The organism is Intestinimonas timonensis (assembly GCF_900626145.1).
Classification (GTDB): Bacteria; Bacillota; Clostridia; order Oscillospirales; family Oscillospiraceae; genus Intestinimonas; species Intestinimonas aquisgranensis.
In genome coordinates, this window is sequence record NZ_LR130817.1 from 1,711,416 (window position 1) to 1,805,129 (window position 93,714).

Consider the following 93,714-nt stretch of genomic DNA (forward strand, 5'->3'; position numbering starts at 1 on the left):
TGCCCTGGGCATCCTCTTTATCCCCAGCTTTGCCCGTATCGTCCGGGGCGAGTTCGCCCGGTGCCGGGACCTCAACTACATCCGCTCCGCCCGGCTCATGGGGGTGGGAAATGTGCGCATCCTGTTCTCCCACATCCTGCCCAACACCATGCCGGTGCTGCTGAGCGCCATCACCATCGGCTTCAACAACGCCATCCTCAGCGAGGCCAGCATGAGCTTTCTGGGCATCGGTATCCAGCCCCCTTACGCCAGCCTGGGCTCCATGCTCAGCGACAGCCAGACCTACCTGAACAGCGCTCCCTGGTATGCCCTCAGCGTGGGCGGCACCATCGCCCTCCTGATTCTGGGCTTCAGCCTCCTCAGTGAGGGGCTCCAGCGCCGGGCCCAGCAGGGCAGGGAGGTGTGACCATGGGAAAGCTTTTGTGTGTCAATGATCTGCACGTCCGTTTCCTCCGCGCCCGGGAGGGCCGCTGTGCCGTGGACGGCGTCTCCTTCTCCATGGACGAGGGGGAGATCCTGGGCCTGGTGGGAGAGTCGGGCAGCGGCAAGACCGTCACCGCCATGAGCATCAGCGGCCTGCTGTCCCGGCGGCTGGTGGAGGTGCGGGGGAGCATCTCCCTGGCCGGAAAGGAGCTCCTCCAGTGCGGTGAGGCCGAACTGCGCCAGATCCAGGGAAACGATCTGTCGGTGGTCTTTCAGGAGCCCATGACCAGCCTGGACCCCCTCATGCGCATCGGCCCCCAGGTGGAGGAGAGCCTGCTCCTCCACACCAAGCTCAGCCCCCAGGAACGAAAGGAACGGGCCCTGGAGGCCATGGCCCAGGCAGAGCTCCCCGACCCGGCGGAGCTCTATACCAAGTATCCCCACGAGCTCTCCGGCGGCATGCTCCAGCGGGTGATGATCGCCGCCGCCATCATCTCCCGGCCCAAGCTGCTGCTGGCAGACGAGCCTACCACCGCCCTGGATGTCACCATCCAGGCGCAGATCCTTGCCCTGCTGCGCAAGCTCAACCAAGAGCAGGGCATGGCCATCCTCTTCATCAGCCACGACCTCCATGTGGTCCGCAAGCTGTGTGAGCGGGTCATCGTTATGCAGGGGGGACATCTGGTGGAGGAGGGCCGGGTGGAGGACATCTTCCGTGCCCCCAAAATGGACTATACCAAGCGGCTCATTTCCGCCATCCCCACCCGGGACCGGAAGCTGACTTAAAAGATCAAGGAAGGGAGGTTCACAGCATGGAAACCGGACCGGTGCTGGAGGTTCGCAACCTCAACAGCTATTACAGCATGGGGCGCTCCATTTTTGGGCGCAAGACCGCCCGGAAGCAGGTCCTCCATGATGTGACCTTCCATATTGACCACGGGGAGATCCTGGGCCTGGTGGGGGAGTCGGGCTGCGGCAAGACCACCCTGTCCCGGACCATCCTGGGCATGCTGGACGACTACGGCGGGGACTATGACGGAGAGATCATCCACCACTCCAAGCGGCCCCAGATGGTCTTCCAGGACCCCTTCAGCAGCCTCAATCCGGCCCACACCGTGGGCTGGATCTTGGAGGAGCCCCTTCGGGTGGCCGGCGGCATGACCGCTGAGCAGCGCAGGGCGGCGGTGGAGGAGATGCTGGTGAAGATCGGCCTGGGCCCGGAATTCGCCCAGCGCAGGCCCTGGGAGCTCTCCGGCGGCCAGCGGCAGCGCATCTCCATCGCCAGCGCCGTCATCACCCACCCAAAGCTTATCCTGGCCGACGAGCCGGTGAGCGCTCTGGATGTCACCATCCAGGCCCAGATCCTCCAGCTGCTGGTGGACCTCAAGAAAGAGTATGACCTGAGCTATCTCTTTATCAGCCACGACCTCAATGTGATCTATCAGATCTGCAGCCGGGTCATCGTGATGAAGAAGGGACACATCGTGGAGGAGAACACGGTGGACGAGCTCTTTGCCCACCCCCAGCACCCCTATACCCGTCAGCTGCTGGAGGCGGCGGAATAACAGAATAGAGACAAAAAACCGCGGAGCCATCGGCTCCGCGGTTTTTTATGTTCATTTGTCCAACAGGTGGCAGGACACGAAGTGGCCCGGCGAGATCTCCCGGGTGACGGGCAGCTCGCTCTTGCAGACCTCCATGCACTTGGGGCAGCGGTCGTGGAAGGGGCAGCCCTTGGGGGGATCGGCGGGGTTGGGCACGTCGCCATCCAGGTGGATGCGCACCTTGTCCTCCGACGGGTCCCGCTTGGGAATGGCGGAGAGGAGGGCCTGGGTGTAGGGATGGGTGGGGTTGCGGTAGACCTCCTCGGTCTCCCCCTGTTCCACCATCCGGCCCAGGTACATGATGCCCACCCGGTTGCTGATGTGGCGGACCACGTTGAGGTCGTGGCTGATGAAGAGGTAGGAGAGCTTCAGCTCCTGCTGGAGCTCCATGAGCAGGTTGAGGATCTGAGCCTGGATGGACACGTCCAGGGCGGATACCGGCTCATCGGCCACCACGAAGCGGGGCTTTGTGATGAGGGCCCGGGCGATGGAGATGCGCTGACGCTGGCCGCCGGAGAACTGGTGGGGGTAGCGCTCCAGCTGCTCGGGGGCGAGACCCACCGCTCCGGAGATCCACAGCACCTGCTCGTCCAGCTCCTTCTGAGAGAGGGAGAAGTGGGTGCGCAGGGGCTCCTCCAGCAGGCGGCGCACCGTCATCCGGGGGTTAAGCGAGGAGTAGGGGTCCTGGAAGACCAGCTGCATGTCCCTTCGCTTTTGGCGCAGGGACTCCTTGTCCAGGTTGTGGAGGTCCACGCCGTCAAAGGTGATGGCGCCGCCGGTGGGCTCGATGAGCCGCAGGATGCTCCGTCCGGTGGTGGACTTGCCGCAGCCGGACTCACCCACCAGGCCGAAGGTCTCCTGTTCGTGGATCTGGAAGGACACGTCCTCCACCGCGTGGACATAGCCCACTGTCTTGCGGACGACGCCGCCCTTGATGGGAAAATAGGTCTTGAGGTGCTGCACGTCCAGCAGCACAGAGGATTCGCTCATACCGCCGCCTCCTTCTCCGCTTCACCGGCGTGGAGCCAGCAGCGGCACAGATGTCCGGGGGCCACCTCGGTGAGGGCGGGGGGCTTCTCCTTGCAGATGCCCATGCAGTGGTCACAGCGGTCGGCGAACCGGCAGCCGGTGCCGAAGTTGCCCGCCGTGGGCACGGCGCCCCGGATGGTGTAAAGCTCCTTGCGCTCGCCGCCCAGGGAGGTGACGGAGCGCAGCAAGCCGGTGGTGTAGGGGTGGGCGGTCTCATGGAAGATGGCGTCCACGCTGGCCTGCTCCACCACCTGGCCAGCATAAAAGACGGCCACCTCCTCACAGGTCTCGGCGATGACGCCCAGGTCGTGAGTGATCATGATGACCGAGGTGTCGTAGCTCTCACGAAGCTCGTTCATCAGGTCCAAGATCTGGGCCTGGATGGTGACGTCCAGGGCGGTGGTGGGCTCATCGGCGATGAGGAGCCGGGGGTTGTTGATGAGGGCGATGGCGATCATCACACGCTGGAGCATGCCGCCGGAGAGGTGGTGGGGGTAGTCCACCAAAATCTGCTCCGGACGGGGGATCTTCACCTTGCGGAGCATTTCCAGGGCGACCTCCCGCATCTGGGCCTTGTTGAGATCGGTATGGAAGCGGAGGGTCTCATTGATCTGTTCCCCGATGGTGTACATGGGGTCCAGGGCGGTCATGGGCTCCTGGAAGATCGTGGAGATCTCCTTGCCCCGGAGCTTGCGCAGCTCCGACTTGGGCAGAGAGGTGATCTCCACCTCAGTGCCATCCGCCTTCTGAAAACGGATGGAGCTGCCCTTACCCACCGAGAGTGGGTAGGACAGAAGGCCCATGATGGTGGAGCAGGTGATGCTCTTGCCGCAGCCGGACTCGCCTACCACGCCGAAATTCTGTTTCTTGCCGATGTTCAGGTCGATGCCCTCCACCAGCTTGACGGAGGGGACCCTTTTCCCCTTGTAAAGGTCGATGGAGAGGTTCCGCATTTCCAATAGATGTTCCATGTGCGGCCCTCCTTACACTTTCAGCTTGGGGTCCAGCACATCCCGGAGGGCGTCGCCCAGGATGTTGAAGACCAGGATGGTGATGACGATGCACAGCAGGGGGGAGAGGGCGGACCAGGGGGCGCGGATCATGTCGGCCCTGGCCTCAGAGAGCATGGAGCCCCAGGAGGGGTCGGGGGGCTGGATGCCCATGCCCAGGAAGCTGAGGGTGGCCTCAGTGAGGATGGCGCCGGAGAGTGCCAGGGTGGCCTGGACGGTGAAGGGGGCCACCACGTTGGGGGAGATGTGGCGCACCAGCAGGGGCCATGTCTTGACGCCCACGCTCTTGGCGTTCTGGACATACTCCAGGCCCTTGGCAGAGATGACGGCGGCCCGGACGGTGCGGCAGAAGACGGGGATGTTGACGATGCCGATGGCCACCATGGTGGGGCCGATGCCCTTGCCCAGCACGGCGGAGATGAAGATGGCCAGCAGGATGGAGGGGAAAGCGAAGAGGATGTCCATGACGCACATGATGACCCGGTCCACCCAGCGCTCGAAGTATCCGGCCAGCAGGCCCAGCAGGTAACCACAGACGGCGCCGATGCCCACGGCGATGATGCCCACCTCCAGGGAGACCCGGGCGCCGTAGATCACCCGGCTGAGGATGTCGCGGCCGAATTTGTCGGTGCCGAGGAGGTGCTCGGCGGAGGGCGCCTGGAACTTCATGCCGATCTGGTCATAGGGATAGGGGGCGATGAGGGGAGCAAAGAGGGCCACGGCGATGAGGAGAAAGAGGCCCACGATGCCGATTTTTCCCATGGGGTCCTTCCACAGGTCCCGGAGGGTATTGATCACACTTTTCATTTTCAAGACCCTCCTTAGTCGTACGAGATCCGGGGATCGATGTAGGCGTAGAGCAGGTCCACCACAAGATTGACCAGCACATACACAAAGGCGATGAAGAGGACGCAGCCCTGGACCACAGGGTAGTCCCGGTTGTTGATGCCGGTGAGGGTCATAAGGCCCAGGCCGGGCAGGGAGAAGATCTGCTCCACCACCACGGCGCCGCCCAGCAGGGAGCCGATCTGGAGTCCCACCAGGGTGACGATGGGGATGAGGGCGTTGCGGAGGGCGTGCTTGAAAATGGCCACCCGCTCACTGGCGCCCTTGGCCCGCACGGTCTTGATAAAATCCTGCCGCAGGACCTCCAGCACGGAGGAACGGGTCATACGCATGACCGAGCCCGACATGCTGCACCCCAGGATGAGAGCGGGAAGGAACATGATTTCCAGGTTTTTCACTGGGTCTTCCAGCAATCCCACATAGTCCAGCGGGGGGTAGTAGCCGAAGAAAAGAGAGAGGACCAGGATCACCAGGATGGAGAGGGCAAAGCCGGGGACGGACACGCCCAACAGAGCCACCACCCGGACCACCCGGTCGGCCAGGGTATTCCGCTTGACAGCGGCCAATATGCCCAGGGGGAGGGCGATGCACCAGGAGATGATGGCGGCCAGAATGGCCAACTCAGCGGTGACTTGAAAGCGGGTGAGGATCTCGGGCAGGATCTCGGCGCCGGAGCGGAAGGAGGTGCCGAAATCTCCGTGAAGGACGCCGCCCATCCAGTTGAGGTATTGGGTGACCACGGGCTGGTCCAGACCGTACCGGGCGTTGACCTGGGCGATGAGCTCAGGGGTGGCGTCGATGCCCAGCATACCGGAGGCAAAGCCGCCCGGGATGAGGCGCAGCACGGCGAAGATGGCCACACTGATGCCAAAGAGGACCGGGATGAGCTGGAGGAGACGCCGGATAACATAATTTCTCATTGGATCACGCTCCCACATGGAAGAGGATAAAAGGGCGAGGCGTCGTGAACGCCGCCTCTGGTACGGACGCCGGGACGCGGCGCTCACGACAAGACGTCCTCGGAAAAAGAACCTGTGGGGGCGGGGTTCTCCCCGCCCCCATCCAGGCGTTTGTCTTACTCAGCGATATAGGTAGTGCGGAAGTTGTTGGCGTTGGCGGCAAAGGGCTCAAAGCCTTCCACGCCGCTGCTCACAAAGAAGTACTCCATGGGGCTGGCGAAGAAGAGGTTGGGGGACTCGTCGATGATGATCTTCTGGGCCTCGATGTAGGCGCTCTCACGCTCGGCCTCGTCGGTGGTGGCCACGCCCTGGGCGCACAGCTCATCCACTTCGGCGTTGGAGTAGCCCCACACGTTGGCGCCGCCGGTGGTGGAGAAGAAGAAGCTGACAGCGCGGTTGGGGTCAGTGCCGGAGCCGTTCTGGCCGCACATGGCGTCGTAACCAGCCTCGGGGGTGTTCATCTTGCCCCAGACATCCACATACTCACCGGACTCCAGGTTGGTGATCTCCACATCGATGTAGATCTCCTTGAGCTGCTGCTGGAGAACCACAGCGGTGTCACGGATGGAGTCCATCAGACCGGCGGCCATCTTGATGGTCAGACGGTTGGAGTCGCTGTAGCCGGCCTCCTCCATGAGGGCCTTGGCGCCCTCGATGTCCTGAGTGTAGAGGGGGGACTCGGTGGGAGCGTCCCACACCCAGTGGCCCATGGCGGGAGCGACAAAGGTGGACACGGTGGCCTCGCCGTTGTAGACGTAGTCGATGATGGCCTGACGGTCGATGGCCATGCTCATGGCCTGACGGACCCGGACATCCTGGAGGGCCTCGTTGGAGAGGTTGAAGCCCAGGTAGGTGTAGTTGTTGGACTGGTAGGAGAGGACCTTGATGCTCTCGTCGCCCTCCACCTCGGAGAGGTTCAGGGCGGACAGGCTGCACAGGTTGATGTCGCCGGTGCGCAGGGCGGCCAGACGGGCGCTCTCATCGGCCAGCAGGTAGTAGGTGATGCCGTCCAGCTTGGGGGCGCCTTCTTCCCAGTAGTCGGGGTTCTTCACCAGAGTGATGTAGTTGTCCACCACGGACTCCTTGTACATGAAGGGGCCGGTGCCGCACATGGTGTCGATGGCGGAGAGGCTGCCGTCGTTGGCCTCCACGACCTCCTTGCAGACGATGGCGCCGTAGGAGGAGGTGAGGTTGGCCATGAAGGCGGCGTTGGGCTCGGAGAGGGTGATGGTGACGGTGTAATCGTCATTGGCCTCGATGGAGGCGATGCCGCCGTAGTAGCTGGAGCTGGAGCCCAGGGCGCCGATATCGCCGTACTCGGTCTGGCCCAGGACGCGCTGGAAGGAGTAGACCACATCTTCAGCGGTCATCTCACGGCCATTGTGGAACTTGACGCCCTGACGGATGTGGAAAATGTAGGTGACGTCATCGGGGATCTCCCAGCTCTCGGCCAGGACACCCTTGAAGGTCATGTCGGGGTTGAAGTCGATGAGGGTCTCATAGACCTGGTTGAACACACGGGTGGCGGCGATGGCGGAGATGGTGTGGGGGTCGAAGCCGGCGGGCCAGGTATCGGTGCCGTACTTGAGCACCTGCTCCACGGCGGCGGGCTCACCGGTGGTCTCGGTGGTGCCGGTTTCAGCGGGGGCGGGGGTGCTGCTGGTGCCGCCGCCGCAGCCGGCCAGAACGCCCATGAGCATGGCGCCGGCAAGAGACAGGGACAGCCATTTCTTCATGTTCTTCATGTAATGACCTCTTTTCCTCAAATTGTTTCGTATTTTACAAGGGAGACAACATTCCCTTGCTCATACCACAGGGGGCGGAGTGCGGCCCAGCAGGGCGTAGTGGACAGCCCGGCGGAACTCGTTGGAGTTTCCGGGGGGCTCACCCTCCGGGCGATAGAACTTGTTGGTGAGGATCACGGCGCCCAGGTCGTGTGTCCGGCTCACCCACAGGCTGGTGCCGGTGAAGCCGGCGTGTCCGCAGCCGTCGGGGAAGGTTTCGCTTTTGTCAAAGCCCAGGCCCCGGCCGCAGATGTTGGTCTCCATAGCCCGGCGGAACATGGGCGCTTCGGTGGTAAGAAAGTGCTGTCCCAGCCGACTCAGAGCGCCGGCGGAGGCGAAGACACCGGCGTGGCCGCTGGCTCCGTGCCAATAGTAGTAGGCGTTGCCGTCATTGCATTCCCCACGTACCGGCACGCCGTTGGGACGCCAGCCATCAAAGGTGATGCCCCGCTCAGCGCACATGCGCTGCTCGATCTGATTGCCGTAGCAGGAGGGGGCACACGTTTCCGGGGCCACCGGGCCATAGGCCATCTCGGTGATACCCATAGGGCCTTTGATGTACTGTTCCAGTCCCTCCCGAAGGGTGAGGCCGGTGATGTGGGAGAAGACCTGTCCCATAAGCATGAAGTTCAGATCGCTGTATGCCATACCAGTCTCCACTGGGGTGGTGGAGAGGACGTGCTCCAGCACGGTGTAGAAGTCCCGGCCGTCGGCATAGAAGGGATACCAGGGGACGATACCGGAGGTGTGGGTCATGACCTGTTCCACCGTCACGGTGGCCAGACGCTGCCGGGTCACCGGTCCGGGTCCGTTTTCCGGCAGGTGGGAGAGGATGAGATCCTCTGGGGCCAGGCGGCCCTCCTCCATGACGGAGAGGACCATGGTGGTGCAGATGAGCTTGCTCACCGAGGCCAGGTCGAACCAGGTCTCAGGGGACACATCCCCCACCGTGCACCGGTACAGGGTCTCCGTGCCGCGGAAGACCTGACAGACCGCCGAGGGGAAGTAACCCTTGGACCGGTAATCCTCTAAAATATGGTCGATCACAGAAAAATCCGTGGCCATCTCCTCCTTATACGGTGTCAGGATACAAAAAAGGGTCACATATTCCAAGCGGACACCCATGGCTCAGGAATACACGACCTTGTGCGGAAAGGCGGAGCCTTTCCTGATATGGCATTGTGTTTCTTAACAACCATGGTAGCATATTCGGAATATGATTTCAAGAAAAAAGCCAACAGCGCTAAAATTTTATTCCCGCTGAAAGGCGCGAATCAGTTCTCGGGTCTGCCGGAGGTTCTCCTGAGTGCGCTCAGGGTCGTGCTTGGCGATGCCAAGATAGAGGAGATCCAGGATGAGCAGGCCGGAGGTCCGGGAAGTCATGGCGCCCACCCGGAATTCACGCTCCTCGCTGGGGATGTAGAGGGGGTAATCGGCCAGACGGGAAAGGGTGTTGCGGTTGGCCTGGGTGATGGCGATAACTTTGCTCCCGCGCTCCTTGGCCGCCTTGGCGGCCAGCACCGTTTCCAGGGTCTCGCCGGAATAGCTGATGGCGATGACAATGTCCTCCGGTCCCAGCAGAGAGGCGGTGGCAAGATTGGTGTGGGCATCAGAGTGGTAAAAGGCGGGGATGCCGATGCGAGAGGATTTGTAGAGAAAGTCCAGGGCAAGCAGCCCCGAAGCTCCCACGCCAAAGAGGTGGATGCGCCGGCCGGCGCAGATCTCCTCCACCGCCTGAGATAGAATTGAGACGTTGACCATCTGATAGGTGAGAGAGGTATTGCGCAGATGGATCTGCTCGGCCTTGCGGACGATGGTCTCCATGTCGTCATTGTCTCGGATGGCGGACTGGAAAGCGTCGGGCTCCTCCTGGCCGGACTCCTTTGCAAGCTCCAGTTTCAGGGCGGTAAAGCCTTTGAAGCCAAGCTTTTGAGACAGACGCACCACCGCCGCCGGTGAGGTGCCGCACTGGGTGGAAAGCTCCTTGGCACTCATATGGATAACTTCCCGGCTGTGGTCCAGCAGGTAGGTGGCCAATCGGCGCTCTGTCTCGGTCAGGTAATCCAGGCACTCCTTAATGAAAAGTGTACAAGCCATGCCGGAACCCTCCCCATGCTTTTTATCCAGTATAGCAAAAAGTGCCAGGCAAGTCTATAGGTTTTAAAATTTTGTTTCATGTTTTGGAAACAAAGTGAAATCTTGTTGACAACGTAGGGGAGATGGGATAGTCTGAGAGGGAACAGAGTTGGAGGTGTTCCCATGGATAACTATCTGGCCGGTCTGGCTACCGAGGGGGTCAATCCGGAGACACAGAATATTGATACCTGCACCACGGAGGAGATGGTGGCGCTCATCAACCGTCAGGACGCCCTGGTGGCCGGGGCGGTAGGGGCCGAGCGGCACCACATCGCCCAGGCGGTGGACCTGATCTACGGGTGTTTCCGGCGGGGCGGACGGCTCATCTATCTGGGGGCCGGTACCTCCGGACGGCTTGGGGTGCTGGATGCCTCCGAGTGCGTGCCCACCTTCGGCGTGGACCCGGACATGGTCCAGGGCTACATCGCCGGCGGAGATATCGCCCTGCGCCACCCGGTAGAGGGGTGTGAGGACAGCGAGGAAGACGGCATCGCACTAGTGGACGGCCTGGAGGTAGGGCCGGACGACGCGGTGGTGGGCATCACCGCCAGCGGTAGCGCCGCCTATGTGCTGGCCGCTCTCCGGCGGGCCAAGGAGCGGGGGAGCATCACCATCGGAGTGTGCACCAACGCCGGGTCCAGGTTGGAGGGGCTGTGTGATGTGACCATCGCCCCCCTGGTGGGCCCGGAGGTCATCTCCGGTTCCACCCGTATGAAGTCGGGTACCGCCCAGAAGATGGTGCTCAATATGCTGACCACCTGCTCCATGATCAAGCTGGGCAAGGTCTACGGGAACCTGATGGTGGACCTGAAGGCCAGCAACAAAAAGCTGCGGGACCGTGCCCTGAGGCTCATCATCCACGCCACCGGCCTGACTCCGGAGGAGGCGGAGACCTTCCTGGAAGGGGCCGGTGGCCACGTAAAGCTGGCCATCCTCATGGCCAAGAGCGGACTGGACCGGGAAGCGGCCCAGGATCTGCTGGACCGGTGTGAGGGACGGCTGGCCCAGGCCATTGACCAGGGGAAAAAGGAGGCATAGAGGTCATGCTGGAAGAGATCCGGAAGAAGCAGGTCCGCCGGGTGGTGGGACTCATGTCGGGTACCTCGGTGGATGGCATCGATGCCGCCCTGGTGGAGATCGGCGGCACCGATGAGGCGCCGGAGGTGCGTCTGCTGGCCTTTGAGGACCGGCCCTGGCCGGAGGAGGTGCGGGAGCAGATCTTTCCTCTGTTCCGGCCTGAGACGGCCACGGTGGACAAGATCGGCTACATGAATTTTCTCATGGGGGAGATTTACGCCCAGTCGGTGGTCTCCGTGGTGGAGAAGGCGGGACTCACCCTGGCCGACGTGGACCTCATCGGTTCTCATGGCCAAACCATCTGGCACGCCCCGGAGCCTTGTGAGAAGGATGGTTTTCCGGTGCGCTTTACCGTGCAGATCGGCGAAGGCGCGGTAATCGCCGCCCGGACGGGGGTCACTACGGTGTCCGACTTCCGGGTGGCCGACATGGCAGTGGGTGGACAGGGCGCCCCCCTGGTGCCTTTCTCTGAGTATATGCTCTACCGCCGCCCGGGGGAGACTATCCTCCTTCAGAACATCGGCGGCATCGGCAATATGACCGTCCTTCCTGGCGACGAGGGCCCGGAGGCGGTATACGCCTTTGATACCGGCCCGGGCAATATGATCATTGACGCCGTGGTGAGCGCCCTCACCGGCGGGGAGAAGACCTACGACGCCGGCGGCGCCATGGCCTCGGAGGGTAAGGTGGATCAGGATCTGCTGGCCATGCTCCAGCAGGACGCATATTACACCATGCCGTTGCCAAAGACCACGGGGCGAGAGCGGTTTGGGGTACAATATGTGGATCAGATTTTGGATTACCAGCGCATCCATGGCCTGTCCAACGCCGATCTGCTGGCCACTGTTACCGATCTTACCGCCTGGTCTATTGCAGATGCGTATGCCCGGTATGTGCTTCCGAAACGGCAGGCCACCGAACTGGTGGTGGGTGGCGGCGGCAGCTATAATGCCACTCTGCTGGGCTTTTTGCGGGAGCGCTTTGCCCCTTACGGCGTAAAGGTCCTCACCCAGGAGGACCTGGGCTGGAGCAGCGACGCCAAGGAGGCCGTGGCCTTTGCCATCTTGGCCGACTGCTGCGTCCGGGAAAAGCCCAATGTGCTTCCCGGTGTCACCGGGGCCAAGGCAGCCGCCATTATGGGCAAGATCTCCCTGCCTCCCGTCCGGTAAAAACAGACATAAAAACCGGCGTCCCACCGCGTAGAGCGGAAGGACGCCGGTTTTTGTTACAGGCGGCGCAGCTCCTCCAGGGTGTCCTGGATGACTGATTTCGGTAAGTAGAGCCGGGCGAAGCCCAACAGCTGTTCCAGGGTCAGGCCCCGGGCGGCGGGTACCATGGGGTGCTTGAGAAGCTTGCCGAAGCGCCGCTGGAAGACGGCGCGGGAGGCAGGGGTATCCAACAGGGTCCCCACCAGGATCTGGTTGTTCTTCAGGTCCAAAATGATCACCTCGTCCCATCCTATGCCGGAGGAGGCCGGTGGTTGCGCGGAGGGGGGCGGTTATGATACAATAGCGAAAAACTGAACCGCCTGTCTCCGCTGTTAGAGAGGGATGGTTCGCAGTCCAAATTGAAAGGAGCCAAGTAATGGCAGCGAAGAAAAAAACAGATTCCTCCGGAAGGCCGCGGAACACCATAGAAGAGCTTCGGGAGAAAAAAGGCGCGGTGGTCACGGTCTACATCGTCCTGCGCCTGGCGGTCATCCTGGTGCTGATCGCTCAGTTTGTCAAGGGCAATTTTGAAAATGTGTTCCTGTGCGTCCTGACCCTCATTTTGTTCCTGGTTCCCACCTTCATCGAGCGGAAGATCCATGTGGACCTGCCGGATACCCTGGAGATCATCATCATGCTCTTCATCTTCGCTGCGGAGATCTTGGGGGAGATCCAGGCCTACTATATTACCTTCCCTTACTGGGACACCATGCTCCACACCATCAACGGCTTCCTGTGCGCCGCCATTGGCTTTGCCCTGGTGGACATCCTCAACCGCAGCGATCGCTTTTCCATTCAGCTCTCCCCGCTCTTTCTGGCTATCACCGCTTTCTGCTTCTCCATGACCATCGGAGTGCTGTGGGAGTTTTTTGAGTGCACCATGGACCAGTTTTTCTTCCTGGATATGCAGAAGGACACGGTGGTCAACACCATCTCCTCGGTGATGCTGGACCCGAAGGGGGGCAACCATCCCACCGCCATTCGAAACATCACCGACGTCATCGTGGTCACCGCCGACGGCACCCAGCATGCCCTGGGCCTGGGCGGCTACCTGGACATCGGCATCCTGGACACCATGAAGGACCTCTTCGTCAACTTTATCGGTGCGGTGGTTTTCTCCATCATCGGCTATTTTTACGTCAAATCTCGGGGCAAGGGCCGGTTTGCCCGACGCTTCATCCCCCAGGTGGTACGTCCGGAAGAGGAGAAAACAAAGGAATAGACTACGCCGCGCAGGGTATACTAGGCCTGTACCAAAAAAGGAGGTCTAGTACCATGGAAAACAAGAACGCCAACCCCAGCATTGCCTGCACCGTAGCCAGCTGTGCCTACCACTGCAAGGAGAAGAACCACTGCACCCTCAATGAGATCCGGGTGGGCAGCTGCCAGAGCAAGGTCACCGACTGCGGCTCCACTGAGTGCGCTTCCTTCCAACTGGGCGCCGGCAACTGACCCTGCTACAAGACCATACGATCGGCTGAATGTGTGCCGCGGAGGTTCTCCGCGGCACACATTTTTTATGCCTTTATTTCCAATAGAAAACACTATGCAGCCGGGATATGGTATGCCGGGGCGGCAGTTGTTATACTGGTAAAGAACTTCGAACGGAATAAAAACGAGGAGGAGAGGGTATGTTCTGTCCAAAATGCGGTGAAAAATTGAAGGATGGCATGGTCGTCTGTGAGAAGTGCGGCAGCATTGTGCCGCAGCCCGCGGGACCAGAGAGCAAGGCGGGTTCCGGTTTGGGTGTGGCCGCACTGGTGCTTTCTATTTTGGGTTTTCTCACCGGTTTCCTGCTCATCGGCATGGTGTTGGATGTGGTGGCCATTGTACTGGCAGTATTGGTTTTCCGAAAGGCTAAAAGGACGCCTACAAAGACCGGCCAGGCCATTGCTGGCGCCATTGTGGCCGGGGTCTCCCTGGTGCTGTGCCTGATCCTGTTTCTCCCCAGTCTGCTCGACGACCCTGCCGGGGACCTCTACAAGGAGGCAAAGGGTTACTATAACGATGGCTCCTATACGCTGGCCATCACTACGGCCAATGAGGTGCTGGACGAGTACCCCGGCACCCGGGCGGCGGACAAGGCGGAGGATCTGATCGAGAAGTGCGAGGCCGCCCTGCCGGCTGCTCTGCTCTCCGACATGGAGACGGCCCTGGAGGCGGAGAACTGGGATCAGGCGGTGTCCCTGGGCCAGGAACTGCTGGAGAAGTACCCGGACAGCCCGGAGGCCGGCCAGATAGACGGCCTGATGGAGCAGGCCCAGGCGGGTCAGACAGCGGCGGAGGAATAGCATGGGCAGAGAGAAAACCTGTACTTTAATAGTGACATGTGATATAATCAAAGCATGAAAAAAGCAGCCCAAAAGGGCTGCTGAAATGAAGAGAAAACCGGCAATTTTGATCCCGTTTGGCTTCCATCCGAAGAAAAGTCTCTGATTTTCCTTCTGATTAGGCCAAAACTTCATAAAAGTTGATGGCTTTTCTCAAAAAGATGGTATTAAGCGGTGAAAACTGCTTGATATAGGTGCAATTCTGGTGAGTTGCACATGTGAAAGTCAAAAAAGTGTGAAGAGAGGAAAAGTTGCACACCAAGTTGCACGCTTCGGCGATTAAGGTAGCAGAAAAGAAGGGAACCAGTCACCTGGCTCCCTCTCTTCTGTATCAGGACTTACTCCTTCTCAAAGACATCCTTGCCCATGCCGCAGATGGGGCAGACCCAATCCTCAGCGACCTGCTCCCAGGGGGTGCCGGGAGCCACGCCGTTATCAGGATCGCCAACAGCGGGATCATAGACGTAGCCACAGGGGCAAACATACTTATCCATGTTCGTTCTCCTTCTTGTTAGAAGATTAGCCGAAGTAGCGCTTCAGCAGGCCCTCGAAAGCCTTGCCGTGACGGGCCTCATCGCGAGCCATCTCGTGGACGGTGTCGTGGATGGCGTCCAGGTTCAGCTCCTTGGCCTTCTTGGCCAGCTCGAACTTGCCGGCGGTAGCGCCGTTCTCGGCGTCCACACGCATCTCCAGGTTCTTCTTGGTGGAGTCGGTCACGACCTCGCCCAGCAGTTCGGCGAACTTGGCAGCGTGCTCAGCCTCCTCATAAGCGGCCTTCTCCCAGTACAGGCCGATCTCGGGGTAACCCTCGCGGTGAGCCACACGGGCCATGGCCAGGTACATACCGACCTCAGAGCACTCGCCGGCGAAGTTCTCGCGCAGGCCCTGCAGGATCTCCTCAGGAGCGCCCTGAGCCACGCCCACCACGTGCTCGGCAGCCCAGGTCTTCTCACCGGCCTGCTCCTTGAACTTCTCAGCGGGAGCGCCGCAGAGGGGGCACTTCTCAGGAGCGGTCTCGCCCTCGTACACATAACCACAGACGGTGCAAACAAACTTCTTCATAAGTCAAAGTCCTCCAGTCAAAAAGAATTTGTATATATTCGCTAATAGGAATCATTACTGTTTTCTGAACTGTCCATACTATACCACTTTGCAGGGGATTTGTAAAGGGGTTTTAAAAATTTTTTTGAAAAGATTTTGTAAACCGCGAGACTCATGGATTGTCCTCTGATTCCGGCTCCTTCAGGTCAGCTGTAGTCAGCTCCATGAGCTGCTCCCGGGTGGGAGATGTCAGACCGGCCACCCGGTCGGCCTGCCGGGCCACCGCCCGCTCAAAGAGATTGCGCACGTCACGGGCGTTTCCGAAGTTTTCATCCCGTTCCTCGTAGAGAGAATTTAAATACGATTTACAATATTCTGCTCCGTCATTGCTTAGAGTATACCCGTTCTTCTCGCACATGGACTGAAAAATGGAGAAAAGCTGCTCGCCGTTGTAGTCATCAAAATAGAAGTACTTGTTGAAGCGACTCTCCAGGCCGGGGTTGGCGTGGATGAAATCTCCCATGAGGGCGGTGTAGCCAGCCACAATAACAATGAGGTCGGAGCGATGGTCCTCCATGGCCTTGAGGAGGGTCTCGATGGCCTCACGGCCGAAGTCGTTGGCGTTGTCGTGGCTGGAGAGGGCGTAGGCCTCGTCGATGAAGAGAACGCCGCCCAGGGCTTTTTGGATGACCTCACTGGTCTTGATGGCGGTCTGTCCCACAAAGCCGGCCACCAGGCCGGAGCGGTCTACCTCCACCAGCTGGCCCTTGGGCAGGACGCCGATGGAGTGGTAGATCCGGGCCAGCAGACGGGCCACAGTGGTCTTTCCGGTGCCCGGATTGCCCATGAAGACCAGATGGAGAGACATGGGAGGGACGGGCAGGCCCTGCTCCTCCCGGAGCCTGCGGACCTTCACCAGGTTGATGAGACTCTTCACATCCCGTTTTACCTTGTCTAGGCCGCACAGGCTGTCCAGCTCGGAGAGCAGGTCCTCCAACTTTTCTGGGGGCAGAGCCGTCTCTTTCTCAGAAGCGGCCTCCAGTGCCCCCTTGGCGGCAGGGGCGGGGCTGTCCCCCCGGCGAGTGACGAAGTCTCCGGCGTCGGTGCGGGGGTGTTCACTGGCCAGACCGCCCTGAGCGCACAGAGCGGAAAGCGTATCGGCGCAGGCATTGACAAAACCGGCCTCCCGATCGCTCACCGCCCCGTCCACAGCGGCAAAGAGGAGGAGCATCAAGGTCATCAGGTCCACAAAGCGCCGGGCGGTGGTCTGATGATAGGCCTTGTCGTAGTCCATCATTTTGCGGAAAAAGGCGGGGGGCTGAAAGCCGGGATACTCGGCCACGGCGGTGCTCAGCTCCCAAAAGAGCGCGGAGGGGACAGGGTTACCCTTACAGTAGATGGCGTTGTACCACTCCACGTGCTGCGGGGTGACGGCGCCGCCGTCAGCCTGCCAGACGCCAAGGGCACATTGGCGGAGGAACTCGTCGGCACAGGTGTTGAACATCTGCCGCATGGCCGGGTTGGCGATGTGCTGCCGGAAGGCGGTCACCCCATCGCTGTATTGCTTGTGCATGGCTTGGGCCGTCATCGCGTCCTTCACGCCGCCACATCCTTTCCTGTCACCATAGAAATCAGTGATACCACTACATTATAGGCATGTCTCAGGGCGTGGTCAAGCCTGAGTGGTCGACATAAAATTGTAAACATTCCATTATTTCTTCCAACGTAAGGTTGACGATTTTCAACGAAACATGTACTATATACATGACATGCGATCAGAGAAAGACCAAGGGGGATTATAGTATATGGCCAATAAGCGTGGCACTGGCACTCGATTAGCCGTTATCCGCTGTCCGAATTGCGGTGAGGATTATTCTGTAACATATAAACGCTGCCCTTTCTGCGATGAAAAGGCAGAGGAGGAGAAGCGTCAGTCCGGGGAGCACCTGGATGATATAGACGAGGAGGAGTCCCGGGAGGGACGAGGGGGCCGCAGGCTGGCCGGTGGACGGCGGGGGGAACCCTGGACGCCGCTGCGCATCGTGGGCACAGTGGTGCCCCTGGTCATTATCGCCGCCGCCATCTGGATCGTGGTGACCCAGATCATGCCCCTGGTGAACCGGGGAGAGATGAACCAGCTGCCGGAGGATACCGCACCTGTAACCACTACGCAGGGCGTTGATGAGACACCGTTGCCCACGGACAGTGCCCTCCCTGAGGACACCACTGCGCCCGAGGATACCACCGCGCCGGAGCCCACCGTTCCCGCCGGGCAGACGGCCACTGGCTTTACTCTGAGCCGGGAAGACTTCACTATGAATGACAACTACCCCGACCCGGTGCGGCTCACTGTCACCTTCCAGCCTGACGGCGCCACCGGCACCATCACCTGGAGCAGCAGCGATCCCGACGTGGCCACCGTGGACGATACCGGTCTGGTCACCCACGGTACCAAGAACGGCAGTACCACCATCACCGCCACCATGGGGGATGGTACCACACAGACCTGCACTGTGCGGTGCAGCTTCTCCAACGCCGGCAGCTCCTCCAGCTCCACCTCCAGTACCGGTTCCCTGAGCCTCAACCGCACCGACTTCACGCTTCAGAGCGCCGGTGAGAAGTTCCAGATGAAGGTGTCCGGAACCTCTTCCACGCCCACCTGGCACATCGGCAACACCTCTGTGGCCACCATTTCCGGTGACGGCACCGTCACTGCGGTGGGCGAGGGAAACACCACCATCACCTGTACCGTGGACGGCAAGACCCTGGAGTGTATCGTCCGCTGCGATTTCTGAGCTTGAAACAGACTTGCCCCGGTCGGAAAAAAGCTGGCCGGGGCAAAGTTCTGCTTTTAAATCGCATGGAAGTGTGGTATAATCATTTTCCAGTCCTGAGAAAGGAGGCGCGCCATGGATCACGCCCCGGTCAAACTTATCGCCTCCAATCGGAAGGCCTATCACGACTATTTCGTGGAGGACAAATACGAGGCCGGCATCGAGCTGTGCGGCACGGAAGTCAAGTCCATCCGTATGGGCAACGTGAACCTGAAGGACGCCTTCTGCATCATCAAGGACGGGCAGATGGTGGTCCACGGCATGCACGTGAGCCCCTATGAGAAGGGGAATATCTTTAACCGTGACCCCCTGCGGCCTCGCCGTCTGCTCATGCACAAGCGGGAGATCCTGCGGCTTTTCGCCAAGGTGAAGCAGGACGGCTACGCGCTGGTGCCTCTGTCGGTCTACTTCAAAGGCCCCCGCATCAAGCTGGAAGTGGGCCTGTGCAAAGGTAAAAAGCTCTACGACAAGCGGGACGCCGCCGCCGCCCGGGATGCCAAGCGGGAGATGGACCGGGCCCGGAAGGACCGCAGCCGTTATTAAAAAAGCGACATAGGGGCGGGATGATGTCCTGTGCCCTGATTTGAAAGGAGTGTTTTCCCATGGCTCAGAATCCCATCGTGACCATCGAGATGGAGAACGGCGGAAAGATGGTGGCCGAGCTCTATCCTGAGGTGGCACCCAATACGGTCAACAACTTTGTGAGCCTGGTCAAGTCCGGCTTCTATGACGGGCTGATCTTTCACCGCGTGATCCCCGGCTTTATGATCCAGGGCGGCTGCCCCCAGGGCACCGGCATGGGCGGCCCGGGCTATTCCATCAAGGGTGAGTTCACCGGAAACGGCTTCAAGAACGAGCTGAAGCACGAGCGGGGTGTGCTGTCCATGGCCCGTGCCATGAGCCCCAACTCCGCCGGCAGCCAGTTCTTCATCATGGTGGAGGAGGCGCCCCATCTGGACGGCCAGTATGCCTCCTTCGGCAAGGTCGTCGAGGGTATGGACGTGGCCGATGCCATCGTGAATGCCAAGCGGAACTACATGGATAAGCCGCTGGAGGATCAGCGTATCAAGTCCATGACCGTGGAGACCTTCGGCGTGGATTACCCCGCCCCTGAGAAGGTGTAAATCAAAAATCGGCGTGCTCCCCTCCCCGGAACGGGGAGGGGGGAGCGCCTGTCTCTCCTACCGCACGGCGGCGGAGCCGCCACAGGGCAAAGCCTGTAAACAGATGCCGTGACCTGACCATATCCCCAAACCAAACCGGAGCCCAGCGCAAGCGGGTCGGTTTGGAGAGGAGAGGCAAGGGAGCGGGGTGAGGGATAGCCGCCTTTGGCGGGTGTCCCGAACAGAGTGGACTTTGCCTCGACGAGGGGGCGTACCGGTTTCGACGGGGACGCGGAGGCAGGAATAGCGGGCGGTGGCGCCTGGCCACCTTAAAACGGGCATTCTTTATAAATTAAAGAACAACAACGATTACGAACTCGTCGCGGCCTAATTAGCCCGTGACCGTCCCGGCCGGAAGGCCCACGAGCCGATTCGGGGCGTCATTTTAGTGGGGACCGTGCGTGCGTAAAGCTTTGAGCGTACCATGAATGATGAAGCTACCGACCCTCTGAGCGTGACGGCTCGCGCTCTGGGAAGGGAATTCCAATAAACCGTCTGCGCCCGGAGAAGTTCCTGTCAAAACGTTTTCGGACGGGGGTTCAACTCCCCCCGCCTCCACCAAAAAGAAATCCCCGTAGCCTCAACGGTTACGGGGATTTTCTTACTCCTGCAATGGTTTGCGGTGTTTTTAACTGTTACACAATGTTACTTTGTGTAACACGATGATTGCACACGAAACTGCAAAATTGCACACGGGATTGCACACGGAATTACTCCCGTCCCATCTGGTCCATGCACCGCTGAATGGCCTGACGCTCCTTCTCGGTGGAGGCGGACTCCATCATCTCCTGGAGCTGTTCCATCATCTGCTCCTTGGCGTCGTGGCGGGAGTAGCCGCCGTCACGGCTGTAACCGCCGTGATTGCCGCTGTACCCGTCCCGACTGTAATGACCACGGACATAGTGGCGGCGGCGGTAGCTGGAGCCGCCGTCATAAGACCCACCGGAACGGGACTGCCCGCCCTCCTCCTCCAGCATGCAGATCTTGTCGATGTTCTTGATGGTGTCGGTGAGCTTGTGGACGATCTCCAGATCACCGGCGCCCATATCGGGCTTCTGGTTGATCTCCTCCAGCTCCATGCAGAGCTTTTCTTTCAGCTCGTAAAGTGCTCTCATGCTTCCACTCCTTTCACGCCGTCCGGACGACTTCCATGTTGCTGTTTGCGAAGTTGATGGCCTGGGCGCTGGTGTTGCGCATGGCCACCGTGACACAGCAGCCACGGGGCACGTCCACCGAGGCGGAGACGTAGATGTTGAAATAGTTCTCCACGGCGGCAGGGGTCACCGTGGCCACAGAGGTGGGCAGGGGCTCCCCATTGATGGTGAGGGCCGCCGTGATGGCCTCCACGGTGCCGCCGGCAGGGATAGCGATGTTGCCGCCGAATGCCACGCGGAACTTTGCCCGACACTGGTTGGTGAGCCCCCGAAGAGTCACCAGCCCAGCGCCGGCCCGGTGTACGATGCTGGCGTTGCCGGAGGCCGCCGTCTCGCTGAGGGGCGCATTCTGGCCGGGTGCCACAGTGGCGATCCCGGCGTTGGTATACTCGGCCATAAGATCCTTCCTTTCAAAAAATGTACGGCGGGAGCGATTGCCCCCGCCGTTGTTGTTGTGTATCGGCTCGGGGCCGAACATCCGAGAGATCCTCGGAAGCTGGATCATGCAGTTGTCAGCAGCCGCAGCCGTTGCCGCAACCGCAGCCGCCGTTGCAGAAGTTTGGGAAGGTCACGGGCTGGGGAGGCTGGACCACATAGGCAGGCGTGGGGCACTCCGCGCCGGTCCGGCGCAGGATCTCCGCCTTGTTGGCGTCCATGGCCGCCATGAGGACGGCGTTCTGGTTGGACTGGCTGGCGGCCAGCTTCAGACTCTGGTTCTCGGCAGTCAGGGTGGAGATCTTGTCCTGGGTCAGGAAGTCTAGGATAGCTCTGGTGTTGGAGTTGTTGTTCTCCAGAATGTCCCGAGTGGTATTCTGGATGGTGTTGCGGGTGTCACAGGCCTGGGCGGCCATGTCATAGCGCACTTGGCCGATGGCCTCGCGGGTGTCGCAGCAACACTGAGCTAGCTGAGCGCCAAGGCCGTTGAAGCCCATCTGGGTCTGATAGCCCAGATTGCACACGGCATTGTCCACACCGTGGAAGCCGCTCTGCACGGCCCCCAGGATGTCCCGCTGGCCGCCCTGGAGGTTATTGAGTGCGAAACCGTCGTTGATGTCGGCTCGGGTGGCGAAGCCCTGGAAACCGGAACCGCCAGCGTTGCCGCCGAAGCCGCCATAGCCGCCCCAGCCGCCGAACAGACCGAAGATAAGGAACAGCACGATAAAGGACATCCAGTCGCCGCCCCAGCCGAAGCCGGAGCCGCCGTTGGTGTTGGCGGGCTGTACGGGCATGGTCAGCACAGCGCCGCCGTCATTGGTAAGAGACATGGTCATTCTCCTTTTGTTGTATTTCAAAACCGTGGCCACGGATTTTGAGACTGAGTTGCATCAAACTTTCATCTTTGTCAGCAAATATTGAAAGTACACTTTGCTTATTTCCCAAACATCCCCCGCAGGCCCTCGAACATGCCCTGCATCTGCTGGGCCTGCTGCTGGACCTGATAGAGCTGCTGCTGGGAGATGCGCCCGCTCTGGACCATCTCCTGGATCATGGCGTTGGGGTCCTTGCCCCGCATCTGCTGCATGAACTGCTGGAACTGGCCCAGCATGGGGCTGCCGCCCATACCGCCGCCCATGGCGTTAAAAAACGGGTTCATTCCGCATCCTCCTTTTCACTCCTGCCCAGGGCGTCCACACGGGCCGCCAGGGCGTCCAGTTCGGCTTTCGTGGCGTACTCCACCGCCGGAGCAGCGGGGGCAGCCTTGGCCGTGCCCCGCTCCACCAGGTCAAAGACCTGCATGGTGGGCCGCCCGGAGGCGTCGGCCTGTTTGAGGTAGATCACCGGCGCGTTGGAGTCCCACAGGGCAACGGCGGAGTTGGGGGCCATCAGATAGCCCATGGCCTCCTGCTGACCGCTCACCCAGACCATGGACTGCTGGGGGGCGGGCATCTGGGGCGTGGGCTGGGGCGTGTACTGCTGCTGCCGAAGCTGGGCCAGATTGTCCATCATGGGCGGCTGCGCCGGGTAGTATTGGGGTACATATGGGTAGCCCACAGGTCACTCCTCCTCCTTGGTCCAGTAATAAAGCACGATCTCATGGGAGCTGTCCCAGGTGTCATAGAGGGCACCGTCCTGGACGCACACCACATGGCCGGACAGGGTGAGGATGTAGGTCCCCTGTCGGTGGCCGGCGGCAAACTCCTCCACGGTCACGTCCTCGGGGGCCAGCGCCCGCCGAAAGCCCTGGGCCCGGAGATAGGCCCCCCAGACGACGTTGCTGGATGGCATGTCCCGCATCTGGTAGCCCTGGAGGCACAGGGCGGTGTAAACGGGCTCCCACTCCTTATCCATGGCCCTGCACAGCGCCCGGACGGTGCAGTCGCCCACGTTCCGTCCCTCGGGGTTTGGGTTGTAGTACTTCACGTTCATCTCCTACGGCCCTCCAATGCGATGACATAGGACTCCAGGCCGTCCTCATCCCCCTGGGACAGATACCAGGCAGCCGCCTCGGCGGCGCTGGCCCGGTCCAGGCCGGCGGCGATCATCCGCTCAATGAGCTCCACGCCCTTTCCCCCTTCCAACAAAAATAAACGGACACGACGCCCCCTCCGGGCAGCCGGTCTCCGGCCCTGTCGTGTCCTCCTTTGTATTCAGTTTACCGGTTTTCCCCGGTCCAAATGGGCAAAAAAAGACCGCCCCGAAGGGCGGTCAAAGTGCATCAGAGGCGTATGGCACCGCCCAGTCCTTGTTCTGCACCTGCCGCTTGAGGGCCCGGGCAATGGTGTCGATGAGAGCGTCGTCCGGCTTGAGCCTGTCCCATTCCCGGACGGCGCTCACCCGGTCCTCATGCCGGGGATAGAACTTCCAAAAAGCCTCGAAGCGCTCCGGCTTCCAGGTGGGCACGCTCTTGGGCGCCCGCTTCCGTTTCGGTTCTTTCGGTTTTTCGGGCTGTCCCCCTTGGGGGACTATAGGGGGTATATATTCTATACTTGTATTATTCTCCTCCTCATTTTTGGGGGGAGGGGTCCCCTCACTTGTGGGGGGAGGGGTATCCTCATTTTTGAGGGGAGGGGGGCACACTCCATCCACCCCGTAAATGGGGACGGTGCGCCGCTCCACCACCTCGTTCTTCTCGTTCCGGATGACCTCCACCCGCAGGTATCCGCCCTTGGCCAGGATGGCGATGAGGCGGCTGACGCTCTTTTCGCCCAGGCCAAAAAGCCCAGCGAAGTAGGCGTTGTGGGCACTGCAATACCCATTGGCATTGCTCAGGGCCGTGATCTCCCCATAGAGCAGCTTGGCGTTGGGGGGCAGGTCCTGGTCGTAGCGGACGGAGGCGGGGATGACGGCCCAGTAGGCCGGTCGCTCTGCCATACCACCACGCTCCTCACAAGATGTACTCGACCCAGCCGGGCAGCCCGACGGCCACCACGATGCAGGCCAGGAAGGCCGCGCTCTCCCGCAGGATGCGCATGGTCCGTCGGCGCTCCGCCCGGGTCATCTTCCGCCAGGCCTGGCGCAGGCGGGCAAAGGGATACTTCCGCCCTCTCTGTGCGCCCCAGCCTTTCCCGGCGGGACGCCATTCAGCGTCCATGTAATCCATAACGATCCTCCTCTTGATGATGTCCGTGCCGCTCCTGGCGCGGCGGGTCGCGGCGGCGTCCAGAGGCAAGACGCCCCACCGGGGGAAAGAGCCGGCTCCGCCTGATCCCCGCCGCCCCAGCGGCGGCACGGTCCTCGTTGATACTCACAGGGGTGTCTTGTCGCACACCCAGCCGTTGGACAGGCTGCACACGATCCCGCCGGACAGCTCCACCCAGTGCTCCTCACGGGTATCGGCGGTCGTCTCAAACCAAAAGTGCCGCCGTACCCGGAAGCCCAACTCCCGGAGGTAGCGCAGCCGCTCCCCCTCCGTGGCCCGGTCCACCAGACACTTGGGGTACCCGCCTCCGTGGCTGGCCTCAAAGGTGATATGCAGCTTGTCCAGCGCCTTGGGCCAGTCCTCGGCCCGCTTGGCTTCTTTGGCAGCCCGCTCGGCCCTGATCTCGGCAATGATGTCCTCGCTCATATAGCTCCCTCCTCATTGTCGAGCTTGGCGATCTGCTCCAGCCGCCAGGCGGTCTCCAGTGGCAGGCGGACGGTGCGGTCTGCGGCCATGAGCCGGGAGACGGTCTCGTGGCCGATGCCCACGGCCCGGGCCAGGGCGTAGTTGTTGAGCCTGTGGCGGCGTTTGTATACGGCCAGCCCGTCGGCCAGCCGCTCGGCCCGATCCTGGAGCCGCTGTTCCTCCCGCTGGGCCTGTGTCAGTGCTACTCTGGGCATAATATACCTCCTCACTCGCCCTGTCGGGCGCACCGCAGTTCCAGGGCGGCCTCCACGATCTCCTGGAGCTCGTCCAGGATGTCGTCGAACTGCGGGCGCTCATCGGCGTCAATGACGTTGTCCTCCGCGATCTCCATGAGTCGCCGGTCTGCGTGAGAGTCGGCAAACTTGTAGATGCGGTTGGTCAGCTTGGCGCTGGCCTCCAGCACCGACCGGGGCTGGATCTCCGGCACCACCCGGCTGTACATGGCGTTTTTCTCACGGGCATGCCATGCGATCAAATGCAGAGCATTGTACAGGATGGACATAAGGTCCACCACATCATCAGGCGGCGTCCGCTGTCCGGTCTCATAAGCCCGCATGGACTCCACGCTGATGCCCAGCCGCTCCGCTGCCGCCTCTTGGGTAAGCCCGGCGGCCTTACGACAGATCTTGTAGATATTCCGGCATTCCTCCGGCATGGTAAAACCCTCCTTCACAGGGGTATGATAGTTAATGGAACATGGGTGTAACCACAATGGCCCGGATGGACGCTCTTGCCCGCTGCTCCGGAAAATTCAAGGCTGATCGACTCGCATGACAGCCGGGAAAACCTGGGCAGCCTCAAAAACCGGGGCCGCCGTCTTTAACCAATCTCCCCGGCAGTCTTCAGCACAGCTGCAACCTGTGCATACAGCAGCAAAGTTGACGGGAACTTCCATCAGCGCGCTCTCATGTGCCGCGACAAAATGCCTTGCTGCACAAATAAGTGCATCCCTTGGGATTTCCATCCCGCTCACCTCCCCCCTCAGCTTGCGTCCTTTTCCTCCACCCCGGGCGGCTCCCGGCCATAGAGGGCGTCGATGGTACAATGGAGCAGATCGGCCAGGATAGGCAGTTTGTCCGCGCTTGGTTTCGCCATTCCCAGCTCCCACTTTCTCACGGCGACCGTCGATACTCCTAATCGGTCGGCAAGCTGTATCCGTGTCAGCCCGAGAGCTTCCCTGTGCTCTTTGATTCTCATTCCGCCTCACCTCCTTCTTAGGGCTTGTTCGTCATTGTTTCCTGTGGTAGAATGAAACCATAGGTTATACACCCAAATCTGCGCTATTTTCTTCATGAAATTTCATGAGGATCAAAAGGAATGGACCATTCACATGGAATTGGATTATATCCTTGCGATTATTTCTTCCGTAATCTCCTTTTTCGCTGTCTGTGTCTCCCTTTACTCTGTACACCAAAGCCAGAAAACCGCCTTGACAGGAACATACTTCTCCGAGATGGCAAAGGCATATTCCGACTACCTCTGCTGTGTCTCCGAGTTTGTGTTCCGCCGTGGACTTGCAGAGCGCAACGAACTCGCAGCTGCCCTTTACCGGCTTCAGTTGTTTGCCTCTCGTGAGATTGCCATGGACGCCCAGAACCTCTACATTTTCGTGCTGGATTGGGCTGCATCGAATCCAACGGGAGCTCTGACAGTGGATGAGCAAGTGAATGATCTAGGAGGCAAAATGCGGGAGCACTTGAGCCATGCAAGGAAACGGGGCCACTTTTAACGAGGTCTCCAACAAACTCCGCAACCGGGCCTTCAAGGATAAGAAACAACTCCACACCCAAGCATGCCGCCATAAAGCCAGCACAAAACCATTCGATTTGGTTGATTGTATAGCCCCCCTCCCTGCCCACCGAAAAACCTGCGGTTGCTATGGCATAAGCATAATCTCAATTTTTTCGATTGTCAATTGTAAAATCGAAATTTTATCTATTATTGGAGATTTGTATAAAATAGTAATCTCAATTTTATCTACTATGACGCAAGGGAGGTGGTTGTATGGATACCGCTGAACGTATTTTTTTATTACTAGACCAGTCTGGGATGGAGCAAAAGAAATTTGCAGAGTTGATTGGAGCTACCGACAAAATTGTAAGCAAATGGAGAACCTCTGGATTGAAATCCTATCGAAAGTACCTTCCCCAAATTGCCGACGCCCTAGGAACTTCTGTGGAATATCTTGTAACCGGCGAAAAAAAAGCACCCGCCGGCCAGGAGGCCGACGGGCGTGAAAAAGAGTTCGTTCAGTTGTTCGAAAAGCTCACACCGGAACAGCAGGACCTTTTTATCGCCCAGCTGCGAGGAGTTGTAGATTCTCAAGACAAGTGACCTGGTCTTTCTCCTGAAGCTGACGGAACAGCTCCAGAGCGGTGGTGAGTTTCTCGGCAGGCGTCCCTTTCTCCGCGTGGTGCGGGTTGTATTTCGCTTGGGTATGGTTCCACACTACGCTTTTTTCTGCGCATTTGCAAGACATATATTTTTTCACCCTCCCAAACTTTCAAGGCAGTTTCACCGGCGTCCGGCCACTGTTTTCCGGATCTGGGCGCACCGGCTGGACATTCGGGCGCTCGTGACCGACTTTTGTTAGAACCCATCACTTTCCGGCCTTGGTGATTATGCCTTTTACATAGGGAGGAACAAAGGGGAAAGTTGCACGCAACCATACAACAATGAACGGAGGAATTGATAAATTGTTTTATGACAGCAGCGAAATAGCAGCCGTCCCAGTAGATATCTCCCCCGTTCCGGCTGCCAAAAGAACGATGACAGAGTTGGATTCCGTTAAGTTCAGCAGTATTTCCTCCAAAACTCCGTACAAGACCATTTACAATTTCGTATCCATCGATGTGGAAACGACCGGACTCTCACCCTCAAAACACGAGATCGTGGAAGTGGCCGCCATCCGTTTCCGGGACGGGGTCCCCGTCGAAAAGTTTACATCTTATGCGTTTCCCCAACGCGGGATCTCAGCCGAGGCCAGCGAAATCAATGGGATCACCCTGGGAATGGTTTCCAATGCTCCCGCGTTTTCAAACATCGCAAAATCCTTTGAAGATTTTCTTGGCGATGATAACATCGTCGGCCATAACCTGAAGTTTGACCTCCGGTTTCTGTGCAAATACGGGGTGAACTTTTTGGCGAAAAAGCGCCGGTATTATGACACCTTACAGCTCGCACACAAGAAGCTGAAGTCCCCCAAAAAACTGTGGGACGAGGATCGCAACTACTGCGGTCTGGACTGGGATTCCGATTACGATGTAGAAAATTATAAACTGGGTACACTGTGTGAGTATTATGACATTGAAATGTTCCAGACACACCGCGCCGCCGACGATTGCTATGCCGCCGGTCTGCTCTTTATCCAGCTTGGCATGGAATACGGCGCCATCGACAGACCCACGCCCATGACTCTGGAAGAGATCCTGGCGCAGATCTCCGCACAGCCTGAGCCAGCTGTTCCCGCTCCGGCCTCTCCCGATACGGTCAGACAGCCTTCCGCGCCGGAGCCGCCACCGCCCCGGAACCCCATCAAACGATTTTTCACCAGCCCCTGGTTCCTGTGAACTGCCCCAGATTGTGCGGACAGTACAAAAAAGAGCCCTTAGTAGGAAAGATTAAGTTTTAAGCGGAGAGGCGTCGCGCCAGCGGCGCCTCTCCAGTTTTTAACTGGATGCGCTCATGGTTATAGAAGTAAATATAGCGGTCAATCATCTCATTGGCTTCGGAAAAGGTCGCCGGTTTGTGGCGGTAAATACATTCTGTTTTGAGGATAGAGAAGAAATTTTCCGCCATGGCGTTGTCGTACGGGTTTCCTTTCCTTGACATGGATGGTGTGATTCCGTATGCTTGAGTCAGATTGAAGTATGCTGCAGAGGTGTACTGAAATCCTTGGTCGCTGTGGAGCTGCAACTCCGCAGCGACCCTCTTTTTCTCCTGTTTCATTGCCAGATGAACGGTATCCAGAACCAAATTCACTGTCTGCTGGGTTCCAGTCTTGTAGGCGATGATGCTGTTGTCATAGAGGTCCCGGATTATGGAAAGGTACAGCACACCCTGCCTGGTGTGGATGTAGGAGATGTCTGTTACCCATTTGCTGTTAGGTTTGTCCGCATGGAACTCCCTGTTCAGCAGATTCCTGTATTTGTGTGCCTGCCGCCCCATCTGCTGCCATTTCCTGCGGCGGCGGATCTCCGAGAGCAGATCATATTTCTTCATGATTCGCAGCACAGTTTTGGGATTGCAGAAGATATTCCGGCTTTTCAGCCACAGCCACATCCGCCGGTAGCCGTAGGTGCGGAAGCTGCGTTCCCGCTGCTGTGCGATGAGCCCCGCAAGAGCCGCATCCTTTTCTGGCTTGCCTAGGCGATGGACAAAAGCATAGTAGCCGCTTCTGGACACTCCAAAGAATTTGCACATGACTGCCACTGGATACTCTGTCCTGTGACGATAGATGATATGATACTTTACCTTTGCTCTCACTTCCTTTCTGTGAAGCGCAGAAAATCCCGCAGTAGTTTATTTTCCATGCGAAGCCGTTGGATCTCACAGGCCTGCTCTGCCACAACGTCTCCTGGCGCAGCATCTTTTCTCGGCCGTCCTTTCGGTCGTGGGCGGATTCCGGCTTCCAGTTTTCGTTCTTTACGGCGCTCACGCTCAAGTAGTCTTTTTACCACCTGCTTATTCCGGAAGCCATAGTATTCTGCGACTTCCCGCTGTGTTTTCCCCTCTGCCAACATGGCCTTGATCTCTGGTAAAAGCATTTGAACGTGTGTGTAATTTCGTTTCTTCATGACAAAACCCCCTGATGTAGTCTATTTTCCTACATCAGGGGGGCTTTTGTCACTGTCCGTTTTTACTGGATCTGTTCACCTGCTCTGCATGTTCTTTTTATTTTCGGCTCTGGTGGTGCTGACGACTCTGGCGGGGTGGTTTGTCTTCGCAGGGATCTACCTGGTGCTTTCGGTCTGCCTGGGTGTCATGACCTACAAAAAGTTTTCTGCATCTGGGCCGGAAGAATAGGCGTACCCAAAACAGTGCCGGATTTATGGCACAATAGGAGTGAGTAGAATGAAAAAAAGGTTCTTCTCTATCTCTGCGCTGGTGATCGCATTGGCTCTTCTTGGTTCCTGTTCTTCTCAACCTTCCGAGGAGAGCACCGTACCGACCTCATCCCCCATTTTGGCGGAAGAGACGCAAGTGATCGACTCTGAACCCGCCGTACCCCCGGTAGATGATGCCACGCTGGGTGAAAAGAACGCCCTGGCTACCGCAAATACTTATCTTTCGTTTTCTGCATTCTCTGCACAAGGTCTGATCGATCAGCTGGAATTCGAGGGCTATACCACCCAGGAGGCCCAGTACGCCGTGGCCAAGTGCGGAGCCGACTGGAACGAGCAGGCGTTGAAGAAGGCCGGAAGCTACCTTGACTACTCCGCCTTTTCCTACAGCGGACTGTTTGACCAGCTGTCCTATGAGGGATTCCTTCCCGAGCAGGCGCAGTACGCAGTGGACAACTGCGGAGCCGACTGGAAAGAGCAAGCCGCTAAGAAGGCACAGGCTTACCTGGATTTTTCCTCCTTCTCCCGCGAGGGCCTCATTGACCAGCTCCTGTATGAGGGTTTCACGCAGGAGCAGGCGGAGTACGGGGTAACCTCCGTAGGTTACTAACTTAGATGCAAGAGGCCGGGGCTACAGCCCCGGCCTTCAAAAGTCCAAGAAATGGAATATTCGAATAATCAGCAGTTTCACCAAAAGTGACGTTAGCGTATTGACAACTAAGACGCCGGGGCATAATATAGTGGTACAACGAATGTGACTCCGTCACCCCCCCGTTGTAGATTCAAGCCCTTGGCAGTAAGCCTCCCACCATAAGGGAAGTGCCGAACCCAAGGGCTTTGCATTTATTTTTGAACACCGGTCCGCTCGATTTAATGTTCACATGGTTCGGCTTCGGAGACTCAAGCGGGACATAGTAGTCAAAGCCATTGATGGACAAAACAATTCCCACATAAGGGCGGCGCTGTCCTTTATTCAGTTGAACCCGGTTGTCAATCTTATGTAAATAATCTACATAACCCTCACGGATATGATAAAAACGGAATTTACCCATCTGTTTCCCGTCCTTCTCTTTATAGAAAATGCGGGATAGCAATGCCATCCCGCATTTTTAGTTCCTCACTTACGGTGGAGGGTCACCGCTTTTTTCGCTCCCCACTCTTGCAGCCAGGTAGGGGCTCTCCTCTTTGGGACGCAGATGAGCAGAAGACGAGGCGTCATTCTCTTATCTGGTGGTTGGATTACTCCTTCCACATCTTCATTATATACTCCAAATTAGCAAATTGTAAACGGGCAATACTAACCAAAAATTAGCAAGTGGAATTATGTGGAAATAAACTGACATACTCAGATTACTGGAGGGCATGTGATGGCGAAGAAGTTGACCAACCCCACTCCGGTGCGGCTTCCCTCCGGCTCCTGGCGCTGCCAGGTGATGGTAGCTGGGAAGCGGATCTCTGTGGTGGACGATGACCCCGCCGTGGCCCACGCCAAGGCTCTGGCCCTCAAGGCTGGGCTCATACAGAAGGAGAAGCCCGTCACATCCATGACGGTGGGCGACGCCGTGGACCGCTATATCGAAAGCAAGGACAGTGTGCTCTCTCCGTCCACGGTGGCCGGCTACAAGCGGGTCCGCAAAAACGACATGGAGGATATCGCAGACACCAGACTCCCGCTGCTCACCCAGGAGGCCGTACAGCGCTGGGTAAATGGGCTTTCGAAGAAGAAGTCCCCCAAAAGCGTGCGCAACGCCCACGGCCTGCTCAGCGCCGCCCTGGCGGTCTATCTGCCGGACATGGCCCTACGTACCACTATGCCGCAGAAACGGCGCTATGAGGCCGCTGTCCCGTCCGGCGAGGATGTGGCCGCCATCATGGAGGCCGCCCGGGGCACCAGGGACGAGCTGCCCATCCTGCTGGCCGTCTGGATGGGCCTCCGCATGTCGGAGATCCTGGGGCTGAAATGGTCCGACGTGGACGGCGACGTCCTCCACATCCGCCGGGCCCTAGTGGATGAGGGGGAGAAAACCACCAAGACGTATAGCTCCCAGCGGGATCTCCCGCTGCCGAAGTATATCAAGGACCTGATGAAGCCTACGGAGGACGAGCACATCGTCCCCACAACCCGCCGGGCGCTCTATTGCCGCTTCCAGACCATCTGCAAGCGGGCGGGCGTCCAGCATTACCGCTTCCACGATCTGCGGCACCCGTATGTCAAGCCCACGACAAAAAAATTTCTATCTTTTTTCAAATTTGAAATGGCGATTTCTCTTAGGGCTTTCCTGTGCTTCGCTCTTTTGCTCGACATCAAGGAAGGCCCTCAATTTGTGCCTTTCATCCGGTAAAACACATGCAAACACTTGGCTGCCAATTCTACAGTAAAACGCCGCTTTCATTGTCTGTTCCTCCGTTTCCTGGGATGTTAAAGACATCCTGCATCTTATAGACTATCTCGATCCGGTTTCCAGGGAATACATACACCTTGTCAATTAAGGCATCAATCAGCGATTGTGTCAGACTGTCGGCCCCGGAAACTTCTTTTATGATTTCCCGCCGCTTGACTTTGGCCTCATAGTCCGCCTGGGCCTGTTTGGTCTGTGCCGCTGCCATTGTGCAGACATTCTTCACCCGGACCAGCTCCGCGTCATATCTGGCTTTCTGCTCTTTGTAAGTGCCCAGGTCGATCTCACCGAGGGCAAACTGCTCATAAAGCTGCCGTTTGGCATCCTGCAAAATCTGCACTTTCTTCTCATATTCTGATTGCTGGACCATTTGCAAATCAAGGCTGTCTTTGCCGTCTCCATCAACCCCCAGCACTGTATCTACCTGTGCCCGGATGATCTGAAATACAGCCGTTTCCAATTCCTCCGCCTTGACCGACATACCATGACAGGCAAAATCTGTGTTTACCTGGGAGTGCCGGCAATAGAACTTTGGATATTGTGTAGTCCGTGACAGTGCATGGTCGCAGCAGCCGCAGAACACTTTCCCGCGCAGAGGGTAATCATGCCGTTTTTTGTTTGGGATAGAAAAGCGGCGTATACCGGCTTTGGCCTGCTCGAATAACTCTTTGCTAACAATCGCCGGGTGATGATCCGGTATCTTGTACCATTCGCTTTCATCTTTCAGCCTTATGCGATGCCCGCCGATCTCGGTAACAGCCCGCTTGCCTATGACATAGGTGCCGATATAGCGTTCATCCTCCAGCATACGCAGGACAGTTGAACTGCTCCATGTTCCATGTGTCCGCGATACATCATAAAAGCTCTGTCCCTTGCTCTTGCGGTATTCCCCAGGTGTAGGGATATTCCGCCGGAACAACTTCCGGGTAATCTCCGCCGCTGTGGTTCCCTCGGCAGCCCACCGAAAGATCAGACGGACAATTTCAGCCACATTCTCGTCAATCTCCATACGTCCATCCGCGCTTTTCCGATACCCATAGGGACAAATCTTACTCTGGTACTCGCCGCGCTGCATTTTTGCGTATTTTGCGGTTTTCGTCTTGACCGACATATCCCGGCTGTAGCACTCACTAATAAGATACTTAAAGGCCACATCAATGCCCCCAGTATCTCCCTTGAAATTGATGGTGTCAAAATCATCACTGACAGAGATAAACCGCGTATGGTACAGGGGAAATACCCGCTCAATGAAATATCCGGTCTCAATGCTGTTACGGCCAAAGCGGGAAAGGTCTTTCACCATGATACAGTCGATCTTTCCGGCCTGAACCATTTCCAAAAGCTCCTGAACGGCAGGACGCTCAAAATTAGCGCCGCTGTGCCCGTTGTCTACAAACTCCAAAACCTCGGCCCGGTCCCATTCCGCCAGCGACATGGCGTGCTCCCGCAGGATCGCCCGCTGGTTGGGAATACTCATGCTTTCGGTTTTCGTGTCCTCCAAAGAAAGACGGATATAAAATGCGATCACAAATTTCTGCATTGTTCCACCGCCTTTCCATATTCCTCAAATTCACTCTTGAAGCGGAAGCTCACACGGATTTCCTTGTCATGGGTAATCTCGATCCTCTCAATCAGCCTGTCAATCAGGGCAGCGGTCAGGGTATGGTCTTTTTCCAGGACTTTTGCATCCTGTTCCAGCTCCTTATATTTGGCAAGCTGGGCGTCCATGACGGCAAGCCCGTTTTCCAAAGTGCTGATCTCGTCGGAGAGTTTGGCAATGACTGCTTCATAATCCTTTTTCATGGTGAAGTATTCTTCGCTGGTAAGCACTTTCTGCACGAAGTTCTCATAAAGGCCACGGACAAAACGGCGGTTCCTATCAATTTCCTGCTTCTTTGCGGAAATGCCCGCTTTCAGATCATCACGCTCTTTCTTCCGTTTTACCTCTGCCTCTAAGACAAAGGAATAATTACCTAAAGCAACCGTCAATTCCTGCTGCAATATGGCAATGACAGCGGAAAGCAAGTCCTTTTCTGTGAGAGACACGCCCAGGCATCCGCCTCTTTCCGTGCGGCTGTTAGTAAGGCAATGGAAGCGGTAAACATCCGACCCTTTCTTCCGCTTATTGCGCTGCCGGTGAAGGCTGCCGCCACAGTGGGCGCAAAACACCTTCCCCTTAAAGATGTTCGGGGTATAAGGGTCAACCTCATGTGCCTTGCTTTCTTCGCACACCTGCCTGCGGTATGCCTTTACTTCCTCAAAAACTTCATGGCTGATAATGGCCTCATGGGTATTGGTGGCGATAATCAGGTTGTCCTCGTCTGCCTGTACCTGCTGGTGGTCCACAATTTTTGTCTTTCCCTGCACCAGATCACCGGTATAAACTTCACTGTCCAGTATCTTTGCAACCGTGCGGGTCTGCCATTTGCCGGAGCCGATCAGGTTTTCATGGGTGATCTCGCCCGTGGCACGTTTCCGGTGGCTGGGCGTCTGTATGCCCTGTTCGTTCAGCCTGCGGGCAATATCATTCAGCCCTACATGCTCATAAGCCCACTGGAAAATCTGAAATACAACCTCGGCGGCCTCCGGGTCAATGAGCAGTTTATGGCAGTTCTCAGGGTCTTTCCGGTAGCCGTAAGGGGCCCGTGCGCCAATGTACTCACCGTCTTTCATGGCCTGCCTTGCCTGGGCTTTGATCTTGCGTCCAATGTCCAGTGCATAGGCTTCATTTATCATGTTTTTCAGGGGCAGCATAATACCGCCGTGAAGGTTGCTGGCATCCGCTGTGTCAAACTGGTCTGTAAGGGCAATAAAGCGTATCTGATGCGCCCGGAAATACTGCTCAATATAGTAGCCGGTATCAATGGAATTGCGCCCCAGCCGGGACAAATCCTTTACGATCACACAGTCGATCAGCCCGGCCTCAATATCAGAAAGCATCTGCTGGAAACCCGGACGGTGGAAATTGGTGCCTGTAGCGCCGTTGTCCACATAGGTGTTGTAAACAACAAATTCCGGCCTTCCTGCCAGAAAGTTTTCCAGCACCAGCTTTTGGTTCCCAATGGAATGTCCGCGCTTTTTGTTGTCCTCCACGGACAGCCGGATATAAAGGGCGGTGCGGATATAGATGGAAGTATCGCACACCGGCGCCGCCGTTTGGTTTTTTCTGCTCTTTCTTGCCATTTATCCCACCATCCTTTCCTTGAACTGCACAACGGTCTCCGCCGCCTGCTTTGCGAGTTTTAATGCTTTTTGGTATTCATCCTGATAGTTGAATTCAATATGTAGGTCATTCTTCCCCAAAACCGTAATGCTGCGTATAAGCTGTGCCACCACCCGGCGATCCAAATCCTCCAGAGTGGAGAACTTCATAAAATGGGCCATCCAGCGGTTGCGCTCGCTCCGGTTTTCCAGCACGTCAGTCAGCTTTTCGTTCAGCTCGGCAATGGCCTGTTTCAGCAGGTCAATATCCGCATTGTACTTGCGCTTATAAGAAAGAAATTCCTCTTTCGTCAAAATGCCGCTGACAAGGTTCTCATAGAGCTTTGTCTTGAAGCCCTCAATCTTTGCCATGCGTTTTTCATTGGCGGCGATCTGCCCGGCATATTCCTGGGCCAGCTCCCGGTTGATCCGTTCCTGGCTGATACCTGAAAGAAGGGCATCCAGGGAGGCCACATTATCAATATGGCCTTTCAGACTGTCCCGGACACACTCAATCAAATCTTCCTCTTTGAGCATGACGGAACCATTGCAGCCGCCTTTCTTTCCTGTCGGGCAGTAGTAATAGTGATACTCCCTGCCTTTGTAGTGGTTGGTTTTCCGGGTCATGCGGCAGCCGCAGCACCCACAGATCAGAATACCGGAAAACAGGTACACCTTATTTTCCTTTGGGGAAGTCCGGGTATCGATCCGCTTGATTCTCTGTACCAGGTCGAAGTCGTGCCGCTCCACAATCGCTTCATGGGCATCCTCCACCCGAATCCATTCATCTTCCGGCTTGTTTTCCCGCTCCTTTAATTTGAAGTGGGGTGTGGTCTGCCGGCCCTGCACCAGCGTACCCGTGTAGGTTTCGTCCTGCAAAATGCGGATGATAGTCGTTGCCGACCAGCGGCAGTCCTTTTTATCTGTATATCCGCCCTTTGCATGGGGCATCCCCTGGCTCCTTTTATATGCCAGCGGGGAGAGAATACCCAGCCGGTTCAGCTCACTTGCAATATGTGCCGCACTGAACCCCTCCAGGCGTTTCCTGAAAATATCCCGTACCACGCCAGCGGCATACTCGTCAACCTCCAGGCGCTTGTGCTTGTCACCGGTCTTGATGTAGCCATAAACAGCGAAAGCTCCGACAAAATCACCGCTGCGCCGCTTCACATCCAGGGCGCTCCGGGTCTTAATGGAAATATCCCGGCTGTACGCCTCATTCATTATGTTTTTTACGGAAACGGTCAGATCATCGCCTGTGTCATTCAGGGTGTCCACATTATCGTTGATCGCAATAAAGCGTACCCCATAGGCGGGGAATACCCGGCGCATATAGCGCCCTGTTTCAATGTACTCACGTCCCAGCCGGGACAGGTCTTCTTGTGTCAAGTAGGGACTAAAAAAATTTTGAGAATTTACAAGCCGTTCATAGGTGGACAACCACCCATGAACGGCTTGAGTTTTCTCTATGCTCTTTTGCCGTTCTTTGTGCGACGTTTCTTATACGCCGCTTCAAACGCCTCCATCATCGGAGTGACCGGAAGCTCGTTGTCAGGCTTGGACAGATACTCGAACCGGATGCCGTTCTCCCGGAACTTTCGCTCAAACCTCATGAAAGAGGAAGTGTCCCGGCTGATTCGCGAGGTGTCGCGGGTGAGGATCGTACCGATGTCCTGACGCTTTGCTTCGTTCAGCAGGAAGTTCATGATACCTTCCGTATGGACGCCGGAGATGCCGTTTGCCGCCACAGCAGCAGCCACCTCATAGCCTTTGTCCTTCGCATAGCGTTCCAGCTCTTCCCGCTGGTCTGCTGCCGCAAGCTGATCCGCACAGGCAACGCGGATATAAAGAAATACTTTCATTTGGCTTCTCCTTCTGATGTAGTGAGGAAGTCCTTGAACTTCCAGACGATTTCTATGTTGTCAAGATCGTAAATGTAGACCGCAGAAATGAATGTGTGGGTCAGCTCATGGGTCAGAGCTTTGCAGTCGGCGTACTGTTCGCAGACCGCATCCAGCTTTTCATCTGAACAGGCGGTCTCGGAGTCAAGCTCTTTCATCCGTTCGTGACTGCGCTGGATTACTCCATCGTTTTCAGCAATCTTCACATCCGCTGTCGCCTTCTGCTGAATGTACGCCTCCTTCGTGATGCTTCCGGCTGCATACTTCTCGTAGAGCCTCAGCTTGGACGCCTTGTGCTGCTCGTTCTGCTTTTGCAGAGTGCGGATTTTATCAGCACATTCCTTGATGGCAGATTTCCGCAGATCACCGACTTCGCGGTTCTGTATTGCTTCCTTCTGTGCCAAAGCAAGAAACTGAGTAAGGGCATGGAAGACAACCTTCTCAATATCCATTTCCGGAAAGCTCCTGCCAACCGGACAGTCTGTGTTTCCGTTGTTGACCGAGTGAATGCACTGGAAGTATCGAATGCCAGCCTTGTTCTTTCGGCGTGTCATAGCACGTTTACAGTTACCGCAGCGGACGAGTCCCTTGAGCGGATAGTCATGCTGCTTGCGCGTGGGATTCCGACCTCCGCCTCGAATGACCTTCTGAGCAAGCTCAAAGTCTTCCTTGCTGATAATAGCTTCATGCGTACCTTCTACGATAATCGGCTCATTGACAACACGCCTTTTTGAGCCGACACCGCAGGACTTCATTTTGCGGCTGACCAGTGTTCCGGTGTAAACAAGGTTTTTGAGGATGTTGTAGACCATCACGGTTTCCCAACTGATTTTCTCGCTCATGTTACTGAACTTCTTCTTGTCGGGATGCTTGCCCTTGAAGTATTGCCCCGGCGTCGGGATGCCGTCATCATTCAGGCTGCGGGCAATCTGAGAGGTGTTGCTGCCTTCCAGCGCCTCGCGGAAAATACGACGGATCACATCAGCCGCCTCCGGGTCTACGGCAAGTTTGTTCCGAATGGTTGGATGCAGGACGTAGCCGTATGGAGCGTAGCCACCGACATACTTGCCTTGCTTCATCATCTGGATTTTTGCCGATGTGGTCTTTACGGAGAGGTCTTTGCTGTATGCCGCATAGATGATGCTGCGCATAACCACTTCCAGACCGCCCGTTGTGCCTTTGTAATCGTCGCTGTCATAGCCATCATTGATAGAGATAAAGCGGACGCCCATGAATGGGAAAGTGCATTCCAGATAGTTTCCCGTTTCAATGTAGTCACGAGAAAAGCGGGAAAAGTCTTTGACGCAGATCAGATCGATTTCGCCGCGCTTGACCTTCTCCATCATCTGCGTGAATTGAGGACGGTGAAAGTTCGTGCCGGTATAACCGTCATCCGCAAACTCAGACCGCTGACAGCGAGACAGCTCCGGATGATTGTCAAGAAAGCGATTGATGAGCATACGTTGGTTGCCGATGCTGTCACTTTCCGCCTTGCTGCCATAGCCAGTATCTTCATCAGCCATTGAGAGGCGGATGTAGATGCCGATGTTGTATTCCTTGCTCATTTACATCGCCTCCTGTACTTCCTTGATACTCTGAACGGTCAGAGCGTAAATATCGCCGTATTTCATGACCAGCTCGATTGAGCCGTCCTCATGGACTTTCACAAGCTCTACGGACTCGTCAACCAACTCCTGAGAGAGCATCGTTGCACCGCTGACGGATTTCATCAGCGTGAGCCACTTGTTGTCCTCGGACATTGCCTCGGCAAACTTTACCTTCCGCTGAACCGCTTCATCCAACCGCCGTGAAAGATCGACATACTGCTCATCGTAGGCTTTCTTGGCAAAGGCGTATTCCTCTTCATCGAGAACGCCTTCCGTGAAGTCCTCGTAGAGCCGGGTGCGTTTCTTGGAGATGCCGCTGAGTTTCAGATTCAGGCTTGTGATGAGCGCATTCTGTTGATCGCGGATGCTGCGTTCGCCTTCGCTGTTTCTCAGTTTGGCAAGCAGCTTGTCGTAATTGAGAGCCGCCTTGACTTGAAGCTGGATCGCCGCAAGCACATCTGCTTCGAGTTTGTCCTGCCGCGTATAGTGCGGCGTACAGAGATTGCCGCGCTTGACGGATGAGCTGCACTCATAGAAGGCGTACCATGCGCCGTCCTTACGCTTGTCAACTCGCTTGCGATGGAAATAGAGCTTCCTGCCGCAGTCTGCGCAGACGATTTTGTCTTCAAAGAGATTGATCAGTGTAGCACGGATTTCTTCCGTGCGTTCCATCTTTTCAACTCTCGTCCTTGCAGCGGCGTCCCGCATCTCACGAACCTTCTGAAAGTCCTCACGAGAGATAATCGCCTCGTGAGTATTGGGAAAAACAATCCATTCCTCGCGGTCGATATGTTGATTCTTGACGCCCTTGTAGATGGCGTTCAGCGTCCGTCCGAGAACGGTATCTCCGACGTAATGGGGATTATCCAGAATGGTAGTCAGTGAAGACTTGTTCCAAATCTTCTTTGCCGTAGCATTGCCTGTGCGGACGCCGACCTGATACTTCTGAAACTCCGGATTGGGCGCGTTCATTGCATCAAGCCGGTCTGCAATCGCAGGAAGGGACAGTCCTTCAATTTTCCATTGGAAAATCTTCCGGACAATCGGTGCGGTTTCTTCATCGAAAACCATATTGCTGTGTTCTTCATCCCAGCGATAACCATACGGGAGATTGCGCTTCTTGAACTCTCCACTTTCCATCTGTGCTTTGAGCGCAGTAGAAACCTTGCGGGAGATGTCCTTCGAGTAAAGGGTGTTGATCATGTTTTGCAGAGGGATGATGAGGCTTTCGCCGGAGCCGTCCGTATCAAAGTTGTCGTAGTTCTCTTTGATGGCGATAAACCGAAGCCCGATCTGCGGAAAGACCCGTTCCAGATAGGTTCCAGCCTCGATGTAGTCACGCCCGAACCGGCTGAGATCACGAACTACAAGGCACTTGATCTTGCCGGTGCGGATGTCGTTCATCAGCCGGTTGAACTCCGGTCTATCAAAAACCGTTCCTGTTCGTCCGTTGTCCACATAGGTATCTATCAGATTCAGGTAGGGACGCTCTGCAATGTAGGACTTGCAAATCTCAATCTGATTTGCGATGACATCCACCTTTTCGGACTTGCCGCTGTTTTCAACGGAAAGACGGGCATAGATGGCTGTTGAGAAGACCTCGGAAGAAACAGACTCGATAACCGGCTCTTCAACTGCAATTTGCTTTCTGCTTTTTCTTGCCATTTGCTCATCCCCCCTTTATACGGCAATATCCAGTTCATCGGCATAGCCGAGAACGTATTCAATCGTCTGCTGGTATTCATCCCTATATTTGAAGACGATTTCGATTGCATGGTTTTCGTGAATCAGAATGCGGTCAACAAGGGACATCAGCACACGGCGGTTCAGTTCTTCGACGTTTTCATACTGCTTGAAAAGCGTTACCCAGTTCCGTTCAGTCGTGCCGGTTGTCACCGTCTGCTTCATTTCTTTTTTGACCCGCAGAAGTGCCTCCTGTTTGTCCTCAATGATTTTGGTGTAGCTGCTGCGGAACTCGAAGTATTCCGATTTATCAATGACGCCGCCGATGAAGTTCTCGTAAAGCCCCAGCTTGAGCTTTTGGTACCGTTCAATCTCTTCCTCGATTTTGGCGATCTGAGCTTCGTAATTGAAAGCCTTACGGCTCTGAGACGGAAGCCGTTCTATCATCGCAAGCGCGTGTTCCAGATTGATGACAAGCTCGATCTGGTCATGAATAGCACGGAAGACCTTCTCTTCAACCTCTTTTGCGGCGATGCTGTGCGGGCTGCACGTCCGGCTGTGCTTATTGGTAGAACAGACGTAGTAGATATACTTTTTCGCCTTCGACGGGACGGTCTTGCGGATCATTGGCTGCTGACAGTCTCCGCAGAACAGGAAGCCGGAAAACAGATGCGCTTCGTCCTGATCGGGCGAACAGCGCATATCCCGCTGCATCATGACCTTGACTGCCATGAAGTCCTCGTAGGACACAAGAGCTTCATGCGCATTTTCTACCTTGACCCACTCGGATTCATCCTTGCTTTTCACAACGCGGACTTTGTAGTTGGGAGTGCCGCGCTTGCCTTGCGCCAGAACGCCGATATAAACCTCGTTGGTGAGAATACGCTGGACGGCTTTGTATGTCCATTTTGCGGTATCGCTGGTTTTGAAGACGGTATCAAACTTCACACCGGCGGAATGCTTGTATTCCATTGGGGACAGGACGCCCATCTGGTTCAGACGCTTTGCAATACGTCCGATGGAGAAGCCGTCCTTGTACATGGAAAAGATCATCTGCACATATTCGCTGACCGCTTCATCCACGATGAGCTGGTTTTTGTTCTCCGGCGATTTCATGTAGCCGTAAGGCGCGAACGAGCCGACGAACTCACCGCTCTTCTGCTTGACTTCCAGACTGCTTCGGATTTTCATGGAGATGTCCTTGCAGTAAGAATCGTTAATCAGGTTTTTGAACGGGATAACAAAGGAGTCGGACTGCGGATCACCGGTCAGACTGTCATACGCATCATTGATTGCGATGAAGCGAATGCCGAGCTGCGGGAAAATCTTTTCAATGTAGCGTCCGCCGTCGATGTAGTTTCTTGAGAAGCGGCTGAGATCCTTGACCACGATGCAGTCAAGCGCACCCTTGCGGATTGCCTCTTCCAGCTTTTTGAACTGAGGACGATTGAAGGAAACGCCGCTGTAACCGTCATCCACAAACGGCTCACAGACAAGCTCTAAATCATCGTGCCTTGCAATGTAGTCCTCGCAGATGGCTCTCTGGCTGGCGATGGAGTTGCTTTCTACTTTGTCTCCATCCTCACGGGACAGGCGGCAGTAGATCGCCGTGCGGTAAACCTTGTCTGGCATAAAAATAACCTCCGTTTTTCTGTTTGGTGTGGTACATCAAATCAGAAAGACGAAGGCTTGCTTCAACTCTTATGAGAGGAACACGAAAACGCCACATGACCATCTAGGCAAGCAGCTTAATCCGTATTCTTCTTTTTTGACCGATTTCATTATACCACAGGCTCAATCGCTTGTCCATAGAACCGGGTGAAAAGATTCAGACTGTTCATAAATCAGAGACCTCTCAGATAGTGTTCCAGACAATCTTCCATTGTCGTGTCCGTCGCGGCGAAGCTGATCTTCACCACAGTTTTCCCGTCCAGATAACAATAGGGATTTCTGATCTGCTTGATGAACTCCCTCAGCCTGTCCTCTCGCGGTGCCGCAGGATCAAGCCGGATGCTGCTTCTCTGAACGAGTGTGCTTCGGTCAACCGTTTTCGGACTGACGCTTTTCATTGTTTCAATGCCCATCATATTCTAAGCACCTCCTGTTTCGTGAAATATTCAGGACAAAAGGATATGGCAGAGCATCTTGTGAAGATACCCTGCCACATAGTTTTCATCCTGAAACTATATAGTAAGTTTCTTTTGGGTTTGTTTCATTGTCCGGCATATTTGCAGCTCGCGCCCCTGCCAGAAGAACTTTGCAGTTCCGGGAATGCTGCGGACTACCAATGGTCAATCGGTATCATGGGACTCTCACCCCTCCGAGGATCGCTCCGAGCCGCCCATTCAAAGAAAAGGCGGAAGTATCATTATACCCGGCATCTGCATCGTCGCAAGCAGCCGCACCACACGACTGTTATAGCTCTCCGGAGGTCGCTCACTCCCTTTCGGGAGGTCTTGGCGTCGGAAGCTGTGTTGCTTCGCAGAAGCGGAAAGATCCGCAGCACTGAACTATTCAGTTTTCAAGGAGCAGTGAAGTGGTCTGATTGACCCTTTCACTTTACAACGGACATCTTTTTGCCGTTTGTTGAGTACCGCTCAAAAAATTCTTTGAAATTTTTTCTGCACCGCTGCTTTGAGGTCAAATGCAGCTCTGATGCCGATGCCTTTCCTTCGGGCAAACTCTCGAAGAGTCAGTCCTTCACGGGTCATCGCAAGATACAATTCGCGCTGCTTCCCGGTCAGAATGGAAAGAAGCTCCTTCTCTTTGAGAGCGGTGATCAGTTCCTCCATGCAGTCGCGGGAGTCTGCCAGCCATGCAGCGGACTTCACATCGTCCTCCGGCATAGCGTCAAGGGACAGCACGGTATCAGAAATTTTCTCTGCGCCGTCCTCATCCTCAGAGGTGTTGTCAGAGCCATACGAGCGTCTGATCCGCTTTTCCTCTGCGCGAAGGATTCTCATAACCTTGCGGTCAACCTCGGAAACTTCGCCGGTTCGTTTCACGCGCACCATGCACTTGCCGTCCTCCGTAGTCCAGAGGTCGTAATCGAACGCGATAGGGGTCTTAGGGATTTTCATTGTTCATCCTTTCCGCTGCGCGGGAGCAGCGGGAAGGGTGAAGACAGAAAAAGAGCCGCATGACGGTGAGGTTTGAATCCCATGCCGATAAAACAGAGTAATTAAACTCTGTCTCATGCGGCATTAGGATGACTTCACCTATCAGGCGGCTCCACAGCTCAGCTATGACATATATTTTATTTTAGAACAGAGGCTTGTCCTCCGGTTCTTACTTGGTACGCGGTCGCAGTCTTCTCATATTCAGCACATCAAAGACTGTGATCCTCCCGCATTTCTTGCACTTGGATTCTACATGACCCCTCGTGTCCTCGTAGACAGCAATGGCATTATGCTGACAATAGGGACATTTCAGGTATCGGGGCTTCTGCTGGGAAATGGCAACTCTTGCCCTGCGGATTTTTTCGATCAGCTCCGGCGTCGGTTCCTGAACCCGAATGGATGCTCTCTTCATTACCACACCTCCAATGGGTCAACATACTCACTGAATGGACGATCTACCATGTAGCCGAGCTGACGAAGGCGGATAGACGCCGTTGTCTTGGAGACACCGAACAACCGGCAGAAAAGGCGCAGCGTTAAGTGATCACCATACGAATACCTCCCCTCGTAATTGATCAGCGGCGTTTCTGCAAACCGACGCATTGCCAGGTCAACCTCTTTTTGAGGAAGCAGGATCGCCGCGCCCAAGACATTTGCTTGCCACTCGTTCCAGTCCTCGCGGGTTTTCAGCTCTCGCGGCGTATAGGCTGTCCGTGCGGAATATTTCATTTCGCAGGACGCCTTTACCTCTTCCGATTCCAGTTGGAAGAGAATCTGATGGGCGCACTCGTGGGCAAGGGTAAATCTGCGCTTGGCGCAGAGCCGCTGCACGTTGCCGGATCGAATGAAGCTCTCGTCCAAGATGACCTGATTACGCTTCAAAGCCAGTGTGCGCGTAATACCAAGTTCCGTGATCTTGTACTCAGTGTCGGCATAGGCAGTGACACCGCAGATGCTTCCGTCCGGCGAGAGACGGGCGAATGATACGCGAAGACCGAGATAGTTCTTTGCAAACTGATCAATGGGTGTTGGCAAAGCTGATCGGTCGGGCTTGTCCGCCTCATCCCCGAAAAAGAACCGGTTGAAGTCCTTCGTTGTTGAGGCTGCAATTTCTTCAAGTTGGCGCTGGGATAAAATCATGAGCAGTTGTCCTCCTTTGCTTCGACGAACCACTTGTCTCCTTCGTGGAAAAGAAATGACTCCTTTCCGCGAATCTGAACTGTGTAACGGATGCCTCCGCCCCCAACCTTTTTGGATGTGGCGCGGCATTTGTATAGAATCTGGTCGATTTGAAAGATTACACCGTTGTCCCACCAGATAAGGCGAGGAAGGATTGCCCCCTCCTTGTCCACATCCAGTGTAACCGGGACGTATGCTTTTCTGTACTGTGTAGCCATTTCCGTTTTTCTCACTCCTGTTCCCTCATACCGGTGTATGCCGGTACGGATGATCTTCGGCAGCATAAATGCCTGTCCATTTGAACTGCTCAAAAGATGTAACTTTTTCGTGTACAACTACTCATGCCCCTTGACAGGATGAGCAATTCAGGATATACTATGAGTAGTTGGATTGCTCAGTCATTATTATACGCACTTCAAGTGCCTTTGTCAATAGACTTGCGCAATTTGATGTCGCAAACTTTTTGTGAACAGGAGTGATTACCAAAATGACGTTTGGAGAGAAATTCAAGGCTGAACGGGAGAAGCGGAAGCTGACCCAGCAGGAAGTAGCCGATGCACTGGGGATCAACAGGCGTATGATTACCCGGTACGAGAACGGCATTTCCTTTCCCCGTACCAAGGACGCTTACAGAAAAATCGCGGAATACTTCAAGGTGGATGTGAACTATCTGCTGACCGAGGACGAAGAGTTTGTGGTTCAGGCATCCGAGCAGTACGGCTCCCGTGGCATGAAACAGGCAAAGGACCTGATTGAAGGGATGTCCGGCTTGTTTGCGGGCGGTACGCTGTCTGAGCAGGACAAGGATGCGGTGATGAAGGCGTTGCAGGATATATATTGGGAATCCAAAGCCCGAAATGTTGAGAAATACACGCCGAAGAAATACAAGAAGACCGGTACGGACGCAGAGGAATAACTGTCTGCGTCTCGGTTTCTTGACGGATTTACTTTGACTGTTTTCAACATGAAAGGGGTGAAGGTCCCGTGATAATTCGCTCCGAGGAAATATACAAAAAGGCGAACAGCATTGTCAAAAGCTGTGGAACAAGAGATACCTTGAAGATTGCCCGTGAGCTGGGCATTCATCTCCATTTTCTTGACAATCTGAACGATCTGCTCGGAATGTACACCTACCGCCATAAAGAGCGGCATATTCTTCTGAACTCCAACATGGAGTATCTGATCATGCAAATGGTTTGCGGTCACGAGATCGGGCATGATACCTTTCACCGTGATCTTGCCAAAGGAAACGAACCGCTCCCGGAGTTCGTGCTGTTCGATATGCGCACAAAACACGAATATGAGGCGAATGCGTTTGCCTCACACCTGATCATTGACGATGATGAGCTGATTGACCTGATGAAGCAGGACTACGATGTGGTGCAGCTCTCGGCTGCAATGGGAACAAACATCAACCTGATGCTGATCAAGCTCAACGAACTGAACCGCATGGGCTGGCAGCTCAACTTGCCTTATGTACCGCACTCTGACTTCCTGAAAAATGTCAGACCGGAGGGGTGAATGAGGATGAAGGATAGTAATTAGATGCACAACGACGACTATAAAGAAGCCCTTTTCTATGCCGCTTCCATCTTTAACGAACGCTTGGGGGCAGAGTTCAGTGAGGACAACCTTGTACTGCGCTGCTTTCAGACGGAAAACCAGCAGGAAGTCTTTGAGCAGTTCTGCAAGCAGTATTTTCCTGACCGGCTGGAAGACCGATATACAGAGGACGGCTATTTTGACTTTCACGCTTCCGCTTTCGTTGGCAAAGAAGACGGCGTGGACGGGATCCTGCTGCGGACAGACATAGCGCGTCATCCGGCAGAGTTGAAGCACATTCTTCTGCATGAGCTGGCGCATATCTTCTGCACCCGCAACGAGATTGACGGAGATAATTTCTTTGAGCGATACTGCATGGACGATACCATCAGCCGCGAAGAGGACGGAACCATTAACGCCGGTTATGCGGTCTGGCGGGAACTGATTGCGGAGCTGATTGCATTTGAGCTGGATGACAACTGCGATGTAGTTCCGCTTCGACGCAAGAAAGACCTACTCAGCTATTACGAAGGAGAACTCCTGACCGGCAACGGAAAAATGGGCGCCAGCATGATTCTCTGTGAGGCAATGACCAGTGCTGAGGGCGAAGCGTCTATGACATGGGACGCTGCCAAAAGCAAGTTTACGCGGTTCAAGCCCTTTGATGATCCACTGTACAGGGACTTGCTGGAACTGGTTTTTACACACGTTAGAGAATACTTTATCGTGATCGACCGCGACTTTATCTATGAAATTGGAGTGTTATATCTGACCATTGCCGCGCAAGCGATGATTGCGTCCCTAAAGAACAGATTTCAGGAAGAATAGACAGACCGATAGAGAGAAAGGACGGGCAATGATATGAAATACAAGCTGTTTCGCTCCCCCGGTAATCTGGACAAGGCAATCCGGAAGCACGAGCTGGTTGCCGTGGAGACCGGCAAGAACATTGATGATGTGGCAGACGCGCTTATCCGTGCCGTTCGGGATGATCTTGCGGAAATGCCGGAGTATGCGCACTGCGAAACCGCTGCGTATGCACCGGAGCCGGTTCAGGAGCATCGCCGCGTAAGACGCTATCAGTATGAGATGATGGGTGTTGTTTACCCGCAGTATGCGGAGAAGAATATCCTGATTGATTATGGCGTGATTGAAGAGGCGGAGTAATGTCAAAGAGATATGCCAGACAACTACATAGTGCAGATGGTTTGATTGCCGCCGTCGAACAATACGGCTTTCTGCCCTTCTTTCGGAACGAGATTCACGGCTTCTCCATCGAGGAACTTTGCCCACCTGAGTTATGGTTTGCGGATGATGTAGATGGTCCGTGGGAATGGAAAGGACCGGCTGCGCGGAGCGGCAAATGTCTTTACGGCAAACTTTTCAACAAGAAGGCTGGATTTGTGAGTCGGGAGTGGATTCCGGACTTTGCGAACTTCCGGCGTGACGGCTATGACTTTGACGCCCGTTGGGATGACGGCTTGGCGTCCTACAAGGACAAGGAGCTTTATGAAGCCATAGCCGGTGAAGGCAGGATGCTTTCCAAACGGCTGAAAGAGGCTCTGAACTACCGCAAGGGCGGCAACACCGGTTTTGAGACGTGCATCACGCGGCTGCAAATGCAGAGCTATGTCTGCATCGCGGATTTCGTCTATATGCAGGACAGATACGGAAGACCTTATGGCTGGGGTGTCGCAGAGTATGCGACGCCGGAAGAACTTTTCGGGTACGACCTTATCACATCTGCCTATCAGCGAGACCCGCAGGAATCCAAAGAACGCATTCTAAAACATCTGCAATCACGTCTGCCTAACGCGACCGAAATGCAGCTTGAGAAAATCATAAAGGGGTAACGCAATGGACGATATTATCTTTGAGAAGGATTACCGGGAAACCGAGTCTGCCGAATACGATAAATGGTGCGATGAGGTGTTTGACCGCGCAGTTAATTGTGGTATGCTGAAAGCGTACTCCGAAGCAATGGACAAGATACCAAAGATCATTGTACCGGAGGACAAGAAGAACTACGAGTATCTTCTGGAACGCTGTGATGCGTTTGTCAAGCAACACCGCGGGTATATCAAGGGAATCGTGGACTATCATCGTTGGCACGCGGAAATCAATATGTTTCTTCCGTTTGCGGAGTTCGATGACTCAGAAGACCTTGCATTTTTGAAAGAAATTGCAGAAAAATCGCAAACCGTCTGCTTCTCCCCGGACGAAGAAGGTGGCATTCGCGTTCATATTTTTATCAACTACTTTGAAGAATTGATGTCAGCCGAACACAAGTCATACATCGAATACGATGCTATTATGCAGGACAAGAAACTATCTGAGTTACTTGGCATACCGGAGCTTTCTGACGAGGAAAAAGAACTCGCCCTGAAAATGAAGGGCATACTTGACCGCATTGATGATGAAACAAGGATTGACCGTACCACGGCTTTTCGAGCCGTGCTTGATAAGATGACAAAAGAGCCGGAAGAAAACTGGTCGCTTCATTATATGGCAACATTGCTGGAAGCTCTGCTATACTTCATGCTGAATGAAGGAAATGAAAAGATTGATGAGGAAGAACACAATGAGTAAGAAACTTGTAGCGTATTTTTCTGCGTCCGGCGTGACCGCAAAGGTTGCCGAGACGCTGGCAGAGGCAATCGGCGCGGACATCTTTGAGATTGAGCCGAAAGTGCCTTATACGGAAGCCGATCTGAACTGGATGGACAAGAAAGCCCGCAGCACGATTGAGATGAACGATCCTGTTTCCCGTCCAGAGATTGCCATAAAGCGGGACAACATGAAGGACTACGACACAATTTTTGTGGGCTTCCCGATCTGGTGGTACGTTGCGCCGACGATTATCAATACGTTCCTTGAGAGCTATGATATGACCGGCAAGACGATCATCCCGTTTGCAACCTCCGGAGGAAGCGACATTGGCAAGACGAACGAACGCCTTGCGCCGAGCTGCAAAGGCGCAAAGCTGATGGACGGCAAGGTTTTCAAGGGCTGCGTCGGGCATCAGGAGCTTGCGGCGTGGGTTGAAGGACTTGGACTTTAAGGGGCAGACAAATCGGAAGTTGTGGAGGTGCTTTATGAACGAGAGAGAAAAAATTATCCGATTATGGTTTGATATGTGGATTAAGAAAGCAGATTTAGGAATTGACAATATTTTTACAGATGATGTTGTATATACTGAGAGTTGGAGTCCTAAATATGAAAACCGCAAAGCGGTAAAGCACTGGTTTGACGAATGGAATACACGCGGAAGTGTTCTTGTCTGGGAGATTAAGCAATTTTTTCATCAAGGCAATCAAACAATCGTGGAGTGGTATTTTAAAAACAAAATGAATAATGGAAATGTTGAAGAATTTGACGGAATATCTTTAATTGTATGGACACAGGATAACAAAATAAAATCATTAAAAGAGTTTGGTTGCAATCTTCATAATTACAATCCATATCGAGATAGTGATATTCCCGTATTTCGAGAAGAAAAAGCAAATTGGTTTTGAGAGGACTATAAATTCCAGTTTAACGAACAGGAGATGATGATCGCATGAAAATCCTACATGAACTTTCTTGGCTATGGGAAACGCTGGGCATTGCGCTTGTTGCTGCGGCTGTCTGCATGGCTTGCGCTGCGCTGATTGGCAAGGCAGCGAAGAAGAAGCTCGACAAAAAGGTGTTGGCGGTCGTAGGGGCAGCGGCATTTGTGGGCGCGATTCTGGCGGTCATTCTGATCGCCCGGACACCGATGCCGCTTTGATAGGACGGAGGATAGAATAATGCCGCTTCAAATTGTCAGAAATGACATCACAAAAATGAATGTGGACGCCATCGTCAACGCTGCCAACGAGTCGCTGCTGGGTGGCGGCGGTGTGGACGGCTGCATTCATCGTGCCGCAGGACCGGAGCTGCTGGTGGAATGTGAAACGCTCCACGGCTGCAAAACCGGGAGCGCAAAAATCACGAAGGGCTATAAGCTGCCCTGCAAATATGTCATTCATGCTGTCGGTCCGCGCTGGTATGACGGGCGGCATGGTGAGCGCGAACGGCTGATCTCATGCTATCGGACTTCGCTCATGCTGGCGAAAGAATACGGCTGCGAATCGGTTGCGTTCCCTCTGATTTCCTCCGGCATTTTCGGCTATCCGAAGGATCAGGCTCTCAAAGTGGCGATTGACACCATTAGCAGTTTCCTTCTCGAAAACGAAATGACGGTGTACATCGTCATTTTTGACCGCAAAACCTATCAGATCAGCGGCAAGCTGTTTGCCGATATTGCAGCGTACATAGATGACCGCTGTGTGGACGAGCATACTGATAATCGTTCCGAGCGTCTGCGCAGGATGAACGCCTTCCGGATGGAAGAACCCATGCCTTGCGAGGCATCCGTTTGTGAAGAGGCAATCGAACAGCTCATGCCTCCCGTCTCTGCGGCGGCTGCCCCCAAAAAGGCGGCAACCCTTGATGACGCGCTGGGACAGATCGACGAGAGTTTTTCCGAGATGCTTCTGCGAAAGATTGATGAGCGCGGCATGACGGACGCGCAGTGCTATAAGAAGGCGAATATTGACCGGAAGCTCTTCTCGAAGATCCGCTCGGACAAGTCTTATAAGCCCTCCAAGCCCACGGTCATTGCGTTTGCCATTGCCCTTGAGCTGCCGCTTGTTGAAATGAAGGATATGCTCATGAAGGCTGGCTTTGCGCTCTCCCACTCCAACAAGTTTGACGTCATCGTGGAGTATTTCGTGGAGCATGGGAACTATAATGTCTTTGAGATCAACGAGGCTCTGTTTGCCTTCGACCAAAGTTTAATAGGAGCATAAGGTCTATGGATAAAGTGTTTCAGAAATTTTTGCGAAGTGGTATTGACCTTTCGCCCGTAGGGGTGGAGCGTCGTGAAGATAACAACCCATACTTTTGCACGCCAAAAGGTGCATCTATTTTTGGCTGGGCGGGTGTGGACGGCATCCACTTCTGCTTTGTTCGAGACTTTGGCGGTATGGTATTTTCCGTCAGTCCCATGAACTCGGCTCCGGATTTTGTTCATCCGCTGGCAAACGATTTTGAAGACTTTCTGAGGTTGCTCCTTGCTTGCAGTGATTCGGCAGCGCTGGAACAGGCGTGGATGTGGGATAAAGCCCAGTTTGAAGCCTTTTTGCAGGACAACCCTCCAACGCAGGATCAGCAAAGAACGCTATCAGAGCTTGCTGAGAAAATGAAATTGACGCCTATGGAACAGCCGTGGGTATACATCAAAAAGCTGCAAGCATCTTTTGATTATAGTAAGATCAAGTACACCGAGGACTATTATGATGTTGATATGAACCCAGAAGCAGAACCGACCATGCCTGAGTGGAAGGTCTACTTTGAGGGAAACTTCTGGGGACATTCGGGAAAAGACCATGCCGGAACGGAAATCCGGTTGAATAAGCAATTTGACTGGGCGAGGCATCATTGGGTTATTCCTGCGGCGTATTCTTGCAGCAAGGGACTCGTCATGGACTTTTGTATGCGTACCCCGGAAGAAGACATTCGCAAGTTCATAACTAAATGGGATTTACACCCCGAAAACGACTCCTGCGAATACTTCACGCAGGAGCAGCAAATGCAGATAGATTTAGACAATCCACTTTGCCTTGACTTTATTCCTCGTTTGGAATTGAACGGGAAAACAATGCTGACCTCCCACGGCTGTTCCGTGGTCTTTAATCCATGTTTGCCAGACGGGGTGATCAATGAAGCGGAAGCAAAGTGGGCATTGGAACACTATGATTTGGATACATCCTATGGATGGATGATTTTTCGGGCAGCTTTTCCGTGGACAAGCAAACGCCGTCCTGAAATAAAAGCCCTCTCCCTTACAATGGAGCAGCAGTCGTGTCGTGTCCCGGGACCACATTTCAAGGCACACGCTCCCGGTGATTCGTTTTCTTTCCTCCATCCGGTCAGTGGAAAAAAATACACATTGACTGTACAGGAATTAGAGCAGCAGACAATTTCCGAAAAGCGTTACGGTTCTGACCGCTGGTTTTATCCTACGCATTTTACTGCTATGAGCTATACACTTTCTCCTGAACCTGACAGCGATGTTACGATCTGTGATTGCGCTGAGGGGGACAAGCCTTTGGAAATTGCGCCATGCTCTGACCGCTATGCACCAGAGGCACGAAACGATATTGCTTGTATCGGCATTATCGGCGGAGCGGACGGTCCAATCGCAATCGTGTGTGGAGACAGCTCAAAAGAAAAACTTCATGCAGTTTGTTCCTCTCTACACTTTGAGCCGGTGGAGGGTGATATTGAATGGCGTATCGTATTCAACATTAAAAGCTCCAATGAAATGTCATTAGGGCTGATCTAAGAAGAAAGCGGAGGCAAAGAAGGTGAAACAACACACTTACATCGCAATCGACCTGAAATCCTTCTACGCCTCCGTGGAGTGCCGGGAGCGCGGCTTAGATCCTCTGGACACAAATCTCGTCGTTGCGGATGAGAGCCGGACGGACAAGACCATCTGCCTTGCCGTCACGCCCTCCCTCAAAAGCTACGGCATTTCCGGACGCGGGCGGCTGTTTGAAGTCAAGCAGCGCGTGAAGGAAGCAAATGCCGGACGGCAGCACGACGCACCGGGACGCAGACTGGAAGGCTCGTCGCACTTCTTCTCAGAGCTGCAAGCAGATCCGTCTCTGGCGATTGACTTCATCATCGCGCCGCCTCGGATGGCTTACTACATGGAGTACAGCACCCGCATCTATCAGGTCTACCTCAAGTATATCGCGCCGGAGGACATCGTAGTCTACTCCATCGACGAGGTGTTCATGGACGTGACGGACTACCTGAATACTTACAAGCTCTCGGCACATGACCTCGCCATGAAGATCATCCTCGATGTGCTTGAAACAACCGGCATCACAGCAACCGCAGGAATTGGCACGAACCTCTTTCTCTGCAAAGTGGCAATGGACATTGTAGCGAAGCACATCCCCGCCGACAAAAACGGCGTCCGAATAGCCGAACTGGATGAAATGAAGTTCCGGCGTGAGCTTTGGGCGCACCAGCCTCTCACGGATTTCTGGCGCGTGGGTCGAGGTATTGCCAAGAAACTTGAGCAGAATGGGATGTTCACAATGGGCGATGTTGCCCTCTGTTCAGAGCGGAACGAGGACTTGCTTTACAAGCTGTTCGGCAAGAATGCGGAATTGCTCATCGACCATGCGTGGGGCTGGGAGCCTACGACCATTAAAGCAATCAAGGCGTACCGCCCCAGCTCCAACAGCCTCAGCTCTGGTCAGGTTTTGCACTGCCCCTATGAGTCGCAAAAGGCGAAGCTTGTTGTGCGGGAAATGACGGACTTGCTTGTGCTGGACTTGGTGGACAAGGGGCTTGTCACTGATCAGATGGTTCTCACAGTAGGCTACGACATCGAGAACCTTACCAATCCGGCACGACGGGCAAAGTATCACGGCGCGGTGGGGAAAGACCCCTACGGTCGGGAGATTCCCAAACAGGCGCACGGGTCTATCAACCTCGACGGTCACACATCCTCTACCCGCAAAATAATGTGTGCTGTGTCAGAGCTGTTTGACCGGATCGTGGACAAGAATCTGCTTGTCCGCCGTATGTATGTTGTGGCAAATCATGTCCTGCCGGAAGCGGACGCGCCGAAGAAAAATGACGGTGCTGTCCAGCTTGACCTTTTCACTGACTATGCTGCCGAAGAGGAAAAACAGAAAGCCGAGGACGCCGCCTTGGAACGTGAGCGGAAGATACAAGTCGCCACGCTTGCCATCAAGAAGAAGTATGGAAAGAACGCCATCCTCAAGGCAATGAATCTTGAAGAAGGTGCAACCGCGAAAGACCGCAATGCGCAGATTGGAGGGCATAAGGCGTGAACGGAAAATACGACGAGATCATGGGACTTCCTCACCACGTTTCCAAAACGCGACCACAAATGCCGATGTCAGATCGTGCAGCGCAGTTTGCGCCCTTTGCCGCCCTCACCGGCTATGATTCTGCAATCAAGGAAACCGGACGTCTGACCGACGAAAGGATTGAGCTTGATGAGGGAGCCTTGACCGCTTTGAACATGAGGTATCAGCTTCTCATGGATGCCCTTGATGAAGAGCCGGAGGTTGAAATAACCTACTTCAAACCTGATGAGCGCAAAGCTGGCGGTGAGTATGTAACTGCAACCGGCGCAGTCATAAAGGTTGATGACTTTGAGCGCCTGATTACCATGCAGGACGGCACGAAGATTCCGATGGATGACATCCTAAGCATTGACGGAGAGCTGTTCTTGTCCTTAGAATAATGTCGCTTGCCATGCGACCAAATGAAGTGAATACCGAAGTACAATATGACTGTAAGGTGAGACACCAAGCAGTCATATTTTTATATACGGAGGTACAAAACATGAGAAAGAACTTGACGGAGATCGTATTCATCCTTGATCGCAGCGGCTCTATGAGCGGACTGGAAACAGACACCATCGGAGGATTCAACTCCATGATTGAAAAGCAGAAAAAAGAGAATGGCGAGGCATTGATCTCTACCGTTCTCTTTGACAACGTGAGCGAGGTTATCCATGACCGTGTGCCGGTTCAGAAGGTGGAGCCGATGACCGACAGGGACTATTCCGTTCGCGGCTGCACCGCGCTTCTGGATGCTATCGGCGGAGCGATTCATCACATTGGGAATGTCCATAAGTACGCAAGAAAAGAGGATGTCCCTGAACACACACTGTTCGTCATCACAACGGATGGCATGGAGAATGCAAGCCGCCGTTATGACAGCGAGAAGGTCAAGAAGATGATTGAACGACAGAAGGAAAAGTACGGTTGGGAGTTTCTTTTCCTCGGTGCAAACATTGATGCAGTTGAGACGGCAAAGCATTTTGGAATTGGAGCAGATCGAGCGGTCAATTACCACTCTGACCGCGAGGGAACGCAACTCAACTATGAAGTTCTGAGCGAAGCGGTTTCCGCTGTCCGATGCAGCGTACCGCTGGGTACGAATTGGAAAAAACGTATTGATGAGGACTTCAATTCCAGAAAGGACGGGAGAAAGTAATGAGAACAATCACCGTAAAAGGGACAGGCAATGTCTCCGCAAGACCGGATTACATCATCCTATCCCTGAACATTGAAGTCTTATCTGAAACCTATGACCGCGCAATGTCGGAAGCTGCCGAGAGAATCGAAAGACTGCAAGGTGCCGCAGTCCGCGTTGGGTATCGCAAGGAAGACCTGAAAACCACGAGCTTTGATGTCCAGACAAGGTACGAGAATGTCAAGGATCGGCAAGGAAATTACAAGCGAGAGTTTGCCGGATATGCTTGCAGCTATCGCTTGAAACTTGCCTTTGACTTTGACAGCAAGCAGCTTGCAAAGGTCATTTCTGCGATTGCGGATTGTGGGGCGCAACCAGAACTCAGCATTGCGTTCACCGTGAAAAACCCGGCAAGAGTCAGCGAAGAGCTGCTGATCAATGCGACGGAGAACGCCAGGGCAAAGGCGGAGATTCTTTGCAAAGCATCAGGCAGTACGCTTGGGCAGTTGCTCAACATCGACTACAACTGGGGCGAACTCAATGTTTTTTCCAGAACAAGCTACGATGTTGAAGACTGCATTCAGCCTCTCATGGCGATGAGCAAGTGCGCCGCACCTGAGATTGAGCCGGTTGATATTGATGTGACAGACACAGTGATTTTCACATGGGAAATCCAATGATTTTTTGACTTTTTTGAAATCCGGTACTCAACAAACGCCCATTTTGTGTCCGTTGTAAAGTGAAGGGACATTTCACGGAGGAATCTTCGGGGAATACGATTTTGGGAGATTAGCAAGCAAATCCGGTGAGTACCCACCGGAGAAAAATCAGTTAAGGAGACCCTGCCCTTAACATCAGATTTTTGCTTGTTGGGATAGTCCCAAACCCTTCTAATCATTACGACGGAGGGCGCAGCATGGTACGAAGAACACGAGACATTCAGAAGAAGATTTGGCTGACACCACAGGAAGAACGGACGATTGCAAAGAAGATGGAGATGATCGGCACGGAGAACTTCGGTGCGTATGCAAGGAAGATGCTGATCGACGGCTACATCATCGTTGTGGACTACACAGAGCAGAAAAAGCTCGCCGCCGAAGTCAACAAGATCGGCGTGAACATCAATACCGTCTGCCGCAGGATCAACTCGACGGGACGATTCTATCAGGACGATATTGACGAGCTGAAAGAAAAGATGGACGCGGTATGGCAGTTACTAAAATCAAAGCAATCCGAGGAACTTTGAGCAAGGCAATCGCGTACATTCTGAATCCCGAAAAGACCGATGAGAAGCTGCTGGTCTCGTCCTACGGCTGTGCCAGCGAGACCGCAGCGCGGGAATTTGAGTGGACGCGGAAAATAGCCGAGCAAAAAGGGATGAATCCGGTCAGGATCATAGCCCGTCATGTGATCCAGTCCTTTGAAATTGGAGAGGTCACACCGGAGCTTGCCCACGAGATCGGCAAGCAGTTTGCAGACGAAATCCTCGGAGGAAAATATGAGTATGTGCTGACCACTCACATTGACAAAGACCATGTTCATAACCATCTGATTTTCAATGCGGTTGACTTTGTGGACTACCACGCATACAATAGCTACAAGCGGATTTACTATGATATGCGCGAGGTCAGCGACCGGCTCTGTAAGGAAAACGGTCTCTCTGTTATCCCTCCCTCTCAGAACAAAGGCATGGGCTACAAGGAGTACACCGAAGCCAAACGCGGCACGAGCTGGAAGCAGAAACTCAAGCAGACCATCGACCGGCTTGTCATTACAGCGAAGGATTACGATGATTTTCTGCGGCTCATGCAGGAAGCTGGTTATGAAATCAAGACCGGCAAATATATCTCCTTTCGCGCTGAAGGACAGGAGCGGTTTACCCGGTCTAAAACCATCGGAGAGAACTACACCGAGGAACGCATCAAGGAGCGGATTGCCGGACGGACGCCGCGCAGAAACCGGAGGCAGACCGTGCCGAAGGGCATCTCTCTCATCGGAGATATTCAGGAGCGGATCAGACTTATCGACAGCAAGGGCTATGAGTATAAAGCCAAGCTCACGATCCTCAAGGAAGCGGCACGGACACTCAACTATCTCACGGAAAACAACTTGCTCCAATACGCCGATCTTGAAAAGAAGGTCGAGGACGTTCACATCTCCTATGCCCGCACCGGCAAGGAACTGAAAGGCGTCGAAGCGCGACTGCGGGAAGTCCAACCGCTTATCAAAAACATCTCCAACTACCAGCGGCTCAAGCCCGTATATGACGCATTCCAGAAGGCAAAAGATAAGCCGGGTTTCAAAGCAAAGCATGAGGCAGAACTTGTGATCTTTGAGGCGGCACGGAGTACGCTTCTTGTTATGCAGGGCGATGAAAAACTGCCGAGCATGAAGACACTGCAAGCGGAACAGCAGCGACTTCTTGATGAGCAACAGCGGCTCTATGATGAACGTGCGAAGCTCAAAAAAGAAGTAAAGCAAATAGAGACGATCAAGTCTAATGTTGATACGTTTCTCGCTCCTTCTGCTGACCATGACCGTGATCATCTGCGCAGCACACAGCGCGAATAGTCCTTTCAAAAGCAGGGCATCTCCTGTTGACCGGAGATGCCCTGCATCCTTGAGAGAAGGTTCGAGAAGTTGAAACTTTTTCTTTAATTTCTGCATCAACGGATTGCTTTTGAGAATGAAATCCAGTATAATATTATAAGCGGTGTTGAATGCAAGCAAGCGAAAGGATGGTTGCCGTGCGCATAAGCTATAAGAAACTATGGATGCTTCTTCTGGAACGCGACATAAAGAAGGCTTCTCTACGACATGAAGTGGGGCTGTCTGCCGGGACATGGACAAAACTGAATAAGGGGGAAGAAGTGTCCCTCTCTATTTTGCTGCGCATTTGTGATTACTTGAACTGTGACATCGGAGATATATGTGAGGCTGTGCGAACGGACAAGAACTGAGTCCGGTTTTTCGTACAGCTCTTTTTGTAGAATAGTAAGTGTGAAACTATAACTTTGGAGGTTGCTGAAATGGCTGAGAATAACACAAGCAATATCGGCTTTGAAAAACAAATCTGGGACGCGGCTTGCGTCCTGCGCGGAAACATCGACGCATCCGAATACAAGTCCGTCGTTCTCGGATTGATTTTCTTGAAATACATTTCTGATCGCTTCGAGGCAAAGTACAAGGAACTGGTTGAAGAAGGCGATGGATTTGAAGAGGATCAGGACGAATACACTGCCGAAAACATATTCTTTGTCCCTGAGAATGCACGATGGAGTGCGATTGCTGCTGCCGCTCACACGCCGGAAATTGGCACGGTAATTGATGATGCAATGCGCAGTATTGAGAAAGAAAACAAGCGCCTCAAAGATATTCTGCCTAAGAACTTCGCCCGTCCGGAGCTGGACAAGCGGCGTCTTGGTGAAGTGGTTGATCTCTTCACCAACATTCAGATGATCGAGCATGGGAGCAGCAAGGACATTCTCGGTCGTACATACGAATACTGTCTCTCCAAGTTTGCTGAACAGGAAGGCAAACTTGCCGGTGAGTTCTATACTCCCTCTTGTGTCGTGCGTACCCTTGTTGAAGTATTGCAGCCGTTTAATGGACGTGTTTATGACCCGTGCTGCGGCTCTGGCGGTATGTTCGTTCAGTCCGCAAAGTTCATCGAAAATCACGGCGGCAACATCAACAAGATTTCCGTTTTTGGTCAGGACTCCAACCCGACCACATGGAAGATGGCGCAGATGAATCTTGCCATTCGCGGTATTGAAGCCGACCTCGGCAAGTTTAATGCGGACACGTTCTTTAACGACTGCCACCCTCAACTCAAGGCAGACTTCATTATGGCGAATCCTCCCTTCAATCTCTCCGGCTGGGGTGCGGATAAACTCGTTGATGATGTCCGTTGGCAGTATGGTACGCCTCCTGCTGGAAATGCAAACTTCGCGTGGTTGCAGCACATGATCTGGCATCTCGCCCCGAATGGGCGTATCGGTATGGTGCTTGCAAATGGTTCGCTTTCCTCGCAGTCTGGCGGTGAAGGCGAAATTCGCAAAAACATTATCAACGCTGACCTTGTGGACTGTATCGTCGCAATGCCGACGCAGCTCTTCTACACAACGCAGATTCCGGTATCGCTCTGGTTCCTTGCAAAGAACAAGAAACAGAAAGGCAAGACGCTATTCATCGATGCACGGAAGCTCGGTACTATGGTCACGCGGAAGCTGCGCGAACTGACGGATGAAGACATCAAGAAAATTGCTGACACATACAATGCCTTCGTTGATGGAACGCTTGAAGATGAAAAAGGGTTCTGCGCGGTTGTTACTACGCAGGACATTGCAAAGCAGGATTACATTCTTACTCCGGGACGCTATGTTGGCATTGAGGAACAGGAAGATGACGGTGAGCCGTTTGAAGAGAAAATGGGACGTCTGACTTCTGAACTGTCTGAACTTTTCACCAAGTCTCATGAGCTTGAGGCACAGATCAAAGAACGACTGGGGGCGATTGGATATGACATCTGAACTTAGCTCTCTGTGTTCCTACGCTAAAGGAAAAGTTTCGGTTGATACTCTGTCTAAACGAAACTATGTTTCCACTGAGAATATGATGCCAAACAAGGGAGGTATTGTCGATGCAGGAGCTTTACCTTCTGCCCAATATACCCAGCAGTATATAAAAGACGATATATTAGTTTCCAATATCCGCCCCTATTTCAAGAAAATCTGGATGGCGGATGACGATGGTGGGTGTTCAAATGATGTTCTCGTTTTCAGAGCAGATCGCGGGTGTGATTCGACTTTTTTGTACTACATCTTAGCTAATGATGCGTTTTTCAACTATGCTTCTGCTACGTCCAAAGGGACAAAGATGCCAAGAGGCGATAAAACCGCGATTATGCAATACAAGGTTCCGTGCTTCAATTACGAGACTCAACTTCGTATTGGCAAGTTGCTAAGAAGCATTGATGATCGGATTGCTGTCAATAAGAAGATAAACGATAATTTAGCGGCTTAGAGATGAACAGAAGAGACATCAATCTCGCCGGACATCAGCTTGGGTAAAAGACTATCCCGAAGTCGTTTGAGCTTGTCGTTTTCAATGGCGTTAATCCGCATTTGAGCGTACATCGGTGAAACGAGAGACTGAAACTCTGCCAGCTCGTCCTCCGAAGGAAGAATTAACTCATAAGAGAGCGTGTCCGACGGTGTTGTTCTTTGTCTACTGCCCGTTGAGCCAGTAACATGACTACACATAAAGTCGGAAAAGGAGCCGCTGTCTATGACTGAGTACAGGAAATCCGTAATAGATTGATCCTTTGCTTTATAGACGATGAACTCCGTAGAGCATACTGCATTCCCGGTCAGACAATACGGCTTCCAAACACGCTTCGTTGTTGGGTTGAGTTTTGAGATCATGAAGCACGAGGCATCAATGATGAATTTATTGCTCTTGATGGATGTGGATAGCTCAAAGACCGGAAACCTCGCCTCATCAAAAGCTGGAATGCTATAATGCTCAAGCAGTATCTCAGGCTCTTTCAGTGGGTTGAAACTCTTATTTGAGATCGTCGCAACCTCTCCAAGAGTTACAATACGCCAGTCGGAAGGCAAATCATTAGGCGAAACAGTCTCAAAACGCTCATGATATATTGCTTGCGCTTGCTGCTCTAAATTATCGTTTACCGTCTGAATAACTCTCACCAGTGGCGAGAGTTTTACAAAAGGGACTGCCACTGAATGTCGTTCTCTTACCTCGAAAGGAGACACGACAATGACAGAACAACTTATCACGGAGATACAGCGAAAAATGCTGCCGTATCTCAACAACGAACAGCTCATGCACCTTCGGGATGCAATGGCTGAGACATTGGAAGGGGCAACGATCACCTATGATGGCAGCGCAATTCCAGCAGCAGAAGAGACGGATGCAGTCGAAGCATTTATCACGGCAAAGCGGATCGAAGGCTGTTCGGAGAAAACCCTGAGCTACTACCGGAAGACGATTGAGGCTCTGATTGCCGGAGTCGGAAAGGCTGTACAACAGATCACCACAGATGATTTGCGCCGCTATCTGACAAGCTATCAAATTCAGCGAAGGTCGAGCAAAGTGACCATAGACAACATCCGCCGGATCCTGTCCAGCTTCTTCTCATGGCTTGAAGATGAGGATTTCATTGTGAAAAGTCCGGTACGCCGGATTCATAAAGTCAAGACTGCAAAGGTGGTCAAGGACACCTACACCGATGAAGCATTAGAGCTGATGCGTGACAACTGCAAAACGGCACGAGACTTGGCGATGATTGATCTTCTGTCTTCCTCTGGAATGCGTGTTGGTGAGCTGGTCACGCTAAACCGCGAAGACATCAACTTCAACGAACGCGAATGCGTTGTTGTCGGCAAAGGCAATAAAGAACGACTGGTCTACTTCGATGCAAGGACGAAGATCCACCTTCAAAACTATCTTGAGGGCAGAACAGATGAAAATCCCGCATTGTTCGTTTCGCTAAAAGCCCCGTTTGACCGGCTGATGATCGGCGGTGTGGAGACACGTCTTCGGGAGCTGGGAAAGCGTCTGAATATCCCGAAGGTTCACCCTCACAAGTTCAGGCGGACACTGGCTACTACTGCCATAGACAAAGGAATGCCCATAGAGCAAGTCCAGCAGCTCTTAGGGCATCAGAAAATCGACACCACCATGCACTATGCAATGGTGAAACAACAGAATGTGAAGCTGGCACATAGAAAATATATTGGATAGGAGTAAAAAGATGAGACTTGGTGATTGTTGTAAAACTAATCTTCATACTTACTCAGATAAAGAAAAATGGTCTTTGATTCGTTATCTGGACACAGGTAGCATTACCGAAGGAAGGATAGATGAAATCCAGACCTTATATCCCGGCGTGGACAAAATCCCCAGCAGGGCGAGACGGAAGGCTTCTGTTGGAGACATCCTTTTCTCTACTGTTCGTCCAAATCAGAAGCATTATGGAATTATTGAAGCAGGAACCGAGAATCTTCTCGTATCCACAGGATTCACCGTTGTGACTGTTGATACCACTATTGCGGATCCTTATTTTATTTATTATTATCTCACGCAGTCTTCGGTCATTGAGTCTCTTCAAGCAATAGCAGAGCAAAGTACATCAACCTATCCTTCCATCAAACCATCTGACATAGAGGATATTGAACTCGACCTTCCAGAGCTGGAAACACAGAAGAAGATAGGTTCTACGCTAAGGATGCTTGATAGGAAAATAGCATTAAACGAAGAGATAAACGATAATTTACAGCAGCAGTTGTTCTCACTATATGAGAACATGGCAACGGCATCTCCTTGCTTGAAAGAGTACACTCTTTCCAATCTCTGTGATTTTCAAGAAGGCTATGTCAATCCGCCACAAACTCATCCAGAGTATTTTGATGGAGAAGTAAAATGGCTTCGTGCCGTTGACATCAACGAATCCTTCATAATAGAAACAAGTAGGACATTGACCAAAGCAGGATTTGAAAGTGCTAAGAAGAGCGCATTGCTTTTCGAACCAAATACAATAGCAATAAGCAAATCAGGCACAATCGGAAGGCTCGGTATCATCGCAGACTATATGTGTGGCAATAGGGCTGTCATCAACATTGCACCTCATGACACAAATATGCTTGCTTTCATATACTGCTTTCTCAAAAGCAAGCAGCGAGAGTTTCCTGATATGGCTGTGGGAAGTGTTCAAAAGAACCTCTATGTATCGTTGCTTGAGCCTCTTTCCGTTTCTATACCGGATAACGAGTCATTAACAGCATTCAATGCTGTCGGCGCGTCTATCCTTGGCATGATTCATAATAATTGTGTCGAGAACACAGATTTAGCCAATTTACGAGATACCATTCTTCCAAAGCTGATGTCCGGCGAGATCGATGTCTCTTCCGTCCTGCTCTAAGCCGCTAAATTATCGTTTACCTGATTTGGAGGTTGTACCATGTTTGATAGAGTTCAGGAGAGCTTGAAAAAAAGCAAAGACGAGCGCCAGAAAAAGCGTCTTGAAAAGGAACGGGTTCGTCTTGAGAAAGCCGCAGCAGAAGCAGTTCGTGAGAAAGAGCGGCTTCAACAGGAGGCGGAAAAGATACAGGCCGAAAAAGACCGTCTTCTCTCCCTCGATGATAAGGGGCTGATGGTAGAATTGATTCTGGCAGTGCGAGGTCTATACTCACAAATGGAGTACATTCAAAGTCAGCAGGCTTCTTTATCCGAGCGGGTTGACGATATTGAGTCGGACATCTCTTCCATCCGCAGCGATATTTCAGATTTGGAAAGCAGACTGGGCTCGTCCGATCAGTAAAACTCAATGAAGGAGGCACAGACGTGATTATTTCACCACAATCTCTTGATACAAACCTAAGTCAGCTTTTAGCGGAGGTTAAGTCCGGCTCAATGCAGTTGCCGGAGTTTCAGCGCGACTGGACTTGGGATGATAACCGAATTAGAGGAATTATCGCCAGTTTGTCGCAAGGCTACCCTATGGGTGCCATTATGCGGCTACAATACGGTAATCCGGACATTCAATTCAAATACCGTACAATTACGGGCGTAAAAGGCGTCTCAGTAAAGCCGGAGCATTTGATTCTTGATGGACAGCAGCGACTTACTTCCATCTATCAGGCAACATCCTCTAAAGAGCCGGTCTCGACCAAAACAGAAAAAGGCAAGGCTATTAAGCGTTATTACTATCTCTCAATGGAGAAGTGCCTCGACGATGATGAGGATCGTTTTGATGCAGTCTTGTCTATTCCGGAAGACCGTAAGATCAAAGAAAACTTTGACCGTGATGTGAAGCTCGATCTCTCCACCAGAGAGTATGAATACGAGAACAAGCTGTTTCCGGTCAATATTGTGTTCGATAGCAACGCCGTTATGGACTGGTTCATGGGCTACATGACGCACTATGGAATGAAGCCGGAAGCAATGGACGAGTTCAAGCGTTTTCAGGCGGATGTGCTGAATACAATTTCCGGGTATAAGCTGCCCGTGATTACGCTGGACAAGTCCACGCCGCGAGAGGCGGTATGCAAGGTGTTTGAGAACGTCAATACCGGCGGTGTTCCTCTCACGGTGTTTGAGCTTGTTACCGCAACTTATGCCACAAGAGACTTTGACCTGAGAAAAGACTGGGTGCAGTGTCGAAATGCCATTTGTGGCTTCGGTGACACACTGAGAACAGACCTGTTCGATGGGATTGATGAGACTACATTCCTGACAACTGTATGCCTCTATACAAGCTATTTGAACAAGCAATCTGGAAAGACAAACACAATCTCCTGCAAAAAGAAGGATGTTCTGGGACTTCCTTATGAATCGTACATAGCGAACCGGGATGTAGTGCTGTCTGGGTTCAAAATAGCAAAGGAGTTTCTTCTTCGGGATCAGTGCGTTTTCCGTCAAAGAGATTTGCCCTATACAACGCAGTTGATTCCACTTGCGGCAATCTGTGCTGTTCTCGGAAAATCCAAATGCAATGAACCAAACACAATTAAAACGCTCTCTCGGTGGTATTGGTGCGGGATTCTGGGTGAGATGTACGGTGGGGCTAATGAAACCCGGTATGCCTACGACATTGAGGACATGGTTGAAGAGGTTAACGGACGTCCAAATGCGATGCACACGATCAACAGCGCAGTCTTTTCTTCTACGCGGCTGCTGACCCTTCAAACCCGTTTGAGTGCGGCATATAAGGGAATTATGGCTCTTCTCTACAAAGAGAAATGCCGTGATTTTATGAACAACACGACGATTGACATTGTGAACAGTATGCTTGAGTCTCCGGACATTCACCATATCTTCCCAGAGGCATATTGCGAGAAAATGGGTATCAAGCGCGAACGATATAATTCTATTATTAACAAGACGCCGATTCTTCCAGCAACTAACCGCTCGATTGGAGGAAATGCGCCGAGTGAGTATCTGGGGGCAATTCTAAAGAAGGTTGATGGACTGACCGAGGATGAACTGCAAGCACGGGTAGAATCGCACTTTGTTGACTACGCAAAATTGAAGGCAAATGACTTTAATGGCTATTTCATTGACAGAGCGAAGAACCTTCTCAGCTTGATTGAGAAGGCAATGAATAAGCCTGTCACCGACAGAGATGCAGAAAACACGCTGGATCAGTTCGGGGCGAGTCTGGCGTAAAAGGGAGTGACAAACTATGGCAGGATATTTTACAGAATCAAATTACGAGAACGCTGTCTTGCAGCTTCTCAATGAAGAACTGGGCTATAACTATATCTATGGACCGGACGTGGAGCGCGATTATCACTCGCCGCTTTATGAGGATGTTCTGCTACCTTCCTTGCAGCGGATCAACAAGAACCTGCCTATGGATGCTCTGACGGAGGCGATCTACAAGCTCAAAAACTTTGAAACCGGAACGCTCTTGCAGAAGAACATGGTCTTTATGGACTACCTCCAAAACGGAGTCTCGGTAAAATACTATGACAAGGGCGAAGAACGCTCTACTCTTGTCTACCTTGTAGACTTCAAAAATCCTGCCAATAACGAGTTCACGGTTGCGAACCAGTGGACTTTCATTGAAAACTCCGAAAAAAGACCGGATGTGATCCTCTTTGTCAATGGTCTCCCGCTCGTCATTGTGGAGTTGAAGTCTCCGTCCCGCGAAGAAACCGACGCTTCCGCAGCATACCGTCAGCTCCGGAACTATATGTATGAGATCCCCTCTATGTTCATTTATAATGCGGTATGTGTCATGAGCGATTTGACCACTTCAAAGGCTGGCACAATCACTTCCGGCGAAGACCGCTTTATGGAATGGAAAACAACTGACGGCAGCTACGAGAATACGCAACACGCATCATTTGACACATTCTTTGTAGGTCTGTTTGAGAAGACCCGCTTCCTTGACATCGTGAAGAACTTTATCTGCTTTAATGTGGATGGACAGAATACTTTCAAGATACTCGCCGGGTATCATCAGTATTTTGCAGTCAAAAAGGCGATTGAGTCTACAAAACACGCAACCGTGACGGACGGTAAGGGCGGCGTCTTCTGGCATACACAGGGCAGCGGAAAATCGTTGTCTATGGTCTTCTATGCTCATTATCTGCAAGATGCGTTAGAAAGCCCCACTATCGTTGTCATTACCGACCGCAACGATCTGGATGACCAGCTTTACGGGCAATTCGCCCGCTGCAAAGACTTTCTCCGTCAAACGCCGCAACACGCCGAAAGCCGTAAAAATCTGAAAGAGCTTCTTGCAAACAGGCAGGCAAACGGCATAATCTTCACGACCATGCAGAAGTTTGAGGAAAGCAACGAAGCTCTTTCGGAACGCCGGAACATTATCGTGATGGCTGATGAAGCGCATCGTGGGCAATATGGTCTCAATGAGAAGGTTGTGGTCAAGCAGAAGGACAACGGCGAAGTCGAGGCGAAAACCGTTATCGGCACTGCCCGCATTATAAGAGACACGCTTCCTAATGCGACCTACATTGGATTCACCGGAACACCGATCTCCACAAAAGACCGCAGTACACGAGAGGTCTTCGGTGATTACATCGACATCTATGATATGACTCAGGCAGTTGAAGATGGCGCGACCAGACCCGTCTACTACGAAAGCCGCGTTATTCACCTGAAACTCGACGAGAACACCCTCCATCTGATCGATAATGAGTATGACATTATGGCTGACAACGCCGATCCGTATGTCATTGAAAAGAGCAAAAAGGAACTTGGTCAGATGGAAGCAATCCTCGGTGCCGACCAGACGATCAATTCCTTGGTAAATGACATTCTTGATCATTACGAGAATTACCGTGAGAATATCCTGACCGGCAAGGCGATGATCGTTGCTTATTCGCGTCCCATAGCAATGAAGATTTATAAGCGCATTCTTGAGCTACGCCCAGCGTGGACGGAAAAGATTGCAGTGGTCATGACGCAAGGCAATAACGATCCCGAAGAATGGCGTGAGATTATCGGCAACAAAGCTCATAAGGACGATATGGCGCGGAAATTCAAAGACAACAACTCTCCGCTGAAAATCGCCATCGTCGTGGATATGTGGCTGACCGGCTTTGATGTTCCCTCCCTTGCTACGATGTATGTCTATAAGCCGATGGCTGGACACAACCTGATGCAAGCTATCGCCCGCGTCAATCGTGTCTTCAAAGATAAAGAAGGCGGTTTGGTTGTCGATTACGTCGGTATTGCGGCTGCACTGAAACAGGCAATGAACGACTATACTGCCAGAGACAAGAAGAACTATGGTGATACAGATGTAAGCAAGGCTGCATATCCGAAGTTCCTTGAAAAGCTCTCTATTTGCAGAGATTTGTTCCACGGATTCAGTTATGAGAAATTCATGACCGGAAGCGACCTCGACCGTGCAAAGCTTATCAGCGGCGGCGTGAACTTCATGCTCGGCAAGAGTGTTGCAGAGTACGATCTTCCCGACAATGAGAAGACACAGAATGTGTTTATCAAAGAAGCTCTGCTTCTCAAGCAGGCACTTTCGCTGTGCAGCAGCTTGGTAGACGAGCAAACTCGCATGGAGGCGGCTTTCTTCGAGTCCGTAAGAACAATGACCGTGCGCTTGGTTTCAGGCGGTACCGGAAAGAAGTTTACGCTTCCGGAAGTAAATGAGCGCATTAACGAGCTTTTGAAGCACAGCATCAAGAGCGAAGGTGTTATCAACCTCTTCTCCGATGTCCAGACTGAGTTTTCGTTGTTCGATCCGAAGTTCCTTGAAGAAGTGGCAAACATGAAGGAGAAGAATCTGGCAGTCGAACTTCTGAAAAAGCTGATTGCTGAACAAGTATCTGTTTATCGTCGTACAAACATTGTCAAATCCGAGAAGTTCTCCGAAATCATTCAGAGCGCAATGAACCGCTATTTGAACGGAATGCTGACCAACGAGGAAGTCATTCAAGAATTACTCAAGCTGGCGAAAGACATTGCCGCTGCTGCCGCCGAGGGTGAAAAACTCGGATTGACAGCGGACGAACTTGCTTTCTATGATGCTCTCACGAAGCCGCAAGCAATCAAGGACTTTTACGAGCATGACGAGCTTATTGCTATCACGAAAGAACTGACAGATTTGCTTCGCAAAAACCAGACAATAGACTGGCAAAAGAAAGAGAGCGCAAGAGCTGGAATGCGCCGCTTGGTCAAAAGGTTGCTGAAAAAACACAAATATCCGCCAGAGGGTATGGATGATGCTGTCCAGACTGTCATGAGCCAGTGTGAGATGTGGACGGACAATGTAATGACCGCGTAACTCCCCTACGAGAAAGGAGTAGATCATGGGCAATTCAGTCATGTTGAATGGCGTCGAATATGCCGGAGAGCAGATTGCTTATAAAGACAGCACCTATGAGCTTGTGTCAAAGGTAGCATATCTGATCGGCGTCCCACTCCGTATTTTTCAAAATGAACACGAGCCGCCGAAGATAGAGATATACAACCGGCTTGAGCAGGATAAAAATGCCCGCATCATTCGTAATCTATGTATTATCCGCACCGCCATTGAGCGCAATTACCGGAAAATAAATGACATCATGCGGATGGAATACCGTGGGCTTCTTTCGATGCCTGAGATCCTTCCAATGTCCAGTATGCAGCAGCTTTCAAATGACGGAATCAGCTTTATTAAAAAGTCGAGTACAAAGCTCTGCCACCACATTATCGAGATCAACCGGCTGATTTCAGACCGCATTAACAACTGTAAAAGCCTCTTTCCAATCTGGATTAACTGGGCGTACATAAAAGAACTGTTCATCATGCCAAACGGTTTGACAGAGGACGGAACGAAAGATGCTGCGGACATCTATTACGCAAGTCTCTCCTACTACCCCTATCAAATGTATATCAACTGGGTACCGATGGACGAGGGTAATGTCCTCTATAATGACAAGAAGTTTGCCACCCTGCTTTATCAATGGCATTGCGACGCCTTCACGGAATACAGTAAAGTCTCCGATGCAGGGGCTTTTGTAAAAAACAATATCTACGACTTCATAGATGACAGTGAGAAGACCGTATTGGTAGTGGACTGCGAAAACTCCGACCCGTACAAGCTGTGCGCCACGCTCAAAATCCTTGATTATGAGGTCATGCAGAAGATTACGGCGATCATTCTCTTTGACGACGTACATACCGCTACGGCATGGCGGATTCTTGAAAACTACACCCGCATCCCCGTTGAACATATCATGATTGAGCGGATTAAGCAGAACAAATCACTGGTAGACATCAAGCTCACCGCAAGAGCCTGTCAGGAACACTACCAGAAGCAAGTGGATTCCTTCGTCATTGTCTCAAGCGATTCCGACTACTGGGGGCTGATCTCTTCCTTACCGGACGCCAGATTTCTTGTCATGATTGAGCGGGAAAAATGTGGACCGGATATGAAGGCGGCACTTGCAGAATCCGGGATATTCTACTGCTATCTGGATGACTTCTACTCCGGCAACAGCGAGGACATCAAGAAAAACGCACTGTTCAAGGAGATGTACCGCTGGATTGACAACTCCGTTCACCTGAATGTCAACGATATGTTTGATGCAGCTCTGCGAAACACGAGGATCGAAATGTCTCCCGCAGAGCGGCGGCAGTTCTATGAGAAGCACATCAGGCACATGACGCTGACCATCGACGAGAACGGAAACGTCAGCATTGAACTGAAACGCGGATAGCCTTGGTTTCTATTCCGGGAGGAATGTGGATGGACAACAGATTCTATTTTGGATTCAATACATCGGAGGAACGGAAAAAGCGCAGAAAAGCAGAGCTGTACTCCATGAGTGAGCAAGTCAGCACCTTCTTTTGGGATGAAGCCCCGCAGCATGGATTGGAAATGCGTGAGGGGCAGCAGGATATGTCCTTTGAGATTGTGGACGCCCTCATAAACGATCAGCACTTTGCGATTGAAGCTGGCGTGGGCATTGGCAAGTCCTTCGGTTATCTTGTGCCGGTGCTGCTGTACAGCAAACGCATGAACAAGCCGGTTATCATCGCAACCTCGACCATTGCACTTCAAGAACAGCTCTGGCGCGATGTCCACACGGTAATGCCCCTTCTTGGGCTGAACAGAGATGTCATCCTCGCTAAAGGACAGACCCATTATCTCTGCAACAAACGCGCAGACGAATATATGTGTGACCCGAAAGCAGACCCACCGGACGCGCTTAAAGACGGAATCAAGCAAGGGTATGAGGAACGCAAGGATTTTCCGGAGGTTTTGCCGCAAGGCGTCTGGGACAAGATAAACGTGCAGCGGTTCAGCATGAAGAATTGCGGCTCCTGTGAAAAGAAGTGCAAGTATTACAAAGTCCGCGCAGCATTGAAGTTTACGGATGGAGTGGTACTGTGCAATCAGGATTTTCTAACCCAGCATCTCATGAAACTCCGGCGCGGTCAGGACGGGCTGATTAACGCCGCCGCTGATCTGCTTGTCGTGGATGAAGCACACAACTTGGATGATAAGGTGCGGAGTGCCACAACGGAGCGTTTCGGGGAAGGTATGCTCTTTGGAATGATTAAGAACGCATTCTATGAGCTGCGATCCTTTGACCAGAGCAGTGTGTCAGGTGAAAAGCGAGAGGCAGATAGCGCAATCATCGCCTTCTATAACTGCCTGAAAGCACAAGTCCAAAAGCAGATCAACGAGGCAGAACAGGATATGCGCTACGCTGACCGCTTTTTCTTCGACAACAATGGCAGTGCGATTGAACTGCTTACCGAGATGAACGCCGCCATACACAACCTTTCGTCCAGCATTCAGATTTATTCCAGCATGGATTTCAGAAACAACCGTTCCTTTGCTGCCTCTGATGATCTGGATGCCGTCAGCGAGTCCCTTTCAGAGCTTCTTGACCAGATAGACGATATGCTGATCTGGATTGAGCAGCACGGCAGCAACACGGAACTCGTCTATTGCCCTAAAAACACAAAAGAAATTGTGAGCCGCCTATACTTCAATGGTGATGAAAGAACCATCTTGACCTCTGCCACGCTGACGAACGCCACGAGCGGGTCTCTGGAAGAACAGTATTCTTACTTTATCAGCAATACCGGCTTTCCCGCTGGTGACCGCGGCTGCTTATCCGAGCCAAAGCCTTCCCCATATCCATACGATGAACACGCCATGATCTACTATTGCGACGATCTCCCGCACCCGACCAGAGAACATGAAGCCTTCATTGAAAAGGGTGTGGAGCGACTGCTTGAGATCCTGAGCATTTCCAACGGAAAGGCACTCGTGCTGTTTACGGCAAAGACCGACATGGAAGAGGTCTACTCCATTCTCAGTGAGAAAAATCTTCCGTACAAAATCTTGATGCAGCAGCCGGGATCGTCGCAGGACAAGGTGCTGAATGAGTTTAAGGAAGATACGAACTCCGTGCTTCTGGGGACGGGTGCATATTGGGAAGGTATCAGCATTGAAGGAAAAAGCCTTTCCAATGTCATCATTTTCCGGCTTCCGTTTCCTGTCCCCGATCCAATTATCGAGTATAAGTGTTCCGTTGCTAAGGATGCCCTGATGGATGTTCGTGTTCCCGAAATGATTATCAAGCTCAAGCAGGGCATCGGGCGATTGATCCGTAATTTCACAGACACCGGCATTGTCTGCATCATCGACCGAAGACTGCGGGATGAGCCGACTGAACGCTATCATGACATTACATGGGACTCCCTGCCTATCAAAAATCGGACAAGCAGTTTGGAGGAACTGAGGAAGTTTTACGAAGGGCTGCCATCAGCCAAGGAATGATGATACAAACGGCAGTCTCTTCGGAAACATAGAGCAGCCCCCCAAAAAAACGACAATCAGAAAACGGAGGTGTATCATGGTGTACAATGAAAATCTGCACGAAGAAGAACAACATCTGATCCAGCAGATCGCCGAACAAACAGAGAGAGGAAAAATCGACTGGGAACTAACAGAGTACAATCCGCTGTCCTTTCTGAATGAGGACAAGATAGACAAGAACCCAGCAGTAATCTGTCAGTCCTTCTCCTTTGAGGCGATCATCGGCGGCTCCCGTTACGAGCTTGATGTCATGGAGAATATTGATGTGCCGTCCGGTATGGGAGACTACACCATAACCTTGACGCGGGATGAAACCGAAAATTATCTTAAAATTGAGGATGCGCTTTCCTTTGACTGTGACCGCTATGAATGCACACCGGAGGAAGTCGCAGAGCGATTTGCGGACAGCCCCATTGTCCGTCTCTGCAACGCCATCATTCCTGCCACGCTTGGGCAGGAGGATTTAGAAGAGGTCTTCACATGGGCAAGGTTTTTCAACGAGACTGGCATTTCTGCAAAGCTGATGAATCATCCGCTGACCAAGCTCTGTGAAAAGCTGTTCGACGAACACCGTCTGATGGACTTCCATCGCTGCGTCTTGGATGTGGGCTATCGAAAGTTGCTCCTAAATGAACTGGCTCATAACTAAGACACGGAAAAACGCCCCCGGCACTGTGCCAGACGCACAGTGCCGGGGGCGTTCCCGTTTCCAGCGATTTATTTTTCTCTCGGCAAAGGACTGTTCATAAGGTGACACTTTCCGTTTTACGAAGCCGTGAAAATTCGATGTGTTCCGTGGAGATGTTCACTGGGCAGCATACGCCGTACACGTTTCCAATAATCACTGAGTAATGCAATGTGTATTCGCTATCGGGAAATACTTCACGGTTTTCGCAACGCTTGATTCAGGAGTGGGTTTTTTGCCTTATTCCCGCGTGACATCAAGGGAAACCGGATTGATAACGATGATAGATTTGCCCTTTTTGTGGGCATATCTCACGGTGTTCCCGGTACCGCTGGGGCATCCATTCCATACTGCGAGAATATAATCGGCGTGATCGACCATGTACCGATTTCTCTTGTCCATGCAGTCCGACGTGTACTCCCGTTGCAGCATGGTCTCCTTGTCACACTTTGCCGCGATATTATAATACCGTTCCCGTGAAGCCACAGACCATTTGATCGCTTGTGTCTCACAAGGGATTGCACTTTCCAGAGTAATGTGAGGGTATTTTGATTTCAAATCGAGTACAATTTCCGCAGCGTACATATCGACGCCAAGAGCCATGCCGGTAATAAAATGCGTGACGCCCTCGTTCTCGATGAGTGCTACAATCTGATCCCGCATAACAGATTTCAAAGAAGTACAACGCTTATCGGATTCATCAAAGCCGAACGGAAGACTCTGCGGTCTATGACCGGTAAACGCACAAGTCTTGCCTTGAACGGATTGCTTTTCAGCTTTTTGAGCAGACTTTCTAAACTCAATAATGCGCGACATGACACCCCTTCTTTCACTCTTTTGGTAGGTAACTCCATTCTATCACCCTCATCACGGACAGTCAACGCATTGTCGTTAGTAAAATCAACGACGGCGTACCGTGGATAATGACACCGCCGTTAGGTACACTAAATGCAAAGGTGGTGAGGCTATGCGAGAGAAGAAGGACATCAATATTGAAATCGGCGGCAATATTCAAGTGGCAAGAGAACAGGCGGGCTATACGCAGGACACGCTCTCAGAAATGCTTGGCATGACGCCGAATCACCTGAGCGCTATTGAGCGTGGTGCTTCCGGTATTTCTCTTGAAGCCTTGCAGCGTCTTTGCCGTTTGCTGGGCGTCAGCGCGGACCGAATTATCTTTGGGACCGATGAGCCAGAAGCGGAAGCCCTTGCGCTTGCCAGACGTATTTCGGATATAAAGCCGGAATACCGGCAACAGGTTCAAGAGCTGCTGTCCGCTATTTTGAATATGTCATAAAAAAAGAGCCTCTGCCGACACCCAAAACGGGCATCGACAGAGGCTCTTGGTTTGTTTTCCGGGCATTCAAACAAGTGCCGAAATCGACCCTTATTCTCGCTCTATTGCTGGAACTGTGCGGGGAATATAATCACACTGGGCGGTCATTCCTCGTCGCTCTGAGGCTTGCAATCACAGGCTTTTTCGACCCCTAACTGTCTACACCGCGATGCCTTGCGGGAGAAGTGCGGACAGGCGATGAGATCCGCACGGAAGCTCTGCTTGCAGCTATGGACGCAGCGGACGCAGAAGCGGTTATACTTCCGGCGTCCGCTATCTCCTATGAAGAACGACCACTCCTGCCTCCATTTCTGACTTCTGCTCACAACTCAATCTCTCCTTTGTGCTTTTTGGGAGGGCAGCATTCCTTCTGCTTTTCAGCCTTTGCAGACTTGAGCCTGTCCATGATGGAGGACTTCTCGCCCCTTTCGGGGACTTTGGCATCAAGGGTCTTGTCCTCCTTCGGACCGTTGTTGATGATCCCGTCAATCATGCCGTAGTCATCCTCCATCGACATCTCCGCTGCCTTGAGATAGTTTTCCTTCTCAAGAGCCGCCATCCAGCTTTCCTTGCTGATACCGAGCATTCCGCCCTTTGCCGCATGGTCGGCAATCTCCTTTGCATCCACGCACAAGCCCTCGGTGTTATCCGAATAGAGACGGTAAACCTCGCAGCCCTTCTTCATCGCCTTTTCAGCCGCGTCCTGACCGGCGGGCAGGACGCCAGCCCATGCGTAGCCGTAGTCCTTCATATCCTGAACGGAGAGCGCAGGATCGGGCATTTCCGGCACTTCCTTGACCTCAAGGTCGAGAAGGCGGAGCGTGTCATCGTCGAAGCCGTTGTAGACATCATCAAGGACGAGCTTGCCGCGCTCATCGACAATGATGCAAGCCGCCTCATCGCCGTAGGCGTCATGCTCCATCAGGTAAAAGCTGTGACCGCCGACCTCGTGCCGGTCAATGGTGTGCCACGTCCCGATGTGACCGGCAACCGTCAGACCGGAGCTATCGGCATTCATCTCAAAGTCCTTCCGCTCGGTAACTTCCTGCTTCTGCTGCTCCTTCGAGATCATGGGGATCGCAACAATCTTATCGCCCAACTTAACAAACTGCTCCGGAACTTTGAAGAGGTCGGAGAACTTCTTCATCTGCTCTACGGTCAGAGAGCCGAAGCTGTCATCCGTCAAGCCGACTACCATGAATGTTCCGGCAACAACGTCGTAGATGTCACCGTCCTCATCACGCAGAGCGCGGTTCAGGGGCAGACCTTCCAGCTTGCCTTCCTCATTACAGACTAAGGCAACCGGGTCTTCGTAGGGATAAATCGCCTCGATGCAGCCGCCGACCTCATGCTGCAAGGACTCCAGACCGGAGTCAATCTCCTTCACATAAGGCTCCTTACCCGGCTCAACGATGAGAACGGCAATGGTGCTGTCACGCTCGGCGGCTTCCCCTGAGCCGGTGATCCGGTATTCGTCGGGAATGTCATCAAGCTCCCCGTTAAACTGCCTATCCCAGCGTTCGCTTGCGACACGGACATAGCCCTCATCGGTGAATCGCCCCTGCTCATCCATCGCAATGTCGCGCCCATAGCGTTCATAGTCGATGTAATTTGCCAGAGGACCGAGATCATTTTCGGAGTAAATACCAGCTTCGTGTGCGTAATAATAGCCGAGATCGGATTCGTCGTTGATACCGGGCATGATGTCGTAGCAGTCCAGATTGAACGTCAGGTTGATGAGATCGTCGATGTCGCTGACCTCATCGCAGCCAGCCTCCATAATGGCAATGAGCTTTTCCTGATCGCTCAGGGAAAGCTCGTCAATCAAAGCGGCGAGGTAGTTGAGCTTATCAAGACTCTCGTACTCACCAAGCATCTTCTGAACGCCGTAGATCGGGCATTCGTAGTCGGTGATAAACCACTCTTCATAGGGCTGACCGAACTCGTCCTGCTTGCCGATCCCAATGCGCTCAAAGACCTTCTGCATCTCTTCCTCGGTTGTGGGCAGCTTCACCCACTCACCGACCAGCATACCCTCGTTGTACTTGCCGAGGTTTGTGACGAAGGCTTCAAAATTACCGTCTAATACGGGCATAGGCATCCTCCTTTCAGTCATCCACCATGCCGTCCGGCATGATATACAGTTCCTCAAACTCCGCGTCGGTCATGGCTTCGAGCTTCCGGACGGTCTTATACATCAGCTCTGCGATCTCGCCGTCCATGTCGTTCAGGGTGACGCTCTTCATATCGCCAATCAGCCGCTTCCGGCTGGATGTGTTGAAGCAACACATCAGGTTGATTTCTTCCACGGTAAAGTTTTTCATATCAGAGTTCCATATCCTTTCCTTTCAATTTCTGCGGCTTCGGTGTGTGAGGCGGCTGTGCCTTCTGTGCGGATTTCAGTTTGTCACGGATGGATTCACGGGCAGCGGGCTTCTTCGGGATGGTGTCGTAGATGGCTGTTCCGGCATCTTCCACATAGGAGCGGACATACTGGATGCTCTCAGAAAAGCGGATGGGGCGGTTCTTGTCCTCGATGTTGGTCAGCCGGACTTCATCAGCGGCAAAATCAACCGTGTCAATTTTGCACTTGATCCCGTCCACATTCAGCGTCGCGCCGACAGGAATGTAATCTGCGGCTTTGAGTTCCTTGAAGGTCTCGCCGTCCTTGCTGAGAAAGACATTCACGCCGGACTTCCAGAGCTTGTGAGAACCGGCTACCCATGCAGCTTCACGGAAGCCAGTTACCGGCATGGAGGGCTTGCCGCGTACCTTCTTTTCAAGGAGTTTTGTGCCGAGCAAGGGTGCAGCTTTTTCCGCGTCCTTGCCGTACAGCTCAAAATAGCCGTTCTGGGCAAAGCAAACCAGCGCGTCCGGATGCGCCTTTTTGACCGCTTCGTACTTCCGAAGTTCTGCAACGGGCAGAGGCGAAAGCGCCTCTGTCCTTTCTGCATCCGGCAGTCTGTCACGGCGGCTTTTCTGCTTGGACAGCACTTCCACCAGAGCCTCAGCATCCTTCGGGAGCGTCCGGTGGGCTTGTACACCGCCATGCTCACCGACCAAAGCCATTGCCTCATCGAAGCTGCTGCGGCAGGGGGCTTCCAGTACAAAGCCGTCTGCAAAGGTCAGCCGGTCATGATCCGGCGCAACCGAGTTCTGCGCCACATTTGCCGCCTGTTCCCGGTAGTTGATCTCAAAGACATCTCCGAACACCTTGCCGCGCTTGACGGTTTTCGGGACAATGACGCGGGCAACGCACTCGTCGTAGGTCTGTTCCGCATAGAAACGGAAGGTGTTGTGATCCCGCGTTCCCTGAATGAAGACCTGATTTTCGTTGAGGCAGTGCGTTCCGTGCGGGCGGCAGAACCACATCAGCGTCTTGTCTTCGGGATTCTGGCTTTCGGCGGCGCGGCGGATGATGCGCTTGTCGATGTCGAAGTCTTCCTTGTAGCTGTCTACATGACTGTCCACGAGCTTCTGCAGCTCCGCGATGATGTCAACGTCTGTGTATTTCTTCATGCGTCTCCTTTCTCACAACTCCATGTCGTGTGTTTTGGATTTGACCGGGGATTTCTTCTCCGGCTGCTGTTTTGCGGCAGCTTTGAGCTGATCGCGGATAGAGGGCTTTTCCTGCTTCTGCTCCTGTTTGATGTATTCCAGCGTCGGCATCAGTTCACGATAACAGCCCTGCGTTTTCCGTGCCGCATGACGGCGATGGATTTTGAACAGCGGCTCACCGTTCTGCGTGACCGTGTTGCCCTCAATTATGACGCCGTTCCGTGCCAGCAGGTTGAAGGAGTGGTTAGAGGCGCGATAGGAAGCCCGCATTCCGTCGTTGTTATAGGCAATCTGCCCCTTGAGCGTATCCATGACGGCGGCTTTGATCTCTTTCTCTTCGGCGGTCAGGCGGTGCGCCTTCGGTGCTTTCGCTGCTTCCTCCGGCAAGGGAGCAAAGGGAGACTTGACCTCCACGGTTTTTACCTCAATCGAGGTGATCTCATCGTTCTCCCATGCAACAACCTCCGGGTCACTTTCCTCTGTTTTTTCAGGCATGACTTCCTTCTGGGGTTCGGTCTGCTGACGGAACGCATCTACGAAAAGTGCGGTCAGTCCGGGATTGGGTTTATCCACAAGGAAGCGGGAGGCGTTCTCCGGGCAGACATCAACGCTCTTCGCCCACTCCTTGAGGGGCTGCGGAATGCGCCCGTCAAAGTCTTTCTGCTGAATGGTGTTTGCGAGGACATACCGGACGCGCTCCGGAGAGAACTGCTCAAGGACGCTTTTTACGGCAGCATCCGCATCCAGCCGGTTGTCTCCGTAGTTAGAACTGATTGCCGCCTCAATCGCACGGCGGCATTCCACGTTTGCAGCGAGAGAAGCACGATATGACTCCAGCTCACCGGTTTCATAGGCATAATTCGCCGTCTCGCGGTAAATGGGGACTTCCGGCTTTTCCTCCGGAACAGCTTCCTTTACGGGAGCTTCGACTTCCATCTCTGCGGACTGTGCTTTCTCTGCCAGCAGCACCTTGAGCTTGGCGTCAATGCCCTCGATCATCTCAGCCGCCGTCTTGCGGATAGTGTCCAGAGAGCTTTTCAGTTCCTTGGTTTCCTTGCCGGATGACCAACCGGCGATGTAACCGAAGGAGTAGTCCGAGGTTTCAATGCCGTACCGTTGGCAGACGGTGTAGGCAACGCTTTCCGCTTCAACCTCCTTGGTGTGCCGATCCTTCTTATCTTCTGGCGTGGCTTTCTCATCCGGCTTGACGGCGTGGAGCTTGGCATGAGCGATCTCGTGAATGGCGGTTTTGACCGTCTGGATTTCGCTCATGCCCTCCTGAATGGCAATGCGGCTTTCAACCGGCGAGAAGAATCCCTTTGCACCGCCCGGAATGTCCTCAAAGAAAATAGGGACGGGAGACTCCTGCTTGAGCGCATCGAAGAACGCCTCATAGTTTTCAACCGTGCCTTTCAGCTCATCGACGATAATGTCCGGAAGCTCCTTGCCGTCCGTCTGGGAAACATCAAAGACGCTCACCACCTTGAAGGCAGGACGCAGAACCTCAACTGTTTCTGTGACAGCCTTCCCATCTGCGCCGATCACGGGCTTCTGCGTCAAAGGATCAATCTTCTCACGCTCTTCCTGCGCCTTGTACGGCGCGGGTGCAAGAATCTTGATGCCCTTTTCGCCCTTCATGACCTGACGGTCAAAGTTGCGCTGCCACGAGGTATAACCGGCAACATAGGTTGCCTCCGGCTTCTGCATCGCAATAAGCAGCGTGTTGTTGAAGGAATAGTTGTAGAACTTGGACATCGTGCGGAGATATTCCTTGAACCGCTCGGATTCAAACAGCTCCTTGATGCCCTGTTCCAGCTTGTCCGTGATTTCGCGGACTTGCTGTGCATTTTTGTTTTCAGCCATCTCAAACCTCCATTTCTTATTTGCTTTTGGGCGAAGAAAACCCCATCTGGGATTTGCTCAATAAACGAGCCTTTACCGCAGACGGGGTTTCTCTGCGTGTCATCCGACGATGGAAGATGTTATCCTCGTTCTCCCATTCAATCAGCCGGTCAAACATATCCGGGTGCTTTGTGACCATGTGCAGCAGCTCCGAGTCACTGGCGTTGGGGCAAAACCAGCAACCGTTTCTCCGGCAGTGAGTGTAGATTGGGGAAAGCAGCCCATGTTCCTGACAGAGCTTGTAGGCGTCCGCCTCTGTCATGCCGTACTTGGCAAGCAGACTGACCTTCTTCACACCGTCCAGACGTGCAAGGCGTTTGGGTTCATCCTTTGCGATGCCGACATAGCTCACGGTGTTCGGAGAAAGCGCGGCATTGTACTTGCGGACTGGCGGGATTTTGCAGTCACGATTGACTGCACACATACCAGCCCATGCAAAGCCGCGAACCTCGCCCTTGTGCGGTCCGCGGGTGATGACGTGATGAAATACGTCATCGTAGGTCTTGTCCGCGTGGAGAATGGTGAACTTGATGCCCAGCTCCTTTTCGCAGAAGGGCTTGAGCCGGTCATAAATGAAGTCCCGGTGTTCCGGGACTTCGCCGCTTGTGTCTTTGTCGAACATGACCTCACTGAAAACCGCCTCGTCCAGCGGCTCATTGTGCTGTGCAGCCAGCAGGAGCGTCGCCACGCTGTCTTTGCCTCCGCTGCAAGAGGCAACATAATTCGGACGGTTCATCGGTCAAACTCCATCTTGAAGCTGACGTATTTGCCGCCGCTGTCATCCAGACGGATCACCGCATCGTAGAGCTGAGGCTTCTTCGGCGTGTAAAGCCCAGTCACGCGGCACCAGCCCTTGTCCAGCAGCTCCTTTGCAATCTTCTTGGTCAGCTTCTTTTTCTTGCTGGAAAAGAACTTGTTGTCTTCCCACAGGCAGAAGGAGCATTCCTTGTTCGAGCAGTAGAAATTGCCCTTGCCGACATAGACCGGAGATCCACAACGAGGACATTTGCCGATTTCCTCCTTACCCGTGCCGAAACGTTGGGCTTCGGCATCGGAGAGAAACGGGTAGGCTTTCACGAGATCCCCGGTCATCCGGACAATGCCGCTGAGGAAGGCGTCCGCATCCGCATTGCCGCGTTCAATCTCCATGAGCGTGTTTTCCCATTCCGCCGTCATTTTGGGAGAAGTGATCTGTTCCGGCAGGACGCAGACGAGGTTGCAGCCGTCCTTTGTGGGAATGAGGGATTTGCCCTTGCGTTCAGCAAAGCCGGACTTTACCAGCTTTTCAATGATACCGGCGCGTGTCGCGGGTGTTCCAAGACCTTTCTTCTCGGTGTTATCGTCAAACTGATCGTTTCCGGCAGTCTCCATCGCAGACAGGAGCGTGTCTTCCGTGTACTGCTTCGGAGGCGTTGTAAAGTGTTCGGTGACACTGGCGGACACACCATCCAGCATATCGCCTTCATGAACTTCGGGCAGGGACTTTACGGGATCGTCCTTTTCCTTCGTCTTGAGAGATGCCTTGAACAGCTCTTCAACGGCTTTCCATCCGTTTTGAACGACGGTCTTGCCCTTGGCTTTGAACGCATAGCCCTCGCAGGAGAGCGAGATCTGCGTTTCTGCGTAGGTGTGCTTCTCGCCGGTCGCACACAGAAGGCGCATCCCGACAAGATTGAGGATTTTCTGCTCCGACTGAGGAAGCGCCGAAACATCCTGCTTTTCAAGCTGGATGGTCGGAAGAATAGCGTGGTGATCCGTGACCTTGCTGTTGTCGGTCACGCGGGAAATGTCCGGAGTGACCGAAACGCCGGAGAAAAGCGGAAGCTGGCGGCAGACAATGGAAATGACCTGACGGGCGGTGTCCTCCATATCGTCCGTAATAAACTGGCTGTCCGTGCGCGGATAGGTCAGGAGCTTTTTTTCGTAGAGCGTCTGAACGAGATCGAGCGTCTGCTGGGCGGTAAAGCCGTAGTAGCGGTTAGCTTCGCGCTGCAAGGTGGTCAGATCATAGAGCTTCGGAGGATTGACGGTTTTCGTCTCCCGCTTGAGAGAAGAAACGACGGCTTGCTTTTTCTCGCAAGCCGCCGCAATCTTTTTTGCTTCCTCTTCGGTTTTGACCTTTTCCAGATCAGCGATCAGATCGCCCTTGCCGACGTGGACGTTGAAATACTTCTCCTTATGGAATGTGGAGATTTTCCCGTCACGTTCCACCAGCATTGCAAGAGTAGGCGTCTGGACGCGCCCGACCACCAGCTTCTTGTGATAGAGCGTGGTGAAAAGGCGGGTGCCGTTGATGCCGACAATCCAGTCCGCCTTCGAGCGGCTGAGTGCCGCTTCATAGAGACGGTCATAGTCCTTGCCGTCCCGGAGATGATTGAAGCCTTCGCGGATGGCGGAGTCCTCCAACGAGCTGATCCACAGACGCTTGAAGGGCTTGGTGCATCCGGCTTTGTCGTAGACCAGCCGGAAGATCAGCTCACCCTCGCGTCCTGCATCGGTTGCGCAGACCAGCTCGGTGACGCGCTTGTCCTTCATGAGAGCGGACAGCACCTTGAACTGCTGTGCTTTGTCCTTCGTGACCTCAAACATCCAGCTTTCCGGAACAATGGGCAGATCGTCATACCGCCACTTAGCATACCGCTCATCGTAGGAGCTGGCGTCTGCCAGCTCCACCAGATGACCGAAGCACCACGAAACGATGTAATTGCCGCCCTCCATGTAGCCGTCCTTGCGGGATGTCGCGCCCAGCACCTTTGCGATGGACTGGGCGACGCTGGGCTTTTCAGCAATGACTAAGATCAATCTTCATCACCTTCCGTTTCGGCATCCTCCGCGATCTGCGGCTCTTCATCCTCGTTGATGTACGGCTCTTCCTCGTAGCCTTCATCGTCGAAGAAGTCCATATCCTCATCCTTGGGCTTTCTGCCCTTGACAAACTTGATGTAGTAATAGGCTGCACCCGCAGCACCGGCAAGAACGAAGATGACGAGGATCATGCCGATGTTGGATTTCTTTTCGGGGTTAGGGGCGGGAGCATCGGTTTCCGCATCCTTGTCCGGCTCAGGCGTCACGGGGGCTGTGCCGGTGCATTCGCTCATGTTGGTCTTGCAGACCGGGCAGTCGGTGTTGACCTGACCGGCAGCGCATTTTTCCTTGCAGTTACAGGTGGTCAGAGCAGCCGCAGTGTCATCATCCAGCAGCGCAAGCAGATCGCTTTCATCGACCATGTTGAGGAAGTATGTCTGATACTGTTCCTCGTCCTCATTGATGGGTGCATCGTAGTCGATGACAATGAAGAAGGTGTTGCCGCTTTTCGTCTGGACAGTGATGAACTGTTTGTTGGTTGCCTTATCATAGAGCAAGTCGCGGGTGTAGGCGTTGCCCTCATCGTCAATCGGCTCACCCTTCGGCTTTTCAGGGGCGGGAGTGACTGCGGGCGGCTGTTCCGGCTGGGTTGCCTCCGTAACGGGAAGGTTCTGCTCGGTGTCATCGGCGTAGGCAAACGCCGTCACCGAGAAGCAGGACAGAACCATGACGCAGACCGCAAGGACGGTCAGAAAACGAAACTTCTTACGCATTGTCGATTACCTCCGTATTTTCAGCGGGCTTGGTGCCGCCCTTCATGGAAGACAGGAACGCCATGATCTGATCCTTGCCCATCACCATAGAGCGCACGGTATTGATGATTTCAAGGTTTTCCAGCTCTGTCTTCTTGTCGTACAGCTCTTTAAGCTGACCCTCGATTTCGGACTTCTTCTTTTCAGCCTTCTCAATGTCGGAGAGGACTTTCTGATACTTGGGATTCATGCAAAACTCCTTTCTTTTAATAGGCGGGTCTTCCGAAGGCGTAGAAATGCTGCTGCCAATAGGAAGAGTTGATAGATGTGTACTGAATGGGATCGCCGCAGTGGATCATGACCCCATCACCAACGTAGATGCCGACGTGAGACACGCCGGGGGTGTCATACGTCCCGACGAAAAAGATAAGATCACCGGGCTGTGCATTCGCCTTTGAAACCGGCGTACAGACGTTGTAAAGCCCCTGTGCGCCCAATCGTCCGGTATTTACAAGTCCGCTGTTCGTGAGAACGTAGCTGACGAAGCCGGAGCAGTCAAAGGACGTGTCGGGATTGGAGCCTCCCCAAACATACGGATAACCGAGATACTTTTCCGCCTCGGTGATCAGTGTCGCAAACTTCTCGTCGTTCAGGTATTCCGGGTTGACATCGTAGTCGGCGGGAGGATTTGTGATGTACTTGTCCACATAGGGGGAGTTACCGAACAGATCCTCGCGGTTGCCCAGCACCGACATATACGTCGCGTACATGGAAAGCTGTTCCTGAGACATGATGTAGACCGGGACATGGGAGAGATTGAAGTTTTCGAGCTTCACGTTGCAGATGTAGTAGTCATACGGGACGCGATAGGTTTCCGTGTGCGTGTTGCCGTCTGCGTCCGTCCATGTGTCGGTTTCCGTGCGGTATCTGGTTTCGACGATAACCTCTTCGGTGAGGATGTACTGCTTTTCAAACAGCATTTGGAGCGTACCCTGCACCTCATCCAGCGTGAACTCGCCCTCATGGAGAGCCGAGAGAATGGAGATCAGCACATAGGGGTCATGCTCAATATCGTCCAGATCGAAGTGGTATTCATCATAGTTGTGAGTGCTTTCGTAGGTGTCGAGATAGTGTTGCAGCTCTTGCTCCATCCGGCAATACTGCGCCTCCGCGCCCAGCATCGCGTCATCTTCGCTGAGATAAGAGGAAGCGATAACCGACGAGCCGGTAGAGGTGAGCATCGAACACGAGCTGATTCCAGCACCGAGCAAAACGAGAAGGGCAATTCCGACGCCGATCCAGATGAAGACCTTCTTGTTCTTCTCAAAGAACTCCTTGATCTTGTCAGACGCCTTCTCACTGAGCTTCTTGCCGGTGCTTTTTGTGGCAGTCCCGACGGTCTGAGACCCGGCATTTCGAGCGGCGGCATATTCCTTCTTGATGTTCTGCTTCTGGTAGTGCTTGTTCATGTTCTGCTTCTTCATCTCAGGATGCTCCTGCTGATTTCTCTCATATTGGAGCTTGGCGTCAGCTACATCCGCCTTGTGTTCCAGCTTGGAAACCTTCTCATAAGGCTTGTTGACGCTGCTTTCCCGATGATGACGGAAATGCCTCGCAGCGGTCTCAGCGGCAATCTCTGTTTTATGCGCCGCCTCAACCGCCGAGTTTTCCTGCTCGACCTCATGGATTTTGCCGTGAATGCCGGAAGCAAGGGTGTCACCGACCTTGCGGACGGTTTTATCTGCCTCAAATTGCAGCTTGCCTTTGCTCTTGGGCTTTTTCAGCTCATCCTCAAAATGAAGGCGGGTTTTGCCCTTTCCGGTCTCTTCATCAAAGACACGCTCTTTCTTGAGAACCTTGTGCGTGGGCAGCTTTTCACGGGCAGCATCCAGACGCTCATGTGCCTTCTCAGACTTCCTTTCGAGCTTCTGCATCCGCTTCGTGGGCGGGACGGCATCGTCCGAGAGCGGCTTTGCAGAGGCAGTCTCCGCCGCTTGAGTGAGAACGGCATCTGCATCAACGGCTTCAACCGCAGAGGTCTTGCGCAGCTTGTGGGTGACAACCGTTTCGGCAATCACCGTGCCGGTATGCGAAGAAACGCCGTGCTGCTCCAAAACAGGGGGATTGAACGGCGTTTCCGAGGGCAGCGGTTCAGGTGCATTCTGGGGTGGATTTTCTGCCCTTTTCTCTTCTGTGACGGACGTTTCCGAGGGCGGCTGTGTGTCGTTATCCTCGGCGTGTTCCGCCTGAAACTGACGATGCTGACGGCGCATCTGCACCTTTTTCTGTTCCTCCGCAGAAAGAGCTTCGGAAGGCGCGACTGTCTCAGCGGACTTCACCAACTCTGCTTCTTCCAGCCGCTTTGACACACGCTGCTCGTTGCCAGCCGTCAGGTTTTTCTCGACCGCGCCGTCTCGCGTCATCCGCAGAACTACCTTGTCGCGGGCTTTGAGTTCCGGTTCCTTGGGCATCAGATTTCACCTCCGATCCGCTTGTAGGCAAGCTCGGTGTATTCTGGGTTCAGCTCTACGCCTACAAAATGCCGCCCCATCTGCGCGGCAACCATGCCGGTTGTGCCGCTTCCCATAAAGGGGTCAAGCACAATGCCGCCTTCTGGACAACCGGCGAGAAGACAGGTTTCAACCAGCTTCGGAGGGTAGGCGGCATAGTGACCGCCCTTGAAGGGGACGGTGTTGATCTTCCAGACATCGCGCTTGTTGCGGAGCGGATTGATGTCTGCTTCCTTGATCTCGCCATGCTCACGCGGGCGGTTGATGGATTGCGGCTGAGGCTGACCGGGAACGGGCTTTCCGTATTTGTTGCCGCCCTTCATGCCGCGCTTGAGGCGTTTTGCCGTTGCAGGGGCAATCGGCTCGGAGATCGCCTTGTAGTCGAAGAAATACTTCTTGGACTTGGAAAACAGAAAGATATGCTCATAGCAACGGGCGCAGCGGTCTTTGACGCTTTCCGGCATGGGGTTATCCTTCATCCAGATGATGTCGTTGCGCAGATACCAGCCGGTATCACGGAGGGCAAAAGCCAGCATCCACGGAATACCGATCATGTCCTTCGGCTTGCAGCCCTCAACCTTGTTGTTGAGAGCCACAGCCTGACCGTTTCTGCCGTAGGGGTTCTTCGGGTCAATGAAATCTCCCTGATTGCCCTTTCCAGCGTAGGTGTCCGAGATGTTCAGCCAGAGCGTTCCATCCGGACGCAAAACGCGCCTGACTTCGGTAAACACTTCCGTCAGGCGCGAGATATATTCCTTCGGCGTTGTCTCTCTGCCGATCTGAGCCTTCATGCCGTAATCGCGGAGCGCGTAATACGGAGGGGACGTCACACAGCAATGAACGCTATCATCGGGCAGGGCTTTCAGGATTTCAAGGCAATCGCCGGTATGAATGATGTCAAGCTCTATAAAAACCAGCTCCTTTCTTCGGATTTGAGCGCATATCAGTCGGAGTAATACTCGTCCGGCTCGTAGTCCTCGTCTTCCATGAAGTCCTCGTCGAGATCGTCAATCTCGTCTGCCCAACGGTCGAAGATTTCCTCGGCTTCCTTCGCCGCCTCACGATAGAGGCTCAGGCGGTTCTTCTCAAAGGCGGCAAAGGCGGGGACGAACTTGCTGAACTCGCGGATTGCCTTCACATCCTGCGTGCGCATATCTGCGACGCACTGAATGATTTCGGACATCGTGAGCAGATCGTCGATCATCAGCTCATACTTGTCCTTGGGGATAGATACGGCTTCATCATCCGCCGCGTCAGCGAAAGGGGTATTCTCGTCGCTGTTGCAGCACTTGGGAACATCAATCTTGAAGTAGAAACCGATCATATCCACAGATACCTTGGTCATAATCTGACGCGCCTCCTTGACCTTTTCGTCGATGTCCTCCCTCACATGGAGGTAGGCGCGATGATGCTTCTTGAGATCGCTTTCCAGTCGGATCAGATCGGTCAGCTCCCACAGAGCCTTAAACAGCGCGGAGGTGTTCTCTCCGTATTCGATAGCGTCCGCATAGGGAATGGTAATCATCTTGTTGTTCATATTCAAAAATCCTCCTATCAGTTCTGTACGGTTTCTTCGGGTTTGGTGGTCATGATGCGGTAGAGCTGGGTGTCCTTCGGGAAATCGTCCTTGAAGGGAACGATGGTCGAGCCATAGAAGATCAGCCCCTCACCGGCGTTGGAATTGGTGATGTAGTTCTGCTGGCTGGGCGAGATGTTCAGCGCCTTCGAGAGAATCTGCCGGTCGCCGGATGCCTGATTCAGAAGGTAGACAAAATCTGAGTTTTCAAAGATGTTCTCTACCTCGCGGGACGCAAGCAGATCCTTGACGTTCTGCGTGATGCCGGTCGGGATGCCGCCCCACTTTCTGAAACGCTTCCAGATTTCCACGCTGTATGCGGCGGTCTGTTCCTCTTTCAGCAAAAGGTGGAACTCGTCCATGTAGTAGCGCGTTGCCTTGTGCTGGGCGCGGTTGAGGGTAACTCTGTTCCACACCTGATCCTGCACAATCAGCATACCGAGCTTTTTGAGCTGCTTGCCGAGTTCGCGGATGTCATAGCAGACAAAGCGGTTGTTGACATCCACATTCGTTCTGTGATTGAAGACGTTCAGAGAGCCGTGAACATAGATTTCAAGGGCAGTTGCAATGCGCTGTGCCTCCGGCTCCTTCTGATTTCTCAGAATGTTGTAGAGGTCTTCGAGGATTGGCATTTTCTCCGGTTTGGGGTCTGCAAGAAACTCCTGATAGACCATGCGAACACTGCGGTCAATGATGGTCTTCTCAACCGGCTGCAAGCCGTCCTTGCCGCCGACAATCAGCTCACACATGGAGAGGATGAAGTCGGATTTCAACGTCAGCGGGTTTTCCTCTTCGGAGTAGTTCGTGTTGATGTCCAGCGGATTGATGTAATCCGTGCTGACCGGCGAGATGCGGATGACCTGACCGCCGAGCTTCTGCACGAGGGGGAAATACTCGGCTTCGGGGTCGCAGACGATGATGTCATCCTCCGTGATGAGGAAGGCGTTCGTCATTTCGCGCTTGGCAGAGAAGGACTTACCGGAACCGGGTGTACCCAAGATCAGCCCGTTGGGGTTTTTGAGCTGCTTGCGGTCAACCATGATCATGTTGTTGGACAGCGCGTTCAGCCCGTAGTAGAGAGCTTCGCCGCCCTGAAAAAGCTCCTGCGTGGTGAACGGCACGAAAACCGCCGTGCTGGAAGTGGTCAGCCCGCGTTCGATCTCCACCTGATTGACGCCGATAGGCAGAGAGGACATCAGCCCTTCCTCCTGCTGAAAGTCAAGACGCTTGAGCGCACAGTTATACTTTTGGGCAATGGCGGCGGTCTGGAACACCGCATTTTCGAGCTTCTGGCGATTGGTTGCCGTATTCATGATGAGGATGGTCACGAGGAACAGTCTCTCGTTGCGGGTCTGGAGATCCTGCAACAGACGCTTTGCCTCGCCGCCGAAGGTAGCGAGATCGGACGGGATGATGTCCATGTCGTAGCCGGAGCGGACTGCTTTTTTCTGTTCCTCGATCTTCATTTTGTCGAGGTCGGTGATCTTCGACTTGATACTCTTGATTGCCTTTGCCTGGTCAATCGTCCGGATATGAAAATTGACCGTGATGTTGCTGTCCATCTCAAGGAAGTCGGCAAGCATACGGTCATTGAGTTCCGGCGCGAGGATTTGCAGGAAACTCGCCGCGCCGATGGTTTTGCCCATCTTGAAGCACTTGCCTTCACGGAAGTCAAAGGAAGTGGGCGCGATGAAGTCCTTTGTGCTGAGTCCCGTCCGGGCAACCATATCGAAGGAAAAGCGGAACGGCTCATTGGTGTCCATGTTAAACACATCATGAAGCACTTTCAGCCGTTCATAACCAGACAGCGGCTCGGTTCTCACACCGAGGGTTTTGAAGTTGTTGAGAATGTCGGTTTCAATGCGTTCGAGCTTCGGCTTTGCCGTGCGGAGGGAGTCTGCCTCAATGCCGAAGGTGATGTACTTCCTCTTGACCAGTCCGTTGTTGCCCTTGGTGAGCTGGTTTTGCAGCATACCGGAATACTCGGAGCGGATGTCGTTGAAGGCGTCCTCCTGTGCCGGAATGTTGATGCGCTTGCGGAACTCATTGAGGCTTGCCTTCTGATTGATGAAGGAGAGCTGGACGAAGATCGAGCTGTCGAAGTAGTTCAGAAAGTCGCACCATGCTTCAAAGATGGCAGTTTTGTCCTCGTTCTGCGCAAGCTGGTAGTTGATGTCCTCAAAGGCGATGGATTTCGTGTAGAGGCGGCTATTTACCTTGCAGATACCGTCGCGGCACATTTCCACATAGGGAATGGTCTGCTGGGCGGACTTGCGGACTTTCTTTGCCTTCCTGTCCTTTTTCTTCTGCGTGACGATCCGCTTTTTTTCCTGAGCGGAAAGGGCGTTGCCGTAAACGACGCCGTTTTTGACCGTCATCTTAGGCTTTGCCTTTACTGTGCTGTTGTTCAAGCTGCAATTCCTCCTGTTCTTTGATTTTCTGCTGAATCTCAGCGTAGAGATTGTTTGTGCGATAGGGGCGCACCTTGTCCCGGATAAACATGGACTGTACGATGTGGTACAGATACTTTTCGGCGGGCTGACCGTCCTTCTCGTAAAGCGCGAAGAAGATGAACGGGAGCATGATCACCACCATCAGCATTGCCGCCGTAGACAAGTCGAGATGCGCCTTCGCCAGAAAGAAGATCGGGACGCCGACCGCCGCAGCGATGGAAAAACAAATGAGCTGCCGCTTGGTCAGGTTGAACATGACCTTCGTTTTGACGCGGTTAAGGTCCTTCGGGACCGGAACAAATGCCATTGACTGTTTCCTCCTTTCTAAGCTGCTTTTCATAGCGCAGCTTCATTTGTGCGGGATATTGATCCTCCTTCGGTTGACGCTTGCCCGTCCAGCGAAGCCCACCCGCTTTGCCTTGACAAATCCAGCCGGAAGCCCGAAGGCTTGCACCGTTTTCGCTTTCCAGCGTGTAGGTGATGATGTGCTTATAGCCCATAGCCGCAGCAGCTCTTGCCGCCGCACCGTAGAGAAAGCTGCAAGCGTTCTTCGCCCCGTTGGTGCATAGCCTTGTAACCTCCAATGTGAAGCCGTCATCCAGATACCGGCTGACGGGACGCCCGGCGATGATTACACCGACCAGTTCACCGTCTGCTTCACAGCCGATGGAAAACTTGTGACCGGCAACCGGCTTGTGATGTCGGTGATACTTCCGGACATACTCGTTGGCGTCACGAAGAGAGATGGGTTTTAGCCGCAGCATGGTGCTTCCTCCATAGGAAGATGAGCCGTGCATTCGACCTCGTTGCCCCAAACGTCCCAGCCTTCGGGAGACTGACGGGCAAAAAGCTCTACGCGGGGAAGGTCTCCCATGAGCCGAACAATGCGCTTCCGCGCCTCATCCGGCTTTTTGGAATGCTCTTCGATGTGGCTGAGGATGACCTGACGCACACCGGCGTCAACTCGCTTCGGATGTCCCTTTGTGGCGAGGATGCAGATTTCGGCGTTCGCCCTTGTCCAGTACCCCATGCCGGTGAAGAGATCGTCGTTCCTGCGGTTTTGCTTCACCCATACAAAAGCTACGGTCTTATAGGAAAATCCCCATGCCGTCAGCACTTCGAGTGCTTCACAGAGGCACGGGAACGTGATCCAGAGGAACAGAGCGCAGTCCTTGGCGGCAAGCTCACCAACCGGAAGCGCCTTGATGTCCTCAATGCACATTGTCGGGTAGTGGCTTTCTGCCGACCGTCCCTGCCCCTTCTTGGAGTAAGTCCGATACGCCCAAGGGGGATCGGCGTAGATGATGCTGTACTTCTTCATGCTGCCGACCTCCTTAGTGCGCATGGAAGATGGATTTTGCGAGGCTTCCGGTCTTGAACAGCGAGAAGCACAGAATGACCGTGTACGCTGCCACAGAGAACAGAGCCGAATGAATGTTGTCTGCGATGATCATGCCGTTGATCAGCACTGCATAGATGCCGACGCAGACCATGATGAGAAAGCCCTGAAATGCCAGAGCGAACAAGCCTTTCAGATAGTTCGTGCCGATGCTGCCCCATTCGCGGTTGCTCATGGTTGCGATGGGAATAGGCGCAATGCTCACGGTGCAGTAAATCTCAATCATGCGCCCGTAGAGAATAACCGTAATGAGGATCGCCATGATTTTGAGGCACAGGCTGATCAGGAGCGTTTCTATCGACAGTCCGAGCAGTTCTCCGACGCCCATGTTCTCCATGCCGGTACGCATCTGCGCAATCGTCGCGTCAATGTCAATGCTCGTGTTGCCGTGGATTACTCCTGCTGCACCGGAAACTACGTTCTGCCCGATGTCGAATACTGCCATCACGATGTCAAACGTGTGTGTTACGAGATAGATCGCCACAGCCGCCTTGAAAAACCACTTGAAGAACATCCATGTGTCCATGTCGTGAAGGTTGTTTTTCTCGGTGATCATAGAAATCAGCTCGTAGCACAAAACGAAGGTGATGATGATACCAGCGATGGGGACTATCACGTTTTCAGATAGTCCCCGGATCATCTGGTACACGCCGCCGTTCCAGCCGGACGGTGTTTGCCCAACTTCGGCGGCAATCGTTCCTACCTTCTCGTTGACATCGGTGAACATATTGGTCAGGTTGCTCTCGATCCATCCGATCAGCATATCCTTGAGAGCTTGTTCGATCTTTTCTAAAATGCTGCCCAATATTTCACCACCCTTCGGTTAAGCTGGGCTTGCCGTGGATTAGCCGAACAAACCGGAGAGCAGGGGGATGAGGGTCGTGCCGATCAGCACCACACCGCCGCCAGCCATGAGCTGCTTGATACCCTGAGATTTAGCCGCAGGATTATCGTTGCCGTAGCCTTCCATGAGGTTGACAACTCCCCACACCGCAAGACCCGCACCGAGGGCGATAACAAGCGTCTGGAGAACCGTAACTGCCTGATTGATAAATGCCATACTTGAATTTCCTCCTTAAATCGTTGGTGAATTGTGAAGGGCGAGTGCCTTTTCCGGCACCCGCCCCGATGGTTACTTCTGCGCGGCTGCCGGATTAACCGAACAGACCGGAGAGCAGAGGAATGAGGGTCGTACCGATCAGCACCACACCACCGCCAGCCATGAGCTGCTTGATGCCCTGAGACTTGGCGCCGGGGTTGTCGTTGCCGTAGCCTTCCATGAGGTTGACAACACCCCACACTGCGAGACCTGCGCCGAGGGCGATAACGAGCGTCTGAAGAACCGTGACAGCCTGATTGATAAAAGCCATAGATTTTCCTCCTTGAATCGATGAAAGTTGAGTGTGTTTTTTTGAAAATGGGCATAAAAAAAGATGCCCCGTCGCTGTTCTGCTTTGGGATGAGCCATCAGGCTTTACCCACTGCGCAGTGCAGCGACGGGGCTTTAATCTGCATCGACCTCGCCCATATCATAGAGGTCGAATGTGTCATCGGGCTTGACTACCAGCTTGTGCTGCCGGTACTTCTCGATGTCAAAGGCGTTCCGCTTGTTATAGTCGGAGAGCTGCCGGTACTTTGGATGCTTCGTAATGTCGTATTTGTTACTGAGAAAAGGTCTCACGCCTCGAAGCTGCAAAATACACTTTGCTCCGTCCATGACGGCGATCTCATCCTGAGACATCAGTTCCTTGCCGGTTTTCTGATAATTCAAGCCATAGGAGTTGTTGTTGGAACGGGTTTCTGAGGTGTTGTAAAGGTCGATTGTCTCCTTACCCAGCACCTCGCTGATTTCCTTGAGGGTCGATTTCTCCTTGCCGCCAAGAAAAAGTGTGCAGTCACAGTTGCCCGTGATGGTGTCAGCCGCATCCTTGTAGATGGTCTTGAGCTGAGACTGGGACTGCAAGATGATTGACGCCGAGATTTCCCGGCTTCGGATGGTGGCGATGAGCTTATCAAACTTCGGGATTTGACCGATGTTCGCAAACTCATCCAGCAGACAGCGCACATGGACGGGAAGCCGTCCGTTGTAAACGTCATCTGCCTTGTCGCAGAGAAGGTTGAAGAGCTGGGAATACATGATTGCCACGACGAAATTGAAGGTGTCATCGGTATCGGAAATGATGACGAACAGCGCCGTCTTCCGGTCTCCGATGGTGTCCAGCTCCATCTCATCGTAACTCATCAGCTCCCGCAGCTCTGCGATGTCGAAGGGCGCAAGCCTTGCACCGCAGGAAATCAAAATCGACTTCGCGGTTTTGCCAGAGACGAAAAGTCAAGGACTTTTTCATCAAATTCAAAAAGAAGTCACATTTTGCGGACTTCCTCACGGAGCAGACGCTTGATTTTGTCCTCCATCGTTTCTTTTGCGGTCTGGCTGAAATGCACACGGACGATATAGGTGGTCTTGCCGATCTGCTTTCTGACAGTCGGGC

The 93,714-nt window shown here is 53.6% G+C and carries 104 protein-coding genes, 1 other RNA gene and 1 pseudogene (1 of these 106 cut by a window edge); 46 read left to right on the forward strand and 60 right to left on the reverse strand.

All coding sequences use genetic code 11. From position 1 onward, the window contains the following. The 3 genes in view from E0E29_RS15180 to E0E29_RS15190 are tightly spaced (at most 26 nt apart) and all read left to right on the forward strand, a layout consistent with a single transcriptional unit that may run on beyond the window. On the forward strand, window positions 1-406 hold the final stretch of the coding sequence (locus E0E29_RS15180; protein ID WP_130850557.1) for an ABC transporter permease. It extends 410 nt beyond the left edge of the window; 406 of the gene's 816 nt are visible here — the last part of the coding sequence; its start codon lies off the left edge, out of view; it ends in the stop codon at window positions 404-406. A 2-nt stretch (window positions 407-408) separates the two neighbouring features. Further along, the gene (locus E0E29_RS15185) at window positions 409-1,209 is read left to right on the forward strand and encodes an ATP-binding cassette domain-containing protein (RefSeq protein ID WP_130850558.1); all 801 of its coding nucleotides are present in this window, start codon (window positions 409-411) and stop codon (window positions 1,207-1,209) included. Window positions 1,210-1,235: 26 nt separating this feature from the next. Then, window positions 1,236-1,988: an ATP-binding cassette domain-containing protein gene (locus E0E29_RS15190; RefSeq protein ID WP_130850559.1), complete on the forward strand. Its 753-nt coding sequence runs from the start codon at window positions 1,236-1,238 to the stop codon at window positions 1,986-1,988. 51 nt (window positions 1,989-2,039) lie between these two features. On the opposite strand, the gene E0E29_RS15195 is transcribed toward E0E29_RS15190, so the two are convergent. The 7 genes from E0E29_RS15195 to E0E29_RS15225 all read right to left on the reverse strand — a co-directional run bounded on the left by E0E29_RS15195 (window position 2,040) and on the right by E0E29_RS15225 (window position 9,752). Then, a complete protein-coding gene (locus tag E0E29_RS15195; protein ID WP_130850560.1) occupies window positions 2,040-3,017 on the reverse strand; it encodes an ABC transporter ATP-binding protein in 978 nt (325 codons plus the stop codon). Further along, entirely contained in the window at window positions 3,014-4,027 is a 1,014-nt protein-coding gene (locus tag E0E29_RS15200) for an ABC transporter ATP-binding protein (protein WP_130850561.1), read from the reverse strand. The genes E0E29_RS15195 and E0E29_RS15200 overlap by 4 nt, the downstream gene beginning before the upstream one ends. Window positions 4,028-4,039: 12 nt before the next feature. After that, window positions 4,040-4,873 (reverse strand): ABC transporter permease, encoded by an 834-nt coding sequence (locus tag E0E29_RS15205; protein WP_207303615.1) that lies wholly within the window; start codon window positions 4,871-4,873, stop codon window positions 4,040-4,042. Between the two features lie 14 nt (window positions 4,874-4,887). Beyond that, entirely contained in the window at window positions 4,888-5,832 is a 945-nt protein-coding gene (locus tag E0E29_RS15210) for an ABC transporter permease (RefSeq protein ID WP_130850562.1), read from the reverse strand. A 155-nt stretch (window positions 5,833-5,987) separates the two neighbouring features. Then, window positions 5,988-7,616, reverse strand: coding sequence for an ABC transporter substrate-binding protein (locus tag E0E29_RS15215; RefSeq protein ID WP_130850563.1), 1,629 nt, complete (start codon window positions 7,614-7,616; stop codon window positions 5,988-5,990). A gap of 60 nt (window positions 7,617-7,676) precedes the next feature. Then, on the reverse strand, window positions 7,677-8,720 hold the full coding sequence (locus E0E29_RS15220; RefSeq protein WP_165449926.1) for a serine hydrolase domain-containing protein: 1,044 nt from the start codon (window positions 8,718-8,720) through the stop codon (window positions 7,677-7,679). A 186-nt stretch (window positions 8,721-8,906) separates the two neighbouring features. Next, entirely contained in the window at window positions 8,907-9,752 is an 846-nt protein-coding gene (locus E0E29_RS15225) for a MurR/RpiR family transcriptional regulator (protein ID WP_130850565.1), read from the reverse strand. 162 nt (window positions 9,753-9,914) lie between these two features. Between E0E29_RS15225 and murQ the strand changes: the two genes are divergently transcribed. Both murQ and E0E29_RS15235 read left to right on the forward strand, forming a co-directional pair. Beyond that, window positions 9,915-10,829: an N-acetylmuramic acid 6-phosphate etherase gene (gene murQ, locus E0E29_RS15230; protein WP_130850566.1), complete on the forward strand. Its 915-nt coding sequence runs from the start codon at window positions 9,915-9,917 to the stop codon at window positions 10,827-10,829. A 5-nt stretch (window positions 10,830-10,834) separates the two neighbouring features. Then, on the forward strand, window positions 10,835-12,037 hold the full coding sequence (locus E0E29_RS15235) for an anhydro-N-acetylmuramic acid kinase (RefSeq protein WP_130850567.1): 1,203 nt from the start codon (window positions 10,835-10,837) through the stop codon (window positions 12,035-12,037). 56 nt (window positions 12,038-12,093) lie between these two features. Here E0E29_RS15235 and E0E29_RS15240 read toward each other — a convergent pair whose 3' ends face one another. Further along, window positions 12,094-12,315: a hypothetical protein gene (locus E0E29_RS15240; RefSeq protein ID WP_242622523.1), complete on the reverse strand. Its 222-nt coding sequence runs from the start codon at window positions 12,313-12,315 to the stop codon at window positions 12,094-12,096. A 137-nt stretch (window positions 12,316-12,452) separates the two neighbouring features. Here E0E29_RS15240 and E0E29_RS15245 point away from each other — a divergent pair, with 137 nt between their 5' ends. From E0E29_RS15245 to E0E29_RS15255, 3 genes are all read left to right on the forward strand, one after another. Then, window positions 12,453-13,298 carry a DUF2238 domain-containing protein gene (locus E0E29_RS15245; protein WP_130850568.1) on the forward strand — a complete coding sequence of 282 codons (846 nt, stop codon included), beginning with the start codon at window positions 12,453-12,455 and terminating at the stop codon, window positions 13,296-13,298. A 53-nt stretch (window positions 13,299-13,351) separates the two neighbouring features. Next, the gene (locus tag E0E29_RS15250) at window positions 13,352-13,528 is read left to right on the forward strand and encodes a DUF1540 domain-containing protein (RefSeq protein WP_130850569.1); all 177 of its coding nucleotides are present in this window, start codon (window positions 13,352-13,354) and stop codon (window positions 13,526-13,528) included. 179 nt (window positions 13,529-13,707) lie between these two features. After that, a complete protein-coding gene (locus E0E29_RS15255) occupies window positions 13,708-14,367 on the forward strand; it encodes a zinc-ribbon domain-containing protein (RefSeq protein ID WP_130850907.1) in 660 nt (219 codons plus the stop codon). A gap of 377 nt (window positions 14,368-14,744) precedes the next feature. On the opposite strand, the gene E0E29_RS15260 is transcribed toward E0E29_RS15255, so the two are convergent. The 3 genes from E0E29_RS15260 to E0E29_RS15270 all read right to left on the reverse strand — a co-directional run bounded on the left by E0E29_RS15260 (window position 14,745) and on the right by E0E29_RS15270 (window position 17,047). Beyond that, window positions 14,745-14,900, reverse strand: coding sequence for a rubredoxin (locus E0E29_RS15260; protein ID WP_008981660.1), 156 nt, complete (start codon window positions 14,898-14,900; stop codon window positions 14,745-14,747). Between the two features lie 25 nt (window positions 14,901-14,925). After that, the gene (locus tag E0E29_RS15265; protein WP_130850570.1) at window positions 14,926-15,468 is read right to left on the reverse strand and encodes an NADH peroxidase; all 543 of its coding nucleotides are present in this window, start codon (window positions 15,466-15,468) and stop codon (window positions 14,926-14,928) included. A 151-nt stretch (window positions 15,469-15,619) separates the two neighbouring features. Then, window positions 15,620-17,047, reverse strand: coding sequence for an AAA family ATPase (locus E0E29_RS15270; protein ID WP_130850571.1), 1,428 nt, complete (start codon window positions 17,045-17,047; stop codon window positions 15,620-15,622). Between the two features lie 205 nt (window positions 17,048-17,252). Between E0E29_RS15270 and E0E29_RS15275 the strand changes: the two genes are divergently transcribed. From E0E29_RS15275 to ssrA, 4 genes are all read left to right on the forward strand, one after another. Next, window positions 17,253-18,242 carry an Ig-like domain-containing protein gene (locus E0E29_RS15275; RefSeq protein ID WP_130850572.1) on the forward strand — a complete coding sequence of 330 codons (990 nt, stop codon included), beginning with the start codon at window positions 17,253-17,255 and terminating at the stop codon, window positions 18,240-18,242. A gap of 114 nt (window positions 18,243-18,356) precedes the next feature. Further along, window positions 18,357-18,824, forward strand: coding sequence for an SsrA-binding protein SmpB (gene smpB / locus E0E29_RS15280; RefSeq protein WP_130850573.1), 468 nt, complete (start codon window positions 18,357-18,359; stop codon window positions 18,822-18,824). Between the two features lie 59 nt (window positions 18,825-18,883). Next, window positions 18,884-19,405 (forward strand): peptidylprolyl isomerase, encoded by a 522-nt coding sequence (locus E0E29_RS15285; protein ID WP_130850574.1) that lies wholly within the window; start codon window positions 18,884-18,886, stop codon window positions 19,403-19,405. Between the two features lie 244 nt (window positions 19,406-19,649). Further along, window positions 19,650-20,005: a transfer-messenger RNA gene (gene ssrA, locus E0E29_RS15290) on the forward strand. Window positions 20,006-20,154: 149 nt separating this feature from the next. Here the strand turns inward: ssrA and E0E29_RS15295 are convergent. The 13 genes from E0E29_RS15295 to E0E29_RS15350 all read right to left on the reverse strand — a co-directional run bounded on the left by E0E29_RS15295 (window position 20,155) and on the right by E0E29_RS15350 (window position 25,861). Further along, on the reverse strand, window positions 20,155-20,559 hold the full coding sequence (locus E0E29_RS15295; RefSeq protein WP_130848949.1) for a hypothetical protein: 405 nt from the start codon (window positions 20,557-20,559) through the stop codon (window positions 20,155-20,157). A 13-nt stretch (window positions 20,560-20,572) separates the two neighbouring features. Beyond that, on the reverse strand, window positions 20,573-20,995 hold the full coding sequence (locus E0E29_RS15300) for a hypothetical protein (RefSeq protein WP_130848950.1): 423 nt from the start codon (window positions 20,993-20,995) through the stop codon (window positions 20,573-20,575). 115 nt (window positions 20,996-21,110) lie between these two features. Further along, window positions 21,111-21,863: a hypothetical protein gene (locus E0E29_RS15305; RefSeq protein WP_242622377.1), complete on the reverse strand. Its 753-nt coding sequence runs from the start codon at window positions 21,861-21,863 to the stop codon at window positions 21,111-21,113. 104 nt (window positions 21,864-21,967) lie between these two features. Then, window positions 21,968-22,192, reverse strand: coding sequence for a hypothetical protein (locus E0E29_RS15310; protein WP_130848951.1), 225 nt, complete (start codon window positions 22,190-22,192; stop codon window positions 21,968-21,970). Then, window positions 22,189-22,590 carry a hypothetical protein gene (locus E0E29_RS15315; RefSeq protein WP_130848952.1) on the reverse strand — a complete coding sequence of 134 codons (402 nt, stop codon included), beginning with the start codon at window positions 22,588-22,590 and terminating at the stop codon, window positions 22,189-22,191. Before E0E29_RS15315 ends, E0E29_RS15310 begins: the two co-directional genes overlap by 4 nt. Window positions 22,591-22,593: 3 nt before the next feature. After that, window positions 22,594-22,965, reverse strand: coding sequence for a hypothetical protein (locus E0E29_RS15320; protein ID WP_130850575.1), 372 nt, complete (start codon window positions 22,963-22,965; stop codon window positions 22,594-22,596). Next, window positions 22,962-23,099 carry a hypothetical protein gene (locus tag E0E29_RS18315; RefSeq protein WP_165449927.1) on the reverse strand — a complete coding sequence of 46 codons (138 nt, stop codon included), beginning with the start codon at window positions 23,097-23,099 and terminating at the stop codon, window positions 22,962-22,964. Before E0E29_RS18315 ends, E0E29_RS15320 begins: the two co-directional genes overlap by 4 nt. Before the next feature lie 145 nt (window positions 23,100-23,244). Beyond that, on the reverse strand, window positions 23,245-23,910 hold the full coding sequence (locus E0E29_RS15325; protein ID WP_130850576.1) for a helix-turn-helix domain-containing protein: 666 nt from the start codon (window positions 23,908-23,910) through the stop codon (window positions 23,245-23,247). A 13-nt stretch (window positions 23,911-23,923) separates the two neighbouring features. Continuing rightward, window positions 23,924-24,139: a hypothetical protein gene (locus E0E29_RS15330; protein ID WP_130850577.1), complete on the reverse strand. Its 216-nt coding sequence runs from the start codon at window positions 24,137-24,139 to the stop codon at window positions 23,924-23,926. 144 nt (window positions 24,140-24,283) lie between these two features. Beyond that, window positions 24,284-24,604 carry a hypothetical protein gene (locus E0E29_RS15335; RefSeq protein ID WP_130850578.1) on the reverse strand — a complete coding sequence of 107 codons (321 nt, stop codon included), beginning with the start codon at window positions 24,602-24,604 and terminating at the stop codon, window positions 24,284-24,286. Next, entirely contained in the window at window positions 24,601-24,858 is a 258-nt protein-coding gene (locus E0E29_RS15340; protein ID WP_130850579.1) for a hypothetical protein, read from the reverse strand. Before E0E29_RS15340 ends, E0E29_RS15335 begins: the two co-directional genes overlap by 4 nt. An 11-nt stretch (window positions 24,859-24,869) precedes the next feature. Further along, window positions 24,870-25,319, reverse strand: coding sequence for a helix-turn-helix domain-containing protein (locus E0E29_RS15345; RefSeq protein WP_130850580.1), 450 nt, complete (start codon window positions 25,317-25,319; stop codon window positions 24,870-24,872). Window positions 25,320-25,645: 326 nt separating this feature from the next. Then, window positions 25,646-25,861: a helix-turn-helix domain-containing protein gene (locus E0E29_RS15350; RefSeq protein ID WP_130850581.1), complete on the reverse strand. Its 216-nt coding sequence runs from the start codon at window positions 25,859-25,861 to the stop codon at window positions 25,646-25,648. Between the two features lie 133 nt (window positions 25,862-25,994). Here E0E29_RS15350 and E0E29_RS15355 point away from each other — a divergent pair, with 133 nt between their 5' ends. From E0E29_RS15355 to E0E29_RS15365, 3 genes are all read left to right on the forward strand, one after another. Continuing rightward, a complete protein-coding gene (locus tag E0E29_RS15355; RefSeq protein ID WP_130850582.1) occupies window positions 25,995-26,393 on the forward strand; it encodes a hypothetical protein in 399 nt (132 codons plus the stop codon). 275 nt (window positions 26,394-26,668) lie between these two features. Beyond that, window positions 26,669-26,998 (forward strand): hypothetical protein, encoded by a 330-nt coding sequence (locus E0E29_RS15360; protein WP_130850583.1) that lies wholly within the window; start codon window positions 26,669-26,671, stop codon window positions 26,996-26,998. A gap of 434 nt (window positions 26,999-27,432) precedes the next feature. After that, window positions 27,433-28,233 carry a 3'-5' exonuclease gene (locus E0E29_RS15365; protein WP_165449928.1) on the forward strand — a complete coding sequence of 267 codons (801 nt, stop codon included), beginning with the start codon at window positions 27,433-27,435 and terminating at the stop codon, window positions 28,231-28,233. A gap of 58 nt (window positions 28,234-28,291) precedes the next feature. Here the strand turns inward: E0E29_RS15365 and E0E29_RS15370 are convergent, their stop codons facing one another. Then, complete coding sequence (locus tag E0E29_RS15370; protein WP_130848459.1) at window positions 28,292-29,149, reverse strand: IS3 family transposase; 858 nt, start codon at window positions 29,147-29,149, stop codon at window positions 28,292-28,294. After that, on the reverse strand, window positions 29,146-29,460 hold the full coding sequence (locus E0E29_RS15375) for an imidazolonepropionase (RefSeq protein ID WP_130848458.1): 315 nt from the start codon (window positions 29,458-29,460) through the stop codon (window positions 29,146-29,148). The genes E0E29_RS15370 and E0E29_RS15375 overlap by 4 nt, the downstream gene beginning before the upstream one ends. Window positions 29,461-29,866: 406 nt before the next feature. Between E0E29_RS15375 and E0E29_RS15380 the strand changes: the two genes are divergently transcribed. Next, the gene (locus E0E29_RS15380) at window positions 29,867-30,337 is read left to right on the forward strand and encodes an Ltp family lipoprotein (protein ID WP_207303616.1); all 471 of its coding nucleotides are present in this window, start codon (window positions 29,867-29,869) and stop codon (window positions 30,335-30,337) included. A gap of 172 nt (window positions 30,338-30,509) precedes the next feature. Here the strand turns inward: E0E29_RS15380 and E0E29_RS15385 are convergent, their stop codons facing one another. Further along, complete coding sequence (locus tag E0E29_RS15385) at window positions 30,510-30,779, reverse strand: type III toxin-antitoxin system ToxN/AbiQ family toxin (protein ID WP_165449929.1); 270 nt, start codon at window positions 30,777-30,779, stop codon at window positions 30,510-30,512. Window positions 30,780-31,094: 315 nt separating this feature from the next. Here E0E29_RS15385 and E0E29_RS15390 point away from each other — a divergent pair, with 315 nt between their 5' ends. Beyond that, complete coding sequence (locus E0E29_RS15390) at window positions 31,095-32,069, forward strand: tyrosine-type recombinase/integrase (RefSeq protein ID WP_130850587.1); 975 nt, start codon at window positions 31,095-31,097, stop codon at window positions 32,067-32,069. A gap of 28 nt (window positions 32,070-32,097) precedes the next feature. Here E0E29_RS15390 and E0E29_RS15395 read toward each other — a convergent pair whose 3' ends face one another. The 11 genes from E0E29_RS15395 to E0E29_RS15450 all read right to left on the reverse strand — a co-directional run bounded on the left by E0E29_RS15395 (window position 32,098) and on the right by E0E29_RS15450 (window position 45,151). Beyond that, window positions 32,098-33,666 (reverse strand): recombinase family protein, encoded by a 1,569-nt coding sequence (locus tag E0E29_RS15395; protein ID WP_130850588.1) that lies wholly within the window; start codon window positions 33,664-33,666, stop codon window positions 32,098-32,100. Beyond that, entirely contained in the window at window positions 33,651-35,309 is a 1,659-nt protein-coding gene (locus tag E0E29_RS15400; RefSeq protein WP_130850589.1) for a recombinase family protein, read from the reverse strand. The genes E0E29_RS15395 and E0E29_RS15400 overlap by 16 nt, the downstream gene beginning before the upstream one ends. Then, window positions 35,310-36,767, reverse strand: coding sequence for a recombinase family protein (locus E0E29_RS15405; protein WP_479723855.1), 1,458 nt, complete (start codon window positions 36,765-36,767; stop codon window positions 35,310-35,312). 26 nt (window positions 36,768-36,793) lie between these two features. Continuing rightward, the gene (locus E0E29_RS15410) at window positions 36,794-37,189 is read right to left on the reverse strand and encodes a recombinase family protein (RefSeq protein ID WP_130850590.1); all 396 of its coding nucleotides are present in this window, start codon (window positions 37,187-37,189) and stop codon (window positions 36,794-36,796) included. Then, a complete protein-coding gene (locus E0E29_RS15415; RefSeq protein WP_130850591.1) occupies window positions 37,186-38,793 on the reverse strand; it encodes a recombinase family protein in 1,608 nt (535 codons plus the stop codon). The genes E0E29_RS15410 and E0E29_RS15415 overlap by 4 nt, the downstream gene beginning before the upstream one ends. Further along, a complete protein-coding gene (locus E0E29_RS15420) occupies window positions 38,794-40,500 on the reverse strand; it encodes a recombinase family protein (RefSeq protein WP_130850592.1) in 1,707 nt (568 codons plus the stop codon). It lies immediately after the preceding gene. Between the two features lie 15 nt (window positions 40,501-40,515). Continuing rightward, the gene (locus tag E0E29_RS15425; RefSeq protein WP_130850593.1) at window positions 40,516-42,150 is read right to left on the reverse strand and encodes a recombinase family protein; all 1,635 of its coding nucleotides are present in this window, start codon (window positions 42,148-42,150) and stop codon (window positions 40,516-40,518) included. 212 nt (window positions 42,151-42,362) lie between these two features. Beyond that, window positions 42,363-42,605: a DUF6870 family protein gene (locus E0E29_RS15430; RefSeq protein WP_008816138.1), complete on the reverse strand. Its 243-nt coding sequence runs from the start codon at window positions 42,603-42,605 to the stop codon at window positions 42,363-42,365. A 510-nt stretch (window positions 42,606-43,115) separates the two neighbouring features. Beyond that, window positions 43,116-43,598: a hypothetical protein gene (locus E0E29_RS15435; protein ID WP_008816140.1), complete on the reverse strand. Its 483-nt coding sequence runs from the start codon at window positions 43,596-43,598 to the stop codon at window positions 43,116-43,118. 450 nt (window positions 43,599-44,048) lie between these two features. Further along, window positions 44,049-44,777 (reverse strand): ImmA/IrrE family metallo-endopeptidase, encoded by a 729-nt coding sequence (locus E0E29_RS15445; RefSeq protein WP_008816141.1) that lies wholly within the window; start codon window positions 44,775-44,777, stop codon window positions 44,049-44,051. Then, a complete protein-coding gene (locus E0E29_RS15450) occupies window positions 44,774-45,151 on the reverse strand; it encodes a hypothetical protein (RefSeq protein ID WP_256173618.1) in 378 nt (125 codons plus the stop codon). The genes E0E29_RS15445 and E0E29_RS15450 overlap by 4 nt, the downstream gene beginning before the upstream one ends. 152 nt (window positions 45,152-45,303) lie before the next feature. Here E0E29_RS15450 and E0E29_RS15455 point away from each other — a divergent pair, with 152 nt between their 5' ends. The 20 genes from E0E29_RS15455 (at window position 45,304) to E0E29_RS15550 (ending at window position 60,440) form a co-directional block, all read left to right on the forward strand. Continuing rightward, on the forward strand, window positions 45,304-45,732 hold the full coding sequence (locus E0E29_RS15455; protein ID WP_005934745.1) for a helix-turn-helix domain-containing protein: 429 nt from the start codon (window positions 45,304-45,306) through the stop codon (window positions 45,730-45,732). 140 nt (window positions 45,733-45,872) lie between these two features. After that, entirely contained in the window at window positions 45,873-46,337 is a 465-nt protein-coding gene (locus E0E29_RS15460; protein WP_223385148.1) for an ImmA/IrrE family metallo-endopeptidase, read from the forward strand. 24 nt (window positions 46,338-46,361) lie between these two features. Continuing rightward, window positions 46,362-47,186, forward strand: a complete 825-nt coding sequence (locus E0E29_RS15465) for a hypothetical protein (RefSeq protein ID WP_130850594.1) — start codon at window positions 46,362-46,364, stop codon at window positions 47,184-47,186. A 33-nt stretch (window positions 47,187-47,219) separates the two neighbouring features. Next, complete coding sequence (locus E0E29_RS15470) at window positions 47,220-47,525, forward strand: carboxylate--amine ligase (RefSeq protein ID WP_130850595.1); 306 nt, start codon at window positions 47,220-47,222, stop codon at window positions 47,523-47,525. Then, the gene (locus tag E0E29_RS15475) at window positions 47,525-48,211 is read left to right on the forward strand and encodes an AlkZ-related protein (protein ID WP_050005986.1); all 687 of its coding nucleotides are present in this window, start codon (window positions 47,525-47,527) and stop codon (window positions 48,209-48,211) included. The genes E0E29_RS15470 and E0E29_RS15475 overlap by 1 nt, the downstream gene beginning before the upstream one ends. Window positions 48,212-48,215: 4 nt before the next feature. Next, window positions 48,216-48,947 carry a hypothetical protein gene (locus tag E0E29_RS15480; RefSeq protein WP_071699572.1) on the forward strand — a complete coding sequence of 244 codons (732 nt, stop codon included), beginning with the start codon at window positions 48,216-48,218 and terminating at the stop codon, window positions 48,945-48,947. After that, entirely contained in the window at window positions 48,940-49,419 is a 480-nt protein-coding gene (locus tag E0E29_RS15485) for a flavodoxin (protein WP_120136751.1), read from the forward strand. The genes E0E29_RS15480 and E0E29_RS15485 overlap by 8 nt, the downstream gene beginning before the upstream one ends. Window positions 49,420-49,453: 34 nt before the next feature. Continuing rightward, window positions 49,454-49,873, forward strand: coding sequence for a nuclear transport factor 2 family protein (locus E0E29_RS15490; protein WP_130850596.1), 420 nt, complete (start codon window positions 49,454-49,456; stop codon window positions 49,871-49,873). 44 nt (window positions 49,874-49,917) lie between these two features. Then, a complete protein-coding gene (locus E0E29_RS15495) occupies window positions 49,918-50,127 on the forward strand; it encodes a hypothetical protein (RefSeq protein WP_006573505.1) in 210 nt (69 codons plus the stop codon). A gap of 19 nt (window positions 50,128-50,146) precedes the next feature. Continuing rightward, window positions 50,147-51,190: an O-acetyl-ADP-ribose deacetylase gene (locus tag E0E29_RS15500; RefSeq protein ID WP_130850597.1), complete on the forward strand. Its 1,044-nt coding sequence runs from the start codon at window positions 50,147-50,149 to the stop codon at window positions 51,188-51,190. A 5-nt stretch (window positions 51,191-51,195) separates the two neighbouring features. Then, window positions 51,196-52,728 carry a hypothetical protein gene (locus tag E0E29_RS15505; RefSeq protein ID WP_008396796.1) on the forward strand — a complete coding sequence of 511 codons (1,533 nt, stop codon included), beginning with the start codon at window positions 51,196-51,198 and terminating at the stop codon, window positions 52,726-52,728. A 22-nt stretch (window positions 52,729-52,750) separates the two neighbouring features. After that, window positions 52,751-54,259, forward strand: a complete 1,509-nt coding sequence (locus E0E29_RS15510; protein ID WP_130850598.1) for a Y-family DNA polymerase — start codon at window positions 52,751-52,753, stop codon at window positions 54,257-54,259. Further along, window positions 54,256-54,678, forward strand: coding sequence for a YolD-like family protein (locus E0E29_RS15515; RefSeq protein WP_130850599.1), 423 nt, complete (start codon window positions 54,256-54,258; stop codon window positions 54,676-54,678). Before E0E29_RS15510 ends, E0E29_RS15515 begins: the two co-directional genes overlap by 4 nt. A gap of 101 nt (window positions 54,679-54,779) precedes the next feature. After that, window positions 54,780-55,436, forward strand: coding sequence for a vWA domain-containing protein (locus tag E0E29_RS15520; protein WP_071699567.1), 657 nt, complete (start codon window positions 54,780-54,782; stop codon window positions 55,434-55,436). Beyond that, window positions 55,436-56,095, forward strand: a complete 660-nt coding sequence (locus E0E29_RS15525; protein WP_130850600.1) for an SIMPL domain-containing protein — start codon at window positions 55,436-55,438, stop codon at window positions 56,093-56,095. The genes E0E29_RS15520 and E0E29_RS15525 overlap by 1 nt, the downstream gene beginning before the upstream one ends. Before the next feature lie 236 nt (window positions 56,096-56,331). Beyond that, the gene (locus E0E29_RS15530; RefSeq protein ID WP_058966995.1) at window positions 56,332-56,661 is read left to right on the forward strand and encodes a plasmid mobilization protein; all 330 of its coding nucleotides are present in this window, start codon (window positions 56,332-56,334) and stop codon (window positions 56,659-56,661) included. Then, window positions 56,622-57,986: a relaxase/mobilization nuclease domain-containing protein gene (locus E0E29_RS15535; protein WP_058966993.1), complete on the forward strand. Its 1,365-nt coding sequence runs from the start codon at window positions 56,622-56,624 to the stop codon at window positions 57,984-57,986. Before E0E29_RS15530 ends, E0E29_RS15535 begins: the two co-directional genes overlap by 40 nt. A 149-nt stretch (window positions 57,987-58,135) precedes the next feature. After that, entirely contained in the window at window positions 58,136-58,375 is a 240-nt protein-coding gene (locus E0E29_RS15540; protein WP_006573514.1) for a helix-turn-helix domain-containing protein, read from the forward strand. Between the two features lie 69 nt (window positions 58,376-58,444). After that, a complete protein-coding gene (locus E0E29_RS15545; RefSeq protein ID WP_008816155.1) occupies window positions 58,445-59,947 on the forward strand; it encodes a class I SAM-dependent DNA methyltransferase in 1,503 nt (500 codons plus the stop codon). Next, on the forward strand, window positions 59,937-60,440 hold the full coding sequence (locus E0E29_RS15550) for a restriction endonuclease subunit S (RefSeq protein ID WP_008816156.1): 504 nt from the start codon (window positions 59,937-59,939) through the stop codon (window positions 60,438-60,440). The genes E0E29_RS15545 and E0E29_RS15550 overlap by 11 nt, the downstream gene beginning before the upstream one ends. Here the strand turns inward: E0E29_RS15550 and E0E29_RS15555 are convergent. Next, window positions 60,437-61,159: a restriction endonuclease subunit S domain-containing protein gene (locus tag E0E29_RS15555; protein WP_130850601.1), complete on the reverse strand. Its 723-nt coding sequence runs from the start codon at window positions 61,157-61,159 to the stop codon at window positions 60,437-60,439. The two genes, E0E29_RS15550 and E0E29_RS15555, sit on opposite strands and share 4 nt — an antisense overlap. A 37-nt stretch (window positions 61,160-61,196) precedes the next feature. Between E0E29_RS15555 and xerA the strand changes: the two genes are divergently transcribed. The 8 genes from xerA (at window position 61,197) to E0E29_RS15595 (ending at window position 72,895) form a co-directional block, all read left to right on the forward strand. Continuing rightward, window positions 61,197-62,183, forward strand: coding sequence for a site-specific tyrosine recombinase/integron integrase (gene xerA / locus E0E29_RS15560; protein WP_058966992.1), 987 nt, complete (start codon window positions 61,197-61,199; stop codon window positions 62,181-62,183). A gap of 10 nt (window positions 62,184-62,193) precedes the next feature. Next, on the forward strand, window positions 62,194-63,360 hold the full coding sequence (locus E0E29_RS15565) for a restriction endonuclease subunit S (RefSeq protein WP_130850602.1): 1,167 nt from the start codon (window positions 62,194-62,196) through the stop codon (window positions 63,358-63,360). A 39-nt stretch (window positions 63,361-63,399) separates the two neighbouring features. Next, window positions 63,400-63,759: a hypothetical protein gene (locus E0E29_RS15570; RefSeq protein ID WP_058966985.1), complete on the forward strand. Its 360-nt coding sequence runs from the start codon at window positions 63,400-63,402 to the stop codon at window positions 63,757-63,759. Window positions 63,760-63,782: 23 nt separating this feature from the next. After that, the gene (locus tag E0E29_RS15575; protein ID WP_242622524.1) at window positions 63,783-65,606 is read left to right on the forward strand and encodes a GmrSD restriction endonuclease domain-containing protein; all 1,824 of its coding nucleotides are present in this window, start codon (window positions 63,783-63,785) and stop codon (window positions 65,604-65,606) included. A 16-nt stretch (window positions 65,607-65,622) separates the two neighbouring features. Beyond that, window positions 65,623-68,712: a type I restriction endonuclease subunit R gene (locus E0E29_RS15580; protein ID WP_058966983.1), complete on the forward strand. Its 3,090-nt coding sequence runs from the start codon at window positions 65,623-65,625 to the stop codon at window positions 68,710-68,712. Window positions 68,713-68,737: 25 nt separating this feature from the next. Further along, window positions 68,738-70,129 carry an NYN domain-containing protein gene (locus E0E29_RS15585; RefSeq protein WP_058966981.1) on the forward strand — a complete coding sequence of 464 codons (1,392 nt, stop codon included), beginning with the start codon at window positions 68,738-68,740 and terminating at the stop codon, window positions 70,127-70,129. A 29-nt stretch (window positions 70,130-70,158) separates the two neighbouring features. Then, window positions 70,159-72,207: an ATP-dependent DNA helicase gene (locus tag E0E29_RS15590; protein ID WP_058966979.1), complete on the forward strand. Its 2,049-nt coding sequence runs from the start codon at window positions 70,159-70,161 to the stop codon at window positions 72,205-72,207. Between the two features lie 76 nt (window positions 72,208-72,283). After that, a complete protein-coding gene (locus E0E29_RS15595; protein WP_058966978.1) occupies window positions 72,284-72,895 on the forward strand; it encodes a hypothetical protein in 612 nt (203 codons plus the stop codon). A gap of 276 nt (window positions 72,896-73,171) precedes the next feature. Here E0E29_RS15595 and E0E29_RS15600 read toward each other — a convergent pair whose 3' ends face one another. Continuing rightward, window positions 73,172-73,747 carry an SLOG family protein gene (locus E0E29_RS15600; protein WP_008982971.1) on the reverse strand — a complete coding sequence of 192 codons (576 nt, stop codon included), beginning with the start codon at window positions 73,745-73,747 and terminating at the stop codon, window positions 73,172-73,174. Window positions 73,748-73,898: 151 nt separating this feature from the next. Here E0E29_RS15600 and E0E29_RS15605 point away from each other — a divergent pair, with 151 nt between their 5' ends. Beyond that, window positions 73,899-74,228: a helix-turn-helix domain-containing protein gene (locus tag E0E29_RS15605; RefSeq protein WP_006573527.1), complete on the forward strand. Its 330-nt coding sequence runs from the start codon at window positions 73,899-73,901 to the stop codon at window positions 74,226-74,228. A gap of 361 nt (window positions 74,229-74,589) precedes the next feature. On the opposite strand, the gene E0E29_RS15615 is transcribed toward E0E29_RS15605, so the two are convergent. From E0E29_RS15615 to E0E29_RS15710, 20 genes and pseudogenes are all read right to left on the reverse strand, one after another. After that, window positions 74,590-76,362, reverse strand: a complete 1,773-nt coding sequence (locus E0E29_RS15615) for an antirestriction protein ArdA (RefSeq protein ID WP_242622525.1) — start codon at window positions 76,360-76,362, stop codon at window positions 74,590-74,592. A 13-nt stretch (window positions 76,363-76,375) separates the two neighbouring features. Further along, window positions 76,376-76,591 (reverse strand): transposon-transfer assisting family protein, encoded by a 216-nt coding sequence (locus E0E29_RS15620; RefSeq protein WP_058966972.1) that lies wholly within the window; start codon window positions 76,589-76,591, stop codon window positions 76,376-76,378. A 1-nt stretch (window position 76,592) separates the two neighbouring features. Further along, window positions 76,593-77,786: a MutS N-terminal domain-containing protein gene (locus E0E29_RS15625; protein ID WP_058966971.1), complete on the reverse strand. Its 1,194-nt coding sequence runs from the start codon at window positions 77,784-77,786 to the stop codon at window positions 76,593-76,595. Between the two features lie 12 nt (window positions 77,787-77,798). Continuing rightward, window positions 77,799-79,688, reverse strand: coding sequence for a DUF3849 domain-containing protein (locus E0E29_RS15630; protein WP_058966970.1), 1,890 nt, complete (start codon window positions 79,686-79,688; stop codon window positions 77,799-77,801). A 16-nt stretch (window positions 79,689-79,704) separates the two neighbouring features. Further along, the gene (locus tag E0E29_RS15635; RefSeq protein WP_058966969.1) at window positions 79,705-80,463 is read right to left on the reverse strand and encodes an adenine nucleotide alpha hydrolase family protein; all 759 of its coding nucleotides are present in this window, start codon (window positions 80,461-80,463) and stop codon (window positions 79,705-79,707) included. Further along, complete coding sequence (locus tag E0E29_RS15640) at window positions 80,460-82,529, reverse strand: DNA topoisomerase 3 (RefSeq protein WP_058966968.1); 2,070 nt, start codon at window positions 82,527-82,529, stop codon at window positions 80,460-80,462. Before E0E29_RS15640 ends, E0E29_RS15635 begins: the two co-directional genes overlap by 4 nt. Continuing rightward, complete coding sequence (locus E0E29_RS15645; RefSeq protein WP_058966967.1) at window positions 82,526-83,305, reverse strand: DUF4366 domain-containing protein; 780 nt, start codon at window positions 83,303-83,305, stop codon at window positions 82,526-82,528. The genes E0E29_RS15640 and E0E29_RS15645 overlap by 4 nt, the downstream gene beginning before the upstream one ends. Next, window positions 83,298-83,534: a DUF4315 family protein gene (locus E0E29_RS15650; RefSeq protein WP_058966966.1), complete on the reverse strand. Its 237-nt coding sequence runs from the start codon at window positions 83,532-83,534 to the stop codon at window positions 83,298-83,300. The genes E0E29_RS15645 and E0E29_RS15650 overlap by 8 nt, the downstream gene beginning before the upstream one ends. Window positions 83,535-83,550: 16 nt before the next feature. Beyond that, complete coding sequence (locus tag E0E29_RS15655) at window positions 83,551-85,755, reverse strand: C40 family peptidase (RefSeq protein WP_058966965.1); 2,205 nt, start codon at window positions 85,753-85,755, stop codon at window positions 83,551-83,553. Next, on the reverse strand, window positions 85,755-86,585 hold the full coding sequence (locus E0E29_RS15660) for a DNA-methyltransferase (RefSeq protein ID WP_242622526.1): 831 nt from the start codon (window positions 86,583-86,585) through the stop codon (window positions 85,755-85,757). The genes E0E29_RS15655 and E0E29_RS15660 overlap by 1 nt, the downstream gene beginning before the upstream one ends. A gap of 152 nt (window positions 86,586-86,737) precedes the next feature. Then, entirely contained in the window at window positions 86,738-87,331 is a 594-nt protein-coding gene (locus tag E0E29_RS15665) for a hypothetical protein (protein WP_058966963.1), read from the reverse strand. Window positions 87,332-87,348: 17 nt separating this feature from the next. Beyond that, the gene (locus E0E29_RS15670) at window positions 87,349-89,748 is read right to left on the reverse strand and encodes a VirB4-like conjugal transfer ATPase, CD1110 family (RefSeq protein WP_058966961.1); all 2,400 of its coding nucleotides are present in this window, start codon (window positions 89,746-89,748) and stop codon (window positions 87,349-87,351) included. A 1-nt stretch (window position 89,749) separates the two neighbouring features. After that, on the reverse strand, window positions 89,750-90,130 hold the full coding sequence (locus E0E29_RS15675) for a PrgI family protein (protein WP_005934790.1): 381 nt from the start codon (window positions 90,128-90,130) through the stop codon (window positions 89,750-89,752). After that, entirely contained in the window at window positions 90,099-90,587 is a 489-nt protein-coding gene (locus E0E29_RS15680) for an XF1762 family protein (protein ID WP_058966960.1), read from the reverse strand. Before E0E29_RS15680 ends, E0E29_RS15675 begins: the two co-directional genes overlap by 32 nt. After that, complete coding sequence (locus E0E29_RS15685; RefSeq protein ID WP_082669689.1) at window positions 90,575-91,168, reverse strand: MT-A70 family methyltransferase; 594 nt, start codon at window positions 91,166-91,168, stop codon at window positions 90,575-90,577. The genes E0E29_RS15680 and E0E29_RS15685 overlap by 13 nt, the downstream gene beginning before the upstream one ends. Then, on the reverse strand, window positions 91,158-92,027 hold the full coding sequence (locus E0E29_RS15690) for a VirB6/TrbL-like conjugal transfer protein, CD1112 family (protein ID WP_005934793.1): 870 nt from the start codon (window positions 92,025-92,027) through the stop codon (window positions 91,158-91,160). The genes E0E29_RS15685 and E0E29_RS15690 overlap by 11 nt, the downstream gene beginning before the upstream one ends. A 39-nt stretch (window positions 92,028-92,066) precedes the next feature. After that, window positions 92,067-92,282 carry a Maff2 family mobile element protein gene (locus tag E0E29_RS15695; RefSeq protein ID WP_058966956.1) on the reverse strand — a complete coding sequence of 72 codons (216 nt, stop codon included), beginning with the start codon at window positions 92,280-92,282 and terminating at the stop codon, window positions 92,067-92,069. A gap of 94 nt (window positions 92,283-92,376) precedes the next feature. Then, on the reverse strand, window positions 92,377-92,592 hold the full coding sequence (locus E0E29_RS15700; RefSeq protein WP_005934794.1) for a Maff2 family mobile element protein: 216 nt from the start codon (window positions 92,590-92,592) through the stop codon (window positions 92,377-92,379). 134 nt (window positions 92,593-92,726) lie between these two features. Next, window positions 92,727-93,545, reverse strand: a pseudogene (locus E0E29_RS15705) (VirD4-like conjugal transfer protein, CD1115 family); the annotation flags it as partial. Window positions 93,546-93,586: 41 nt separating this feature from the next. Further along, a partial coding sequence (locus E0E29_RS15710; protein WP_130850908.1) for a transposon-encoded TnpW family protein occupies window positions 93,587-93,714 on the reverse strand: 128 nt, incomplete at its 5' end.

What these genes read in the sequence shown, in the direction of transcription:
- E0E29_RS15420 (WP_130850592.1), bottom strand. Translation starts at nt 40,500, where the DNA reads ATGGCAAGAAAAAGCAGAAAGCAAATTGCAGTTGAAGAGCCGGTTATC.
- E0E29_RS15525 (WP_130850600.1), top strand. Translation starts at nt 55,436, where the DNA reads ATGAGAACAATCACCGTAAAAGGGACAGGCAATGTCTCCGCAAGACCG.
- E0E29_RS15305 (WP_242622377.1), bottom strand. Translation starts at nt 21,863, where the DNA reads ATGTCTCTTACCAATGACGGCGGCGCTGTGCTGACCATGCCCGTACAG.
- E0E29_RS15360 (WP_130850583.1), top strand. Translation starts at nt 26,669, where the DNA reads ATGGATACCGCTGAACGTATTTTTTTATTACTAGACCAGTCTGGGATG.
- E0E29_RS15335 (WP_130850578.1), bottom strand. Translation starts at nt 24,604, where the DNA reads ATGAGCGAGGACATCATTGCCGAGATCAGGGCCGAGCGGGCTGCCAAA.
- E0E29_RS15210 (WP_130850562.1), bottom strand. Translation starts at nt 5,832, where the DNA reads ATGAGAAATTATGTTATCCGGCGTCTCCTCCAGCTCATCCCGGTCCTC.
- E0E29_RS15470 (WP_130850595.1), top strand. Translation starts at nt 47,220, where the DNA reads ATGAAATACAAGCTGTTTCGCTCCCCCGGTAATCTGGACAAGGCAATC.
- E0E29_RS15295 (WP_130848949.1), bottom strand. Translation starts at nt 20,559, where the DNA reads ATGAGAGCACTTTACGAGCTGAAAGAAAAGCTCTGCATGGAGCTGGAG.
- E0E29_RS15685 (WP_082669689.1), bottom strand. Translation starts at nt 91,168, where the DNA reads ATGCGCACTAAGGAGGTCGGCAGCATGAAGAAGTACAGCATCATCTAC.
- E0E29_RS15680 (WP_058966960.1), bottom strand. Translation starts at nt 90,587, where the DNA reads ATGCTGCGGCTAAAACCCATCTCTCTTCGTGACGCCAACGAGTATGTC.
- E0E29_RS15205 (WP_207303615.1), bottom strand. Translation starts at nt 4,873, where the DNA reads ATGAAAAGTGTGATCAATACCCTCCGGGACCTGTGGAAGGACCCCATG.
- E0E29_RS15595 (WP_058966978.1), top strand. Translation starts at nt 72,284, where the DNA reads ATGGTGTACAATGAAAATCTGCACGAAGAAGAACAACATCTGATCCAG.
- E0E29_RS15375 (WP_130848458.1), bottom strand. Translation starts at nt 29,460, where the DNA reads ATGAAGAAACGAAATTACACACACGTTCAAATGCTTTTACCAGAGATC.
- E0E29_RS15425 (WP_130850593.1), bottom strand. Translation starts at nt 42,150, where the DNA reads ATGCCAGACAAGGTTTACCGCACGGCGATCTACTGCCGCCTGTCCCGT.
- E0E29_RS15350 (WP_130850581.1), bottom strand. Translation starts at nt 25,861, where the DNA reads ATGAGAATCAAAGAGCACAGGGAAGCTCTCGGGCTGACACGGATACAG.
- E0E29_RS15545 (WP_008816155.1), top strand. Translation starts at nt 58,445, where the DNA reads ATGGCTGAGAATAACACAAGCAATATCGGCTTTGAAAAACAAATCTGG.
- murQ (WP_130850566.1), top strand. Translation starts at nt 9,915, where the DNA reads ATGGATAACTATCTGGCCGGTCTGGCTACCGAGGGGGTCAATCCGGAG.
- E0E29_RS15225 (WP_130850565.1), bottom strand. Translation starts at nt 9,752, where the DNA reads ATGGCTTGTACACTTTTCATTAAGGAGTGCCTGGATTACCTGACCGAG.
- E0E29_RS15400 (WP_130850589.1), bottom strand. Translation starts at nt 35,309, where the DNA reads ATGGCAAGAAAGAGCAGAAAAAACCAAACGGCGGCGCCGGTGTGCGAT.
- E0E29_RS15535 (WP_058966993.1), top strand. Translation starts at nt 56,622, where the DNA reads ATGGCAGTTACTAAAATCAAAGCAATCCGAGGAACTTTGAGCAAGGCA.
- E0E29_RS15255 (WP_130850907.1), top strand. Translation starts at nt 13,708, where the DNA reads ATGTTCTGTCCAAAATGCGGTGAAAAATTGAAGGATGGCATGGTCGTC.
- E0E29_RS15630 (WP_058966970.1), bottom strand. Translation starts at nt 79,688, where the DNA reads ATGGCTGAAAACAAAAATGCACAGCAAGTCCGCGAAATCACGGACAAG.
- E0E29_RS15550 (WP_008816156.1), top strand. Translation starts at nt 59,937, where the DNA reads ATGACATCTGAACTTAGCTCTCTGTGTTCCTACGCTAAAGGAAAAGTT.
- E0E29_RS15385 (WP_165449929.1), bottom strand. Translation starts at nt 30,779, where the DNA reads ATGGGTAAATTCCGTTTTTATCATATCCGTGAGGGTTATGTAGATTAT.
- E0E29_RS15445 (WP_008816141.1), bottom strand. Translation starts at nt 44,777, where the DNA reads ATGATTTTATCCCAGCGCCAACTTGAAGAAATTGCAGCCTCAACAACG.
- E0E29_RS15660 (WP_242622526.1), bottom strand. Translation starts at nt 86,585, where the DNA reads ATGAAGGCTCAGATCGGCAGAGAGACAACGCCGAAGGAATATATCTCG.
- E0E29_RS15260 (WP_008981660.1), bottom strand. Translation starts at nt 14,900, where the DNA reads ATGGATAAGTATGTTTGCCCCTGTGGCTACGTCTATGATCCCGCTGTT.
- E0E29_RS15480 (WP_071699572.1), top strand. Translation starts at nt 48,216, where the DNA reads ATGGACGATATTATCTTTGAGAAGGATTACCGGGAAACCGAGTCTGCC.
- E0E29_RS15475 (WP_050005986.1), top strand. Translation starts at nt 47,525, where the DNA reads ATGTCAAAGAGATATGCCAGACAACTACATAGTGCAGATGGTTTGATT.
- E0E29_RS15345 (WP_130850580.1), bottom strand. Translation starts at nt 25,319, where the DNA reads ATGCCGGAGGAATGCCGGAATATCTACAAGATCTGTCGTAAGGCCGCC.
- E0E29_RS15365 (WP_165449928.1), top strand. Translation starts at nt 27,433, where the DNA reads ATGACAGAGTTGGATTCCGTTAAGTTCAGCAGTATTTCCTCCAAAACT.
- E0E29_RS15700 (WP_005934794.1), bottom strand. Translation starts at nt 92,592, where the DNA reads ATGGCTTTTATCAATCAGGCTGTCACGGTTCTTCAGACGCTCGTTATC.
- E0E29_RS15500 (WP_130850597.1), top strand. Translation starts at nt 50,147, where the DNA reads ATGCCGCTTCAAATTGTCAGAAATGACATCACAAAAATGAATGTGGAC.
- E0E29_RS15635 (WP_058966969.1), bottom strand. Translation starts at nt 80,463, where the DNA reads ATGAACCGTCCGAATTATGTTGCCTCTTGCAGCGGAGGCAAAGACAGC.
- smpB (WP_130850573.1), top strand. Translation starts at nt 18,357, where the DNA reads ATGGATCACGCCCCGGTCAAACTTATCGCCTCCAATCGGAAGGCCTAT.
- E0E29_RS15390 (WP_130850587.1), top strand. Translation starts at nt 31,095, where the DNA reads ATGGCGAAGAAGTTGACCAACCCCACTCCGGTGCGGCTTCCCTCCGGC.
- E0E29_RS15285 (WP_130850574.1), top strand. Translation starts at nt 18,884, where the DNA reads ATGGCTCAGAATCCCATCGTGACCATCGAGATGGAGAACGGCGGAAAG.
- E0E29_RS15490 (WP_130850596.1), top strand. Translation starts at nt 49,454, where the DNA reads ATGAACGAGAGAGAAAAAATTATCCGATTATGGTTTGATATGTGGATT.
- E0E29_RS15600 (WP_008982971.1), bottom strand. Translation starts at nt 73,747, where the DNA reads ATGTCGCGCATTATTGAGTTTAGAAAGTCTGCTCAAAAAGCTGAAAAG.
- E0E29_RS15415 (WP_130850591.1), bottom strand. Translation starts at nt 38,793, where the DNA reads ATGAGCAAGGAATACAACATCGGCATCTACATCCGCCTCTCAATGGCT.
- E0E29_RS15655 (WP_058966965.1), bottom strand. Translation starts at nt 85,755, where the DNA reads ATGCCCAAGGAACCGGAACTCAAAGCCCGCGACAAGGTAGTTCTGCGG.
- E0E29_RS15605 (WP_006573527.1), top strand. Translation starts at nt 73,899, where the DNA reads ATGCGAGAGAAGAAGGACATCAATATTGAAATCGGCGGCAATATTCAA.
- E0E29_RS15300 (WP_130848950.1), bottom strand. Translation starts at nt 20,995, where the DNA reads ATGGCCGAGTATACCAACGCCGGGATCGCCACTGTGGCACCCGGCCAG.
- E0E29_RS15485 (WP_120136751.1), top strand. Translation starts at nt 48,940, where the DNA reads ATGAGTAAGAAACTTGTAGCGTATTTTTCTGCGTCCGGCGTGACCGCA.
- E0E29_RS15530 (WP_058966995.1), top strand. Translation starts at nt 56,332, where the DNA reads ATGGTACGAAGAACACGAGACATTCAGAAGAAGATTTGGCTGACACCA.
- E0E29_RS15505 (WP_008396796.1), top strand. Translation starts at nt 51,196, where the DNA reads ATGGATAAAGTGTTTCAGAAATTTTTGCGAAGTGGTATTGACCTTTCG.
- E0E29_RS15625 (WP_058966971.1), bottom strand. Translation starts at nt 77,786, where the DNA reads ATGAAGAAATACACAGACGTTGACATCATCGCGGAGCTGCAGAAGCTC.
- E0E29_RS15220 (WP_165449926.1), bottom strand. Translation starts at nt 8,720, where the DNA reads ATGGCCACGGATTTTTCTGTGATCGACCATATTTTAGAGGATTACCGG.
- E0E29_RS15320 (WP_130850575.1), bottom strand. Translation starts at nt 22,965, where the DNA reads ATGAACGTGAAGTACTACAACCCAAACCCCGAGGGACGGAACGTGGGC.
- E0E29_RS15235 (WP_130850567.1), top strand. Translation starts at nt 10,835, where the DNA reads ATGCTGGAAGAGATCCGGAAGAAGCAGGTCCGCCGGGTGGTGGGACTC.
- E0E29_RS15590 (WP_058966979.1), top strand. Translation starts at nt 70,159, where the DNA reads ATGGACAACAGATTCTATTTTGGATTCAATACATCGGAGGAACGGAAA.
- E0E29_RS15455 (WP_005934745.1), top strand. Translation starts at nt 45,304, where the DNA reads ATGACGTTTGGAGAGAAATTCAAGGCTGAACGGGAGAAGCGGAAGCTG.
- E0E29_RS15670 (WP_058966961.1), bottom strand. Translation starts at nt 89,748, where the DNA reads ATGACGGTCAAAAACGGCGTCGTTTACGGCAACGCCCTTTCCGCTCAG.
- E0E29_RS15310 (WP_130848951.1), bottom strand. Translation starts at nt 22,192, where the DNA reads ATGAACCCGTTTTTTAACGCCATGGGCGGCGGTATGGGCGGCAGCCCC.
- E0E29_RS15565 (WP_130850602.1), top strand. Translation starts at nt 62,194, where the DNA reads ATGAGACTTGGTGATTGTTGTAAAACTAATCTTCATACTTACTCAGAT.
- E0E29_RS15410 (WP_130850590.1), bottom strand. Translation starts at nt 37,189, where the DNA reads ATGAAAGTATTTCTTTATATCCGCGTTGCCTGTGCGGATCAGCTTGCG.
- E0E29_RS15615 (WP_242622525.1), bottom strand. Translation starts at nt 76,362, where the DNA reads ATGCCCGTATTAGACGGTAATTTTGAAGCCTTCGTCACAAACCTCGGC.
- E0E29_RS15190 (WP_130850559.1), top strand. Translation starts at nt 1,236, where the DNA reads ATGGAAACCGGACCGGTGCTGGAGGTTCGCAACCTCAACAGCTATTAC.
- E0E29_RS15675 (WP_005934790.1), bottom strand. Translation starts at nt 90,130, where the DNA reads ATGGCATTTGTTCCGGTCCCGAAGGACCTTAACCGCGTCAAAACGAAG.
- E0E29_RS15585 (WP_058966981.1), top strand. Translation starts at nt 68,738, where the DNA reads ATGGGCAATTCAGTCATGTTGAATGGCGTCGAATATGCCGGAGAGCAG.
- E0E29_RS15695 (WP_058966956.1), bottom strand. Translation starts at nt 92,282, where the DNA reads ATGGCATTTATCAATCAGGCAGTTACGGTTCTCCAGACGCTTGTTATC.
- E0E29_RS15620 (WP_058966972.1), bottom strand. Translation starts at nt 76,591, where the DNA reads ATGAAAAACTTTACCGTGGAAGAAATCAACCTGATGTGTTGCTTCAAC.
- E0E29_RS15340 (WP_130850579.1), bottom strand. Translation starts at nt 24,858, where the DNA reads ATGCCCAGAGTAGCACTGACACAGGCCCAGCGGGAGGAACAGCGGCTC.
- E0E29_RS15465 (WP_130850594.1), top strand. Translation starts at nt 46,362, where the DNA reads ATGCACAACGACGACTATAAAGAAGCCCTTTTCTATGCCGCTTCCATC.
- xerA (WP_058966992.1), top strand. Translation starts at nt 61,197, where the DNA reads ATGACAGAACAACTTATCACGGAGATACAGCGAAAAATGCTGCCGTAT.
- E0E29_RS15215 (WP_130850563.1), bottom strand. Translation starts at nt 7,616, where the DNA reads ATGAAGAACATGAAGAAATGGCTGTCCCTGTCTCTTGCCGGCGCCATG.
- E0E29_RS15325 (WP_130850576.1), bottom strand. Translation starts at nt 23,910, where the DNA reads ATGGCAGAGCGACCGGCCTACTGGGCCGTCATCCCCGCCTCCGTCCGC.
- E0E29_RS15330 (WP_130850577.1), bottom strand. Translation starts at nt 24,139, where the DNA reads ATGGATTACATGGACGCTGAATGGCGTCCCGCCGGGAAAGGCTGGGGC.
- E0E29_RS15195 (WP_130850560.1), bottom strand. Translation starts at nt 3,017, where the DNA reads ATGAGCGAATCCTCTGTGCTGCTGGACGTGCAGCACCTCAAGACCTAT.
- E0E29_RS15355 (WP_130850582.1), top strand. Translation starts at nt 25,995, where the DNA reads ATGGAATTGGATTATATCCTTGCGATTATTTCTTCCGTAATCTCCTTT.
- E0E29_RS15580 (WP_058966983.1), top strand. Translation starts at nt 65,623, where the DNA reads ATGGCAGGATATTTTACAGAATCAAATTACGAGAACGCTGTCTTGCAG.
- E0E29_RS15245 (WP_130850568.1), top strand. Translation starts at nt 12,453, where the DNA reads ATGGCAGCGAAGAAAAAAACAGATTCCTCCGGAAGGCCGCGGAACACC.
- E0E29_RS15665 (WP_058966963.1), bottom strand. Translation starts at nt 87,331, where the DNA reads ATGAACAACAAGATGATTACCATTCCCTATGCGGACGCTATCGAATAC.
- E0E29_RS15265 (WP_130850570.1), bottom strand. Translation starts at nt 15,468, where the DNA reads ATGAAGAAGTTTGTTTGCACCGTCTGTGGTTATGTGTACGAGGGCGAG.
- E0E29_RS15645 (WP_058966967.1), bottom strand. Translation starts at nt 83,305, where the DNA reads ATGCGTAAGAAGTTTCGTTTTCTGACCGTCCTTGCGGTCTGCGTCATG.
- E0E29_RS15650 (WP_058966966.1), bottom strand. Translation starts at nt 83,534, where the DNA reads ATGAATCCCAAGTATCAGAAAGTCCTCTCCGACATTGAGAAGGCTGAA.
- E0E29_RS15275 (WP_130850572.1), top strand. Translation starts at nt 17,253, where the DNA reads ATGGCCAATAAGCGTGGCACTGGCACTCGATTAGCCGTTATCCGCTGT.
- E0E29_RS15430 (WP_008816138.1), bottom strand. Translation starts at nt 42,605, where the DNA reads ATGATGGGCATTGAAACAATGAAAAGCGTCAGTCCGAAAACGGTTGAC.
- E0E29_RS15520 (WP_071699567.1), top strand. Translation starts at nt 54,780, where the DNA reads ATGAGAAAGAACTTGACGGAGATCGTATTCATCCTTGATCGCAGCGGC.
- E0E29_RS15395 (WP_130850588.1), bottom strand. Translation starts at nt 33,666, where the DNA reads ATGCAGAAATTTGTGATCGCATTTTATATCCGTCTTTCTTTGGAGGAC.
- E0E29_RS15570 (WP_058966985.1), top strand. Translation starts at nt 63,400, where the DNA reads ATGTTTGATAGAGTTCAGGAGAGCTTGAAAAAAAGCAAAGACGAGCGC.
- E0E29_RS15540 (WP_006573514.1), top strand. Translation starts at nt 58,136, where the DNA reads ATGCAAGCAAGCGAAAGGATGGTTGCCGTGCGCATAAGCTATAAGAAA.
- E0E29_RS15185 (WP_130850558.1), top strand. Translation starts at nt 409, where the DNA reads ATGGGAAAGCTTTTGTGTGTCAATGATCTGCACGTCCGTTTCCTCCGC.
- E0E29_RS15200 (WP_130850561.1), bottom strand. Translation starts at nt 4,027, where the DNA reads ATGGAACATCTATTGGAAATGCGGAACCTCTCCATCGACCTTTACAAG.
- E0E29_RS15435 (WP_008816140.1), bottom strand. Translation starts at nt 43,598, where the DNA reads ATGAAAATCCCTAAGACCCCTATCGCGTTCGATTACGACCTCTGGACT.
- E0E29_RS15495 (WP_006573505.1), top strand. Translation starts at nt 49,918, where the DNA reads ATGAAAATCCTACATGAACTTTCTTGGCTATGGGAAACGCTGGGCATT.
- E0E29_RS15250 (WP_130850569.1), top strand. Translation starts at nt 13,352, where the DNA reads ATGGAAAACAAGAACGCCAACCCCAGCATTGCCTGCACCGTAGCCAGC.